99 protein-coding genes and 2 pseudogenes (2 of these 101 running past the window's edge) are annotated in these 115,343 nt (G+C 62.6%); 48 read left to right on the top strand and 53 right to left on the bottom strand.

The genetic code is table 11. The features are described 5' to 3' along the window. The 3 genes from LDZ24_RS10455 to LDZ24_RS10445 form a co-directional block, all read right to left on the bottom strand. Positions 1 to 825, bottom strand: the 5' portion of a protein-coding gene (locus LDZ24_RS10455; protein WP_248320391.1) for a glycosyltransferase family 2 protein. Its footprint begins 24 nt before the window's first position; only the first 825 of its 849 coding nucleotides appear in the window; the start codon lies at positions 823 to 825; its stop codon lies beyond the left edge, outside the window. A 197-nt stretch (positions 826 to 1,022) separates the two neighbouring features. After that, positions 1,023 to 1,904 carry an FkbM family methyltransferase gene (locus tag LDZ24_RS10450; protein ID WP_248320390.1) on the bottom strand — a complete coding sequence of 294 codons (882 nt, stop codon included), beginning with the start codon at positions 1,902 to 1,904 and terminating at the stop codon, positions 1,023 to 1,025. A gap of 187 nt (positions 1,905 to 2,091) precedes the next feature. Beyond that, positions 2,092 to 3,390 carry an acyltransferase gene (locus tag LDZ24_RS10445; RefSeq protein ID WP_248320389.1) on the bottom strand — a complete coding sequence of 433 codons (1,299 nt, stop codon included), beginning with the start codon at positions 3,388 to 3,390 and terminating at the stop codon, positions 2,092 to 2,094. Between the two features lie 671 nt (positions 3,391 to 4,061). Here LDZ24_RS10445 and LDZ24_RS10440 point away from each other — a divergent pair. Then, complete coding sequence (locus LDZ24_RS10440) at positions 4,062 to 5,279, top strand: acyltransferase (protein WP_248320388.1); 1,218 nt, start codon at positions 4,062 to 4,064, stop codon at positions 5,277 to 5,279. On the opposite strand, the gene LDZ24_RS10435 is transcribed toward LDZ24_RS10440, so the two are convergent. The 5 genes from LDZ24_RS10435 to LDZ24_RS10415 form a co-directional block, all read right to left on the bottom strand. Then, positions 5,273 to 6,196: a glycosyltransferase gene (locus tag LDZ24_RS10435; RefSeq protein WP_248320387.1), complete on the bottom strand. Its 924-nt coding sequence runs from the start codon at positions 6,194 to 6,196 to the stop codon at positions 5,273 to 5,275. The two genes, LDZ24_RS10440 and LDZ24_RS10435, sit on opposite strands and share 7 nt — an antisense overlap. Before the next feature lie 76 nt (positions 6,197 to 6,272). After that, positions 6,273 to 7,301: a WavE lipopolysaccharide synthesis family protein gene (locus tag LDZ24_RS10430; protein WP_248320386.1), complete on the bottom strand. Its 1,029-nt coding sequence runs from the start codon at positions 7,299 to 7,301 to the stop codon at positions 6,273 to 6,275. Next, positions 7,298 to 8,329, bottom strand: a complete 1,032-nt coding sequence (locus LDZ24_RS10425; RefSeq protein WP_248320385.1) for a hypothetical protein — start codon at positions 8,327 to 8,329, stop codon at positions 7,298 to 7,300. Before LDZ24_RS10425 ends, LDZ24_RS10430 begins: the two co-directional genes overlap by 4 nt. Positions 8,330 to 8,565: 236 nt before the next feature. After that, positions 8,566 to 8,862 (bottom strand): hypothetical protein, encoded by a 297-nt coding sequence (locus LDZ24_RS10420; protein WP_248320384.1) that lies wholly within the window; start codon positions 8,860 to 8,862, stop codon positions 8,566 to 8,568. A 3-nt stretch (positions 8,863 to 8,865) separates the two neighbouring features. Beyond that, a complete protein-coding gene (locus LDZ24_RS10415; protein ID WP_248320383.1) occupies positions 8,866 to 9,087 on the bottom strand; it encodes a hypothetical protein in 222 nt (73 codons plus the stop codon). An 899-nt stretch (positions 9,088 to 9,986) separates the two neighbouring features. Here LDZ24_RS10415 and LDZ24_RS10410 point away from each other — a divergent pair. Next, positions 9,987 to 11,534 carry a transposase gene (locus tag LDZ24_RS10410; RefSeq protein ID WP_248320382.1) on the top strand — a complete coding sequence of 516 codons (1,548 nt, stop codon included), beginning with the start codon at positions 9,987 to 9,989 and terminating at the stop codon, positions 11,532 to 11,534. 645 nt (positions 11,535 to 12,179) lie between these two features. Here LDZ24_RS10410 and LDZ24_RS10405 read toward each other — a convergent pair. Genes LDZ24_RS10405 through LDZ24_RS10395 form a run of 3 tightly spaced genes read right to left on the bottom strand, consistent with a single transcriptional unit; the run spans position 12,180 to position 14,644 of the window. Further along, positions 12,180 to 13,760, bottom strand: coding sequence for an IS66 family transposase (locus tag LDZ24_RS10405; RefSeq protein ID WP_248320381.1), 1,581 nt, complete (start codon positions 13,758 to 13,760; stop codon positions 12,180 to 12,182). 30 nt (positions 13,761 to 13,790) lie between these two features. Continuing rightward, entirely contained in the window at positions 13,791 to 14,144 is a 354-nt protein-coding gene (gene tnpB / locus LDZ24_RS10400; protein ID WP_045463971.1) for an IS66 family insertion sequence element accessory protein TnpB, read from the bottom strand. Then, entirely contained in the window at positions 14,120 to 14,644 is a 525-nt protein-coding gene (locus LDZ24_RS10395) for a transposase (protein WP_248320380.1), read from the bottom strand. Before LDZ24_RS10395 ends, tnpB begins: the two co-directional genes overlap by 25 nt. Before the next feature lie 491 nt (positions 14,645 to 15,135). On the opposite strand from LDZ24_RS10395, the gene LDZ24_RS10390 reads away from it, so the two are divergent. From LDZ24_RS10390 to LDZ24_RS10380, 3 genes are all read left to right on the top strand, one after another. Then, complete coding sequence (locus LDZ24_RS10390) at positions 15,136 to 16,416, top strand: integrase domain-containing protein (protein ID WP_248320379.1); 1,281 nt, start codon at positions 15,136 to 15,138, stop codon at positions 16,414 to 16,416. Between the two features lie 612 nt (positions 16,417 to 17,028). After that, positions 17,029 to 17,484: a hypothetical protein gene (locus tag LDZ24_RS10385; RefSeq protein WP_248320378.1), complete on the top strand. Its 456-nt coding sequence runs from the start codon at positions 17,029 to 17,031 to the stop codon at positions 17,482 to 17,484. A 78-nt stretch (positions 17,485 to 17,562) separates the two neighbouring features. Further along, positions 17,563 to 17,703 carry a hypothetical protein gene (locus tag LDZ24_RS10380; protein WP_244808810.1) on the top strand — a complete coding sequence of 47 codons (141 nt, stop codon included), beginning with the start codon at positions 17,563 to 17,565 and terminating at the stop codon, positions 17,701 to 17,703. Between the two features lie 126 nt (positions 17,704 to 17,829). On the opposite strand, the pseudogene LDZ24_RS10375 reads toward LDZ24_RS10380, so the two are convergent. Next, positions 17,830 to 18,019, bottom strand: a pseudogene (locus tag LDZ24_RS10375) (Fis family transcriptional regulator); the annotation flags it as partial. A gap of 658 nt (positions 18,020 to 18,677) precedes the next feature. Between LDZ24_RS10375 and LDZ24_RS10370 the strand changes: the two are divergent. Continuing rightward, a complete protein-coding gene (locus LDZ24_RS10370) occupies positions 18,678 to 19,229 on the top strand; it encodes a hypothetical protein (protein WP_248320377.1) in 552 nt (183 codons plus the stop codon). Positions 19,230 to 19,681: 452 nt separating this feature from the next. On the opposite strand, the pseudogene LDZ24_RS10365 reads toward LDZ24_RS10370, so the two are convergent. Then, positions 19,682 to 20,466, bottom strand: a pseudogene (locus tag LDZ24_RS10365) (transposase); the annotation flags it as partial. Positions 20,467 to 20,538: 72 nt separating this feature from the next. Between LDZ24_RS10365 and LDZ24_RS10360 the strand changes: the two are divergent. The 8 genes from LDZ24_RS10360 to LDZ24_RS10325 all read left to right on the top strand — a co-directional run bounded on the left by LDZ24_RS10360 (position 20,539) and on the right by LDZ24_RS10325 (position 32,180). Then, entirely contained in the window at positions 20,539 to 21,210 is a 672-nt protein-coding gene (locus tag LDZ24_RS10360) for a hypothetical protein (RefSeq protein WP_248320376.1), read from the top strand. A 1,430-nt stretch (positions 21,211 to 22,640) separates the two neighbouring features. After that, on the top strand, positions 22,641 to 23,306 hold the full coding sequence (locus LDZ24_RS10355; RefSeq protein ID WP_248320375.1) for a nuclease-related domain-containing protein: 666 nt from the start codon (positions 22,641 to 22,643) through the stop codon (positions 23,304 to 23,306). 690 nt (positions 23,307 to 23,996) lie between these two features. Then, the gene (locus tag LDZ24_RS10350) at positions 23,997 to 24,470 is read left to right on the top strand and encodes a hypothetical protein (RefSeq protein WP_248320374.1); all 474 of its coding nucleotides are present in this window, start codon (positions 23,997 to 23,999) and stop codon (positions 24,468 to 24,470) included. 981 nt (positions 24,471 to 25,451) lie between these two features. Continuing rightward, positions 25,452 to 26,192: a hypothetical protein gene (locus LDZ24_RS10345; protein WP_248320373.1), complete on the top strand. Its 741-nt coding sequence runs from the start codon at positions 25,452 to 25,454 to the stop codon at positions 26,190 to 26,192. 1,121 nt (positions 26,193 to 27,313) lie between these two features. Then, positions 27,314 to 28,162: a glycosyltransferase family 2 protein gene (locus LDZ24_RS10340; RefSeq protein ID WP_248320372.1), complete on the top strand. Its 849-nt coding sequence runs from the start codon at positions 27,314 to 27,316 to the stop codon at positions 28,160 to 28,162. Next, the gene (locus LDZ24_RS10335; protein WP_248320371.1) at positions 28,159 to 29,109 is read left to right on the top strand and encodes an SDR family oxidoreductase; all 951 of its coding nucleotides are present in this window, start codon (positions 28,159 to 28,161) and stop codon (positions 29,107 to 29,109) included. Before LDZ24_RS10340 ends, LDZ24_RS10335 begins: the two co-directional genes overlap by 4 nt. 123 nt (positions 29,110 to 29,232) lie before the next feature. Further along, the gene (locus tag LDZ24_RS10330) at positions 29,233 to 30,282 is read left to right on the top strand and encodes a glycosyltransferase family 4 protein (protein WP_248320370.1); all 1,050 of its coding nucleotides are present in this window, start codon (positions 29,233 to 29,235) and stop codon (positions 30,280 to 30,282) included. Further along, positions 30,279 to 32,180, top strand: a complete 1,902-nt coding sequence (locus tag LDZ24_RS10325; protein WP_248320369.1) for a nucleoside-diphosphate sugar epimerase/dehydratase — start codon at positions 30,279 to 30,281, stop codon at positions 32,178 to 32,180. The genes LDZ24_RS10330 and LDZ24_RS10325 overlap by 4 nt, the downstream gene beginning before the upstream one ends. A gap of 14 nt (positions 32,181 to 32,194) precedes the next feature. On the opposite strand, the gene LDZ24_RS10320 is transcribed toward LDZ24_RS10325, so the two are convergent. The 3 genes from LDZ24_RS10320 to LDZ24_RS10310 form a co-directional block, all read right to left on the bottom strand. After that, on the bottom strand, positions 32,195 to 33,118 hold the full coding sequence (locus LDZ24_RS10320; RefSeq protein WP_248320368.1) for a LysR family transcriptional regulator: 924 nt from the start codon (positions 33,116 to 33,118) through the stop codon (positions 32,195 to 32,197). 103 nt (positions 33,119 to 33,221) lie between these two features. Then, positions 33,222 to 33,809, bottom strand: coding sequence for a phosphatase PAP2 family protein (locus LDZ24_RS10315; protein ID WP_248320367.1), 588 nt, complete (start codon positions 33,807 to 33,809; stop codon positions 33,222 to 33,224). 39 nt (positions 33,810 to 33,848) lie between these two features. Then, positions 33,849 to 34,931 carry a GlxA family transcriptional regulator gene (locus LDZ24_RS10310; protein ID WP_248320366.1) on the bottom strand — a complete coding sequence of 361 codons (1,083 nt, stop codon included), beginning with the start codon at positions 34,929 to 34,931 and terminating at the stop codon, positions 33,849 to 33,851. Between the two features lie 281 nt (positions 34,932 to 35,212). Between LDZ24_RS10310 and galU the strand changes: the two genes are divergently transcribed. Continuing rightward, on the top strand, positions 35,213 to 36,169 hold the full coding sequence (galU, locus tag LDZ24_RS10305) for a UTP--glucose-1-phosphate uridylyltransferase GalU (RefSeq protein WP_248320365.1): 957 nt from the start codon (positions 35,213 to 35,215) through the stop codon (positions 36,167 to 36,169). A 90-nt stretch (positions 36,170 to 36,259) separates the two neighbouring features. Here the strand turns inward: galU and LDZ24_RS10300 are convergent, their stop codons facing one another. Next, a complete protein-coding gene (locus LDZ24_RS10300; protein WP_248322336.1) occupies positions 36,260 to 36,712 on the bottom strand; it encodes a GDP-mannose mannosyl hydrolase in 453 nt (150 codons plus the stop codon). Positions 36,713 to 36,874: 162 nt separating this feature from the next. Further along, the gene (locus LDZ24_RS10295) at positions 36,875 to 38,812 is read right to left on the bottom strand and encodes a hypothetical protein (RefSeq protein ID WP_371747417.1); all 1,938 of its coding nucleotides are present in this window, start codon (positions 38,810 to 38,812) and stop codon (positions 36,875 to 36,877) included. 1,161 nt (positions 38,813 to 39,973) lie between these two features. Here LDZ24_RS10295 and LDZ24_RS10290 point away from each other — a divergent pair. From LDZ24_RS10290 to LDZ24_RS10250, 9 genes are all read left to right on the top strand, one after another. Beyond that, positions 39,974 to 40,972, top strand: a complete 999-nt coding sequence (locus tag LDZ24_RS10290; RefSeq protein WP_175944737.1) for a GlxA family transcriptional regulator — start codon at positions 39,974 to 39,976, stop codon at positions 40,970 to 40,972. A 263-nt stretch (positions 40,973 to 41,235) separates the two neighbouring features. Beyond that, the gene (locus tag LDZ24_RS10285) at positions 41,236 to 42,696 is read left to right on the top strand and encodes a mannose-1-phosphate guanylyltransferase/mannose-6-phosphate isomerase (protein ID WP_241269796.1); all 1,461 of its coding nucleotides are present in this window, start codon (positions 41,236 to 41,238) and stop codon (positions 42,694 to 42,696) included. 119 nt (positions 42,697 to 42,815) lie between these two features. Then, the gene (locus LDZ24_RS10280; protein ID WP_248320364.1) at positions 42,816 to 44,195 is read left to right on the top strand and encodes an undecaprenyl-phosphate glucose phosphotransferase; all 1,380 of its coding nucleotides are present in this window, start codon (positions 42,816 to 42,818) and stop codon (positions 44,193 to 44,195) included. 50 nt (positions 44,196 to 44,245) lie between these two features. After that, a complete protein-coding gene (locus LDZ24_RS10275) occupies positions 44,246 to 45,400 on the top strand; it encodes a polysaccharide biosynthesis/export family protein (RefSeq protein ID WP_248322334.1) in 1,155 nt (384 codons plus the stop codon). A gap of 102 nt (positions 45,401 to 45,502) precedes the next feature. Further along, entirely contained in the window at positions 45,503 to 47,731 is a 2,229-nt protein-coding gene (locus LDZ24_RS10270) for a polysaccharide biosynthesis tyrosine autokinase (protein WP_248320363.1), read from the top strand. Positions 47,732 to 47,807: 76 nt separating this feature from the next. Then, entirely contained in the window at positions 47,808 to 48,926 is a 1,119-nt protein-coding gene (gmd, locus tag LDZ24_RS10265; RefSeq protein WP_244847060.1) for a GDP-mannose 4,6-dehydratase, read from the top strand. Between the two features lie 3 nt (positions 48,927 to 48,929). Beyond that, entirely contained in the window at positions 48,930 to 49,886 is a 957-nt protein-coding gene (locus LDZ24_RS10260; RefSeq protein WP_206466804.1) for a GDP-L-fucose synthase, read from the top strand. A 33-nt stretch (positions 49,887 to 49,919) separates the two neighbouring features. Continuing rightward, the gene (locus LDZ24_RS10255) at positions 49,920 to 51,059 is read left to right on the top strand and encodes a glycosyltransferase family 4 protein (RefSeq protein ID WP_248320362.1); all 1,140 of its coding nucleotides are present in this window, start codon (positions 49,920 to 49,922) and stop codon (positions 51,057 to 51,059) included. A gap of 171 nt (positions 51,060 to 51,230) precedes the next feature. Continuing rightward, positions 51,231 to 52,547 carry a glycosyltransferase WbuB gene (locus tag LDZ24_RS10250; protein ID WP_175944729.1) on the top strand — a complete coding sequence of 439 codons (1,317 nt, stop codon included), beginning with the start codon at positions 51,231 to 51,233 and terminating at the stop codon, positions 52,545 to 52,547. Positions 52,548 to 52,609: 62 nt separating this feature from the next. Here the strand turns inward: LDZ24_RS10250 and LDZ24_RS10245 are convergent, their stop codons facing one another. Continuing rightward, positions 52,610 to 53,080: a hypothetical protein gene (locus LDZ24_RS10245; protein ID WP_248320361.1), complete on the bottom strand. Its 471-nt coding sequence runs from the start codon at positions 53,078 to 53,080 to the stop codon at positions 52,610 to 52,612. 327 nt (positions 53,081 to 53,407) lie between these two features. On the opposite strand from LDZ24_RS10245, the gene LDZ24_RS10240 reads away from it, so the two are divergent. The 3 genes from LDZ24_RS10240 to LDZ24_RS10230 all read left to right on the top strand — a co-directional run bounded on the left by LDZ24_RS10240 (position 53,408) and on the right by LDZ24_RS10230 (position 56,427). Next, on the top strand, positions 53,408 to 54,040 hold the full coding sequence (locus LDZ24_RS10240; RefSeq protein ID WP_248320360.1) for a DapH/DapD/GlmU-related protein: 633 nt from the start codon (positions 53,408 to 53,410) through the stop codon (positions 54,038 to 54,040). Positions 54,041 to 54,141: 101 nt separating this feature from the next. Next, positions 54,142 to 55,863: an FAD-dependent oxidoreductase gene (locus tag LDZ24_RS10235; protein ID WP_248320359.1), complete on the top strand. Its 1,722-nt coding sequence runs from the start codon at positions 54,142 to 54,144 to the stop codon at positions 55,861 to 55,863. Positions 55,864 to 55,977: 114 nt separating this feature from the next. Beyond that, positions 55,978 to 56,427 carry a hypothetical protein gene (locus LDZ24_RS10230; RefSeq protein ID WP_248320358.1) on the top strand — a complete coding sequence of 150 codons (450 nt, stop codon included), beginning with the start codon at positions 55,978 to 55,980 and terminating at the stop codon, positions 56,425 to 56,427. Here the strand turns inward: LDZ24_RS10230 and LDZ24_RS10225 are convergent. Then, on the bottom strand, positions 56,421 to 57,629 hold the full coding sequence (locus tag LDZ24_RS10225) for a glycosyltransferase (protein WP_248320357.1): 1,209 nt from the start codon (positions 57,627 to 57,629) through the stop codon (positions 56,421 to 56,423). The two genes, LDZ24_RS10230 and LDZ24_RS10225, sit on opposite strands and share 7 nt — an antisense overlap. A gap of 55 nt (positions 57,630 to 57,684) precedes the next feature. Continuing rightward, complete coding sequence (locus LDZ24_RS10220) at positions 57,685 to 59,163, bottom strand: hypothetical protein (protein WP_248320356.1); 1,479 nt, start codon at positions 59,161 to 59,163, stop codon at positions 57,685 to 57,687. 513 nt (positions 59,164 to 59,676) lie between these two features. Here LDZ24_RS10220 and LDZ24_RS10215 point away from each other — a divergent pair. Further along, the gene (locus LDZ24_RS10215) at positions 59,677 to 60,831 is read left to right on the top strand and encodes an acyltransferase (protein WP_248320355.1); all 1,155 of its coding nucleotides are present in this window, start codon (positions 59,677 to 59,679) and stop codon (positions 60,829 to 60,831) included. A gap of 57 nt (positions 60,832 to 60,888) precedes the next feature. Here LDZ24_RS10215 and LDZ24_RS10210 read toward each other — a convergent pair whose 3' ends face one another. Continuing rightward, positions 60,889 to 62,070 carry a glycosyltransferase gene (locus LDZ24_RS10210; RefSeq protein WP_248320354.1) on the bottom strand — a complete coding sequence of 394 codons (1,182 nt, stop codon included), beginning with the start codon at positions 62,068 to 62,070 and terminating at the stop codon, positions 60,889 to 60,891. Between the two features lie 370 nt (positions 62,071 to 62,440). Here LDZ24_RS10210 and LDZ24_RS10205 point away from each other — a divergent pair, with 370 nt between their 5' ends. The 3 genes from LDZ24_RS10205 (at position 62,441) to LDZ24_RS10195 (ending at position 65,583) form a co-directional block, all read left to right on the top strand. Then, entirely contained in the window at positions 62,441 to 63,688 is a 1,248-nt protein-coding gene (locus LDZ24_RS10205) for an oligosaccharide flippase family protein (RefSeq protein ID WP_248320353.1), read from the top strand. A gap of 1 nt (position 63,689) precedes the next feature. Continuing rightward, complete coding sequence (locus LDZ24_RS10200; protein WP_248320352.1) at positions 63,690 to 64,772, top strand: glycosyltransferase; 1,083 nt, start codon at positions 63,690 to 63,692, stop codon at positions 64,770 to 64,772. Positions 64,773 to 64,887: 115 nt separating this feature from the next. Continuing rightward, entirely contained in the window at positions 64,888 to 65,583 is a 696-nt protein-coding gene (locus tag LDZ24_RS10195; RefSeq protein WP_248320351.1) for a dienelactone hydrolase family protein, read from the top strand. 58 nt (positions 65,584 to 65,641) lie between these two features. Here LDZ24_RS10195 and LDZ24_RS10190 read toward each other — a convergent pair whose 3' ends face one another. The 5 genes from LDZ24_RS10190 to LDZ24_RS10170 all read right to left on the bottom strand — a co-directional run bounded on the left by LDZ24_RS10190 (position 65,642) and on the right by LDZ24_RS10170 (position 71,143). Further along, positions 65,642 to 66,751: a glycosyltransferase gene (locus LDZ24_RS10190; RefSeq protein ID WP_248320350.1), complete on the bottom strand. Its 1,110-nt coding sequence runs from the start codon at positions 66,749 to 66,751 to the stop codon at positions 65,642 to 65,644. Positions 66,752 to 66,820: 69 nt separating this feature from the next. After that, entirely contained in the window at positions 66,821 to 67,879 is a 1,059-nt protein-coding gene (galE, locus tag LDZ24_RS10185) for a UDP-glucose 4-epimerase GalE (protein ID WP_248320349.1), read from the bottom strand. A 21-nt stretch (positions 67,880 to 67,900) separates the two neighbouring features. After that, entirely contained in the window at positions 67,901 to 69,040 is a 1,140-nt protein-coding gene (locus LDZ24_RS10180) for a glycosyltransferase family 4 protein (protein WP_248320348.1), read from the bottom strand. 37 nt (positions 69,041 to 69,077) lie between these two features. Next, positions 69,078 to 69,884 carry a glycosyltransferase gene (locus LDZ24_RS10175; protein ID WP_248320347.1) on the bottom strand — a complete coding sequence of 269 codons (807 nt, stop codon included), beginning with the start codon at positions 69,882 to 69,884 and terminating at the stop codon, positions 69,078 to 69,080. Beyond that, entirely contained in the window at positions 69,881 to 71,143 is a 1,263-nt protein-coding gene (locus LDZ24_RS10170) for an oligosaccharide flippase family protein (protein WP_248320346.1), read from the bottom strand. The genes LDZ24_RS10175 and LDZ24_RS10170 overlap by 4 nt, the downstream gene beginning before the upstream one ends. Before the next feature lie 455 nt (positions 71,144 to 71,598). Here LDZ24_RS10170 and LDZ24_RS10165 point away from each other — a divergent pair, with 455 nt between their 5' ends. After that, complete coding sequence (locus tag LDZ24_RS10165) at positions 71,599 to 72,999, top strand: phosphomannomutase/phosphoglucomutase (protein ID WP_248320345.1); 1,401 nt, start codon at positions 71,599 to 71,601, stop codon at positions 72,997 to 72,999. A 53-nt stretch (positions 73,000 to 73,052) separates the two neighbouring features. Here LDZ24_RS10165 and LDZ24_RS10160 read toward each other — a convergent pair whose 3' ends face one another. Continuing rightward, positions 73,053 to 73,484: a DUF29 domain-containing protein gene (locus LDZ24_RS10160; RefSeq protein WP_248322333.1), complete on the bottom strand. Its 432-nt coding sequence runs from the start codon at positions 73,482 to 73,484 to the stop codon at positions 73,053 to 73,055. Positions 73,485 to 73,667: 183 nt separating this feature from the next. On the opposite strand from LDZ24_RS10160, the gene waaC reads away from it, so the two are divergent. From waaC to LDZ24_RS10140, 4 genes are all read left to right on the top strand, one after another. Then, positions 73,668 to 74,663, top strand: a complete 996-nt coding sequence (gene waaC, locus LDZ24_RS10155; protein ID WP_248320344.1) for a lipopolysaccharide heptosyltransferase I — start codon at positions 73,668 to 73,670, stop codon at positions 74,661 to 74,663. Positions 74,664 to 74,719: 56 nt separating this feature from the next. Then, a complete protein-coding gene (locus LDZ24_RS10150; RefSeq protein ID WP_248320343.1) occupies positions 74,720 to 75,604 on the top strand; it encodes a Kdo hydroxylase family protein in 885 nt (294 codons plus the stop codon). A gap of 50 nt (positions 75,605 to 75,654) precedes the next feature. Then, on the top strand, positions 75,655 to 77,004 hold the full coding sequence (gene waaA / locus LDZ24_RS10145; RefSeq protein ID WP_248322332.1) for a lipid IV(A) 3-deoxy-D-manno-octulosonic acid transferase: 1,350 nt from the start codon (positions 75,655 to 75,657) through the stop codon (positions 77,002 to 77,004). A 151-nt stretch (positions 77,005 to 77,155) separates the two neighbouring features. Beyond that, a complete protein-coding gene (locus LDZ24_RS10140) occupies positions 77,156 to 77,338 on the top strand; it encodes a hypothetical protein (protein ID WP_248320342.1) in 183 nt (60 codons plus the stop codon). Positions 77,339 to 77,414: 76 nt separating this feature from the next. On the opposite strand, the gene ureG is transcribed toward LDZ24_RS10140, so the two are convergent. From ureG to urtA, 16 genes are all read right to left on the bottom strand, one after another. Further along, positions 77,415 to 78,065 carry an urease accessory protein UreG gene (gene ureG, locus LDZ24_RS10135; RefSeq protein ID WP_175944705.1) on the bottom strand — a complete coding sequence of 217 codons (651 nt, stop codon included), beginning with the start codon at positions 78,063 to 78,065 and terminating at the stop codon, positions 77,415 to 77,417. Positions 78,066 to 78,090: 25 nt separating this feature from the next. After that, positions 78,091 to 78,771 (bottom strand): urease accessory protein UreF, encoded by a 681-nt coding sequence (locus tag LDZ24_RS10130; protein ID WP_248322331.1) that lies wholly within the window; start codon positions 78,769 to 78,771, stop codon positions 78,091 to 78,093. Then, positions 78,758 to 79,354, bottom strand: coding sequence for an urease accessory protein UreE (ureE, locus tag LDZ24_RS10125; RefSeq protein ID WP_248320341.1), 597 nt, complete (start codon positions 79,352 to 79,354; stop codon positions 78,758 to 78,760). Before ureE ends, LDZ24_RS10130 begins: the two co-directional genes overlap by 14 nt. Positions 79,355 to 79,361: 7 nt before the next feature. Then, positions 79,362 to 81,068 (bottom strand): urease subunit alpha, encoded by a 1,707-nt coding sequence (ureC, locus tag LDZ24_RS10120; RefSeq protein WP_175944701.1) that lies wholly within the window; start codon positions 81,066 to 81,068, stop codon positions 79,362 to 79,364. Positions 81,069 to 81,084: 16 nt separating this feature from the next. Next, positions 81,085 to 81,390: an urease subunit beta gene (locus tag LDZ24_RS10115; RefSeq protein WP_248320340.1), complete on the bottom strand. Its 306-nt coding sequence runs from the start codon at positions 81,388 to 81,390 to the stop codon at positions 81,085 to 81,087. 10 nt (positions 81,391 to 81,400) lie between these two features. Then, a complete protein-coding gene (locus LDZ24_RS10110) occupies positions 81,401 to 81,703 on the bottom strand; it encodes an urease subunit gamma (RefSeq protein ID WP_008342482.1) in 303 nt (100 codons plus the stop codon). Positions 81,704 to 81,792: 89 nt separating this feature from the next. Then, on the bottom strand, positions 81,793 to 82,512 hold the full coding sequence (locus LDZ24_RS10105; protein WP_248320339.1) for an amino acid ABC transporter ATP-binding protein: 720 nt from the start codon (positions 82,510 to 82,512) through the stop codon (positions 81,793 to 81,795). Continuing rightward, positions 82,499 to 83,149: an amino acid ABC transporter permease gene (locus LDZ24_RS10100; protein WP_206466783.1), complete on the bottom strand. Its 651-nt coding sequence runs from the start codon at positions 83,147 to 83,149 to the stop codon at positions 82,499 to 82,501. Before LDZ24_RS10100 ends, LDZ24_RS10105 begins: the two co-directional genes overlap by 14 nt. Next, entirely contained in the window at positions 83,146 to 83,835 is a 690-nt protein-coding gene (locus tag LDZ24_RS10095) for an amino acid ABC transporter permease (RefSeq protein ID WP_248320338.1), read from the bottom strand. Before LDZ24_RS10095 ends, LDZ24_RS10100 begins: the two co-directional genes overlap by 4 nt. 18 nt (positions 83,836 to 83,853) lie before the next feature. Continuing rightward, positions 83,854 to 84,651, bottom strand: a complete 798-nt coding sequence (locus LDZ24_RS10090; protein WP_248320337.1) for a transporter substrate-binding domain-containing protein — start codon at positions 84,649 to 84,651, stop codon at positions 83,854 to 83,856. Positions 84,652 to 84,826: 175 nt separating this feature from the next. Then, positions 84,827 to 85,687: an urease accessory protein UreD gene (locus LDZ24_RS10085; protein WP_248320336.1), complete on the bottom strand. Its 861-nt coding sequence runs from the start codon at positions 85,685 to 85,687 to the stop codon at positions 84,827 to 84,829. A 29-nt stretch (positions 85,688 to 85,716) separates the two neighbouring features. Continuing rightward, positions 85,717 to 86,409 carry an urea ABC transporter ATP-binding subunit UrtE gene (gene urtE, locus LDZ24_RS10080; RefSeq protein WP_248320335.1) on the bottom strand — a complete coding sequence of 231 codons (693 nt, stop codon included), beginning with the start codon at positions 86,407 to 86,409 and terminating at the stop codon, positions 85,717 to 85,719. A gap of 15 nt (positions 86,410 to 86,424) precedes the next feature. Beyond that, on the bottom strand, positions 86,425 to 87,309 hold the full coding sequence (gene urtD, locus LDZ24_RS10075; protein ID WP_248320334.1) for an urea ABC transporter ATP-binding protein UrtD: 885 nt from the start codon (positions 87,307 to 87,309) through the stop codon (positions 86,425 to 86,427). After that, positions 87,306 to 88,496, bottom strand: a complete 1,191-nt coding sequence (urtC, locus tag LDZ24_RS10070) for an urea ABC transporter permease subunit UrtC (RefSeq protein WP_248320333.1) — start codon at positions 88,494 to 88,496, stop codon at positions 87,306 to 87,308. Before urtC ends, urtD begins: the two co-directional genes overlap by 4 nt. Positions 88,497 to 88,499: 3 nt before the next feature. Beyond that, positions 88,500 to 90,116, bottom strand: a complete 1,617-nt coding sequence (gene urtB, locus LDZ24_RS10065; RefSeq protein ID WP_248320332.1) for an urea ABC transporter permease subunit UrtB — start codon at positions 90,114 to 90,116, stop codon at positions 88,500 to 88,502. 78 nt (positions 90,117 to 90,194) lie between these two features. Then, positions 90,195 to 91,502: an urea ABC transporter substrate-binding protein gene (urtA, locus tag LDZ24_RS10060; protein WP_248320331.1), complete on the bottom strand. Its 1,308-nt coding sequence runs from the start codon at positions 91,500 to 91,502 to the stop codon at positions 90,195 to 90,197. 309 nt (positions 91,503 to 91,811) lie between these two features. Here urtA and LDZ24_RS10055 point away from each other — a divergent pair, with 309 nt between their 5' ends. Further along, on the top strand, positions 91,812 to 92,057 hold the full coding sequence (locus LDZ24_RS10055; RefSeq protein ID WP_248320330.1) for a hypothetical protein: 246 nt from the start codon (positions 91,812 to 91,814) through the stop codon (positions 92,055 to 92,057). Between the two features lie 131 nt (positions 92,058 to 92,188). Further along, complete coding sequence (locus LDZ24_RS10050) at positions 92,189 to 92,536, top strand: hypothetical protein (protein WP_248320329.1); 348 nt, start codon at positions 92,189 to 92,191, stop codon at positions 92,534 to 92,536. A 79-nt stretch (positions 92,537 to 92,615) separates the two neighbouring features. Here the strand turns inward: LDZ24_RS10050 and LDZ24_RS10045 are convergent, their stop codons facing one another. Continuing rightward, on the bottom strand, positions 92,616 to 93,392 hold the full coding sequence (locus tag LDZ24_RS10045) for an SDR family oxidoreductase (protein WP_206466777.1): 777 nt from the start codon (positions 93,390 to 93,392) through the stop codon (positions 92,616 to 92,618). Positions 93,393 to 93,402: 10 nt separating this feature from the next. Continuing rightward, positions 93,403 to 94,842, bottom strand: a complete 1,440-nt coding sequence (locus tag LDZ24_RS10040) for an aldehyde dehydrogenase family protein (RefSeq protein WP_248322330.1) — start codon at positions 94,840 to 94,842, stop codon at positions 93,403 to 93,405. A 189-nt stretch (positions 94,843 to 95,031) separates the two neighbouring features. On the opposite strand from LDZ24_RS10040, the gene ppa reads away from it, so the two are divergent. Beyond that, on the top strand, positions 95,032 to 95,559 hold the full coding sequence (ppa, locus tag LDZ24_RS10035; protein ID WP_175944678.1) for an inorganic diphosphatase: 528 nt from the start codon (positions 95,032 to 95,034) through the stop codon (positions 95,557 to 95,559). 92 nt (positions 95,560 to 95,651) lie between these two features. Here the strand turns inward: ppa and LDZ24_RS10030 are convergent, their stop codons facing one another. Further along, the gene (locus tag LDZ24_RS10030; RefSeq protein WP_248320328.1) at positions 95,652 to 95,936 is read right to left on the bottom strand and encodes a GIY-YIG nuclease family protein; all 285 of its coding nucleotides are present in this window, start codon (positions 95,934 to 95,936) and stop codon (positions 95,652 to 95,654) included. Between the two features lie 148 nt (positions 95,937 to 96,084). Here LDZ24_RS10030 and LDZ24_RS10025 point away from each other — a divergent pair, with 148 nt between their 5' ends. The 5 genes from LDZ24_RS10025 to LDZ24_RS10005 all read left to right on the top strand — a co-directional run bounded on the left by LDZ24_RS10025 (position 96,085) and on the right by LDZ24_RS10005 (position 103,285). Next, entirely contained in the window at positions 96,085 to 97,227 is a 1,143-nt protein-coding gene (locus tag LDZ24_RS10025) for a GNAT family N-acetyltransferase (RefSeq protein ID WP_248320327.1), read from the top strand. Positions 97,228 to 97,297: 70 nt separating this feature from the next. Continuing rightward, the gene (locus tag LDZ24_RS10020; RefSeq protein ID WP_248320326.1) at positions 97,298 to 99,352 is read left to right on the top strand and encodes an NAD(+) synthase; all 2,055 of its coding nucleotides are present in this window, start codon (positions 97,298 to 97,300) and stop codon (positions 99,350 to 99,352) included. Between the two features lie 130 nt (positions 99,353 to 99,482). Beyond that, positions 99,483 to 99,821 (top strand): P-II family nitrogen regulator, encoded by a 339-nt coding sequence (gene glnK / locus LDZ24_RS10015; RefSeq protein WP_008342452.1) that lies wholly within the window; start codon positions 99,483 to 99,485, stop codon positions 99,819 to 99,821. Positions 99,822 to 99,938: 117 nt separating this feature from the next. Beyond that, positions 99,939 to 101,696, top strand: coding sequence for a cation:proton antiporter (locus tag LDZ24_RS10010; RefSeq protein WP_248320325.1), 1,758 nt, complete (start codon positions 99,939 to 99,941; stop codon positions 101,694 to 101,696). Positions 101,697 to 101,845: 149 nt separating this feature from the next. Beyond that, complete coding sequence (locus LDZ24_RS10005) at positions 101,846 to 103,285, top strand: gamma-glutamyl-gamma-aminobutyrate hydrolase family protein (protein ID WP_248320324.1); 1,440 nt, start codon at positions 101,846 to 101,848, stop codon at positions 103,283 to 103,285. Positions 103,286 to 103,357: 72 nt separating this feature from the next. Here the strand turns inward: LDZ24_RS10005 and LDZ24_RS10000 are convergent, their stop codons facing one another. The 3 genes from LDZ24_RS10000 to LDZ24_RS09990 all read right to left on the bottom strand — a co-directional run bounded on the left by LDZ24_RS10000 (position 103,358) and on the right by LDZ24_RS09990 (position 105,861). Further along, the gene (locus tag LDZ24_RS10000) at positions 103,358 to 104,050 is read right to left on the bottom strand and encodes a DUF2968 domain-containing protein (RefSeq protein ID WP_248320323.1); all 693 of its coding nucleotides are present in this window, start codon (positions 104,048 to 104,050) and stop codon (positions 103,358 to 103,360) included. A 48-nt stretch (positions 104,051 to 104,098) separates the two neighbouring features. Beyond that, positions 104,099 to 105,109, bottom strand: a complete 1,011-nt coding sequence (locus LDZ24_RS09995) for a hypothetical protein (protein ID WP_248320322.1) — start codon at positions 105,107 to 105,109, stop codon at positions 104,099 to 104,101. Positions 105,110 to 105,342: 233 nt separating this feature from the next. Beyond that, entirely contained in the window at positions 105,343 to 105,861 is a 519-nt protein-coding gene (locus LDZ24_RS09990) for a GNAT family N-acetyltransferase (RefSeq protein WP_248320321.1), read from the bottom strand. A 187-nt stretch (positions 105,862 to 106,048) separates the two neighbouring features. On the opposite strand from LDZ24_RS09990, the gene LDZ24_RS09985 reads away from it, so the two are divergent. Then, complete coding sequence (locus LDZ24_RS09985; RefSeq protein WP_248320320.1) at positions 106,049 to 107,344, top strand: MFS transporter; 1,296 nt, start codon at positions 106,049 to 106,051, stop codon at positions 107,342 to 107,344. A gap of 75 nt (positions 107,345 to 107,419) precedes the next feature. Here LDZ24_RS09985 and LDZ24_RS09980 read toward each other — a convergent pair whose 3' ends face one another. After that, a complete protein-coding gene (locus LDZ24_RS09980; RefSeq protein WP_248320319.1) occupies positions 107,420 to 109,270 on the bottom strand; it encodes a tetratricopeptide repeat protein in 1,851 nt (616 codons plus the stop codon). Positions 109,271 to 109,386: 116 nt separating this feature from the next. Between LDZ24_RS09980 and LDZ24_RS09975 the strand changes: the two genes are divergently transcribed. The 3 genes from LDZ24_RS09975 (at position 109,387) to LDZ24_RS09965 (ending at position 112,609) form a co-directional block, all read left to right on the top strand. Then, positions 109,387 to 109,737, top strand: coding sequence for a helix-turn-helix transcriptional regulator (locus LDZ24_RS09975; RefSeq protein ID WP_248320318.1), 351 nt, complete (start codon positions 109,387 to 109,389; stop codon positions 109,735 to 109,737). Positions 109,738 to 109,762: 25 nt separating this feature from the next. Further along, a complete protein-coding gene (locus LDZ24_RS09970; RefSeq protein WP_248320317.1) occupies positions 109,763 to 110,761 on the top strand; it encodes a cation diffusion facilitator family transporter in 999 nt (332 codons plus the stop codon). An 87-nt stretch (positions 110,762 to 110,848) separates the two neighbouring features. Further along, the gene (locus tag LDZ24_RS09965) at positions 110,849 to 112,609 is read left to right on the top strand and encodes an FAD-dependent monooxygenase (protein WP_248320316.1); all 1,761 of its coding nucleotides are present in this window, start codon (positions 110,849 to 110,851) and stop codon (positions 112,607 to 112,609) included. Positions 112,610 to 112,694: 85 nt separating this feature from the next. On the opposite strand, the gene LDZ24_RS09960 is transcribed toward LDZ24_RS09965, so the two are convergent. Both LDZ24_RS09960 and fdhF read right to left on the bottom strand, forming a co-directional pair. Further along, on the bottom strand, positions 112,695 to 112,940 hold the full coding sequence (locus tag LDZ24_RS09960; protein ID WP_248320315.1) for a formate dehydrogenase subunit delta: 246 nt from the start codon (positions 112,938 to 112,940) through the stop codon (positions 112,695 to 112,697). 3 nt (positions 112,941 to 112,943) lie between these two features. Continuing rightward, positions 112,944 to 115,343, bottom strand: partial view of a formate dehydrogenase subunit alpha gene (fdhF, locus tag LDZ24_RS09955; protein WP_248320314.1) — the 3' portion only. It continues 528 nt past the right edge of the window; only the last 2,400 of its 2,928 coding nucleotides appear in the window; its start codon lies off the right edge, out of view; its stop codon occupies positions 112,944 to 112,946.

Below are 115,343 nucleotides of genomic sequence, written 5' to 3'. Positions count from 1 at the left end.
GGAAAGCGACTGTCTCGACATGCCGTTGTCGAACACAGTCTCGAAGCGGTAGGCGTCCGGCGTGCGCTGAGAATGGTTGGTCTCGAGGAAATAGCGGCGCCGAAAAACGAAGGTGGCGAGAAGCTTCAACACTTGCAGCGATTGCCGAGTGAGCTTCACGTTCGAAACTTGATCGTCTTCCCGCCAGCTTATCGGAAAGAAACGGATCTTCCAGCGATGCCAGACCGTCGCCAGAATCATGTAGTAATTGAAAGTGAGGTTGTCGGCGAAACCCTGGTAGCGCAGATTGCGCACGGAATCGACGCGATACATGTTCAGGCCGGAACCCAGATCGTAGAGACGCTTGCCCGCGGCGGCCGAGAACAGCAGATTGAATACTTCGTTCCCGAAGGTGCGAAAGGCGGAATAGCCCTCGAGCCGCGAGCCCGGCATGAAACGGGCGCCAAGGAGGCAGTCCACTTTCCGATGCTCGCCGCTCTCGATATGGGGAAGCAACTCGCCGATGCTTCCTTGATCGTCGCCGTGCAATACCACGATGTAATCGTGACCCTGAGCGGCTGCGTACGCAAACGCGCTTTTGTGCGAGCCGCCAAGGCCGAGATTATCGACGTTTCGCACGACGCGTACCGGCAAGTCGAGACTGCTAGCGGCGGAGATCGCGGCAGCGACCGTATTATCGGGACTCCGGTTGTCGACAACGATGACTTCCCGGAAAAAGCCTTCGGCACCCTTGAGTTGCCGCAATGTGCGACCGATCTGGCCCTCGCAGTTGTATGCGGGAATAAATACGAGAATGCTTTCGGAGTCGGTTTGGGAGGCCATCATACGTGTTCGGAAACCAGCGCAAGGAGCCGTCGGTGCCATCGGCGGCGATCGCGAGCCGCTCATGGACGGTCGCCAATATTCAGGCCGCTATCTTACCTCAATGAAATTTAACGAAGACAGGCACCGGCGGGCACGCTGGCCGCCGTGTCCGCTGCCGGGCTAGAGCAGCGGAGCGCGTGCATATTTTCCGGCCTGCTTCAGCGAAACTGAAATGACTTCCCGTTGAAGTCTTCTTCGATGAAGAAACTCGTGTACACGCAGCGCGAGAACATCAGATAGCCCTGTTTTCTCAGGAACTGATAGATCCGCGATTCCTCGGGCGCCTCGATTCGGAACCCGATATCTTCGATCGCGACAAGTTTCGGCCTGAAGCGGGTCCAGTCGCCCGAATGCAGGACCTCGACATCCAGGTCTTCGACGTCGATATTCACGAAATCCGGCGTGTGCTCGGAGAAATGCGCCTCCATGAGCTCGCTCATGGTAACCAGTTCGACCGTCCGTCCGACAGGCATCTCGAGGTTCTGATTTTCGGCGATGACGCGCGCGAAGTCACGGGACGCGGTGTTGCTGGATGCCCAGTCATGAAAGCAGTAATACTCGATGGTTCCGTGCTCTTTGCCGACCGCCTTGTTGAGGCTGATGTCACGGGGACGCATTGCGCGGCATTGTTCAATCATGAACGGATTGGGATCGACGTTCACGCCGGTCCAGCCCTTCCTGTACAAACGCATGGTGTTCGAATAAAGGGCGGGATGGAAACAGCCGATATCGAGGTATCGGCCGTCCGTAATATTCGAGAAAACGAACTCGACGATGGAGTCCTCGCCCCAATGCGCGAACACAGCGGTCGCATGTTCGGGTATTGCCTCGACCTGCGGCAAGCTCAGCTGATCGGAAAGATGTGCTACGCGGTCTTGTGCTTCGCGCAGTTGTCGCTCGGCCTGCTCCAATCGTCTCAACGCGTCTTCAGCTTGCGTTCGCGCGCGTTCCACCCCGACAAGCGCGGTGTCCCGCTGTTCGAAAACGCGGCGAACGGCAGGAATGTTGAGGGCTACCTCCTTCACCATTGCACGGAACATCGCTCTCTCCTAACCAGGCGTGGCAGACCAAAGCAACGCTGAATAATAGCAGCATGAATTTGTCGTCACGTGCATTCTGCGAGCGCCGCTTTCACGGTGGCTTGTGCTCGCACCGGTTACCAAACATTCTGCTGGCCAAGCGCGGTAGTTAGCGGACCCTCATGACGCAACCACGGGTCGGGCCGCTTCATTCGCCGGTACCTTCGGTTCCGAAGTGCGCTGATTTTCCCGTGTCAGTACGGGCGGAGACTGGCGGATTGTTTTGACGGGGCGGGTCGACGAGCGCCGGGTCAGGTGAGGTCATCGGCAACGGACGATCACGCATACAGAAGTCGCTGAACCGTTGTGCGAGCTTGACAGACGGAGCGTCGATGAACTTTGCGAATACGATCGAAACCGCGAGACTTGCGAGGGTCACAGCGGCAATGGAAATCCAGGCGCGAAGTTGATAAGGGAGACCTGCCGTCCACAGATAGACGTCGACGCCCAGCGAGGATAAAACCAGCGTATGCGTCAGGTAGAGCGAGAACGACTTGTCGCCTAACCAGACCGCCGTGCGCTTCGACAGAAACGCGCTTGCCTGATTCTGGCCGAGGGAAACCCATACCACGAAAACCGCGCCGACGGCGAAGGCAAGCACGCCCCAATCGAGTCGAAGTCCCAATCGGATGAGCGCATCTGCGCCTCTTACGATCCAGGCGGATGGGAGACTGCGCCAGTGATAGCTGCCGAGATAGGAGCCTACGAGCACGCAAAGAACAACGACGCGAGGAGAGGTCGGCCTGCGCCAGGTGTGCATGAACGCGCCAACAAAGAAAAGCGCGAAGAAGATGCCGTTCGTTGGCTCGATCAACACCAGCATGACACTCACGGCCATTGCGATCGTGACTCGGAACCTGCATTGACCGAAAAGCGCCAAATAGGCGAAGAGGAGCAAGGAGCCGAGAAATTCGATCTGAATCGTCCATAGGACATAGTCGTAATTTGCCCGCCCAAAGACCAGAGCGCCGTAAACCGCATCTTTGGCGGCATCGAGAAGCGACGGCTCGAATATGTAGACGTGGCGGATGAACGAGGAAAGGTCTGTGTCTTTCGCTGCGAACCGATGGAACTCCATCAGGATCGAGCACAGCATTATCGAGGCGCCGGCCGGCAGCGCCAGGCGAATATATCGCTTCACCGCGCCTTCTTGAAGTGAGCGATAGTCGCCATAGTTGAAGAACCTTCGCGTCAGCACATAGCCGCTCATCAGGAAAAACACGGCGACGGCGAAGGTGCCGTTGTACAACGAACGGAAAGGACTGTTGAACAACCAGAACTCCCACGCGGTTCGCTGGTCGGCGACTTCTCCCGTCTGAAGATACGGAAAGAAAGTATAGAAACAATGCGAGAACACGACGCCGAGCGCTGCAATTCCACGCAAGCCCTCCAGTGCGAAGTTCTTTCCCGGCTTGGAAACGAACGAACTATCTACTACCGAGGTCATTGTTCTCTTCTCTAACTAGATGGATGAGTTGGGCTTCGACTCGAGATGCATTCGCGACTGTTTGTGCCAGAACGCGGTATTCGCAGTGTGATGCGCGCGCAACTGCAGCGCTCGGCGACATTGCCCCGGTGTTGAACGGCGCGGTTCTGCGCTCCGCGCTGTGCCGAACGACTCCAATTCCGTTTCCACTGGTTCAAATCTCCATGGGAATCAATCTTCGGCAACGGGACGCGCTTGCTGGTTATTCCGCAAGGGAGTGGTGACCGCTGTCGTGCGTAATGCCCATGTGCGAGGGCAGCGACGCCTTCACGGCGATACGTACTTGGCTTCCGGCTCTCAGCACGAAGCGCCGAGCCGCTAGGCGGAGACGCTTCAAAGACACGAATGTTACGAATTTTTTCAATTCTAACGCACTGACAGGTCACCGATGCCGGGCGGGTCAGGCGGTGTTGGAGCAGGCGGGGGTAGCGGCACGAGGGAGGCAGCCGGCGCAGCGCCAGCCGTCCGGTGGAGTGAACCGGACTGTTCGTCAGAAGCGTGCCCATGTGCATAGTCTGCGCACGTGGGCCGGCGCTTGCTTCAGCAGGAAGGCCGTGCGATTCGACGAGGACCATCCGATTCGATAGAGCGCTGCTTCAAGCCAACCGCGCTTCCGATTCATTGTGAGGCGCATGAGCGCAGATTCCATCCGGCCATCATCGTCCGGGATAGCAGAGGGCGGTATGAGATCACCCAACGAGAACAAGTATTGGAGCCGTCTCGACCACCTTCGGCTTTATGCCGCGTTACTGGTCATGCTCGCTCATGTGTGGGCTTACGCCGGAGGCGACTTTGAGCCCCATACGACGGGGTTCTTCGTGTCGGTGATCCAGGAGGGCCATATTGGAGTGGGCTTATTCCTCGTTCTGAGTGGCTACCTGTTCACTTCGATCGCTCTGGACAACCAAGGGACCATCCTTTATTGGCGTTTCGTCAAGAACCGCGCTTTGCGCATCTTCCCTCTGCTGACAGTCATGTTCTTCGTGTTGCTTTGCGTGGGGAAATTGCAGTTCAGCGGCGACACCGTTCTCAACCTCCTTCTGCTTCAACTGAATGTCGGCGACGAAATCAGTGGCTTCGGACAAAAGCTGTTTCCGGTCGGCGCCTGGTGGACAACCTCAGTCGAGTTTCAGTTCTACCTGATCTTCCCCTTCATCTTCCTGTTCGTTCGGAAACAGGGCCCGCAGTACCTTGTGGGGCTGTTGACCGTCTTCATTCTCATCCGTCTATGCCTGTTCGCGATCAAGGGAGATGTGTATTGGCTGGAGTACCATTCCATCATCGGAAGAATGGACGAATTTCTGATTGGAATGCTCGCCGCATGCCTTCACAGATCGCATCGCGCACGAATCGATGCCATATCGCTTGCGCTGCTTGCCGGCTCATTGGTGCTGATGCCGGTCTATTGTTTCTGGTACCGGGACATTCCGCTAATCGATGCGGTCTTCAGTTTCACTCTTGAAGGAATTATTTTTGCCGCTTTTATCGTCGGCTACCAGTCGCCGATGTTGCATATTCCCCGATTCGCAGATCGCCTGTTGGCAAGAGGCGGCGAACTTACTTTTTCCATCTATCTGCTTCAGGCGCCGATTGCAGAGGCGCTGGCTCGTTCCGGATTATTACCTCACATCAGCCGGTCAACCACGGTGACAACGCTCTTTTGCGCGTTCGTCATTATGTTGCCCCTGACGGTATTGGTCAGCAAGCTAACCTTTCTGTATATCGAAAAGCCTTTCATGGATCTGCGTGTAGCGTATTTCAAGAGGCCCGATATCGAGCCAGTCCGGCGCGAGCAGGGTGCGCCGCCGCCGCCCGTAGAAGTCGAATCGGCGTCGTGGCCGCTTCAATAGCCGGTCGTGCGCACGGTCGTGCCGTCGGCCGCCCCGGTCGATGAGCGGATCTCACCCAGCCTTCTCCGATGCCCGTCCGCCAGCGCCCGAACGAGCATCTCCATGCTCTGCACTTGCCACGGATGGCTCGAAATCATCCACAAGGCAACGCCGACCACCGATGCCCTGAGCGCCGCGAGAAGCGGCCACCGTGCATACTGACTCGATACCGCAATCCGGTTGCGCACGTTGTAGTAATGCCGTGGCCCGAATGAATGGTTGCGCAGGCGCGCGCCGATCTCGCGCAAATGATCGATGCGGCTTTCGGGAACGAGCCACACCGAAAAGCCGACCGCCTTTAGCCGCAACGAGAACTCGGTGTCGTCATAGGCCGAGAAGTAATCCGCGCGCGGCAGCCCGGCGGCCCACACCGCGCGGGCGTCGGCGAGGAAGCCCACGAAGGAGCCGGTGTCGATCCGAACTGCGAACTCGTTGTACGCGGACGCCGCAACGGTGCGCTCGCGGCCGAACAGGCTGTCGAAATAGCGGCGATGCTGTAACGCGACAGCGCCGAATTCATCGACCGAGGGACACAGCGCACCGACATCGGCGGGCAGCAAGGCTCTCGCCGCGACGAGACGTTGCAGCGCATCGCGGTGCGGGACCGCATCGTCGTCGAGCAGCCATACCCAGTCGGCGCCTCGGGCGAGAGCGTGCTGCACGCCGCGGGCGAAGCCGCCCGCGCCACCGATGTTGTAATCGCTACGCAGCACGGTCGCATCGTGCCTCGTGCTCAACATGTCGCGCGTCGCTTCATCGCTTGCATTGTCGAAGACGATGACTTCGCCCGGGCGCAAGCTCTGCCCACTCAATGCATCGAGCACGCGCACGAGCAGGGCGGGGCGATTACGGGTGACGACGACGGCAGTGATCTTCATGATGTGCGTTGCTGGGTTGAAGAAAGACGGGCGGCGTCTCGCGCAAGCCATCGCCGTTCGATGGCACCACTCGTCGTCATTGCAGTCGTCCTAGCAGCAGCACGGCCGCGCGCCGCAAAGGGAATCCGCGTTGCGTCGAAAACATGAACCGATGCAGTGGCCTCGTCGCCCGGAATCCCGCTCGCGTGGCGCTCTTCAGTTTCCGGCGCCGTTCGATGAGCCGCTGCGTCGCCTCGGTGCTGCTCTCGTCGAGCGGTCCGCTGCCGGAAATAGCCAGCCAGTCGAGGTACATCAGGGTATTGATTCGCTGAAAGAGCGAAGCACCCACCCATTCGTATTTGCGCATGCACAGCCCGATCTGCCACGGGTCGAGAATCAAGGTCTCATTCGCGACGAATCGGTGGAACGACGCGAGCACGACCGGGTTTGCATCATTCAGCAATTGCGGCACCACATAGCCGTGTTGCGCGGCGTAGTGCATGCAAAGGTGCTGCTCCACCGCGAAGCGCGCGCGGAAATTGCGCTCGAATAACGTCGAGCCTGCGAGGTGACGCTCGCGGTCGTACCAGTTGGCATCGGCAGGCGTGACGGGCGGCGCGCTCCAGTATTGGAGCAGCCGGTCCGTGCGGCCGAAATGAAACCAGTCGCTCAGGTGAAAGGGCAGACGCTCGAAGATGGTCGGGTCGAGCGTGAAGAACGAATTCGCCACGATGCGCGTGTCTTTTCCGTCGCGCTGATAGATGGCTTTGGCGAAGTCGAGAAAGCCGGCATGTTCCAGCATGCTGTCGGTGCGCAGCTTGACGGCATATGGCGTGCGCACCGATTCGAGCCCCGCGAGGGTCGAGACGATCTGCCGGTTGACGTTGTTCGCCTTGGGCGAGTCGTACTTGATGCCGGGCAGGCCGCCCGGATCGTCCGACTCGATGACGGCATCGGCCAGCAGCCCGCGAGGAAGCTCCGCGCCTTTCCACGTCGAGACGATGATGTCGGCGTTCGGCAAGGCGCGACGCGTCTGACGGACGTTCTCGCGAAACGATTCCCGGTCCGCCCCGATATACGGCTTGAGCGCGCCCTGAAACACCACGGTGATGTCGCTTGTCTTCATGATGAGGCGGGCCGCTCGGGCGCGGACGGAACGCGGGCTGAAGGAAGCTGGCGGATGAGATGCCGCAGCGGGTTATCGAGCGTGCGAGGCACGCGTTTGACGCCGTAAAGCGAATGCCGGTCGAAGACTTGCCATGTCGCGTCTCCGTCGTTCATCCACTGCAGCCCTTCGAGGCGGCGCGCGAGTTGCACGTCGTCGATCGCGCTGTCGGAAATGCCTCGGCTCATCTGCACGATGACGCCGATCATGCCGGGGCTCAAGCGGTAGTAGGGCGTCTTGATGAACGCATATTCGACGCAGTGCCTGAGCTCGCGCGCACGACGCCAGTTGTTACCGAACAGCCATTCGAACGCTTGCAGGAAACGCCAGTACGTGCGGTCGAAGACGTGTGTTTCGGAGTACACATAGGGCGTGACGCGAGGCGTCGCGCCGATTGCATGAGCAATGGTCGGAAAAACGACTTCCTCGAGCGGATAGCCGGCCTCGCCGGGGTGCGCACCGCGCGCTATATCGGCGACCTCGAACACGGTGTCGGCCTCGTAGAATGCGCCTTCGATTTGCGAACCGACGAGCGGGCAATTGCCCAAGGTCTTGCAAAGGGCGTCGAGCACGGCGTCTGCACGCGCCTTCGGGCTGACCCACCAGTAGCTTCCCGGCGTGATCGGTCTCACGTTATAGCCGCGCCCGTGCCGCGCAATATGGCCGGCCGCGCCCGGCGCCACGAGCATGTCGTTGGACGCATGAAAGCAGACATGCGATGCATCGCCGAGCGACCGGATGAACGCGATGTTCGAAAGATGCGCGCGGAAGATGCTGCCCCAAACCGTGCGCTCATGTGCAGGGTTGATCAGGTAGTTCTCGCAGCGCTGGCTATTGAGCGTTGCACGCAGGCAGGCTTCGTCGAGCCTGCCGCTGCGCGACACATGGAGCACGACGCAGGCTTCCGGAAAAAAGCGCGCGAAGTTCACCAACTGGTCCGCGACGACGAGCGGCGCTTCGTGAACCGGCAGCGACACGTAAATGGTCATGCTTGTACCTTCTGCCTGGCGAGAAGCACGGCGGAGGCCGGCACTTCGTGATGGACAATGCGTTCTACGCGCTCGATCAGCGTGTAGGGCACCGGTACGATAAAGCTCGCGCCACTGCTCTTCGAGCGCACTATGACGCGCCATGCATGGTCGAGATGCAAAGGCAACCACGACCGATCCGGCACGGTGCACGCCTAGCGAAACCGTATATCGCTCTCAGCTATCCTTCTTAGGAATCAGTCGTTGGTGATCGCTGCAACGCTGAATTCGGGCGCTGAAAGCCCGTGTTCATCCGATGCGTTCGAAGCCTGATTCGGGTCCATCGCAATCGCTGTGCCGCATCGCGGAAGCGAGGCGGACATGCCGCTGGTCTGCTTGGTAATTCGATCAAGAAGAGACTCTGTGCAACCGCTGAGCGCGGCATCGGAACGGGGTGACTGACCGAGCGTGGGCCGCGGGCGCCCTTTAGCGGTGCAGTCATGCTCCATCGCCACGCGGCTGTGGGCAGGAAAGACGTCGGCCTTCGCGGCCATCCACTACCGCGCGTTAGCGACCCAGCACCATTGATACGGATACACGCCGGCCCCAATGCGGGCGTCGTACAGCTTGCAGGAGCCGACGTCGAGCGCGAAGCCGTAATCCGCGAGCGCGGTCTGCGAGTCCGCGGTCTCCCGCGCATTGCGCGCGGCGTCGTACTGGCCCTTGTCGAGGTGGCCGGGAATGAGAGCATACACCGGTCCGCTGCGCGAACGCGTCATCGCGTGAATCCGTTCGTCGCAGGCGGGCCGAGCTTGCGGAAAAGCCCAACGAATCGTGGCGAATGCCACCGATTCGGGAAACATGGGTACCAGCCAGCCCAGCGGCGGATCGCCTGCGGTCAGGATGACCGTCGTCGTCCCGGCAGAAGAGAGCGTAGGGAGGCAACGCAACCGCGCACGAGTCCATGACCGCCTGATGATCGTCTATCGCCGCCCCGTCTGCTCGTTGCACGCACGTGGCACGCTCGACCTGCGATGAATGGTGTTGAGTCAGTGAGATGTGGCGTCGGGCACAGTCGGGAACAAGCTCCCCCAATGGTTATTGAAGGCTAGGCGTCGCGAAAGGGTTGTTCCAACGCGGCAAGATGAGAATCGGAACTCGCATCGCCATTCTACCGCCGACCGTGGAATTCCCCGCTCATGCGACCCAGTGAAATAGGATGGGCGCACCGACGATCGCCTATCACGAATCGCGTGCGTCGTGCAGCGAAAAGAGATGCCTTTTTGTACCTCTTTTCGCAAATAGCCTTTAACATGATAATTTCGACGTGTGCAAAAGTTGCCGCGTCAGGGAGTGCTTTACCGCGTGCTGCTCACACTAACCTACGGGAATGTGCAGGGCTGCAGACTGCATTTGAGAGCGCGCAGTTGCCTTTTGCTCTTTGCCCAGGTCTACCGCTTCGGTTGGTCCTCCATAACCACCTGTCGTACGCCGGAAACAAACATGCGGAAAGGAGCTAGCTTTCGAATAGATCGCCGGAAGCTGCGCTGTAGATTGTCGATTACGATGGCCGCCGCATTGACTCAGGTTTCTTGTTACCGAGCCGGGGACGTTGCCTCATGTAATTTGCTACCCGTCAGAATGCTTGCGGGAGCGACTTATGGCGAGGCGGCTCAGCATGGCAACACGGCGAGAATTGATGGAAGCGGCCGGCGAGCGGTACCGCCGTTCGGGGCGCGCTGAGAAGTGCGAGATACTGGACGAATTCGTTCAGGTGACCGGGTATCATCGCAAGCACGCTATTCGCGTGCTGTGCCGCGAGCCCGGGCCCGCGAGAACGAAGCCCGGCCCGCAGCGACGCTACGATGGTGAGGTGCGGGCCGCGCTGATCACGCTGTGGGAGGCGGGCGATCGGATTTGCGGCAAACGGTTGAAGGCGCTCATTCCAACGCTGATCGACTCGATGACACGGCATGGCCACATGACCCTCTCGAAGGACGTTCGCCAGCGGTTGAAGCAGATCAGTGCCGCCACCATCGACCGGCTGTTACGTGACGTGCGCGAACAGGCTTTTGTCGGTCAACGCCGTCGCGCTGGCGGAATCGGCAATGCGATTCGCCGTGCGGTGCCAATCCGGACGTTCTCTGACTGGAATAATCCTCTGCCGGGTTACCTTGAAGTTGATTTCGTCGAGCATTGCGGTGGCACCAAGATCGACGGCGACTTCGTGCACAGCTTCGTCCTGACCGATATTGCGACTGGATGGACAGAATGCCGGGCCATGCCCTATCGAAGCGGTGCGTTCGTACTCGAGCACGTCGAACAAGTTCGTCGACCACTGCCGTTTCCGCTTCGCGGTCTGGATTGCGATAACGATACGGCTTTCATGAACGAAGCTGTATTCGACTTCTGCAAAGCAACGGGTATCGAACTGACGCGCTCGCGCGCGTACAAGAAAAACGACCAGGCGTGCGTCGAGCAAAAAAACGGATCAGTCGTGCGCCGTCTCGTCGGATACGGCAGGTTACGTGGACTCGAAGCTACGGAAGCTCTTGCGTCTCTGTACGCGGTCTCGCGTCTGTACATCAACTTCTTCCAGCCTTCATTCAAGCTGAAATCGAAGACACGTCATGGCGCAAGGGTCACGAAGCGGTATGAAGCGCCCTTGACGCCGCTCGAGCGCGTCTTGCGGTCGGCGTCGGTTCCGGAGATGACCAAACGCAGACTGCGTGCGCAGTTTCGCGCGCTCGACCCGCTGGACCTTTTGAGCCGAATGCGCGAGGCTCAGCAGCACGTCGCGCGATGTAGCGAATCCGGCACGGCGCTGGCAGACGCAAAAGCACCTGGTCGTATTCCTCTCGCGGACTTCCTGGCGAGTCTCGGGACAGCGTGGCAGGACGGCGAGGTAAGACCAACGCATCACCGAAAGGCGCGCGTCCCTCACACTTGGCGCAGCCGCGAAGACCCATGCGAGCATACATGGCCGACGATCCAGCAGTGGCTTCAGGCTGAGCCCGGTATTACGGCAAGAAAACTGCACGAGCGCCTCGTCGCGATGGCACCGGCGACGTATTCCAGCGCCCAGTTGCGTACGCTGCAACGCCGGGTAAAGGTATGGCGATCGAACCATGCCAGAGAACTAGTCATTCAGATACTCGGCGACACGGACTTGAACTCCGGCACCGCTACGCGGCACCAGCCTTCATCGCCAACCATCGGAGAATGACAATTACCCGGGAGTAACATGATCCCGTGAGGCAACACGGGCGGCCAAGATAGTTGTCGTTCTTCACTGAGAGCACCGCAGCCTTGGGGCCATGCCCGGGAGCGCATTCACGTAGCACCGTTGGCAGGCAAACGGGGTTGAAGGCCGATGTACCGATGTTTACGCGATATCGTTGCCACGCAAGTGCCGGGCAGCGCCGGTCGCGACGAAGGCTGAACGCAAGCGCGCTTATTGGCGGTGCATCGGTTTCGAAAGCAAAGCGGCAGCCTTTCTCGGACTTAATAATGCGTGCGGGCTCATTGGTCGAAAGAGGTATCAAAATCGTGAGCTTTCCACCACCAACTCGGCGCTGAGGAGCGCATCATCGAATTCACCTATCCGCGTTACAACGCATCGACCTTAGTGCAACGCACTACTTTCAATCTCCTCGGCGTCCGACGGACGCTACGTTTTTGATCTCGCAGCAACCCTGCAATGCAGCCAAGCGTGCTGTGCCGAAAACTGAGTCATCGGAGTACGGCGTCGGCACTGGCCTTCCAAGCGAAACGCAGTTTCGCATCGTCTGAGAACAACTGTAAGCGATCCACGAACGACGCCGCTCAGAGTAAGGTGGTAGAGCGCCGTGATACGTGATAGCGAAGTGGGTCAGCGGAGATCTGCGGGCATCTTCCAGGGAAGCAGCGCGTCGTAGTCGTCGACGGTCTTCGCCAGCGGAAGGCGCTGGAATAACCAGTGGAGGTAACGATAAGGATCGATGCCGCCGGCTTTGCACGTTTCGATGAGGCTGTAGAGGTTTGCACTAGCGTTTGCCCCTGCAACCGTGTCGCTAAAAAGCCATGAACGGCGCCCAACGACGAAGGGGCGAATCGCGTTCTCACAAGGGTTGTTCGAGATAGGCCAACTGCCGTTCTCGACATAGCGGATCAGCTTCGGCCACTGCTCGCGTAGATAGGTCAGTGCCTTTCCAAGCAGACTTTTTGGCACGATGCCGGGCGACTGCGCGAGCGCCAAGGCGTAGATGGCGTCGAGGATGCGCGTGCTGTATCGCCGTCGCAATCGCTGTCGTCGCTCAGGCTTCCATTTCTTAGAGCGGGCCTCTGCAGCGAACAGCTTGCCGATCAGCGTGATGAAGCGTGTCGCGAGCAGATCGGGCGAACGGGCGACTTTGGGCACGTTGTCCTCCGCTTTGATGAAGTACCGCCTCAGGTGCGCCCAACATCCGAGGTGCACGAGGTCGTAGCGTTGAGCGATGTCGTTGTAGGGCTCGTAGCCGTCAGTTACTAGAACGGCGCCCTTGCGGATGCCCGTGAACAGCTTGTCGGCCAGCTTGGCGCCGCGTCCAGGTGTATAGCTGAAGCAGCGGATAGGGACGCCCGAGCCGGTCATCTGCGCCCAGAGGTAGCTCTTCGTTTGTGGTTTTCTCCCTTTCTCTTTCAGTACCTGGAACGTTGTTTCGTCGCAGTAGATCAGCTCTGCCTCGAGCAACGCATCGCGCATCAAGTTGATCACGGGCTGGGTCGCGAGGCCAACGCGAACCATGCTGGCGGCGATCGTGTTCGACGAGATGTCACCGCCGAAGCGACACAGCAAACCAGCCTGACGATACAGCGGCATGCCGAACTGATACTTGCCGGTGGCGATCCATGCAAGCGCTGATTCGCTGAACAGTCCGCGCGCGATGATGCGCGGCGGCGCCGGCGTGACCTTGATGCCGAGGTCACAGCATGGGCACGCATATTTGATGCGCTGGTGTTGGATCACCCGAAGCTGCTCGGGGATCACATCGAGCTGCTCACTGATCTCCGCGCCTATCTCGACGAGCGCGTGCCCATCGTTCGTGCAGAAGCGTTCGGCTTCGGGCAGTTCGTGTCGCACGACCTCGCGCGGCAGATTCGGATCAAGCGGCTTGCGATGACCGCGCTTCTTGCGCTTGTGCGCGGCGACCGTCGTCTCCGGCGTGTCTTCCTGCGCGGGCGCGCTGTTCGCGCCGAGCGTCTCGGCTTCGTTGAACAAGCTAGGTTGATCAGAATCTCGTGCTTCACTCTTCGCGCCGAACAGTTCGCGACGATAGGCTCGAAGGCGCTCCTCAGCGAGATCGCGCTCGGCCGTCACGAGCCGCAAGGCGCCGCGTAATGCCTCCTGTTGCTCTCGCAATGCACGTGCAGCATCGCGCTCGGCAAGCAACGCCTTCAGTTCCTCGGCGGTGATCGTGACGTTGATCGGCATGGCGGTTAGACCTGCACGCCGCCTCACTGTTCAGCTCACGCGATGATATTCCTGCTTGGGATGCCGTCGAATCGCGGTGATGTCATCGCCGTCGAGTAGCGCGTGCAGCACGTTGGTGGTCATCGTCACGATCTCAGCCTTGTTGTCGGGCCAGATGAAGTGGCTTCTCTCCAATCGCTTTATGAGAAGCCAGAAACCACTGCCATCCCAGCCAAGGATTTTTATCCGATCGCGACGCCGGTTTCCGAAGATGTATAGGGAAGTGTCCATCGGATTCAGGCGCATCGACTGCTCGACGAGAATCGACAGGCTATTCATGCCGTAGCGGAAATCAACGGGATCGCGGTGCAGATAGACCTTCAGATCGTCGTCGAACCGGAACACGGCATCCTCCCCAGAATCTGAACCATGGTCGTCAATTCGTCGATGGTCGCGATTGCCCCGCCAAGTTCAAGCTCGACGCCGTTCGACAGACGCACATGCAAGGCAAGTGTCATCGATGGCGGTGTGGACGGTTGTGTCGGCGACGCTGAAACGACCGACACGAACGCAGACGGCTTTACCGCGACCGGGACGGGTTGGTGCGACCCTGGCAGATCGACGGCCACGTCATTAATCGACTTGTCGGGCTGAGGCGGGTTGTATTCGTCGTTGCCATTATGCTGCGACGCTGGCGAAATGCCATTCTCGCGCTCCACCAGGTACTTCGCGATCCACTTGCGCAGCAGATTGGCGTTGATGCCGTGCTGCTGAGCCAGACCGGCGACTGATACTCCGGGACGAAGTGCTGCTTCAATCAAGGCGCGTTTACTTTTTTCGTCATAGCGGCGACGGCCATCGCTGCTGCGACGCACTACTGCCAACTCTGAGTCCATGCCAGTCATAGGTGTCCACCTCCAAGATAGGTGGACACCTATGGTCCTCGCTACTGTCGCTCACTGCCAGACGTCGAAGATGGACCGCTTACGAACAACTTCGCACGGACAGTGCGAACGTCACCTATGCCTTTCGTCGAGGGCGACTCTCGCCAAGCTCGGTTCGCGCGGTTCCAAATCGAGGCGACCGTGATGAACAAGCTCGCAAGACGGGAAATCACTTGCACCTTGTGTGCGGATTTCTATATCCCATTCTGTCGGCTCGCGCTGCCGATACCAAAAAGCGCAAAAGGAATTGCTTGGCTCGACAGGCTAACGCCTGCGGTCAAGTAGCCATGCATCGGTTCGTCCGGCGCATGGATCATTAGGCGGCAGTGCTTCCCTGCGCCGGGTGAATCGAAAATCTGATCTCTAAGATCCCGGAAAGCAAAGCGTGCAGTATTCCAACAACCCGGGACGTTCTTCTGATAGGTGAGAACGTCGCCTTTGATGCGACGGTCATGAAGATCCAATTCAACTTTTTACCCCTGTTGGACAATGCAGGGCTGCCTCAGCGGCTCACCAAAGAGCTCGCCGAACTCTTCAATCGGCACCTATCGAAACCCCACAGCACGACGCGCGTCACGTCGAACGCAATCTCCATCAAGACGCAGACCTATCGCGTACGGCATCTGATCGCCGGCTTCCGCGAACTGCGAAAGGGCGGCTTCGCACTGCAGTCGCCTTGGAACCTTTCCGAAAAGCACATCGCGTTTCTCGTGAAGCTTTGGGTCGCGGAAAAAGATCAGGCGCCCGGCACGGTCGAGAACAAACTGACCTACTGGCGCACGCTTGCCGCCTGGATGAAAAAGCACCAGCTCGTGGGATCCGTCGATGATTACATCAAGCGGCCGGACGGTTATCGCCGCTATTACGTCGCGCAAGAAGATAAATCCTGGGAGGCGGCTAACGTTGACGTCGACGAAGTGATCTCCCGGCTCTGCGAGCATGATCGGTGGGTTGCCATTCAAGTCGAACTGCAAGCGACGTTCGGCTTGCGTGCCCAAGAAAGCATGCTCCTGCGTCCACTGCAATGCCTGCGCGTGTCGGGCCACCTGCACGTCATCGATGGTACGAAGGGCGGCAGGCCCCGGCTCGTGCCGATCGATGCTGAGTGGCAATATGAAGTCCTCATCCGTGCAGCGAGGCTCGCCAATCCCCGCACCGGTTCAATGATTCCGGAGCCATGGTCGCTCAAGCGGTGGTACCGCCATTTTTATCACGTCCTCCAGAAGGAGGGCATCACGCGTAGTGGCTTGGGCGTCACGGTTCACGGACTGCGCCACGCTTACCTCCAGAAAATGTACGAGGCGATAACGGGGGTGCCGGCACCGATCAAGCTGCCTGATCATCGGCCCGATCCGGAACTCCATCAAAGGGCCATGCAACAGTTGGTCGAAGCCGCGGGGCATAGCTTGGCAGCGAAGGCGACGGCCTACATCTCAACCTTTGCGACGGCGGAGCGCCTGTCGCGACATGTGGTGACTTTCGAGCAAGCGATCGCGGCTCTTGATGCGGCGAACGGCGTCAAATCAGAGGCGGCAAAGCGCCTGAAAATCTCACGGCAGGCGCTCTATCGGATACTTGCAAAAGGCGGTTTTTTGCCGACTGTAACGCCTGCACACGCCGGCGAGATCGAAGCACCGGTAACATCCGCGCCTAAAGAGTTCCTCCAAGGGGCACAGTCGGCTCAGACGATCAACGACGCCACACCGGACCAGCTTTCACTGCTTGCCGAATAGGGCTGCCGTCGCGATCCGACGACGTCGCAGTCGTCATGATCGGCGAACGGCTTTTAGGCCTGAAATACAGTTGATGATGGATGCTCGGCACGATCAACGGTCATCAGGACAATGCCATAGCAAGCAAGGAAGAAGCCGCGCCTTCATCTAGGACCGCGTCGCACGTCATGTTTCGCGGTAGGCGCGCGAGCTCGCCACCGCACTCGTCGCGGATTCGATGACCTACGCGTCCAAGGGATCGCATGGTCATGCTCGTCGTGGAAAGCGCTGTGCAAGTGTGCGTCTCTTGCAGCGTGTCGTCTCGCGCGGGTCGTAGTTGTCGCGCACGGCCTTTCCTTGACGGGCAACCGACCATTCCCCTAACCGCTTGTTCACCCACGAGCATTACAACGCAATCGCCGCTAACCGCGTCGCCGTGTGGTCTGTAAGGTGCTGTAGTGTTCGGGTTGTTTCCTAACTTTGGCCGGAAACGAGCGTCGCTATAATGCATCCGCCCACACCCTTTTCGCCAACGACGACCGAGCTGCTCCGCAGTTAAACGACCTCAGAGCGCGCTCGCTCTTTGCGATCCCGCGTGAAAAGGTTTGCTGCATTTTTTGCGAAGACTGCGGCATGCAAACGCCGTGGATCGCAATCGGAGACGACCGGCACGCGGCCCTTGCGCAGGCTGGCGCGATCTCGAACGCCCGGACGCGGCGTCCTCCTGCGAAGGAAGGCGATCTGCTCAAGCTGATCAGGAAAGAAGTCAGCGCCCTGGATGCGCCGTTCCTTATCAACCTCTTGGCACGAACGGAAGGCGACTGGGAGAAGCGCGGCCCAGTTTTCGCGATGCTCGCTGCGAAAATCGTCGACAGCAAGATTACCTTGAGCGAATTTTGGCCTGTCGACAAAGTGCTCGACGATGCTGCGAGATACCGGGAGCTCCAGCAACTTGCTAAACGCGTCTACATCCACGGCATAGCCTCGATTCAATTTCCGCGCATTCCCGCAACGGGCGGTGATGAGGGCAGTTTCGCGAACAGCGTGAACCTCGCGGTTGACGATCTGCCGGACCGCAATCGCTGGTAACTTGACTTCTGGCTTGTGCCTTCATACTGGTTTGGTGCTGGCCAGTTGGCGCCAGCAACCGCCACCAGGGGAAACAACATGTCGCCGATCGACTACCTTCGCGCCGCTTACCGCCTGCGCGCAAAGCTCGCACCGCAGATCGCTGTGGTGCTCGCCTTGGCCGCCATTCTCACCTATCACGCTATGACGAGCCGGTCGCTGGATTGGCTCTTAAATTGACCGGAAAGCGAGGGATTGAGCGCGGGGGCATTATCAGTGATAATTCACCTTGCGCGAGACGTTTTCGGTCAACATCTTGAAAACAAAAGGAAATTTCGGATATTTTTGGTGTGACAATCCGGCACTTTATGCATTGTCACACTTGCCGCTGCGCTCGAGAATTCGATAGACGCTCTGCCGCGAGATCTCAAGGAAGTTAGCGGCAGCTCTTTTGTTGCCGTTGAACCGATCAATGGGACAGGTACGCGTTCGCTATCGATGGACGACTATGGCCGGCCGCTTCGACCACTTGACGCTTTGCCTCCTCGTGCTGCGCCTTCGGCCAACAACATCGCAGAGAACGAGCTTTTAGTCGGTCGCCTTGCATGCTTCTTACGCGCGGACGTACGCGGCCGGTTTCCGCCGATGCTTACACAAGATTCAACAGCGCTTTCCGAACACGTTATTGCAGACACCACGGCAATCTAATAACGGGTTTGCATAACTTCATTAGCGCATGCAGGAAGGACATACGGCTATACGCGCGTCTGTCACCCCTTACGTGAACAAATTGCGCCTTGGCTGTCCGGATGCGGTGAGCATATTTGGTCAACCCCAGCAATTAGCTCCATCGCCGATTATTTCGACGCGTTCAACGTTACGTTCGCGCTTTGCAGCCCGTTTAACACCGCACCCTACATAGCGCGTCGCGGCGTATGAAGCAAAACGCAATGCCTGACGACCGATGGCGCTTCCTTTTTAGTGAAAGAGCTATCGAAATAGTGATCTTTCCGACCTCCTGATGCGTGGCGTCGAACCTAAGATTGCTCTTGCAGCACCTGAAACGATAAATCGAAAACGAGTGACCACCGCAGACCTGGAGCTTTGCAATGTCAAGACGATCCCGCTCGCATGCTCAAACGCAGCCTACCGCCTTTTTTCCAACGCAGGCGTACCTCGGGTATCCCGAGGGTTATCAAAAGGAGCCCTCGCTTATGCAACGCCGGCGCGAGTACGCCCAGTTCTCGCGCAAGCTTCGCGCAATTTTCGCTCCGTTGCTACTGAACCGCTATGCGTTGCTCGAACACATGATGGTTCAGACCAGTCAGGGATTCTCCGGCGGGGCTGCAGGCGCCGACTGCGTGGCTGTTACTCGCTTCGGGGTGTTCGTCATCACCCACATCCAGTCGGTCGGAACGCTAAGCTTGACGACCAAAGCAAATGAGCTGCTCGTCACCCAGTCCGACACGGAGCACGCCATTCGCTGTCCCCTTTGGCAAGCCGCGCCAGTCGTGCATTTCTTGTCCGCGCTGTTGGCCGATATTCAGTGCCCTGTCGAGGCCATCGCCATCACAACCGACGACGCATGCAAGATCGATTTCGACCTGCCCCCTTCAATTATGAAACTTCACGAACTCGACCAGTTCCTGCGACAACGGTATGCCCCGTTCGTTGGGGTGCAGTGGTCCTTCTTCGACGTCAACCAAATCAGTGCACGCATCCGGCAGGGGTGTCGTGATTGGGACGAGGAAGTGGCTGAGGCGTAGGCATGGTACCGGCTTGGTGCCTGACGAGAGCCGCGCGCGCGATGGTTGGCTAAGTCGGTTGCTTGAACCGGCGCAGTCCCGACACCGGTCGGCCAACCATTGCATCAACTCGCAGATTCGCCATGCCTCGCCGGGACGGGTCCGTCACGACACGGCGAGCATTTGGGATGTGGCACTGCATCCCGCCAAGAACGTTATGCGACCCAATGCGTGTGAGGTAGCGCTTTGTAAGCCGCCGATGCGAAGTTTGATCACGTGGATGCACCGAGTCGATTTCACAATATTCGGACTTTACCCGTGCTAATTCATGGAGTTGCAGTTCGTCAGGGCACGAGCGAAGTGCCGCTATCAGGATGAACTCTGTCGCCCAGTATCTTACTGGTTCAACTTGAGAGCGGGGGGTACAACGACGAAAGCGGAGGAGAGTGTGGCGGCGACGCTAGGATATAGCGAGGCGCGCCGTGAACGCTGATCAGCTTGCTCAACACATCAATGACTCTAGCCGATCGGATCGAGCCAGACACATCTATGGCCAAACATTCACGCGTGTACTCGTCAACGACCGTCAGACACTTTAGTTGCTGGCCGTTGGCACACGCGTCGAAGACGAAATCGTAACTCCATACGGCGTTGCGAGCGCTCGGTGCGAGCGGCCGGGGACGCGAACCGGCAATGCGGCGTCGGCGTCGTTTGCGAGGCACTTGAAGACCGGCTTGCGCCCACAATCGGCTGCACCGCTCCTTGCCGATGACGATCCCTTCGCGAGCCAGCATGATGCGGATGCGCCGCGAGCCGAAGCGGGGATAGTCACCCGAGAGGCGTCGCATCATCTCCACGATTGGGCCGTTCTTGCCCGGCATGATGCTGACGTAACCGAGATTGGCGCGACTGACGTCAATCAGCGCACACGCGCGTCGTTGGCTCAGCCCGCGCGAAATGGCATAGCGGGCTTGCTCGCGGCGCGCCTGTGCGCTTACCATTTTTTTGCGGAAATCTCCCTCATGACCTCGATCTCCAGGTCGCGCTCCGCCACCAGCTTCTTCAGTCGGTTGTTCTCGAGCTCTAATGCCTTCAATCGCTTGACGTCGTCACTGACCATTTCGCCAAATCGCTTGCGCCACGCGTAAATCGATGCGTCGCTGACACCGTGTCGCTTGGCCACCTCGGCAATTGGCGCACTGTCGGCCTCCCGCAAGATCCGAACAATCTGCTCATCGCTGTATCGACTCTTCTTCATGACGCGCTCCGTATGGATGCGCCGTTATCCTAGATCAATTCGGTCTCAGATTACCGGGGCAGGTCAAGGGCGGTGCTAAGTATCGTCAAAGGGCAAGCACTGGAGTCAAAGAAAATGCTGCGATGGTCTGGACAAGATCCAGAGAAGATTGTGTCCCGCACATTAGATCTCCCGAAAAACATTTCTGACCGCTATCACCTTGGGGTGACACAAGGAGAATGGAGTTCTTTCAGTGCATGCGCGAAGGCACTGAGTATATCGCGACGAAATATCAGCGACGCCGTTGCCATCCGCGAGCTGCCAGATTCAATCCGCCATCTGTTTCATGAAAACGCGCTAACCTTTGCTGTCGGGCGAAAGCTGCTCGCGCTTAAGCGCGAACTCGGCGTCGACGAACTACTTTTGCGGGCGCGATTTAAGGACTCTATGTACGACGTAGGCGGGCGCACTGCCGACAACATCTTGTCCGAAATAAACGACGAGAATATTCGGCCCGCGAGCTCCTTCAGGCGTATCCAGATCAAGAAGGGACGTGGCCCGAATCGGCTTGTTATCGAATGTAAAGATCCGAAATTGATTCTCAGATACCGCCGTGAGATCGAGAAGGCGATCTGCAAGGTCTTGAAGAAGCGTGTCACAGATGTGGAGTTTGTTGCGTTCATGCGCGGAATGTGTAGCACTCAGCGCGCGGCTATGCCTTTTGTGGACCGGCTGCCAAGTACATTCCGCCCGCGTCCATCGTGATTCATCCGAGGTGCCCCGAGGCTAGGGTCTTTCGGTGCGCGGGACTCACCTCGGCTGGCCTAGCGGCTTTGCGCGCGGTCGCTATTGAAAAGGCACAAAAGGCGGCTACACCCGTCCTCGCCCCCAATTTTTTGGCTGACGAACGCGCGTCCATCTTCGCTTGCGTTCGAATCGTTCGCGAGGTCGGTGTGTTGCCCCGACAATTCGTCGCATCCCCCGACCAATGCCTGCCGTCGTAGCTCGATATCGGCGGGAGAAGGCGCATGGATTCATGTAACTCGCAACCACCCTCTGATATTGCGCTCTACGTCATTAACTTCTCGGGCGTCTACCACGGTGCCGAACGGTCCGTGCGCAGTCTAGAACGTAGTAATGCTAACGGTGTGGTGATGGCGCCCGGCGCTTGTCGATCCCAGACTATCAGACCTTGAACGATGGCAGGAAGGATCTATGCCTTCGGAGCAAGTCATTGCGTATCTATTTTCTGGAACGTGCGGCAAGCAAGAAGTGCGTTGAACAGTATTTTCGAAGCAGCGTCGGGCACGCCGCCGAACTGCTAAGCGCGGCCGACGTTCCTCGTACGCTTTAAGGGACGGCAGCCCTGGGCATGGCGCGGCCTCCTTGTTTAGCGTCGTTTCGACGATCGATTCAGAAGGCGAGAGGTTTGTGCTGTGTGCTACCGCGCTTGGCGGGCGCCATTTGACTTTCTGCAACTGTCTGTCGCCAAGCCCAGGCGCTGCCTTGACTTTTTGAAGCAGCAGGCATGCTGGATCTGTCCTAACCAGATCCATTCAGACATGCCAATACAGAAACGTTTGTGCCACGCGCATTCGCCCCAACGAGCGAGACCGACTGATATTCGCGGTTCGACGGAGCACCCGTCCGACCGCAAACGCACTCGCACGCCAGTGCGTGCAGCGCGCAAGCATCCCCTCCGGCAAGGGTTAGCACGATCAACAGGTCCTTCTGCCGTCAGCGTACCGTCCCCTACGGTGCGTCTGCCCGCGCGCTGCGCGGACGCCGAAATCCGACATCTTGAAGCGGTGATTTGTCACGTCGCTAGCACTCACGGCCCGTCTCTACCTGCGTACCTGCCTCGGTCTTATTGGCTCGCACGGCTTGAGCGAATTAAGCAAAAGACCTGCCTCATTCCAGCTCAGCAGCAACGCATCGCGGCATTGCGAAGGTTGCTGCTGGAGAGCGAGCCGCACGAGTGTCAGTGCGCGTAGGTTCGCCCGGCGGTGTTTTCGTAGCGCAACCTACCCACCTTCTTATTCGCCTATTACCGCTCGCCTCACTCAATGACGCTCGGTCGAGCTATGCCGACAACCTGGCGGCGCGGTAGGCGGCCTGACTTGCAAATGAGATCGCAGTGGCATGCGATGACTTTTCTTGGAAGTCCACCCCATGAACGAAAGCCGAGGGACCAAATGAGAAAGCACGACCAAGACCGAATGCCGACGCACGACCTACCGAACGAGACGGCCAGCGCCGCTGACGAAACCTTCAGCCATTCCCGCAGGACAAGGAAAGACGCGACCAACGCAGCGAAAAACCGTCAACGCGTGAGCCGCGCGTTGCTGATGCGCATTGCGCCGATCTTTCAGCATGCGTGCGATGGCCGGGCGCATGTGCGCCATTCAATCGAACTCGAACATGCACCGGGCACCAAGAACCCGACAACGCAGGTTGATTGCCTCGCGATCACACCGTTTGGCGTGTTCGTCGTGAACCACGTCCACTGGACAGGCCTAGTCAAACCAAGAACCAACGAAGATGAACTTGCCGTTGTCGATGACCGCGGCGACGTGACGATTCATACATCGCCGCTGCGCCGAGCGAAGCCGGCCGTGCGGCATTTGCGGTCGGTGCTGTCTCAGCATGACTGTCCGGTTGAGAGTATCGCCGTTTTCGGCAAAAGAGGCTGCAGCCTGCATCCGACTGTGCCGGAGAGCGTCTTGGTCTTGTCAGACTTGCACTACTTCGTGCGCACGAGGTTGAACCGCTTCCGAACAATGCACCGGCGCTATTTGGATGCGGACACCCTGGCTTCCCATATCGACTGGTCTTGCTCCCGCAGGCGCACGCGCCCGTGATACCGCCACCCGAATTGCTGTTTCGTTGTATCTCAGCGCTGCGGCCGCCACTTGAAGCGCGGGCCAACCCTCGAAAGTTGCTAATGGCGCGGCGTCGGGCCAACGGAGCTCTATCGCCCTCGAACCGCAACCGCCGCTCGAGTCGCCCGCTCCGTGACGTCGCTATCCGCCAGCAGACCGAAAAGACGCCGTTTTTACGAAGCTTTCCAGCGGAAACGATCAAATGGGGCCGCTATATTGGCTGCACCTACCGCGTATTCACGCATCGACCTTAGCCAAGCGCATGGCTGACGCGCGCTTGCCACTCCTTTTATACCTGGCGGCTCGGGGAATTTGCAGTCCCGGCTCGCACGCGAGTTCATTGAGCGACCCGCCACCGTTTCCCATCGTTGTATCCGAGCGCCGGTCCCCAGTCGCGTCGTCTTTCGTGTTTCCGTGCAAGACAAGCGCGCTTGCGGCCGGAACGAAGCCGTTGTCTCGCACCAACACCGTTATCTGTTCGACGGCCACGCCTGCGCACGCGTGGTCGCAGGACGTTGCTCGTCATCCGTTTTCAGCATCTCGCCGCCACGCTCGTTCGCTGCGCGATCAGTGATGGGTCGCGCACGATCCACCGCTGTCTTATTTCACCACCGTAGTCTGGCCCGGCAAACCGCCGAAGGCCGCTACTTTATTAGCCAAGGAGGCTTTATGAAACTCGCCGTACTAGAAGTCCGCTATGCAGGTGGCTTGATCCTGACCGACCGTGTTGTCGTTCAGGCTTCATCCCGCATTTTGCTGCCGCCGCGCTTGAGCGCGATGCTTACCGAACTCGAGAAGGCAGAGCGCCGCTCGTCGATTCGAGTTTCGGTAGACGGCGTCACCTATCGCGTAACAGGCGCCCCCGACGGCGAACTTGCGGTGGGGGCCAAGCTGCCTTTGGGTGAGCGTCTAGTCACGACGCTGAAAAGTGTCGCAACTCCCAATCGCGCTCAACGGCGACTCAATCGGCGCTTCGCCCATATGCTGAGTGCCTTTTCGTTGATCGGCGCGTGCTACCTCGTTCAGTCAAGCAAGGACTGGGACGCAGGTTTCATCGTTGAAATCGCGTTGCTTTGCGTCACGTCCGCGGCTCTGTTCATCATCGGACATATGTGCTTTCCGGGTGACAACGAATCGACGTGACGATAATGCTGAAGCTTGCCTCATTGGCTTCTTCTTTGCAGTGGTTCGGCCGTTCGTCGACGCGACGTTGACTTCAAACTCGATCGACGTTGTTTGTGCAGACCACGCCGCTTGGCGTGGTCTGCCTCATTGCCGACTGGCGATTCCGCTCGCGCCACTTACGGGTCCAATCAATCCGGGCACTCACGTCTTGCTCAGAATTCCGGTTGTCATAGCCGCCGGGCCATGCGCCGCAGTGCGCCCTTCGTTGCTCCAGCGACAGAATCCTCTAACCGTCAATCTCTAAGGCGTTGTGCAGCCTCGGTCGTCGGCGTACTCGAACCGGGATGCTCTGCTTTGCCCGGCCTACGAGGGCAGGGGTTAGAAGACCGACGCACAGCGAAATGCAAGGGCGAGGGTGCCTCCGGTGCCCACGAACTCAGTTGTCGTTGTTGGCGAGCGGCGTTCGTCGGCAACGGGACGCTCATCACCGTCACCGCTGCCACAACCGAAGAGCAGCGACGTAACCCCACCGTAAACAGCATCGCGCGGAAAAAGATCGGCGCCGGGCTAGCGCGATCGCTTTCGGAAGGTGCCAGCCGAGGCTTCACCAAGCGAGCCGTCGCCCGCACTTTCGTATCCGCCCCGCGATCTCGTCTTGGGGTCAGCGCACGCAGAGACGCGAGGGTTGACTCGCGCGCGCTGAAAGAAAAGGAAGTGGCATCAAATCATCGCGTCATTGCACGGTCTTCACCGTGTCTCGCAAATGAACAAGGAGGGAAAGAGATGGCTGCAAGAATGTGGGTAGCTAGGACAATGGACGGGCAAGAAGTCTCCGCCGAGACGATCGGTTCTCTCCAAGAGCCTCCGCCGTTGAGATGTGTGTCTTGCAGCGCGCCCGTCAGTTACGTTCCGCAGCACGCACGCGAGAGTCGGGGCAAAGCCTACGCGGTCAAGGCTTATTTCCGCTTGTTTCCGAAGGGGGTGCATAACGAGCGCTGCATGTTCGATGTCCACGAGCAACTAAAAGTCATTGCGCGTCGTTCGTTTGGTCTCGTGCAGGCCATCGCACGAGGACAATATCGTTTTCGGCTGCTTGCGATTGATGATATACGCGACGTGGACACGGATTCAAAGCGTCCGAGAATATCTCCGAATGGCGATATGGCAGGACACGGCAGTGCGTTGTTTTCAAGCGACCCTCGCCATCTTCTGTCTGCCTACATTAACGCGGCGAAGCGAGTTATTGAACTTCGAAGTTTGTGTGCGAGCGATTCCGATCTGAGTGAGCGTCTCCAGTTCGTCTTCAATGGGATGTCAGTAACCTGGGAAGACTTCTATTACGACGAAGCGCGGTTCCTCGCAGCCTATCGTTGGCTCGGTAAGACTGCAACTTCTTTTCCGGTCACGCTTGTGGGTACGGTGTCCAACATAGAGTCCATTGAAAGACATGGTCGATCTTTGTATGCCTTGCATATGAAGCCGTCAGCAGCACAGCCATATTTTCGTGACTCAACGGTGGGAGAACTCGCGCGCGCTACGGCATGGACCAGTCAAGCTGAATGGTTGCATCCGCTCAAGCGAAACGACACCGTGCTCGTTTTCGGCCATTGGCGGCATGCGACAGCCAATACAGTTACGACCCTTGCACGCAATGGCGATAACATCTTTCGCAAGTACGTGGAGCGGCAGTTGTCAATCTGGCTACATGTTAAGTCTCAGATATCGCGGATAGATGGGTAGTGGGCGATGGGGTCGCCATAGGTATTATCGTTACGTGGCGTCTGTTGAATAACGATTGTTCCGGATCTAGCGCGCGCATCCTTGCCATCGAAGGCCCGGTATGTTGCTCACTGCAGTCGGGCTCACGCGAATCGGAGCGGCAGCCTTACCGTTGCGCACCCGTCCTAGCAATAGCGCTTGAAAAGATTGTGATTGGACTTGGGTGAACACAAAGCTGGTCGTGGCGTCCGCGCGGACGTATCCTCAGTCGCTGCTCCTTTTCGTTGGGGGCTGCAAGTCATAGCACGCGTGCGTCCGGCAGCACTCAGGCTCCGCAGGCCCTCGCGGAAGCAGCGTCCCAGAGCCGCAGGCGCATTAATAAAACCGATTCGCGGTGCACGCTGTTAGAGAAGAGCGGAGAGCGCGCGCCGGCCGCAGCGTTAAACGCTGACAGCAACGGCGCTTGTCCGCGTCGTTGCTTGTATTAGTTTCTCGTGGCGCATCAGTGATGTCATTGCGCGTGCAATTCCATCGTGAAAGGGGAAGCGAGGCGCAGGGGTCACGGTACGGAGTTAATCTGTGTTGAACCTAGGCCTCTTGCTAGTCTTGAGAAATCCAATCCTCACCCCAAGAAAATGACCGGATATGCCAGTGTATTCTTCCGCGATCGACACCAATGGTTCCGGAATAGAGATGAGATTGAAGCAGCGAGTAAGTCAAGTGACTTGCTGCGTCGAATTCGATTTCGGCGCCTCCTGAACTGCGGGTCCACCTGTTCACAACCGTCCTCCCTATCGGAACTTCGAAGCACACGTCGTTCTTTCAACGTGACGGTGACGCGGTGGAGGCCGCGTCATGCCAATCAGAGAGAGTAGCGCGCGCGCTTGCAAGAGCCCAACGCTCATACGCTGATTGCTCTCAAGCATTTGCTTCGCGCATGAATTCACTAACGTTTGAAAGAGCGCCGAGACGAGCACCTTCGGAGAATTCTCGGTTCGCAGGCGTCTAGAGTAGCGCAGGGCCATCGATCCCGCCGGCATTAGCCGCGTTCGATTATTTCCTACGCGCGGCCGATTTCAGGGAAAATGCCGCATGCGTCGTCCGACGAAACATGCCGCAGATCCAGGATTCAGTCACCAAGGATGCAGTTGAACTCCCAATACGCCAGCGCAGGCTCAGCCCCATTGATAAGCGTATCCCTCGTTGTGTACCGCCCGCATCGGCAACTCCTCGTACGCACGCTGCATACGCTCGATACCGCGCTGCATCGCCTGTCGCTTGCCGATCAAAGCGCCTCTGCACCACTGTATTTAATAAACAACGGCACAGACGATGGATTCGACCTATCCGCGTTCGCCCGGGAAGCTGCGCGCCAGACTCACGTGATCGAAGGCCAAGGCAACGTAGGCTACGGCCGAGGCCACAACCTCGCCATCGAACGCGCATCGAGCCGTTACCACTTGATCCTGAACCCCGACATCGAACTCGACGCCGACGCGCTCACGCACGCGCTGACTTTCATGGACGCGCACCCGGAAGTCGGTCTGCTCTCGCCGCAGATCATCGAAGACGACGGCAGCCGGCAATACCTCTGCCGCCGCTACCCGACAGTGTTCGACCTCTTCATTCGCGGCTTCCTTCCACGGAGCATGAGAAAGCCATTCAAAGCGCGACTCGCGCGATACGAAATGCGCGACGTGATCGGAGACAAGGACATCGTCTGGGACCCGCCCATCGTCAGCGGCTGCTTCATGCTGTTTCGCACCGAAGTGCTGAAGAAACTCGGCGGTTTCGATCCGCGCTACTTCCTCTATTTCGAAGACTACGACCTGAGCCTGCGCACGCACGACGTCGCGCGCGTGGCGTACGTGCCGTCCGTGCGCGTGCTGCATCATGGCGGCGACGCGGCGGGCAAGGGCTGGACGCACATCAAGCTCTTCATGGCGTCGGCGTACAAGTTCTTCAGCCGCTTCGGCTGGAAATGGCTATGACCGGGCGCATCGCCGTCACGGGCGCCAACGGCTTCGTCGGCCGCGCGGTCACGCGGGCCTTGCTCGACGCGGCCAGAGAACCGCTCGGCATTGTTCGTCAGAGCGCGGGGCCGCATACCGTTCAAATAGAATCGCTCGATGCCATCACGCCCGCCGTCTTCGAAGGCTGCGATGCGGTGATTCACCTCGCCGCGCGCGTGCACGTCATGCGCGACGCCGCCGCCGATCCGCTCGCCGCGTTCCGCGCGGTCAATGTCGACGGGGCGCTTCAGACCGCCGACGCCGCCCGTCGCGCCGGCGCGACGCGCTTCGTCTTCGTGAGCAGCATCAAGGCGCTGGCGGAGTTCGACCACGGCGAGCCGCTGAAGGAAACCGACGAGCGCCGTCCGCCGGACGCGTATGGCGTCTCCAAAGCGGAAGCCGAAGTCAGGCTTCAGGAGTTCGGCGCGCGCACCGGGCTCGAAATCGTGATCGCGCGTCCGCCGCTCGTCTACGGGCCCGAGGTGCGCGCCAACTTCCTGGCGCTGATGCGGGCCATCGCGAAGGGCATGCCGCTGCCCATCGGCGCGGTGACGGCGCAACGAAGCCTCGTCTATGTCGATAACCTGGCGAGCGCGCTCGTCGAATGCGCGACGAATCCCCGCGCGGCCGGCCAGATCTTCCACGTAACCGACGGCGAGGATCCCGGCGTCGCCGAACTCGCGCGCCGGCTCGGGCACCATCTGAAGCGTCCGGCGCGTCTTCTGCCCGTGCCGGTCGGGCTGTTGCAAGCGGCGGGGCGGCTCACCGGCAAAACCGCGCAGGTCGAGCGGCTCACCGGCAGCTTGCGTGTCGATTCGGCGCATATCCGCGATGTGCTAGGCTGGCGCCCCTCGTACTCGCTGGAGGCGGGTCTCGCAGCCACCGCCGCGTGGTTTCTCCAGCAACGTGCGGCAGAAGGACGCTAATTCCCGCCGGGTCGCGGCGAGTTAACGTCCGGTAACAACCGATAAGTGGCGGTAACACGCGGGTCAGCGCGGAACCGGCATCATCGGCTTAGCTAAAAAAACGTACACAAGGCCAATCGGGAAATGAGTGCCTCGCTGTTTCCTTTCCTCGTGCATTCGCCGTGGACAGCAGCCGTATGGGTTGCGGCTGCGTCGCTCGGAGTCTGCGCGTCGATCCTTTTCGCGCTGCTGCGCACCGGTCTCGCGTGGCGGCTCGCCACCGATATCCCGAACGATCGTTCGCTGCACACCCGCCCGACGCCGCGTGTCGGCGGCTGGGGCATCGTGCCGGTCGCCGTCATCGCGATGCTGCTGCTCACGCCGTCGATGTGGCTCGCCGCAGTGCTCGCCGCCGCGCTCGCCGCCGTGTCGCAGATCGACGATCGCCGCGGCCTGCCTGCGCGCGTGCGGTTCGGGGCGCACGTCGCCGCCGTGGCATTGCTGATCGCGCTGAACCCCGCTCCGGTGCCGTGGTGGGCGCTGGTCGCGGTCGGCTTCCTGATGGTCTGGCTCGTCAATCTTTACAACTTCATGGACGGTTCGGACGGGCTCGCAGGCGGCATGGCGCTCATCGGTTTCGGCGGCTACGCGGTCGCGGCGCTGTCCGGGCCCGTACCGCAGATCGATCTGGGCGTCGCCAGCGCGGCCATCGCGGGCGCGGCAGCGGGATTTCTGCTCTTCAACTTCCATCCGGCACGAATATTTCTAGGCGATTCAGGGTCGATTCCTCTAGGATTCTTCGCAGGAGCACTCGGTTATTGGGGCTGGCTGAAAGGCACGTGGCCGGTGTGGTTTCCGGCGCTCGTGTTTGCGCCATTCATCGGCGATGCATCGGTCACGCTGCTGCGGCGGCTCGCGCGCGGCGAGCAGTTCTGGCAGGCGCATCGCGAGCATTACTATCAGCGCATGGTGCGGCTCGGCGTCGGCCACGCCCGCACCGCGCTCGCGTGGTACGCGCTGATGCTGGCGGGCGTCGTTCTGGCCAACCTGGCGCTCGCGTTTGCGCCGGTGGCGCAGTGGGTCGCGGTCGCGGCCTGGGCTATCGTTCTGGTGGTGGCGGGACTCGCAGTCGATACATGCTGGCGGCGCCACGCGGCGCTGGCCTCCGAACACTCTCGAGGTAGTCGCGGATGATTCGATTCAAAGCTTCATGGCTTTCCGCAGGCGCCTTCACGTTCGACCTTTGCGCGGTCGCAGGCACCTGGCTTGCCGCTTACCTGATCCGCTTCAACGGCACGGTGCCGCATGACTTCCGGCACGGCGCGCTGGTCGCGCTGACCTGGGTGCTGCCCGTGTACGGCGTCATGTTCCGCGTCTTCGGGCTGTATCGCGGCATGTGGGTGTTCGCGAGCCTGCCCGATCTCATGCGCATTTCGAAGTCGGTGGTGGTCGGCGCGCTCGTCGTAATGATCGGCGCTGTCATGGCGCAGCCCACGCCCGTCATTCCGCGCTCGGTGCTGATCGTCGCGCCGCTGCTATTGTTCCTCGCGATGGGCGGCGCGCGGGCGCTGTATCGCGCGGGCAAGGAGTTCTATCTGTACGGCGGCCTCGTCGGGCAGGGCAAGCCGGTGATCGTGCTGGGCGCGGGCACGGCGGGCGCGATGCTGGCGCGCGAACTCGCGCGGTCGTCGGAATGGCGTCTCGTCGGCCTGCTCGACGACGATCCCGCCAAGCAAGGCCGCGAAGTGCTCGGCCACAAGGTGCTCGGGTCGTTCAGCGACTTGTCGAAGGTCGCGGAGCAGTACAAGACCGACTACGCGATCATCGCGATTCCGTCTTCCTCCGTCGACGAGCAGCGGCGCGTCGCGACGCTTTGCGTGCGCGCGGGCGTCAAGGTGATGGTGCTGCCCGCGCTCAACCAGTTGACGCAAGGCGAGGGCGGTTTCCTCTCGCGCGTGCGCCAGATCGACCTCGAAGACCTGCTCGGCCGCGAGCCGGTGAAGATCGACATGCCGCACGTCGAGCAACTGTTGCACGGGCGCGTCGTGATGGTGACGGGCGCGGGCGGTTCAATCGGTTCGGAGCTGTGCCGGCAGATTCTGCGTTTCTCGCCGGCGCAACTCGTCGCGTATGACTTGAGCGAATACGCGATGTACCGCCTGATCGAAGAGTTGCACGAGAAGTTTCCGGACTTCTCCGTGGTGCCGGTGGTCGGCGACGCGAAAGACTCGCTGCTGCTCGATCAGACGATGGCGCGGTTCACGCCGCACATCGTCTTCCATGCGGCGGCCTACAAGCACGTCCCGCTGATGGAAGAGCAGAACGCATGGCAGGCCGTGCGCAACAACGTGCTCGGCACGCTGCGCGTCGCGCGCTCGGCGATACGCCATGACGTGCGGCACTTCGTGCTCATTTCCACCGACAAGGCCGTCAACCCGACCAACGTGATGGGCGCGAGCAAGCGCCTCGCCGAGATGACGTGTCAGGCGTTGCAGCAGACCGCGCCGCGCACGCAGTTCGAGACCGTGCGCTTCGGCAACGTGCTCGGCAGCGCGGGCAGCGTGATCCCGAAGTTCCAGCAGCAGATTGCGAAGGGCGGCCCGGTGACGGTTACGCATCCGGAGATCACGCGCTTCTTCATGACGATTCCCGAAGCCGCGCAGCTCGTCTTGCAGGCGTCGAGCATGGGGCGCGGCGGCGAGATCTTCATTCTCGACATGGGGCAGCCGGTGCGCATCGTCGATCTGGCGCGCGACCTGATTCGCCTCTATGGCTATAGCGAAGAGCAGATTCGCATCGTGTTCACGGGCTTGCGTCCGGGCGAGAAGCTCTACGAAGAACTGCTCGCCGACGACGAAACCACCACGCGCACGCCGCATCCGAAACTGCGCATCGCGCAGGCGCGAGGCGTGCCGGACGGATTCATCGACGAACTGTTGCCGTGGCTCATGCAGCATCGCGTGCTGTCGGACGACGAAGTGCGCCGCGATCTGCGCAGATGGGTGCCGGAGTATCAGACGGCCGCCGCGCCGGTGCTGCAAAGCGTGCAGGTGACGAAGGCGAAGGCGGCGAACCGATCGTTCGACGGCTAGAACTGCTAGGACCGCTAGATCCGCGCCTCGCTCTCCTGAAACGCCGGCAGGCGCGCATACAGTTCCGCGACCCAGTCGATGAACACGCGCACGCGCCGCGGCTGATGCCGGTTCGCCGCATACAGCACCGACACGACGCGCGGTTGCGCCGGATAGTCCGCGAGCACGCGACGCAACGCGCCGCTTTTCAGATGCGGATCGAGCGTATAGCTCGAACTCTGGATCAGCCCGAGCCCCGACAGACCGCACGCGACGTACGAATCGGCGTCGTTGACGGCGATCTTGTACTTGAGCGCGACGGCGCGGGTTTCGCCGTCCACGAGAAACTCCCAGTTGCGCACACGTCCGGAGTTGTTGAGCACATAGCCCACGGCCAGATGCCGGTCCAGGTCGTCGAGCGTCTGCGGCTCGCCGTATCGTTCGATATAACCCGGCGACGCGCACGTGATCTGCGTATAAGCGCCGATGCGCTTCGCTACCAGCCCGACATCGCCGATCGCGCCCACGCGCACGACGCAGTCGACGGCTTCTTCGACCAGATCCACCTGCCGGTCCGTGAGCACCAGTTCGATGCCGATATCGGGATACGCCGCGAAGAATTCCGGCAGCGCGGGAATGATGGTGTTCTTCGCCATCACTTGCGGCAGACTCACCTTGACGTTGCCCTTGGGACTCAGCTTCGAACGCGAGAGCGACGCCTCCATGTCGTCGACTTCGCCGAGCACGCGCACGCATCGCTCGTAATAGGCTTCGCCGTCTTCGGTGATGCTGATGCTGCGCGTCGTGCGATTGAGCAGCCGCGCGCCGAGATGCGCTTCGAGCGCCTGCAGCGTTCGCGACACGCTCGCGGGCGGCAGGCGAAGCGCGTCGGCGGCTTTCGAAAAGCTGCCCGCCTCGACCACGCGCGCGAACACTTTCATTGCAAGGAAGCGGTCCATCCCGAGATCCCGAATCGTGAATATGAGCCTGTAATCAACCGAGGATCATACTTGGGATCGTTTCCCGCGCGCGAAGAAGGGATGCTCGGGCGCCGCAGCCGCGTCAGAGGCCGAGCCCCTTGCACAGCCACCACGAGTAATGCTCGATCAGCCGCTGAAACGGCGCGTGATGTCCGTAAGCGATGGACGACACCGCGAGCAGGCCGACGCCCGCCACGACGGCGCGCGGCATCTTGCGCGGCTGCTCGAACACGCGCACGAGCAGCATCGTCGCGATGGCCGCGCCGAGCAGCCAGCCCACGACGACTTCACTCGGCGTATGCGCGTCCTGAATGATGCGGCTCGCGCCGATTAACGCCGCGAGGCCGAGGCCGCCCGCCGCGCCCAGCCGATACCACCAGCCGCCGAGGCTGCCCGCGAGCAGTCCGCCCGCGACCGTGTAAATGGAGGCGGCGAGCATGGTGTGCCCGCTGATCATGCGGAAATTGACCGCCGCCAGTTCCAGCCCGCAGCCCGCATACAGAATCTTCGAGAGTCCGACGAGGCCCATGCCGATGCCGAGCAGCACGGCCCAGCGCAGCGCAAGGCGCATGTCCACCGAGCGCAGCCAGAGCGCGCAGACCAACGCGAGCGGCAGTAAAAGCGCCGCATCCCCGAGATTCGAGAAAATCCACAGTACCCGTTCTTGCATACGTATCCGTCTTAGGTATCCGTCGATGTGACGATGTTGTTATGAACTGTCCGCCTGCTTTCTGCGGCCGGCGAGCCGATATTCGGTCGGCGAAATCGAAAGCCGCTTGCGGAAAATCTTCGCGAGGCCGTCGCCGCTGCCCGCGCCACAGCGCCGCGCGATCTTGTCTACCGGCAAGTCCGTCGCCGCGAGCAGCATGCAGCTTGCATCCAGACGCGCGCGCAACAAGTATTCCGACGGCGTGAGCCCGATCTGCGCCTTGAAGCGCCGCAGGAAATTGCGTTCGCTCATGGCCGCGACGCGCGCCGCATCCGTGATGGAAATCGGCTTCACGTAGTTCTCGCGGATCCAGCGAGCGGCCGCGTCGATCTTCTGGCGCACGCCGACGCTGTCGCTGTCGTCGAGCACCATGGCGAGCTTCTGCCACGCGCCCGGAATGGACCGCTCCGAAACTTCGCGCGCCACGGCCGCGCCGTAATCGCGCTTGACCATCGAGAGCGCCGCGGCGATCGGGCCTTTCGGATCGTCGAGCGTGAGCGTCTGCTCGGCGATGCACAGCGCATTCGATAACGCCGGCGACAGCGCCGACGACAATGCCTGCGCGCCCGGCTCTTCGTTGAAATCGAGCGACCGGTTCTGCAGCGTCAAATTCGCCGCCGCGAGAATATGCGCGCCTTCGCCGATGGCCTTGATGAACGGGATCTTCGGCGCGACGCGGCCCAGCTGCTTTCTCAGGAGCGCGTCCTGCCGAGCCAGCCGCGCGCCCGCGCCGCCTGCGATGAAAAGCGCATCGCATTCGTTCATCCAGCGCGCTTCGATGCTTTCGGTCCAGATGCGCATGGAGCAGCTGCTTGCAATGCTGCCCCCCACGCTTGACACGAACTGCAGCGAATAGTTCGGCGTGCGCTGCGGGAAAGCGTGCGGCTCCCCACGTTCGACGCCGGCAGAAGGCAGGCGCACTTCATTCGCGAGCGAGAAGACCTCGGAGATCGAACTGACTTCGACGAGCGAGAAGTCCTCGAAGATCAGAATGCCGATCCGCTTTGCCGTGTCGGCGGACGGCGCATGACGTTCGGGCGAGCGCACCGCTTCGAGCCTGCCCGTACCACTGGCGTACATCATCGACTTTCTCCCTTTTTCCCTTTCATCCCCTTTGTTCGCGAAAGAACGTCGAAAGCGGGAAAAGTAAGCACACATGCGACGCACTATACGCGGCAGCGAACAGTCGCCGCGTCGCCAGTCTGAAAATGACGATGTGTTGGCAGATGATTTCGATATCGGGCGAATAAGCTGATGCCACTCGTGTCGTCTGATGAAATCGGGCGATTGCGACTCTACGAAGAGGCGGCCGCATGCTCACACGGCGGCGCGCTGCCTCGTACAACAATTCAACAGGTGAGCCGATGCTAAAAGTGCGCAAGGCGGTATTTCCGGTGGCGGGCCTCGGCACGCGATTCCTTCCCGCAACCAAGGCGAGCCCGAAGGAAATGCTTCCGGTGGTGGACAAGCCACTGATTCAATACGCGGTCGAAGAAGCGATGGCCGCGGGTATCACCGAGATGATCTTCGTGACCGGGCGCAGCAAGCGCGCGATCGAAGATCACTTCGACAAGTCGTACGAAATCGAAGCCGAGCTCGAAGCGCGCGGCAAGGAAAAGCTGCTCGAACTCGTGCGCGGCATTTTGCCGAGCCATGTGACCTGCATGTACGTGCGTCAGGCCGAAGCGCTCGGTCTGGGTCACGCGGTGCTGTGCGCGGAGAAGCTCGTCGGCGACGAGCCGTTCGCCGTGGTGCTGGCGGACGACCTGCTCGACGGCCAGCCGCCCGTGCTCGCGCAGATGGTCGAGGTGTTCGACCACTATCATTCGTCGGTGATCGGCGTCGAGGAGATCGACCGCAAGGATTCGCGCTCGTACGGCGTGATCGAAGGCAAGCCGTGGGACGACGGCCTCTTCAAGCTCTCGCGCGTGGTGGAGAAGCCGGACCCGGAAGTCGCGCCGTCGAACTTCGGCGTGGTCGGCCGCTATGTGCTGATGCCGCGCATCTTCGAATTCCTGCGTTCGCAGAAGCCCGGCGCAGGCGGCGAAATTCAGTTGACCGATGGAATCGAGACGCTGCTTTCGCAAGAGCAAGTGCTGGCGTACCGGTATCGCGGCAAGCGCTTCGATTGCGGCAGCAAGCTCGGCTATCTGAAGGCGACGGTCGAATTCGCGCTGCGCCACCCCGAAGTGTGCGACGAATTCTCGGAGTACCTGCGCTCGCAGTTCGCACCGGCGCCGGCGCCGGTGATCGAGCCGGCGGTCGAGCAGATCGACCTCGAATCCGGTGATGCCGAAGACGAGCTTCCGGTCGATGCCTAAGTAGTGTTGAATACGCTTCGAGGCGCTGATCGCGCCTCGAAGCGGTTATGCAGTTGCCGCGCAGTTGCCCCACGCAGTTACCGCACGAAGTTACCGGAAATACGCCTTCGTGTTCTCATGCACGTCCTCGCGTGCCAGCAGTTCATCCGCGAGTAGCCACTCGTAGCCGCTATGCTGATCGAACCGTCCGATCGGCACCGAACCACTCAAGCTCATTGCGTAAGCCAGCACGATGTAATGCGTGCCGAACCCCGGCGTGCCCGCGAAATTGTCGTCGTAGCGATGCTCGAAGACGCCATAGAATCGCGCGGACGATCGCTCCGCGCTCGCCACACCCAGTTCGTTATGCACGATGCGCCTGAAGGCCGCATCGAGCGATTCGTCCTTCCCGATCCGTCCGCCCGGAACGAACCACGTATCCTGCGCGGGCCGGTTACGCCGCTGTCCGACGAGCACGCGCCGGTTGCCATCCGTCACGATCAGATCGATCGAAACGAGCGGCGCGAGCCGTACCACCGTCATGAAATCCGCTTCGCTCAACATCGCCATTGCGTTGGTCATTTGCTTTAATCGTTATGAATGTTGTTGCCGGTCCCCGCTGAACCGTCTCAGCCCGGCGCGAACAGTGTAGCGTGAGGGTGCATGCGGCAGGCCGCCGCAGCACTGGTATTAAACGACTAAAGATCGCTTAGTCGTGCCATCGACTTATTGGCCGACATAGCCCACCGGTTTCGTGACGTTCGCGCGCATGACATCGGCGTTGGTCGAGACCACGTAGACCGGCGCTTCGGTCAGCTTGAGCGCCACGCGGCCGTCGCTATACGGCATCGTCGATGCGTTGCCCATCATGTCGAACACCGTCACCGTTCCGGACTTGCCCGGCGCATCCACGGCGAGGCTGTAGTTCACCGCACGCGTCGCGTCGAAGCCGTTCGCGCCGGGCCACGAGGTGTTGCTGTGCGACCAGAGCGCCGTGACCACCTTGCCGCCATCGAGCCGCTGGAACGCATACGCATAGACGCCCTTGGGCGTTCCGTTGAGATAGCCGAGCGTCGTCGTGCCGTCGATGATGCGCGTCATCGCGGCCACGGCCATGGCGGCCGGTTTCGGGCTGATGAGCTTCTGGCCATAGCCGCCTTGCGCGTTGACGAGATCGAAGAACACGCCGTAGCCCACCTCGGGCGGATCGGCCGCATAGAAGACAAAGCTCACATCCGCGCCTTCGCCGAGCAGCATCAGATGCGTGCGCGCGAGCACCGCGCCTTGCGCGTACAGCACGTTCCAGTTCGGCGTGTTCGGCCCGTACTTGCTGCCGATGTCGTAGCTCACGCCCGTTTCCGTGACGAACAGCTTCGCGCCTGGCTTCACGACCTCGCTCATCGTGCGGCGCAATTCGCGCATGGCCGCGGGCATGGCTTTGGCGGCCGTTGTCGGGTTCGCATCGAAGCGTTCAGGCGGATGCGACGGCGACGTGCCCACGTCGTAATAGCCATGCGCGCTCACGCCATCCAGATACTTGCCGATGCCGAGCGGCGCAAGACGCCTGAGCCACGCCGCGTTCGACGCGAGGTTCGAAAGCGTGAGTCCCATCACGACCGCGTTCGGATCGCCCGCGTGAATGGCTTCGTGCGTGGCCTTGTACATCGCGACGAGATTCGCATCGGAGTCGCGCCACGGCAGGCCGCCTTCATAATCCGGCTCCCACGTCACCTGATAATAGTTGTGCGCCTGTCGGGGGAACCAGCGCTTCTGCACCGCGTTCGATTCTTCGCCGACGCGCTTCATATAGTCGCGGTAGGCATCGAGCGATGCGGGCGCGTAGCTGTGCGTGGTCGTCTTGGTCGGGCTCGCCCAGGCGGGAATGCCGTCGAGTTGAATCAGGCGCAACAGATCGCCGGGCTTGAAGAAGGGCGCGAGATTGTCCTTGGATGCGTCGAACGTGTTCGGCCCTTTCTCCTCCGTCATATACCAGTTGCGGTTGTCGTTGACCCACGCGAGGCCGAGATCCGGATACAGCGGGCGATAGCCGTCGCCGGAGCAGCATCCTTCGCCCGGCTTCAGATACGCCGCGCCCTGGCCGCCGAATCGATGCTCGTCCGGCCGCGCGAACGTCACGGCGGGCAGCGCCGACGCCACGTCCGGCAACACGCCGAACGTGGCGATTCCAGCGGGCCGCGTCCCGCGCGTCGGCAACGCCTGCTTGCCCGATTCGAGCGACGCGCTCACCGCGAAGTAGCCCGACGCGCGAGACCTGCACGTGAGCGTGACCGTCGCGGCTCGCGCATCGACGGCGAAGCGGCCGCTTGCCTTCACCGTGTTCCATGCGTCGCGGATCTGCCAGTTCACCGTGTCGTCGGATGGGGCGCGCGTGGTGATCGCAATGCGCAGCGGCGCATCGAGCGGGAACATGCGGGTGCCGTCGCTGCCGGGCGTATCGGCTTCGATGATGGCGGCATTCGCGCTCGTGGCGGCAGCCGCGCTGACCGGCGATGCAGGCGCCTCGCAGCGGAACGCGGGCGTGTCGGACGCGGTGCGTTGCACGGCGGCGGCGGGCAGCTCGCGTGGCGGGGCTTCGTCGGAGGTCGCACTGTCGCAGCCAGTGATCGTCAAAAGGGCGGCGCTCGCTATCGCCAGGCGACGCATACGCGGATATCGGTTCATAGTACGAACGTTCGGGTAATGGACGCGGCAAGCGCGATGTCGGCCCAACGATGGCGCGCGCGCGCAAGGGCGACCGTGCGCGCACGCACGCGCGGATGCCCTTCGTCGGATGAATGCGTCACGGGAAGAAACGCTTGTTCGCTCCGTTGCCGCGCGACATATCAGAAGTGAAACAGGACGGTCCGCAAAGTCGTTAATGCGCGTGGCGAAAAAGTCGGAAAAGCTGACCGACGATTTCTCATGCGATGTCCGCCTTCAAGTCCCTTTCGGGCGAGTCCATCCGTCGGACAAACTCGCCGGTTTCACCCGACGATTACATGCAAACCATGAGGCGCGGTGCCTAATTCAGTTTCCGTGCGCCGCCGCAAACAACTAGCAAATGGCGGAAATGTCCGAAGCGCGAAGCCCCGCGTGTGCGGTGCGTTCAGGGCTTCCGGCGTCGTTTGCGCCGCGTCATCGGCGCTTATTTGAAACCGTCGATTATGTTGTTTAATAATTAATCCGCCGGTATTTTAACGAGTGATCGCTTTTCGTTTCAGGTGAGATTATTAAAGCGAAGTGGAATTAATCGACTCTTCGAAAGTGCATTAACTGCCTTGCGCGGAAATTGCATTAGGCGCGGAACAGCTTCGCCCGGTATGAACCAGGAATTGCCGATTAGCTCTGTACATCGACTGCTTACCTTCTCGCTCGATGTTTCACGGATGAATCAGTTTCGCCGTCCAACGGACACGCCGCAATTAGCCCGGGAGCCGCTCAGGGCCGACCGGCGAGGGTTTGCGGGCGGGTCGGTGTTCCATCGCACAGAACGCTATTTACAGCGCAACGAAGAATCGTGTAACCGTTTGTATGATGAATCGGCAAATCTTTTCCGATTCGCTTTGATAAGCGCGGTCATCCGGATTCCAAAGGGGTTATCAATGTGCGCTCACCCTCATAACCGGACAGGTTTTGTGGTTCAGGCGCGAAAATCAGCCCACAAATAATCTCTGTCTGCTTATTATTCACACCAGCGGACCGATTCCGCCAACGTCTCGTTCCCATCGGTCACGGCAACCCGGCGAAGTTCGGGAAACGCCTTGATGCAACGCAATGGCCGAGTAACTCTTCCGCACCCTGGAAACAAAGCTGCAGAGGATGACCATGCCTTACGCCACACTCGAACCCGCTGTGATGGGTTGGACGCCTCCCTCGACGCGACCGTCGCAGGTCGAGGTCAAACGCATCGCGATTTTGCTGTTCGACGGATTCTCGCTTTTGGGCGCGGGAATCGTCGCTGAAGTGTTTCACATGGCCAACGAACTGTCGTCGTTGAAGACGCGCGCCGAATGCACCTATGACGTGCGATTCCTGTCCGTCGAAGGCGGCAACGTCGCATGCGCCTCGTCGGTACGCGTCTGGACCGACGGGCTGGACGCGCGCCACTACGGCGGCTTCGACGCGCTCTTCGTCGCGGGCGGCCGCGGCGCCGAAGAAGCGGCGAAGGACGAGCGCATCGTCGAATGGGTGCGCCGCATGAATTCGAAGACCACGGTCGTGAAGGCGATCTCCGAAGGCCGCAAGGTGCTCGAAGCAGCAGGCATCGGCGGCGCGGGCGATGCTCAGGCGCGCTACGGCAACGCGATGATCCAGCTGCGCGACGACGCGTCCGCCGACGGCGGCGACCGCTACGAGTCGATGAAGGGCGCGCTCATGCTCGTGAAGCGCGATCTCGGTCTCGACGTATCGCGCAGTGTCGCCGAACGCCTGATGCCGGGCTCGGCTGCGAAGCTCGTGTCGATTCTCGGCGACAGCGGCGCGGCATCCGCGGGCGACAAGATTCGCGCGGCGGCGCGCTGGCTCCAGGACAACTGCGAGCGGCCCATTTCCGTGGTCGATGCCGCGCAGGTCGCCGCGATGAGCGAGCGCAACTTCCTGCGCCGCTTCAAGATCGAGATGGGCATCACGCCATCGGACTATTTGCTTCAGGCACGCCTCGCCGTCACCTGCGCGCTGCTCACCGACTCGGAACTGCCGGTGGACAAGATCGCGCGGCGCAGCGGCATGGGCAACGGCGACCGGCTCGCCAAGATTTTCCGCAAGCGTCTTCTGATCTCGCCCACCGAATACCGGATGCAGAGCCGGCGCGAAGCCAACGGCTAAAGCGCGGCACGGCATGGCAGGAGACAGAAGGTCGAAGGTACAAGAATGCGCGCCGCACTGTGTGTGATAGCGGACAGGGGTGGCGCAAAGCGTCGAACATTTGGCCGGACCATCTTGGTCCGCGGGCCAATCATTCTCGGGCGGCCAGTGGCACACAGCGCCGCGCACACGAACATGCAGGCAGGAGTCCTACGATGAGTAATGAGGCACGCACGGAAGGTGAGGTGATGGTAGGTAGGAGCGGTGAGGAGGCAGGCTCGGTCATGACGGCCGAGCCTTGCCGCCGGATCGTGCCGGTCATTCTCGCCGGCGGCTCGGGCACGCGCCTGTGGCCGATGTCCCGTGAGCAGTTTCCGAAGCAGTTGATCGGCATTGTCGGCCGCGACTCGCTTCTGCAAGCGACCGTTTCGCGCATGAAAGGCTTCAAGGGCGGCTTCGATGTCAGCGCCGAGCCGATCATCGTATGCGGCGAAGAGCATCGCTTCACGACGGAAGAGCAGACGCGCGAAAGCGGCGTGACGGCGCAGATCATCGTCGAGCCCGCGCGCCGCGATACGGCGCCCGCGCTCACGCTCGCCGCGCTCGCCGCATGCAAGGACGGCCGCGACGCGATCATGGTGGCGATGCCCGCCGATCACTCCATCGCGGACATCCCCGCGCTGCATCGCGCGATCGAGATCGCGGCGGGCTACGCGGAGCGCGGCATGATCGCGACGCTCGGCATTCCGCCGACGCGCCCCGACACCGGCTTCGGCTATATCCGTCTCGGCGACGCGCTCGAAGACGGCGCGCATCAGATCCAGCGTTTCGTCGAGAAGCCGGCCGCCGAAGTGGCCGCGCAATACGTCGCGGCGGGCACGTACTGGTGGAACAGCGGCATTTTCGTGGTGCGCGCGAGCGTGTGGCTGGCGGCGCTGCAAGCGCTCAACGCCGACATGCACGCGGCCTGTTGCGCGGCCCTGAGCGAAGGCAAGGCCGACGGCAAGTTCTTCCGTCCGAACGCGGGCGAGTTCGGCCGCGCGCCGTCCGATTCGATCGACTACGCAGTGATGGAGCACATCGGCACCGCGAACGCGCCGTTCGAAGGCGTGGTCGTGCCGCTCGTCGCGGGCTGGTCGGACCTCGGCTCGTGGGACGCCGTGTGGGACGCGATGGACAAGGACGACTCGGGCAACGTGGCGAGCGGCCGCGTGGTGTTCGAAGGCGCGACCTCCAGCTATGCGCGCTCGGAAGGCGGACGTCTCGTCGCTTGCGTGGGCACGACCAACATCATCGTCGTGGAAACGGATGACGCCGTGCTCGTCGCGGACCGTTCGCGCGTGCAGGACATCAAGGGCCTCGTCGCCCGCATCCGCGAGCAGCATGCGCCCGAAGCGGACACGCATCGCAAGGTGCGCCGCCCGTGGGGTTTCTACGATTCCATCGAGCATGGCGACCGCTTCCAGGTGAAGCGCATCGTCGTGGCGCCGGGCGCGCGCCTGTCGCTGCAGATGCATCACCATCGCGCGGAGCACTGGATCGTCGTGTGCGGTACGGCGCTCGTCACGCGCGGCGAAGAAGAGTTCCTCCTGAGCGAGAACGAATCCACGTTCATTCCGCTCGGCGTGCGGCATCGTCTGGAGAACCCGGGAAAGGTGCCGCTCGAAATCATCGAAGTGCAGTCGGGCAGCTATCTCGGCGAGGACGACATCGTGCGTTTCGACGACAAGTACGGCCGCAACTGAGTAGCGCTTCGGGGGCAGTGAGACAGCTTTCTTGCAACGGCAGGCAACACACCAAGACCGGCATGCGAGGAGGAGACACAGGTAGTTCTTTTGCAAGTTGAATCGTTCGGGGAAGAGACATGCGCGATTTACAAGGGTTGCTCGCGCGCCTGTTCGACGTCGCCATGATCGTCGGCGGCGCGGCGGTGGCGTCGCAGATCAGGTTCGAGTACATAGAGGCACATGCGCATTCGGCAGCGTTCGTCGCGTTCGCGGCGGCGTTTTCGCTTGCGCTGTTTCCGGGCTTCGGCGTCTATGAATCATGGCGCGGCCGCAGCAAGGTGATGCTCGCCTGCCAGGTGTCGCTCGGCTGGCTGGTCGTGCAGGGCTGCGCGCTTGCGCTGATGTTCTCGCTGCACCGCCTCGACTATGTGTCGCGCCTCTGGTTCGCCTATTGGACGGCGGTATCGGGCGGGCTCATGATCGCGGGGCGGCTCGCCATGCACGTCGTGCTGGCGCGCATGCGCAACGCGGGCATGAACCTGCACCAGGTGGCGATCGTGGGTTGCGGCAGGCATGGCAACTCCATCGCGAAGAAGCTGGACCGCGCGAAGAACTCAGGCTTTCGTGTCACCGCCGCGCTGAACGTGGCGCCGGAAGCCGGCCGGCTCAACACGCGCGTTCCGGTGTACGAAGACTACGACGCGTTCGTGAACTTCGTGCGCACGCAGAACGTGCATGAGGTGTGGCTCGCGTTGCCGTTGTCGGAGGAGCGCACCATCCTGCGCTTCGTGAACGAGTTCCGCGACGATCTCGTCAACGTGCGTTTCCTTCCGGATGTGCGCAGTCTCGCGCTCTTCGAAGCGGGCGTGACCGATCTGCTCGGGGAAACGGCGATCAATCTCGTGGCTTCGCCGCTGTCGCAAAGCGCGCTGTTGCAAAAGGAAATCTTCGACCGTCTGTTCGCACTGCTTGCGATCATCGCCGTGTCGCCGTTGCTGATCGCCATCGCCATTGCGATCAAGCTCACGTCGCGCGGGCCGGTGCTCTTCACGCAACGTCGCAAGGGCGCGGATGGCCGCGTCTTCAAGATCTACAAGTTCCGTTCCATGCGTGTGCATACGGAACAGGCCGGCGTGCTTCGCCAGGCCACGCGCAACGATCCGCGCGTGACCCGTGTGGGAGCATTTCTGCGCCGTACCAGCCTCGATGAGCTGCCGCAGTTCTTCAACGTTCTGCTCGGCGACATGTCCGTTGTGGGCCCGCGTCCGCACGCACTGGAGCATGACGACCTGTATCAGAAGGTCGTGTCGGGGTATATCCATCGTTACCGGATCAAGCCGGGCATCACCGGCTGGGCCCAGGTCAACGGCTTTCGCGGGGAAACTGATCTGATTGAAAAAATGGAAGGACGCGTCGCTCACGATTTGTACTACCTCGGTAACTGGTCGTTCGGACTCGATATGAGAATCATCGCCGCTACGATCTTCAAGGGACTACGCCACACCAACGCATATTGATGCAGGGGACGACCATCATGCACAACCAACAACAACCGGGCACCACATCCATGGCCGCCAATACGAACGTGTCGGGCGTCTTCCGGCTCTCGAGCCTGGCAGCGGCCGCTTCACTCTGTGTCATCTTCGCGGGCTGCGCGCTCGCACCGGGCATGCACATGGACAGGCCCGCCGCACTCACCGAAACGTCCAACGACCAGGGCGATCCGGCCACGGCCGTGAACATTCCGATCACGCCGATCGATCTCACGCTCGTGCGCAAGCTGAAGGCCGCGCAGCCGACCAGCACGGTCGATCCGAACGCGAGCCTCTACGGCAAGGCGCGTGCATACACGCTCGGGCCGGGTGACGTGCTGCAGATCACCGTGTGGGATCACCCGGAACTCGTGGCCGCGGTCGGCCAGCCGCCGCAGCAGACGCGTCCCGCGGATGCCGCGCCCGGCTTCGTGGTGGATGCCGACGGCAACCTGCAGTTCCCGTACGTCAACCGCGCGATCCATGTCGCGGGCAAGACCGAATCGCAAGTGCAGCGCGAGCTGTATAACGAGTTGTCCAAAGTATTCGTGAAGCCGCAGCTGACGGTGCGCGTCGCATCGTTCCGTGCGCAACAGGTCTACATCGACGGCGAAGTGCGCACGCCCGGCTCGCAGCAAATCAACGACATTCCGATGACGCTGACGGAAGCTATCGGCCGTGCGGGCGGTTTCGCACCAACGGCGGATCAAAGTCGTGTCACGCTTATCCGTGATGGTGTGACGTATCACATCAACATCGCCGGGATGACCGCGAAGGGCCGCAACCCGGCGGACATCCTGTTGAAGGGCGGCGATGCACTGCGCATCGATTCGCGCGAAGACAACGGCGTGTACGTGATGGGCGAAGTGACGAAGCCTGCAACGGTGATCCCGATGCGCAACGGCAAGCTGACGCTCTCGGATGCGATCTCGCAGGCCGGCAGCTTCAACGCCGAGACGTCGGATCCGAAGGAGCTGTACGTGATCCGCAATGGCCAGACGGACAACCCCGAGGTGTACAAGCTCGATGCGCGTTCCCCGGTGTCCATGCTGCTTGCGAACAGCTTCGAGCTGCAGCCGAAGGACGTGGTCTATGTGGACAACAACGGGCTCGTCCGCTTCAGCCGTGTCCTGAACCTGCTGTTGCCGGCCATCAACGCCGGTCTGACGGCAGCCGTCATCACCAAGTAAAAGCAATAGCAATAGCAAGTCTTACATTCTTGCAGTATGACCGGCGCGCAGGGGCGCGCCGGAGACCTTGTGCGACATTCAAAGAAATAAGCGAGCGAGACCATGGCCATGAACTTTGATGCACGCTACTCGGACGTCTCGACCGGCGACGAGTTGCGATTATCCGACTATCTGGCTGCCGTATTCGGCAACTGGAAACTCGTGACGGTCGTCATGCTCGCGGTGGTCGCGCTGGGGACGGCCTACGCATTCATCGCGCCGCCGACCTACAAAGCGGACGCCCTCATTCAGGTCGAAGAGACCAACGCGAACAACAACGCCAACGCGAACGTCAACGCGGTGCAAGCCGTGTCGCAGATGTTCGATGCGAAATCGACCACCGCCGCGCAGATCGAACTGCTGCGTTCGCGCCTTGTCGTCGACGACACGGTGCGCCGCCTGCACCTCGACATCAGCGCCGCGCCCCATTCCATTCCGGTGATCGGCAGCGCGATCGGCAACGTGTTCTCGATGCTGAACGTGACGCCGCCCGCGGGCTATCTGTCGCGCTTCGCATGGGGCAACGAACAGATCAGCGTGCCGCTCTTCGACACGCCGAAGGAACTCTACGACCAGAAGTTCACGCTGGTTGCCGGCGAAGACGGCGCCTACGCGCTGCAAGATCCGGAAGGCGTCGTGGTGCTGACCGGCAAGGTCGGCCAGGAAGCCACCGGCATGACGGCGCAAGGCCCGGTCAAGCTGAAGGTGGACAAGCTGGTGGGCGCGCCCGGCGTGCACTTCGACCTGCAACGCTTCTCCACGCTCACGACCATCGACAACCTTCAGCAGCGTCTGACGGTGGCTGAAACGGCGCTGCAATCGGGCATCATCAGCGTGAGCCTCGAAGGGCGCAATCCGAAGGAAGCGGCGCAGATCGTTAACAACATCGCGAACCGCTACGTGCAGCAGGATGCCGACAAGCGTTCGGCCGAAGCGGAACACACGCTGGCCTTTCTCGATCAGCAACTGCCTGTCCTGAAGAAGCAGCTCGACGATGCCGAACAGCGCTACAACACGTTCCGCAATCACCAGGGCACGGTGGACTTGAGCGAGGAAAGCCGTCTGTTGCTGCAACAGATCGTCGATAACAAGACCAAGCTCACGGACCTGCAACAGCAACGCGCTGAACTGTCGCAACGCTTCACGCCGAATCATCCGTCGGTGCAGGCACTGGATGCGCAGATCGCTTCGCTGTCCGGCGCGCAGACGCGTCTTGGCAAGAGCGTGTCGACGCTGCCCGACACCGAGCAAACGGCACTGCGTTATCTGCGCGATGTCCGCGTGAACACCGAGCTGTACACGAACCTGCTTAACAGCGCGCAACAGCTTCGCATCGCGAAGGCAGGGCAGATCGGCAACGTGCGCGTGGTGGACTACGCGCAGGCCGCCGACGATCCCGTCCGCCCGAAGCGCCTGCTCGTGATCCTGATTTCGGCTGGCGTGGGCCTCGTGCTCGGCGTGATCGTCGCGTTCATCCGCAAGTCGCTGTATGGCGGCGTGGAGCGTCCGGAAGAGATCGAAAAGCAGCTGGGCGTGCGTGTGTTCGCCATCGTGCCGCGCAGCACGCAGCAACTGCGCCTGCAACGCAAGGTCGGCATGCGTCGCGAAGGTCTGCACGTTCTGGCCGCGCAAGCGCCGGAAGATGCAGCGGTGGAAGGCATTCGCGGCCTGCGTACGTCGCTGCAACTGCAAATGGCCGATGCGCGCAACAACGTGGTGATGCTCACGGGCTCGCGTCCGGAAGCGGGCAAGTCGTTCCTGTCGGTGAATCTCGCGACGCTCGTTGCATCCACGAGAAAGCGCGTGCTTCTGATCGATGGCGACATGCGTCGCGGCGACATCCACTCGCACTTCGGCGTGCGTCATTCGCCGGGTCTCTCGGATGTGCTGATGGGCGCAGACGTGTCGAGCGCGATCCTGCACGATGTGCTGCCGGGCGTGGACCTCATCACCAAGGGCTCGCTGCCGTCGCATCCGTCGGAACTGCTCGCCAGCGATCGCCTGGGCGAAGTGCTGGAGCAACTGAAGCAGATGTATGACCTCGTGGTCGTCGATACGCCGCCTGTGCTGGCTGTCACTGACGCAACGGTCATCGGCAAGCACGCGGGAACGAGCCTGCTCGTCGTGCGCCACGGCAAGAATCAGGTGCAGGAAATCGGCGAGACGATGAAGCGCTTGCATCACGGGGGCGTGAGCATGAAGGGCGTGTTGCTCACCGACGTTCCGCAATCGAAGATTTTGATGGGCAGCACCTACGCCGGCTACTACGGCTACGAAAGCATCGCCGAATAAGGCGAGCAATAACAGAAATAACAATGATGGCGCGTCGCCGCGCGCCAACTTCAGACCGCAGAATAAGAGGTTAAACATGGACCGCAAAGTTGCTTTGATCACGGGTATTACGGGGCAAGACGGGTCGTATCTTGCTGAACTGCTGCTCGAGAAGGGTTACGAAGTTCACGGCATCAAGCGCCGTAGCTCGCTCTTCAACACGGACCGCATCGATCATCTGTATCGCGATCCGCACGATCCGGACCAGCGTTTGTTCCTGCATCACGGCGACCTGACCGATTCGACGAGCCTCGTGCGCATCATCCAGCGCGTGATGCCCGACGAAATCTATAACCTGGCAGCGCAGTCGCACGTGGGCGTGTCGTTCGAAGAGCCGGAATACACCGCCAACGCGGACGGTCTCGGCGCACTGCGCATTCTCGAAGCAATCCGCATTCTCGGCCTCGAAAAGAAGACGCGTTTCTATCAGGCCTCGACGTCGGAGCTGTATGGTCTCGTGCAGGAAATCCCCCAGCGCGAAACCACGCCGTTCTATCCGCGCAGCCCGTATGCCGTGGCGAAGCTTTACGCTTACTGGATCACGGTGAACTACCGCGAAGCGTATGGCATGTACGCATGCAACGGCATTCTGTTCAACCATGAATCGCCGGTGCGCGGCGAGACGTTCGTGACCCGCAAGATCACCCGCGCCATTGCACGCATGGCGGTGGGCCTGCAAGAAGATCTGTATCTCGGCAATCTGTCCGCCATGCGCGACTGGGGCCATGCGCGCGACTACGTCGAGATGCAGTGGATGATGCTGCAACAGGAACAGGCCGAAGACTTCGTGATCGCGACGGGCGTGCAGTACAGCGTGCGTGAATTCGTGCAGCACGCGGCAGCAGAACTCGGCGTGCATGTCCGCTTCGAAGGCGAGGGCGTGAACGAAGTGGGTATCGTCGATCGCGTCGACAACCGCGACACCAAGTTCAAGCCGGGCCAGGTGATCGTCAAGGTCGATCCGCGCTACTTCCGTCCGACCGAAGTGGAAACGCTGCTGGGCGACCCCACGAAGGCGCACGACAAGCTCGGCTGGAAGCCGTCGACTTCCTTCGAGTCCCTCGTGAAGGAGATGGTCCGCGCGGACTATCAGATCGCCCGTCGCGACGCGCTCGTGACGCTCGCCGGTTTCAAGGCTCTCGAACATCACGAGTAAGCCATGAACAAGCACGCACGTATCTTCGTCGCGGGACACCGCGGCATGGTCGGCTCGGCGCTCGTGCGCCGTCTGAGCGCAGCCGGCTACGACAACATCGTGACGCGCACCAAGGCGCATCTCGATCTGACGGATCAGGGCGGCGTGAACCTCTTCTTCGAAGAAGAGCAGATCGACGTCGTGTTCCTGGCGGCGGCGCGCGTCGGCGGCATTCTCGCCAATTCGACGATGCCCGCCTCGTTCATCTACGAGAACCTCGCCATCGAAACGAACGTGATCCATGCGGCTTGCCGCTGGAACGTTTCGAAGCTCGTGTTCTTCGGGTCTTCGTGCATCTATCCGAAGGCGTGCCCGCAGCCGATCAAGGAGGAGTATCTCCTGCAATCCGCGCTCGAGCCGACCAACGAAGCGTATGCCATCGCGAAGATCGCGGGTCTCAAGATGTGCGAGGCGTACAACCGTCAATACGGCACGCACTTCGTCTCGCTCATGCCGACGAACCTGTACGGCCCGAACGACAACTACGACCTGAAGAGTAGCCACGTGCTGCCCGCGCTCATCCGCAAGGCACACGAAGCGAAGCTGCGCGGCGACGCGACGCTGCCGGTGTGGGGCACGGGCTCGCCGCGTCGCGAGTTCCTGCATGTCGACGACCTCGCCGATGCAGCGACCTTCCTGATGGAAAGCGACGTCAACGAAGGCGTGTTCAACGTCGGCGTCGGCCATGACCTGACCATCAGCGAACTGGCGCACACGGTATGCCGCGTGGTCGGCTTTGAAGGCGAGCTCGTGTTCGATGCGAGCAAGCCGGACGGCACGCCGCGCAAGCTGCTCGACGTGTCGAAGCTCGAAGGCATGGGCTGGAAGGCGTCGACCGGCCTCGAAGACGGCATTCGCGCGACTTATCGCGACTTCCTCGATCGCTACGCATCCATGCAGCCGGCGCCCGTCGCTGCCTGAAAACGCGTGGCATCCAGTCCAGGGAGAATAAAAATGGCTTCAGTGACCATCTTTCATAACGTCGTCTGGTCGCGGCACAAGGGGGCGGTGCTGTCGGCGCTGCACAACATCGCGGGGTCCGGTTCCATTCGCTATTCGATGGTGCAGATCGCCGATACGGAGCACGACCGCATCGGCTTCTCCGATGTCGACTACTCGTATCACCGCTATCCGATGACCAAGCTGTACAGCGGCTGCTACGAGGACGTGCCGACGTGGCGCATGACGGCGCGTCTCGTGTGGGAAGTGCTCAAGGCGAAGTCGGATCTCGTGGTTCTTCCCGGTTATCACCGCCCCGAATATTGGGCGATGATGGCAGCGTGCATCGTGACCGGAAAGCGTCGCGCCGTGTTCTGCGATTCGACCGGACGCGACAATCCGCGCCGCATGTTGACGTCCATTCCGAAGCGCGTGTTCTTTACGCTGTGCGATGGCTACTTCGCATTCGGCACGCGCAGCCGCGAGTATCTGATGTCGCTCGGCGCGAAGCAGGAGAAGATCTTCATTCCGTGCCAGGCCGCCGCGCTGCCGCGGTCGTTCTCGCCGGAGACGGTGGTGGACGATCGCCTGGCGCATCGGCAGGGCAATAAGCCGGTGTTTCTGTTCGTTGGGCGCTTGTCGGCGGAAAAAGGTATCGATACGCTCGTCGATGCGTTCAAGCAGTTGAGGAAAAACGTGCCGAATGCGGAGTTGCGCATAGTCGGCACCGGTCCTCTCGGGGATGATCTGAAGAAGCAGGTGTCGGAAGCCGGTCTGCAGGACGCCGTGCATTTCCTGGGCAGCCTTCAGGACGAGCCGCTCTCGCGTGAATATTTCGGCGCCACCTGCATGGTCCTGCCGAGCAAGCGTGAACCGTGGGGTCTCGTGACCAATGAGGCATTGAGTCACGGTTGCCCGGTGATCGTGAGCGAGAGTTGCGGCTGCGTGCCGGAGCTGGTGGTGGAGGGCGTGTCGGGCTATTCGTTCCCCGCAGGCGATGTCGCGAGCCTGCATCGGACGATGCTCAAGTCGCTCGAAGCGTTCGCGGATACGGCAGGCGTCGCCAAGCGCTGTACCGATGTGATTCAGCGTTTCGATCCGCCTTCGGCTGCGGCGAACATCGCGCGGGGTTGCGCGCTGTTGCTGACGAATTGACGGTTCGGTAGTCGGTGGAAATCACCAACGGGGAAGACGTCAAGGAGGACGAACGGAAAGGGGAAGGGTGAAACGCCGTCGGGTCGCGGTCTTCGCGTCCCGATGGCTGGCGCTTTGCGGGCGAAAGGGCACGTTCGGGGCTCAGGGCGCGATTGTCGGGCGAGGGACCACATGAGAATACTGATCTACGGGCTGAACTATGCGCCCGAGTTGACGGGAACCGGCAAATACACGGCGGAAATGGCGGAAGCGTTGGCCCAAAACGGGCACGACGTGCGCGTCGTTTGTGCGCCGCCGTACTATCCGGAATGGAAGATCGGCGATGGCTATGCAAGCTGGCGGCATCGCTTCGAAACGCGCAAGGGCGTGCGTCTGTGGCGCGCGCCGTTGTGGGTGCCGAAAAAGCCGAGCGGCGCGAAGCGCATGCTGCATCTCGGCTCGTTCGCGCTGGCGTCGCTGCCTGCGCTCATCGCGCATGCGCTGTGGCGTCCGCATGTCGTGATGACGATTGCGCCGAGCCTGATGAACGCGCCGGGCGCGCTCGCGCTCGCCCGTCTGACCGGCGCGCGGTCATGGTTGCACATTCAGGACTTCGAAGTAGACGCCGCGTTCGATCTCGGCCTCTTGAAGAACGCACGCGCGGCGAAGAGCGCGCTCGCATTCGAACGCTGGCTGATGAAGCGGTTCGACGTGGTTTCGTCCATCTCGGACAAGATGGTCGAGCGCGCGGTGAAGAAAGGCGTCGCGCCTGCCGACGCCTTCCACTTCCCGAACTGGGTCGATACGACGGCGATCTACCCGATCGACGGGCCGAGCAGTTTCCGCAAGGAACTCGGCATCGGCGAGCACACGAAGGTGGTGCTCTATTCGGGCAACATGGGCGCGAAGCAGGGCCTGGAAGTGTTGGCCGAGGCCGCCGCCGCGCTCGCCGCGCGCGACGATATCGTGTTCGTGTTCTGCGGCAACGGCGCGACCAAGAAGAAGCTGCAGGAACGTTGCGCCGATCTGCCGAACACGCGCTTCCTTTCGTTGCAGCCTATCGAGCGTCTCAACGAGTTGCTGAACCTCGCGGACATTCACGTGTTGCCGCAACGCGGCGACGTGGCAGATCTCGTGATGCCTTCCAAACTCACGGGCATGTTCGCTAGCGCGCGCGCGGTCGTCGCGATGGCGCAGCCGGGCACCGAGTTGTATGAGGCTGTAGCCGGACGCGGCGTGGTGATCCCGCCGGAGAACGTCGAGGCATTGACGGACGCCATCACCATGCTCGTTCGCAATCCGGCGCTGCGTGCGCGCTACGGCGAAGAAGGGCGTCTGTTCGCGCAGGAACGCTTGTCGCCGCAGTCGGTGTTCGCGCGGCTCGAAGAACGTCTGAAGTCGCTGATCGGCGATACGGCCGACACCCGCTTGAGCGATGCCGTCGACATGTCCATCGCGCGCATCGCGGAGCGCGCGCCCATTCTGCCGCAGGTCGAGAAGATCGAGTAGCAGTCTTGCCGGTGATACGGCGCGTTATTCTCAACGCGCCGTATCCACCGCGCGTCGTTTCATCAATAAGGCGATTTGTAGATGTCCCGCGCCCGCGCAGCTTTGGCCGGCGCCTTGAAGCCATTGGGCGTCGGATACAGCGTGGCGGCCGCGCCTTGCGGCATCAGCATCGCTTTGGCGTCGCCCTGGCGTCCCACGCGCCGCAGCTGCGCGCCGGCGCCCGGATTGCCCACGTATCCGTTCTGTTGCGCGAGCAGCTTGTCCGTCGGCGAGATGCCCTGCGCCGTCTGCGCATTGGTGATCGGCCCGCGCTGGCCGCCCCGCCCGTTGGTCGGCGCGCCGTACGGATCGGCATAGATATCCGGACTCCCAAGCAAATCCATTTCCGACGGCACGCCGCCGCCCGCCTGCTGCTTGCTGATGGCGGCATCGGCGAAGTTGCCCGCATGCGCGACAGACGATGCAGCGAGCGCGCAGGGCCCCAATGCAGCGATGAGAAGCGGCATGAGCGCCGCGCGTAGCTCGTGTTTCATGGTCTCTCCTGGCTGATTACGTTAAGCGTTATACAGAGCGCGCATCGGCTTATCGGTACGCTACGTCACGCGGCTTGATCGTTCGAATGCAGCATAGAGCGATGCATCAGCCGCCAGCGCCAAAAGTCTTGCCGTTACGGCCAACCGTGCCGCACCGCACATGGCGCTTTCTAACGTTCACTGATAATCGGTTCACCGTATGCAGTCTTGAACGAAGAAGCGAGACGACACGGATGCGCGCGTGCAAGGCGCGCCGACATACAAGGCCAATAAAGAGTCGCTTGCGCGCAACGTGCAGCAGGCGGACAGCGAAACGGGTGGGGAACCATGGACAGAGCGATCGACGAGCGAGGCATCGGCGCGGCCGGCAGTGACGGCTTCGACGGCGTGCGCGAGGCATCCGCGAGACGCGGCAAGGTGATCGACCTGTCGCGCGCAGGCCCGGGCAATTTCGTGGCGAAGCGTAGCTTCTTGATCGAGCTCGTGTGGTTCTTCGTCGAAGCATGCTTCATCAATAACAAGCTCATACCGGTTTCGTTCGTGCGGGTCGCATTTCTGCGCGCGTTCGGCGCGCGCATCGGCAGGAACTGTCGGATGCCGCATCCCATCCGGGTGAAGGCACCGTGGAATTTGAGCGTCGGCGACAACTGCTGGTTCGGCGTCGACGCATGGATCTATAACCAGACCGATATTCGCATCGGCTCGAATGTCTGCATTTCGCAGGGGACGTTTCTCACGACGGGATCGCACGATGCCGCCGGCAACATGGACTTGCAGGTCGCACCGATCGTGATCGAAGACGGCGTCTGGATCACATCCAGGTGCGTCGTGCAGATGGGCGTCACCATTGGCCGCTCGGCGCTCGTTACGCCGCAGTCGGTGGTGCATCGCTCGCTGGAAGCGGAAGGCGTATACGGCGGTAACCCGGTGCGCTTCATCAGGAAACGCTTCCCGGCGTAAATGGATATTGGCAGTCGAGAGTGCAGTGATCTTGTCGGGACCACACACCGGATGCGATCCTGCGACACCGCTTAAGCATAAAACAAGAAGGAGCACGGGGAATGTTCATTGACAGCCGCAGCCTTGACCAGGGCGCAGTCATAGAGACCACGGTTTGCATCGTCGGCGCGGGCGTGGCGGGGATCACGCTTGCACTGGAACTGGAAAAGCAAGGCATCGACGCGGTGCTGCTCGAAAGCGGCGGATACCGCGCCGACGACGAAACGCGCGACCTGTATCGCGGCGAAAACGTTGGGGTTCCTTACGAATTCGCCGATGGCTGCCGCAGCCGTTTTCTCGGCGGCAGCAGCAATTGCTGGGGCGGATGGTGCCGGCCGCTCGACCCGTGGGACTTCGAAAAGCGCGACTGGGTGGCCGACAGCGGCTGGCCCTTCGGGCTCGACGAGCTGCGTCCTTACTACGCGCGCACGCATGCGTTGTTGCAGCTCGGCGAAAACAACTTCGACCCGGCCTACTGGGAAGCGGCGATTCATCGCCCGGACGTGCGGCGTCATCCGTTCCCGAGCGGCAACGTGCGCGACACGATCTCGCAGTTCAGCCCGCCCGTGCGCTTCGGCAAGGTATATCGCAAGCAACTGCTGGCCGCGAAGAACGTGCGCGTGTTCCTGTTCGCGAACGCGTTGAACATCGATACCGACGGCGATGCGCGTTCGGTCACGAAGATCGATGTCGGCACGCTGTCCGGCCGCCGCTTCGGGATCCGCGCCAAGGTGTTCGTGCTCGCGACGGGCGGCATCGAGAATGCGCGCCTCCTGCTGTCGTCGAACAAGGTGCAGGCGGCGGGCGTCGGCAATCAACATGACCTCGTCGGCCGCTATTTCATGGACCATCCGCGGGTCATGTCGGCGAACGTGCGGTTCAAGAAGGAATGGGCGCGCAACAAGCTCTACGACATCAAGTATCACTATCAGAACAAGGCAGTGTCCGCGCATGGCACGTTCATCTCGTCGCAGTTCGCGCTCACGCAGCAAGTGCTCGAACGCGAGAAGCTGCTCAACGCACGCGCATGGTTCTATTCGGTGTTCCGTGGCGAGAACACGAAGGGCTCCGAAGCCCTGATTCGCGCGAAGCAGGCGCTTTTGAAGAAGGACCAGCCCGGCTACAGCATGACAGGCGATGTCATGACCATGCTCGCGCATCCGGTCGATACCGCATGCTTCGGCCTCGCGCGCTTGTTGCAGCCGCGCCCGCTCATCACCGAAGTGAAGATTCAGACGATCGTCGAGGCGGAGCCGAACCGCGACAGCCGCGTGACGCTGTCCGCGCAGAAAGACTCGCTCGGCATGAATCGCGTGAAGGTGAACTGGCAGGTGACGGAACTGGTGAAGCGCACGTTCGACCGTACCGTCGCGCATCTCGCGGCCGAACTGCAACGCGGCGGCGTGGCCGACGTGACGCTCGACGAGCCGCTCGAAGGCAAGCCGTGGCCCGCGCAGCTGGAAGGCACGTGGCATCACATGGGCACGACGCGCATGCACGATTCGCCGAAGCAGGGCGTCGTGGACCGCAACCTCAAGATCCACGGCATGAGCAACCTGTATGTGGCGGGCAGCTCCGTGTTCCCGACGGTCGGCGCGAACTTCCCGACCATCACGATCGCCGCGTTGACGTTGAGGCTTGCGGCGCATCTGGGGCGCGTCATCAAGGGCGACGATACGATCGGCACGCTCGTCACGTCGTCGGGCACGCCGCTTCGTAATGAGACACCAGCCGACCTGCCGATGGCGGCTTCGGCAATGCATATGCGGGGAGACCTGGCTTAAAAGCCGGCGTTTGGGGAAAGGGGACGCCGCCGGTCGAACGACCGGCGGCGTTTTCTTTTGGCGAAACGGTCGTCGCTATAATCGCATTCGGTCTTTGCTCATCGCTCATTCGCCGTGAAAAAGCTCACCGTTCTCGCGCTCGCTTCGTTGTTGCTCGCTGCATGCTCGTCCGCCGAAAAGGAGGCGCAGCGTGCGGAAGGGTTCTCGTATTCCGAGCGCTCGCTCGATGTGGCGCAGCGCAATGCGACTGTCGCGTGCCGCGACGCCGCGCAATGCGATGCGATGTGGGCGCTCACGAAGCGTTATATCGAAGAGAATTCGAATCAGCCGGTGATTCGCGCGGATGCGGTGGCCATCGAGACGGATGTGCCTTCGCGTTCGGGCAAGCCCGTTTATTCGGCGACGCGCGTGGCGAAAGGCAATGGCGCGACGATCGCGCTTTATGCGCAATGTCGCGGCATGTATGGCCCGGAACGGGCGCGGGGTTCGGATTACGACGACTGCGCAAGCAAGATCATCGCGGCGCAAAACCGCTTCGCCGCTTATCTACGCTCGGCTCAATAACGTTCGAAGGACGCGGACAGCATGCCTCGCGTGAGGCCGCCGTCGCGCTTGTTGGCCGTTTCCCGCAGCACGCGTGCGAGGTCCTTCGACATGGCTTCCACGTGAAAGCGTTGCATGAAGGTGGCGAGCGCCTGTTCGCGCATCGCGGCCGCGGCTTGTGGGTCCATGCGCAACCATGTCGACAGGGCGTCGATGGTGCCCTCGACCGTATCGCTCGCGACGATGCCCGCGCCATCCTCTTGCACTTCGCGCCAGATGTTGACCTTGTCCGAGATCAGCACCGGCAGCCTGGAGCCGAGTGCCTCGGCCACCGCGATGCCGAAGTTCTCCTGATGCGAAGGCAACGCGAAGGCATCGCTCGTGCGGAATGCACCCCACTTGAGATCGCCGCTCAGCATGCCCGTCCACGTCACGCGGTCCTCGATGCCCAGTTCCTTCGATAGCGTGCGCAATTGCGCGGCCCATTCGCTATCGTCGGGGCCCGCCATCACGAGATGCGCGCGAGCGTCGATATCGCGTACGGCTGCGAAAGCCTTGAGCAGCAGATCGCAACCCTTCTTTTCATGGATGCGGCCGAGAAACAGAATGGAACGCTTGCCGGCGAGCTGCGGGAACTTCGACAAAAACGCCTGACGCAATGCGGTCGAATCGGCGGGCGGTTGACGCGTGCCGAACGCCACGACCTCTTCCTTCGCGCGATACATCCTGAACGACTCGCGCGCGAGCAAGCGTTCTTCCTGCGTCGTGAAGAGCACGCGCCGCGCATCGCGCAATACGCGATACTCGGCCCACGGCCAATACAGGCACTTCTTCAGATGCTTGAGCGGATACGTGCGCTTGAACCACGGATCGAGCATGCCGTGCGGGAATACGTAGTAGGGCACGTCGCTGTCGCGCAATGCCTTCCACGCGCCGAAGCTATGGTACTGCCAGAGACCGTTGACGATCACGGCATCGAAACGTGCTGCATGCTCTTTCAGCCACGGCACGAGCCGCGGGCAGAAGCCATAGAAGCCGCGCGACGGCCCGAGCGCATGCAGACGCAGCGGAAAGGCGCCGAGATACGGCGCATCCGGCGCATCCAGCGAGACGACTTCGATTTCATGCCCCATCGACCGCATGCTGAGGCCGCTTTGCAGCACGCCTTCGGTTGGGCCGCCCGCGCGCGGATCGACGGTGGAAAGCAGATGCAAAATCTTCATGGCGAAACGATCCCCGATTCGTTGGCGTACTTGCCCGCTGGCTTTTCGAAGCCTTTTATGCGGACGGTGCGAAGCTGCTCGCTCCCGGCGGCGCGTCGTGCCGGCTCTCGCCGTGATGCTCGTGTGCGAGTCCCGGTGCTTGCGCGGGCTTCAGTTCCGGCTGCGGGCCGTACGGACGCCATTCAGGGCGCCAGTCGGCATGAACATCGTCGCGCGTGCGTCCGTATGGCGTCCTAAACGAACGTCGATTCACCGACTGCGTGCGCATGGCATGAGCAATCCGCGCGAATGCCGCGACGAGCAGACCGAGCGCTACGCCGAATACGATGCCCGAGAAGCGATTACCGAGCGGATTGCCGCCGACGGAGGTGGCGGGCAGCGCGGCCACGACCAGCAACGCGCGGCCGAGCACCGGTAGGTACATCGCGTCGGGCGCGCGATTGCGCCATGAGCGGTACGCCATCGACCCGCGGTAGAGCGCCCACAGCACGGCGGCAGGCAATGCGATGCCGAAGAGAATGCCGCCGGCGAACAACTGATAGACCCAGAAGTTATGGCCGGCCGCCCATTCCTTGATCGCGTAGAAGTCCTTCTTCGTGAACTGGCCCGCGAGGTCCGGCAAGTACGTCGGCGAATAGCGATAATCGTGACCGTAGCCCTTGCCGACGAGTACCGCGAGCGTGTCGGACGTGGTCTGATCGTACTGGTCCTTCATTTCTGCGAGACGCGTGATGGTCGTCGGATCGCGGCCCGATTCGGTGGCTTTCGCGAAGTTCAGGCGCTGCGACCAGTGCTCGGCCACGCCGGGAAAGAACGCGGCGGACGCGGCGACCATTGCGCCGAGCAGCGAGGCGATCATGATCGCGCGCAGCGCCGCCGTGAAGAGATGCTTGACGGAGGGCGCGGCAAGCCAGGTCGCATAGGCGAAGAGGAGCACGGTGCCGACGAGCAGACTGCGCGTCACGCTCAACAACTCGATCACGACGGTCGCAAGAAAGAGCAGCACCGTGAACTTGGTCATGCGCTTGGCGATGACGAACTCATGCAGCAGCAGCCCCTGCAAACAAAGGAACGTGACCGACACGATGCGAAAACGCACGTTTTCCAGCCCGCCGCCCGTGGCCATGCCATAGACGAAGCTGAAGATCAGCGAGGCGATCATCGACCAGTACATCGCGCGTTCGAACTGCTCGAGGCGTTGCGAATCCCACGGACGGCACGCGACGAGATAGCCGAGCAGCATGAGGGCGAACGGCAGGATCACGCGCATGTAGTTGCCCGAATCATTGCCCTGAATCAGTTGCGTCGCGATACTGCCGACGATGGTCAGCATGAAGAGCGACGTGACCCATGTGCGAAGCCGCGAGCGTTGCGCGAAGCGTGGCGCGATCAGCAGAAGCGCGCCGCCTGCGAATATCGCGGGAACGGTGAGGAGAATCTGGATGGCTTTGCTGGCCGTTTCCGCGCCCTTGAAGTCGAATGCGAGCGGAAGCAGAAATAGCCAGATCCAGACGACGGCGAACTTGTTGCGCATGGCGTTCTCTTTAGATGGCAAAGCTCGACGAGCTTTACTTCTCGCGGTTGGATCCGCTTCGTGCCCTGGAAGCCTTGAGTCGCGTGTTGTGTGTTTGAATCAGCTTGAGCGACGGTCCCCGGGTACCCCGTATTTGCGGGTCGAATATATCAGCGGCCAAAAGCGCACGCCGTCGCGGCGGCGTTTTGCGACTAGCGTTCGGCGAGAAACGACGGTTGCCCATGTGCGCCGCGCCACGCTCGCTTAAGCGCCGTTCGCCGCGCGGGAACGGCTATGTTGTCGATGCCGCATAGCGCGCGCGGGGCTGTCCGGCAACGATGCGATTCTGGCGGATCACGCCGCTATTCCGGAACGATTATGGTCATGCCGGCAATTGGCCCTCGCGGGTCAGTGGCGGCATTGACCAAATGACATCCGCGATGCGCGTGCGTGCGCCGATATGAGGACTCCCGGCGGCGAGGCATCCAATACAACATAAGCAACATAAGACCATCGCAGAAGGGGGGGAAGGCCATGAGCCTTTTCGGCGCCACACGCATGCCAGGACCCAATCGATCGATCGAGCTCGATTTCATCCGGGGACTCGCCATCATCGCAGTCATGGGGTATCACTTTCACTCATACCCAACCGGCAGCGCGTTCATTGCCGCCATCGAGTATCCGCTCAAGAGCTTCGGGCACGAAGGCGTGAACCTGTTCTTCACGTTGAGCGGCTTTCTTGTCGGCGGCCTGCTGCTCAAGCAGTATGCGCAGGAAGGACGCATCGACGCGACGCGCTTCATCGTGCGACGCCTCTTCAAGATCTGGCCCGCGTACTACGCGCTGATTCTTTTTCACGTGCTGGTGGGACGCCATCCGACGAATACGTTCCTCGTGCAGAACCTCACGCACATGCAGAACTATTTCGGTTCGTCGATTGCGCAGACGTGGAGTCTCGCGGTCGAAGAGCACTTCTATCTGTTCCTGCCGCTGCTGCTGATCGTGTTCGCGCGGTGGCAGACGCGCATCAACACGATTCTCAGCGTGCTCGCGTCGATCTGCGTCGCCGTGCTGATTGCCCGGACCATCGCGGTCTATAACGGCGATCTCGACGGCACGTTCTTCTATACGCAATACCGCATCGACAGCCTGTTGTTCGGGGTCATGCTCGCCGCGCTCTATTGGCTGAAGCCCGCGGTGTATCGCGGTATCGCGCAGAGAAAAGGCCTGTTGTTGGCCGCCGTCGCGGGGCTCGTGCTGTGGCTCGTGTTCGGCACGCGCAACGTGGATCTGGATCAAAGCATCGGTTATACCGTGCAAGCCATCGGGTTCTGTGCGCTCATCGTGCTGACGGTCGAGTACTCGGGGCGCATTCGCGAGTCGCGGCTTTATCGGCTGATCGGGTGGATCGGCGTGTATTCCTATGGCATCTACCTGTGGCATTCGTTGGCGCTCGCACCGGGCGATATCCTCATCCGCAAGGCGGCCGCGCTGCATCTTCCGGCGATACCCGCGTGGGGCGTCATCATGGCGGCTCAGTTCGCCATTGCGATCGTGGTTGGATATGTGACGACGCGTGCGGTGGAGTTCCCGTTCCTGCGCATGCGCGATGCGCTCTTCCCGGCGAAGCGGAAAGCGCAGGCGCAGAAGACGGTGGACGCGGTGGAAGTGGTCGGAAAGCAGGCTTGATGCGAAGAATCAGCCGGTTACTGCGATGATCGCAGAACCGGCGTCATGCTGACTGCGTCAGGCGATCGCCTGGCGCAGTGTTTCTTTGAACTGCCCGAGCGTATTGCGCTCCAGCAGATGTCCGGCGGCGACAGGGCGCTTGCGGCGCGCGAGAACATCGTCGAGCGCGCGATTGATCGAGCCCGGCGTGAGATCGTCGATCACCGGTCCCAGCTCGCCCGTGCGACAGAACCAACCGATCAGGCCATCGGCCGTTGCAATGACCGGCTTGCCGAAGCGGAACGCCTGCACGAGCACGCCGCTCATGCCGTAGTGGCCTTTATAGCCGAGCCATACGACATCGCAGGCGGAGAAGAGGTCGAGCTCCGTCTCGCTCGAAATGAAGCGGTCCAGCACGATCGGCGCGGGCAACAGCTTGGCCGCGGCTTCGCTCAACAGCGCGCGTACGTCCTTGTCCTGAGCGCCCGCGATCACCAGCTTCGGCGTGTGCACGCCGTCCTTGCGCTGCGCCAATGCTTCGATCAACTCGAAGATGCCCTTGCGGTCGTTGATCGCGCCATAGACGAGCACATGCATGCCTTTCGACAGGCCGAGCCTGCGCCTCGCCGCCGATGGCTCGGCAGCATGCGCGTCAGGAAACGGATCGGCGAGATAGTCGATGTTTGTTCCGTGCGCATGCCCGCCGTTGCGCTTCCACCAGTCGGGCAGCGTCGGGTCGATGGTCAAAAGCGTCTTCATGCCGCCCACGCGAATGGCACGCGCGAATAGCCGCGACTTCACCGCATTGATGAGCGGCCGGCGCGGCGCGCGCACGCCGACGAGATGATGATGGAAGTTCGAGCGCATGGTGACGCCGACCCACGGCGTATTGCCGAACGGCGAGCGCAGAAACGGCAGCGCGAGCAGAAAGTAGTCGACATACGGCACGACGACGAGCGCCACCTTGCGTTCGCGACTCGCTACCGCATAGGCGTGCTTGAAGTTCGCATGCGCGCGCATATAGCTGATGGACCCAAGCCCCTTGCGGGTGCCGTGCTCCGGCGGCGCAACGAACGTGATGTTAAGCGCGTCGTTGCCTTGCTCCTGGATCTGCTTCACGAGCGCATGCCCGGCATTGCGCGGCTCCGTGACGATCAGGCAGCGCAAGCCCGCTTCCATATATGCATTCGCGGCCCATTGCGCGTAACGCCAGCGGTGACCGCTGAAATCAGGCTCGATGATGAGAACGGTATCGTTCATCGTGAAGTGGCATCCGTCATGGTGTTTTCTAATGAGACACGGTGTGTCGTCGAAGATCGAACGTAACACCGCGCCCGCGCATTGAATGGCCATATTTCAGCGCTTATCCGCGTCGCGCGATGTGGTGAAGAGCACCAAACGCCAACCGTCAACCCGCGATAACGCGCACCCTTGCCGAATAGTGCTACGCGTTGGCGTCCGCAACCCCGACGGCCACGCTATTTTTCCCACAGTCGCCTGAAAAGAAGCGCGGGCCTCGCGCGTACCTGTCATTCGGACAGGACGCGCGCGCGACGCGCAAGGTGGATCGCACGCGATACCGACATATCGCGGCGCCACGAATCGAAATACAGCAGTACGGGGAATGTGAGTGAGATCTGTCCGGCTATCCTTCTTGCCAGCACGCGCGCGGTTCGAGCACGATGCGGCCTTCTGGGTGCTCCTTCAACAAGTGGTCGTGCGCGGCTTCGTCGCGCTGAAGTTTCTCGCCATCGGCCGCATTCTCGGGCCTGAAGCGATCGGCGCGGTCAGCATCGCGCTGCTCGCGGTCGCAATCGCGGAAGCGTTGTCCGATACCGGGCTTGCGCAGGCCGTCGTGCAGGGACGCGATGCGCCCTCGCAAAGCGAGCTCGGCGCGGTATGGGCCACGCTCGCGATGCGCGGCGTAGTCATCGGTCTCTTGATCGCCGCGCTCGCGCCATTCATGACGAGCCAGTTCCACCTGGGCGGCTCCATCGGGTTGATTCTGCTTGCCGCCGTCTTGCCCATGGTGCGCGGCGTCGCATCGCCTGCGTACTTCACGGTGACGCGACAGCGCGGCTTTCAGAAGCTCGCGGGCGTGGAAACGTCGGCCGCGTTCACCGACTGCGCAGTCGGCCTCGCATGCGCGTTGTCGGGCGCGGGCGCGTACTCGGTCCTGATCGGCCTCGTTGCAGGCGAGCTATTGAAGACGACGCTCACGTGGACCGCCATGTCGCCGCGTCCGCCTATTCGCTTCTCGTTCGCGGGAATCTCGCATTACGTGAACTTCAGCCGCTGGATCTGGGCGGGCAGCGTCGTCAATCTTCTGCTGAACCAGTTCGACAAGGTCGTCGTCGCGAAGCTGCTCGGTCCGCTGCAATTGGGCGCCTATCAGATGTCGTCGAAGCTCGCGCAAATGCTGCTTGCCGATGCCGCCATCGCGATGTCGCAGTATCTGTTTCCGACTTTCTCGGAGCATCATCGGCGCGATGTCGCGGGGGCGCGCAAGCTCTTTCGCCGCTATCTGTTGCTCGCGGCGGTGGGGCTGACCGTGCTCGTCGTTGCATTGCGCGTCGCGGCCGAGCCGCTCTTCAATCTCGTGCTCGGGCCCGCGTGGCTTTCGGCGGTGCCGCTCTTTCGCATCTTCGTCATCAACATGGCGATCGGCGCGGTGATCGCGGTGCTCGTGTCCTGGCTGCGCGCGAGTGGCATGCCGAAGGTGGCGACGCATGCGTCCATCGTGCAGGCAGTCGTACTGTGCGTGACGGTGCCCATCGCCACGCATCTGTGGGGCGTGACGGGCATCGCATGGTCCATGACCGCGGGGCTTGCATCGGCAACGGCGTGGATGCTTTATCGCATCGTCAGGGAGGCTTGAAATGCGCATCGTACATCTCGTCCTGGCGCCGCGACTTTCCGGCGCCGAGGTATTGGCGAAAGACCTGGCGATTCATCAGCAAAAAAGCGGCGAGACGGTGGCCATTGCGTCGCTCATGCCGCCGCATGACGACTTCACCGCGCTGCAGGCGGAACTCGTCGCGAACGGCGTGCAGTGTCTCTTTCCGGACCGCATGCATGGACGCTTCGGCAAGCTGTTGGAACTGCATCGGACGATCCGCGCGTATCAGGCGGACGTGCTCTTCGCGCACGCGACCATTCCCGCGTTCTACGCGCGCATGCTGCCGCTCGCGGTGCCGATCGTCTATGTGATGCACTCGGCGACCAACGACTTCGAGAGCCGCGTGTTCCGGCGCGTCGAGCGCATGCTCTCGCGGCGGGCGCGTGCGGTGATCGCGGTGTCGCCCGCGAATATCGACGATTACGTCGGCGCGGTCGGGCGTCATCCTTCAATGACGCTCATTCCGAACGGCGTCGACATGTCCCGCTTCTCGATGCGTCCGGCGAGCACGACGGGTCACGCATTCAAACAGATCGTGCAGATCGGGCGCTATACGTCGGTGAAGAATCAGCTTTCGACCGTGCACGCGTTCGAGCAAGTGGTGCAGCGCGTGCCGGATGCGCGCCTGATGTTGTGCGGCGTGATCGAAGATCCGGCGTATCACGCGGCCGTGGGCGATCTGATCGAGAAGCTCGGGCTTTCGAAGAATGTCAGTCTGCAAGGTCCGCGTTCGGACGTGGCGGAACTGCTGTTCTCGTCGAATGTGTTTGCCATGCCTTCGAGATCGGAAGGGCACAGCATCGCGTTTCTGGAAGCGCTCGCGTCCGGCGTGCCTGTAGTCGCGAGCACGATTCGTCCGTTCAGCTTCGCGGCGGACTTTCCGAGCGTGCGCCTGTGCGATCCCGACGATACGAAAGCCTATGCGGATGCGCTCGTCGTCGCGCTCGGCCAGCCGCGCGCGCACCGGCCGCTCAACGGCCTGACGCTTGCCGACACGGCCGCGCGTTATCTCGCCGTCGCGCGAGATGTGACGCAACGCTTGCCGCGTCCTGCGCCGGCCTGAAGTGGCAAGTTCTACGCGTCGCGGAAAAAGCGCAGCGCGCGCCAGCCATTCGATGCTGGCGCGCGTTTCTTTTTTCGCCTATGAAATAGCGTAGTGCCGCTCAATGGAGACACACATGTCCGACATGCTCAGCATCTCGACGCCCGATGGCGATTTCGACGCGTACGTCGCGTATCCGGCGCAAACCCCCGCGCCTGCCATCGTCGTTCTGCAGGAAATCTTCGGCATCAACGGCGACATGCGCGAAACCACCGACGAATACGCGCGACAAGGCTATGTCGCGCTATGTCCTGACCTGTTCTGGCGAATCGAGCCGAATGTGAATCTCACCGATCGCACCGAGGCCGAGTGGCAGCAGGCGATGAAGTACTACAACGCATTCGACCTGAACACGGGCGTCGAGGATATCGCCGCGACCATCGGCTTCGCGCGCGGTCTGGAACAGGTGCGGGGCAAGGTGGGATCGGTCGGCTTTTGTCTGGGCGGACTCTTGTCCTTTCTGACGGCTGCGCGCACCGATATCGACGCCGCCGTTTCATACTACGGCGGCGGCACGGACCAGCACTTGAGCGAGTTGCCGAAGATCACGGCGCCGTTGCTCATTCATCTGGCGGAACAGGACGAGTTCATCGATGCCGACGCGCGCAATCGCGTATTGGCCGCCGTTCAAGGTCACGCCAACATCGTGGCGTACACGTATCCGGGCTGTCACCATGCCTTCGCGCGCCATCATGGCGCGCACTACGATGAAGCGGCGGCGACACTCGCGAACACGCGCACGGCCGATTTCTTTGCAAAGCACCTGAAATAAGGCACCAAAGCGACAACGCCGCCCGAAAGAAGGCGGCGTTGTGGTCGTGCGCAATGGACTACTTCTTCACCGGATGCGGCCGGCGAAACACCATCCAGCGCGGCACCTTGAAGCGAACGATGCTGACATAGAGCCAGACATAAGTGGCCGCAAACACCACGACGAAGCAGAACAGATGCACCGTATGACGCCAGAAGAGCGTCGCGGGAATCACCGCGATGAGGCACAGCAGCCACAGATAAGGCGACGTCAGCGAGTTACGCCGCGTGAGTTCGCGCGCGTTCTGCACGCCGACTGCCCAGCGCATCAGCCGCTTGTAGACGAGCATATGCAGATGCACGCCGTCCGGAATGCCGGGCGACATGCCGCGAATGAATTTCTTGCGATAGATCGAGAAGCACGTCTCGAAGATCGGGTACATGAAGAGCAGCACCGGATACCACGCGGAAACATCGCGGTTGCGCATGACGAGCATGATCGCGAGTTCGGCGAGCATAAAGCCGACGAAGTACGCGCCGCCATCGCCGAGAAAGATGAGGCCGGCGGGAAAGTTCCAGATGAAGAAGCCCATCACCGCGCCCATCATGATGAGCGATCCCGACAGCACGACCGGATCGTGAACTTGGAACGCGACGTAAGCGAGCGACGCGAACATCATGAACGTGACCATCGATGCGAGGCCGTTGAAGCCGTCGATGATGTTCACCGCGTTGGCGAGCGCCGCCACCGCGAGCACCGTCACCGCGCAGGAAACAATTGCGTAGGAGAGCAGAAAATCCAGAGGCGGCACGCTGATGCGCGTCACCGCGATATCGAGCAGCGCATACGCGAGACCGGCAGCGGCCATCGTGCAGATGAGACGCACGAGCGGCGTCACGCGCTTGGTCAGGTCTTCGAGAAGCCCGGAGAGAAACGCAGGCAAGCCGCACGCGATGATGCCGAGAATGCCGGCCGACACGAGCGGATAACTCCATCGCAATTGCACGGCGGACGCGGCGAGTCCGCACAGAATGCCGACGCCGCCGATGCGCGGGACGGGCCGCGCGTGGAATTTCTGCACGCCGGCGAGATCGGTATCGCCGAGCACGCCTTCCTGCAAGTGCGCAAAGCGCACGATCAACAAGGTCACGAAGAGCGAGACCAAAAAAGCAAGCGCAAAACTAAGCATGAAAGTAGACCAGTTGATGACAGCCGCCTCGCATCGTCGTAAATAGACGATGCGAGGCTCGGCGCCGCTTTAAGCGAACCCTTGCGGGTTCTGCGACTGCCAGCGCCAGTGATCGGCACACATGCGCTCGATGCCGTGTTCCGCGCGCCAGCCGAGCAGCTTCTCGGCGGCGGCGGGATCGGCGTAGCACGCGGCCACATCGCCGGGGCGGCGCGGCACGAGTTCATACGGCACGCGCTTGCCCGAAGCCGCTTCGAACGCCTTCACGACATCCAGTACGCTATAACCGTGGCCCGTGCCGAGATTGACGACGAAACTGCGATCGAGCGAGCGCAGTGCGTCGATGGCCGCAATGTGTCCGCGCGCCAGATCCACCACATGAATATAGTCGCGCACGCCGGTGCCGTCGTGCGTATCGTAATCGCTGCCGAACACGCGCAGCTTGTCCAGCTTGCCGACCGCGACCTGCGCGACATACGGCATCAGGTTGTTCGGAACGCCTGCCGGGTCCTCGCCGATCAAGCCGCTTTCATGCGCGCCGACCGGGTTGAAATAGCGCAGCGTCGCGATGCGCCACGACGGATCGGAGACTTCGAGATCGCGCAGAATCTGTTCGGCGATGAGCTTCGACTGACCGTACGGGTTCGTCGCCGAAAGCGGAAAGCTCTCGTCGATGGGCACGCTTTGCGGCACGCCGTACACCGTTGCAGATGAGCTGAACACGAAGTTGCGGACGTTCCGTTCACGCATCACGTTGAGCACCGCGAGCAGGCTGCCGATGTTATTGCTGTAATACTCGATCGGCTTCGCGACCGATTCGCCCACTGCCTTTAGCGCCGCGAAGTGGATCGCGCCGGTGATGGCGTGTGCGTCGAAAATGCGGTTCAGCGCGGCTTCGTCGCGCGCGTCTTCCTGATAGAACGCGACGCGCTTGCCCGTGATGCGCTCCACGCGATTCAACGATTCCGCGCGGCTATTGACGAGGTTGTCGATCACCGCGACGTCGTAACCTGCGTCGAGCAATTCGACGCACGTATGCGAACCGATGAAGCCCGCGCCGCCCGTCACGAGAATCGTGCCCTTGGTACCTTGTCCAGCGTCGTTCGGCGACATGTTGCCGTTCATCATGTGCTCTCCAGGAAGCGCAAATCAGAGTGAAATGCCGGTAATGGCGTGTATTGTGCTCTTGTATCGTTCGACGACGTTCTTCTCGTCGAATTCGCGAGCGACTTTCTCGCGGCCGCGTTGGGCCATCGCCTCGCGTTCTTCGATCGGCAGCGTCAGCATGCGTTCGAGTTGTTCGGCGAGGCTGTCCGCGCTTTTGACTTCGCACAGCAGGCCGTTCACGCCGTGTTCGACGACTTCGCGGCAGCCGGGCACGTCCGTGGCGACGATCGGGCGGCCCATCGCGGACGCTTCCATCAGCGTGCGCGGCACGCCTTCGCGATACGACGGCAGCACGACGCAATCGGCCGCCGCGACGAGCGGGCGCACATCGTTCGCTTCGCCCAGATACTCGACGATATTCTCACGTTCCCACGCCTCGACGTCCGTGCGGCTGATCGCGCTGGGATTATCCACGCCAACCGGCCCGAGCAATTGAAAACGCGCGTGCGGATAACGCCGGCGCAAACGCCGCGCCGCCTCGACGTATTCGGCGACGCCCTTATCCCACAGCAGCCGCCCGATGAGTATGAACACGAAGTCTTCCCGGCGCGGCAAAGGCACGAGCGAGAAGTCATTCAGATCGACGCCTTCTCCGTGCAAACGACGCGCGCGGTCGGGATGCGCGAGCAGGTTCTCATCGACAAAAGCCTGATGATCGTCGCGATTGAGGAACCACACCTCGCGCGGAAAGCGGAATGCGAAGCGATAGAGACGCTTGGCGATCTGCGCGGTGCGGCTCTTCTGAATGAACACGTAGCCGAGGCCGGTCGTCACCGCGATGGACGGCACGCGCGCCAACATCGCGGCAAGCGAGCCGTAGATGTTCGGCTTGATCGTGTAATGAAACACGAGATGCGGGCGTGTCGCGCGATATTCGCGGTACAGCGCCATCATTGTCTTGAGGTCTTCGCGCGGGTTCGTGCCCTTGGACGCCACCGGCAATTCCACGCAACGGCAGCCCATTTCGATGAGCGGCTCGAACGTGCGGTCGCGCGGCGCGATGATCGTCACCTGCGCGCCGCGTTCGGTCAACATGCGCAGCACGCCGCGACGATACGTGTAAATGGCCCACGCCGTGTTGCACACGAGGGCGATGCGTAGGCTGGACTGGGCTTTGTTCATCCGGTGCTTATGGTTGTGTCGCGCGATGCCGCCGGTCTCATGCCGGCGACGATGCCTTGAAGAGCTTCGCCTTGAGTCCGCGCAGCGCGCGATAGGGCAGCAGCAAGTGAGCGATGCTTTTCGCGACGCCGATCCAGTCGAACGGATTCGCCGCACGGAAGTAACGCAATTGCAGGCGCAGCGTTGACAGCGTTTGTGTCCGGCGCTTGGTCGCGCTGATGCCCGCTTCGTTCAGTTCGTAAAAGAGGCCGAATTCCGGCAGATTCGCGCCGTCGTGGCGCGCCATGAGACGCAGCACCAGATCGAGGTCTTCGGCCGCGCGATAGTCCGCGCGATAGTTGCCGACTTCGCGCACCGCATCGACACGCAGCATCAGCGACGGATGCGCGAAGCACGAGCGCGCGAGCATCGCGTGGCGAATCGCAGCCGTATCGGTGGGCGGCGTGAGGTCGAAAAGCGGCGCGCCGTTCGTCGCGACGACATGCGTCCACATGCCGAGCACCGCCACATGCGGATGCGCCTCCAGATAGGCGCGTTGCTTCGCGAGGCGGCCGGGCGTCGCGAGATCGCCCGCATCGATGCGCGCGGCGTAGCGGATACCGCGTTCAGCGAGCGCGTCGATGCCCGCTTGCAACGCGCGCTCGATGCCGACGTTCTTCGCCATGCGCAGGATCTCGATGTCGAGGCCGTTGATAAGAGGCGCGGCGATCGGCGGCGTGCTGCCGTCATCGACGATCAACACGCGCACCGGCGACGCCTCGCGAAACGACGCGAGCGTACGTTCCACTTCGGACTGGCCGTTAAACGCGGGCATCAGGATGGCGACATCGGATAGGGCGTTCATGCGCGCAGCCGGAATCGAATGTAGTAGAAGTTGACCGACGCCGCCGCCAGATAACCCGCCGCCAGACCGACGAGCGCGCCGTATCCGTTGAAGCGCGGAATGGCCCACATGTTCACCGCGAATGCGACGGCGAGCGCAAGCAGCCACTTCGACAACAGCACGTATCTGGCCTGAAACTTCAGCACGACGAGATTGCCGATCGCCTCGATGCCCGCTGGCACCGAGAGCCACACGGCCCAGCGAAAGATGCTCGCCGCGCCCGCATAGTTCGGCCCGAACACGCGCGCGATGATGAAGCCCGCGAGCGCATCGAGAACGGCGGCGCCCGCGATCATCAGCGCGGCAGTCATGGCGAAAAGACGCAGCAGGTTGCGCTTCAGGCGCGGCGTTTCCTGCACGCGATACACGAACGCCGGCGCGATGGTTTGCGAAAGTATCAGCGCGAGCGCGATCCAGTTCTCATTCAACTGTTGCGCGGCCGAATAGAGCCCGAGTTCCGCGAACGACACGCGATGCGCAAGCATCAACCGGTCGAGCTTCAGGAACAGATACATGCAAATGAGCCCGAGCCAGAACACGGTGCCTGCGCTAGCAAAGTGCCGAAAGAGCGTGCGATCGAAGCGCCAGCCGAGCGTGCCGCCATGACGTCGCATGTGATAGACGACGAGCGCCGCGCCGATCACCGCGGCTTCCAGCGCCCATAGCCAGCCGAAACTCGACGCGCGCGCGGTCATGCGTACGAGCAGATAAACGAGCGCCGCCTTTGCGATGGCCGTGAACATGCTCGCGATCAATTGCGGCTTGCTGTAGGTCATGCTTTGCAGCCACGCGTTGATGACGCCGATAAACGGCTCGCGAAACAGCATGGTGACGGCGAGCCCCGCGAGCATCGCGCCGACGAGCGGGTCCACGCCGCCCACCGCGATCCATGCCCACGTCAGCAAGAGCGCGACGACGGACACGCTCATGCGCAGCACGAACGCGCTGCCGAGCACCGCGCCGGTCTCGGCAGGTGGCTTCGCGACGATGGTCGGCACGAGAATCTCCGCGCCGCACACCCATGTGATCGGCGCGATGACGAGCAAGAGCGTGTTTGCGTATTGCCATTTGCCGAACGCATCGGGGCCGAGATAGCGCGCGAGCAACCCCGAAATCACGATGGCGACGGCAATCTGCGTGAGCCGTTCGAGCCCCAGCCAGACGATGTTGGTAAGCGCGCGGGCGACGTCCGGATTGCCCGAGCGCATGAGCATCTTCATGCGGTTTGTCCGTCCGGAAGCTCAGGCATGCGGCGTGCTACTGGAACCTGTTCGCTGTGCAGTAGCGTGCGGGGACGCGTATCACCGTGAATGTCGGTCAAGTTTTGTGCGTTTGCGCGCGAACGCGCCTCATTCGTCGGGCAGAAGGCGAAAGAGCGTATAGGCATTGGATTAGAATGAATGCGCAGGCTTGAACCGCGGCGCGCAACGTCGAAGGCGCTGAAAGACAGCGATTATAAGTGCGAACGGAAAGGCTTCCTTCGCACGAGCTTTCAAACTGGCTTGCCTGTTTCGCGATGCTCGAATACGCATGCGCAGCATTCGTCATGTCATGCCTCGCAGTCGTTCGCGCGCATGCTGGTGTGGTCGGGCGCGCTCATATCGTCACGACCTGCACGCCCTTATGGCTGCATCGCCGAGAATTCATCAATTAATACAGAAGAGGTAGCCATCTCATGAGCCAAGTATCCCAGTCCATTTTCAAGGCGTATGACATTCGCGGGATCGTCGGCAAGACGGTCGATAGCGATGTCGCGAAGAGCATCGGCCGCGCGTTCGGCAGCGAGATCCGCGAGCAAGGCGGCGATTCGGTCGTCGTCGCGCGCGATGGTCGGCTCTCCGGTCCCGAACTCGTCGGCGCGCTCGCGAACGGCCTGCGCGAAGCGGGCGTCGACGTGATCGATATCGGCATGGTGCCCACGCCCGTCGGCTATTTCGCGGCGAGCGTGCCGCTGCCTTTTCCAACGGGCGAGCGGCGCGTGGATTCGTGCATCGTCGTAACGGGCAGCCACAATCCGCCCGACTACAACGGCTTCAAGATGGTCCTGCGCGGCGCGGCCATTTACGGCGAGCAGATTCAGGGCTTGTATCAGCGCATCGTCAATGACGACTTCAGCTCGGGCGAAGGCAGCTACACCGAGTTCGACGTATCGCAGATGTATCTCGACCGCATCGTGTCGGACGTGAAGCCGGTGCGCGCGATGAAGATCGTCGTCGATACGGGCAATGGCGTCGCGGGTGGTCTCGCGCCGCGTCTCTTCAAGGCGCTCGGCTGCGAGCTCGTCGAACTGTTCACGGACATCGACGGCAATTTCCCGAACCATCATCCGGACCCGGCGCATCCCGAGAATCTGCAGGACGTGATTCGCGCGCTGAAGGAAACGGACGCCGAAGTGGGCTTCGCATTCGATGGCGACGGCGACCGTCTTGGCGTCGTGACGAAGGACGGTCAGGTGATCTACCCCGATCGTCAGTTGATGCTGTTCGCGCAGGAAGTGCTGTCGCGCAACAAGGGCGGCCAGATCATCTATGACGTGAAATGCACGCGCAATCTCGCGAAGTGGGTGCGCGAGCAGGGCGGCGAGCCGGTCATGTGGAAGACGGGCCACTCGCTCGTAAAGGCGAAGCTGCGTGAAACGGGCGCGCCGCTCGCGGGCGAAATGAGCGGCCACGTGTTCTTCAAGGACCGCTGGTACGGCTTCGACGACGGCCTGTACACGGGCGCGCGCATGCTCGAGATCCTGTCGCGCGTGGACGATCCGAGCAAGCTGCTCAACGACCTGCCGAACTCGCTGTCGACGCCGGAACTGCAACTGAAGCTGGAAGAGGGCGAGAACTTCGAACTCATTTCGCGCCTGCAGAAATCGGCGAAGTTCGAAGGCGCGGACGACGTGCTGACCATCGACGGCTTGCGCGTCGAATACCCGGATGGTTTCGGCCTCGCGCGTTCGTCGAATACGACGCCGGTGGTCGTCATGCGTTTCGAAGCGGATAGCGAAGAAGCATTGAAGCGCATTCAGGAAGACTTCCGCCGCGTGATTCTGGCGGAGAAGCCGGACGCGAAGCTGCCGTTCTGATCGAGGCGTGGCGAAGACGGCGCGATCGGGAGGTCGCGCCGTTTTTTGTTTGCTCATTCGGGATAGAACGCGGGCGAGAGGATCTGGTCAGTCGACCACGGAAGTTCTTCCGGAAAGACATCCAAGCCCGTTTCTTCAGCCGCTTTGGACACGGCATCGGCCCATGTACCCACGAGCCAATCCGGGTCTCGCAATGAAGCGTTCAGACTGGGCGTCTTTTGCAGCGCCACGCCCACGGCGCGGCGCTGTTCCTTGATCGTGCGTTGCCAGTTCGAACCACGGCGTCCCGGCTGGTATTGCCATTTGAGCAGATGCGCCAGCAGCACCGCCATGCGGCTCGATAGTTCTCGTTGCTCGCTCTTGCCCACGTCCTCGATTTCCTCTGCGATATGTTCCACGTCGATGGCCGAGAAGTTTCCGGCACGCAGCAGTGCTGCCTGCTCGCGCGCCCAAGCCACGACGTCCTGTTCGTAACGCGTTCCCATCGCGTACTCCTTTCTTGATCGGATATTCGGTTCAGCTTCACCGGTCATCAGCATGTTACCGACTTTTTTTGCCGCGAAAGAGCTTCCTCGACTCGTGATCCACCCCGCCTCCCAACCAACCCGCGCTAAAATCCCCGCTCCCGTTTCCTCTTCGTCGCGCGAGCCGCGCCTCTTTCTCACAGCGTGCAAAAGATCCTGATTGTCCGGGTGTCGTCGCTTGGCGACGTCGTTCACAACATGCCGGCCATCGCCGACATTCGCCGCCGCTATCCCGATGCGCAAATCGACTGGCTCGTGGAAGAGAGTTTCGCGAGCCTCGTCGAACTGGTCAGTGGCGTGCGCCGCGCGATTCCGTTCTCGCTCAGACGCTGGCGCAAGGGTTTTGCGTCCGCGGCGAACTGGCGCGAGATCTCCAAGTTCCGGCGTGAACTGGCGGCCGAAAAGTACGATCTCGTCATCGATTGCCAGGGGCTCATCAAGACCGCATGGGTCGCGAGCTGGGCGCGCGGCCCGCTCGTCGGGCTCGCGAATCGCACCGAGGGCGCGGGCTTCGAATGGCCCGTGCGCTTCTTCTATGACCGGCGCGTGCCGATCGAGCCGCGCACGCATGTCGTCGAACGTACGCGCCAGCTTGTCGCCGCCGCGCTCGATTTGCCGCGCCCGCAGACGACCGACGACATCGACTTCGACATCGACACCCGCCGCGCCGCGCTCGCCGTGTCAGCGCTCGGGCTAAATCTGCCGGTGCCGTACGTCACGTTCGTGCACGCTACGTCGCGCGCCGACAAGCAATGGCCCGAAGCCGCGTGGGTCGAACTGGGGCAGGCGCTCGTGACGCGCGGCGCGTCCATCGTCCTGCCGTGGGGCAGCGAGGCCGAGCGCGCGACGAGCGAGAAGCTCGCGAAGGAGTTCGGCGCGGCGGCCATCGTGCCGCCGAAGCTCTCGCTGCCCGCCGTGGTCGGTCTGATCGACGGCGCGGCCGCGACCGTCGGCGTCGACACGGGCCTCGTTCATATTGCCGCAGCGCTGAAGCGGCCGACCGTCGAGTTGTACAATTTCTCGACCGCATGGCGCACAGGCGGTTACTGGTCGCCGAACGTGATCAACCTGGGCGACGCGAGCCGGCATCCGACGCTCTCGGAAGTGAAGGCCGCGCTCGCAGGTTTCGGCCTGCTGTAACGCTTCGGGTCAGTAGCCTTGGCGCCGTGCGCGAGCCAACTCAAGTTCGAGAGCACATGACGGAATCTCAAATCATCGAAGTGGCTTCGTCCGACTGGCAGGGCAAGAACCTGTCCGTGCCGCGCGAGGCGCTGCTTGCCGGCGTGGAAGACGGCAAGGTCCTCTATTTTCCCAATCTGCGCTTCGCAATCGAAGGAGGCGAGCGCGCGCTGCTCGACCCGAAGATCGCGGACCCGAAGCGCAAGAACATCAGCCTCGCGCCCAACGGCGGCGCGCTCAACGGCGTGCTCGGCGACAACGTGATGCAGTCGGCGGTGCGCTCGCTCATCGCGCGGTATCAGGCGAACGCGCGCTCGCTCGTCGACGGCCTCTTTCCCGAATACGACGGCAATCTGCGCGTCGCGCCGACGAGCCTGCGGCTGCATCAGGTGGAAACGCGCGAAACGTCGTGGCGCAAGGACGACAGCCGCCTGCACGTCGATGCGTTCCCGTCGCGTCCTAACTACGGCGAGCGCATCCTGCGCGTGTTCACCAACGTCAACCCCAACGGCACGCCGCGCGTGTGGCGCGTCGGCGAGCCGTTCGAGCAGATGGCGCGGCGCTTCTTGCCCGACATCAAGCCGCAGGCGCCGGGTTCGGCGTGGCTCATGAATCTGCTGCACATCACCAAGAGCAAGCGCAGCGAGTATGACCATCTGATGCTGCATCTGCACGACGCGATGAAGGCCGACCTTGATTATCAGAAGTCCTCGCCTCAGGAAACCATGCCGTTTCCGCCCGGCTCGGTGTGGATCTGTTTCTCCGATCAAACCTCGCACGCGGTGATGTCCGGCCAGTTCATGATGGAGCAGACGTTCTTCCTGCCCGTGAAAGCGATGGCGCGGCCCGATCACGCGCCGCTCGGCATCCTCGAACGGCTCAAGGGCAGGGCGCTCGTTTGAGCGGCGCTCGTTCCGCCCCGTCCGCGCCGGCTGCGCCGCTCTCGGCTGTCGTGCTGAGGGCCATCTATCGCGCGATGTGGTGGATCGTCGCCCCGCTCGCGGTGCTGCGGCTTCTGATCCGCTCGCGCAAGGAGCGCGGCTATCGCGAGCATATCGGCGAACGCTTCGGACGCGGCCCCGCGCGCCGCGCCGATGATCTCGCGCCGCTCATCTGGGTGCATGCGGTGTCGGTCGGCGAGACGCGCGCCGCCCAGCCGTTGATCGAAGCGTTGATGAAGGCGCACCCCGAAGCGCGCCTGCTCATCACGCACATGACCCCGAGCGGCCGCGCGACGGGCGTCGCGTTGTTCGGCAATCGCGTGATGCGCAGCTATCTTCCGTACGACCTGCCGCATCTCGTGCGGCGTTCTCTGCGCGCGTGGCGGCCGTCAATCGGCATCGTGATGGAGACGGAAGTCTGGCCGACGCTCATCGACGAATGCCGTCGCGCCGACGTGCCGCTCGTGCTGACGAATGCGCGCATGTCGGAGCGCTCGTATCGGCGGGCGGCGCGCTTCGGGCGTCCGGTGCGCGAAGTGTTCGGCGGCTTCTCGCGCGTGCTCGCGCAGACGCCTTCGGACGCCGAACGGCTCACCGCGCTCGGCGCGCGCAACGTGGCCGTGCTCGGCAATCTCAAGTTCGACATGACCGCGCCGCCCGAGCTCGTCGCGCGCGGACAGGCGTGGCGCGCGGCCATCGGCGAGCGGCCCGTCTGGGTCGCGGCGAGCACGCGCGAAGGCGAGGAATCGCTCGTGCTGCGCGCGTTCGCCGCTCTGAACGTGCCGAACGCGCTGCTGATTCTCGTGCCGCGCCATCCACAACGTTTCGACGAAGTCTCCGCGCTGATCGCGACCGTGGGCATGACGAGCGCGCGCCGTTCCGTGTGGGCGCCCAAGCCCGTGGCGGCGGGATCGGGCGCGGACGTGCCGTCGCCGTTACCGTCGAGCGTGCAGGTTTTGCTCGGCGATTCGATGGGCGAGCTCGGCGCCTACTATGCAGCGGCGGATCTCGCGTTCATCGGCGGAAGTCTGCTGCCGCTCGGCGGCCAGAATCTGATCGAAGCGTGCGCGGCGGGCGTGCCGGTGCTGATCGGGCCGCACACATTCAACTTCACGCAGGCGACCAACGACGCCATCGCGGCGGGCGCGGCGTTGCGCGTCGACAGTCCGCAGTCGCTCGCTCAGGGCTTGCGCGAATTGTTCAACGACAAGGCGCGCCGCATCGCGATGAGCGCAGCGGCGGCGGCGTTCGCGGCGCGGCATCGCGGCGCGACGGAACGGACGGTGGAAATCCTCGGCGTCATGCTGGAAGAAGAGAGCGGGCGGCTCGGTCAGGCCGACTCGATGCGCTTCGTGGAATGACGCTTGCGAAACGATGAATGGATCGATCGCTTATGCAGCAACAGGCATGAAGCGCACGGTCGGTCGGAAAACACGCGACCGGCACACGCGGATCGATCCGCATGCGAGATAAGCATCGTTTCAACGTTGTGCGAACGAAGAGGACTCCAGCATGAAGACAGCTCCGCCCACCAGCAAAACCGAGCAGGACGTCAAGGCAGAAAACCAGTCCGGCAAGCCTGCGACGACGAGCAGCAGCAAGCCCGCAAGCGGTCAGCATGCGGCGAATCACACCAAGGCCGGGAAAGACCACGGCGCGGGCGGCGGCGCGAAGCAGCGGCACGGGCCGCGCTGAACTGTTTCGCTGAACTGTTTGTTAGCCGGAACTGCGCGGCCACCGGCGACACCGTTCGCCGGCTGCCGCGCAGCATTCAGCCGATGAGCAGGCCCTTCTTCTCGATGAACGCAATCACGCTATCGAGCCCTTCGAGCGCCTTCAGATTGCACATGACGAACGGCCGCTCGCCGCGCATCTTTTTCGCGTCGGACGCCATGACGTCCAGATTCGCGCCGACGTAGGGCGCGAGGTCCGTCTTGTTGATGACGAGCAGATCCGACTTCGTGATGCCCGGGCCGCCCTTGCGCGGAATCTTCTCGCCGCCCGCCACGTCGATCACGTAGATGGTCAGGTCCGAGAGCTCGGGGCTGAACGTCGCGGCCAGATTGTCGCCGCCCGATTCGATGAACACGATATCCGCATCCGGAAAGCGCGACACCATGCGATCCACCGCTTCGAGATTGATCGACGCGTCCTCGCGAATCGCGGTATGCGGACAGCCGCCCGTTTCCACGCCCATGATCCGCTCGGCGGGCAAAGCGCCGGCGACGGTGAGCAGTCGCTGATCTTCCTTCGTGTAAATGTCGTTCGTGATGGCGACGAGATCGTAGCGATCGCGCATCGCCTTGCAGAGCATTTCGAGCAGCGTCGTCTTGCCGGAGCCGACCGGTCCGCCGACGCCCACGCGCAACGGCGGCAGTTTTTTCGTTCGACGAGCGGCGGCGGAATAAGCAGGAGCATTCATGCGATATCGGTTCTAAGCAGAGAAGTTACGAGCGAAAGAGCCGCGAGTATTGCGACTCGTGCCTTGCGGAAAGAATGCCGAGTTGCGGCGCGAATGTGTTGATCGCATTGGGCGATGTAACGAGCGCGCGAGCCACCGCGTCGTCTATCGGCCCGCGCAACGCGACGATGATTCGCTGGCCCGCGAGTTGACCGAGCGGCACGGCCTTCAACGCGGCGGCCGCCTGATTCTCCACCCAGCTGAACGCATACGCGGCGAGCGCGGCATCGGGCGCGGCGTCGTGTGCATACGCGGCGAATGCGAACGCCGTCGGTTGCGCGATGGGCTTCATCGCGGCGAGCGTGTCGCGGCGCGCCGCATCGCCCCATTCGAGCGATGCGCACAGTTGCGCGAGGGACCATCCCATCTGCTCGGTTTCGCGTCGCAATTCGGCGGATTCGCGGCTTGCGATGTACTCGTCGTTCGCATGCGCGAGCGACGCTGCATCGTGCGCGCGCCAGTGTTCCATCTGATGCGCGATGAAAGGCAGTTCGCCGCGCGCCAGCACGTTCGCGAGACCGCTTGCGATCCATTCGCGCGTGGTGTCGGCATCGCGAATGAAGCCGTGTTCGATCGCAGCTTCGAGCCCCTGCGAATAACTGAACGCGCCGATAGGCAGCGCCGGCGACGCGAGGTGCAGGAGCGCAGTGAGTTCAGTCGTGCGCATGACCGTGGTGGTGATGGTGTCCATGCGCGTGGTCATGCGAATGATCATGTCCGCATGACGAATGATCGTGCCCGTGATGCTCGTGATACACCTTCTGCGCGAGCGCGTAGTCTTCGCTGAAGGTCTCATCATGACCATGTTTATGGCCGCCGCCATACGCGCCAGTCTCCGGCTGAAACGGCTGCGATTCACGCGTCACGGTGGCGCCGAGCCGCGCGACCATGTCCTCGAGCACGGCATCGGCTTCGAGCTTCAGATGATCCGCGTGAATCTCCACAGGTGTGTGTCGATTGCCGAGGTGATAGGCCACGCGCATCAGCGTCAGCGGATTTACCGCGCGCACGACCAGCACGTCTTCAGCCGCTGCGATGATGCGCACGAGGCCGCCGTCGTCGGCCACGAGAACATCGTCGTTCGCGAGCACGGTGCCGCGCGGCATCACGAGCGCGACTTCCTCGCCGTTGTCGAGCGTGGCGGCGAGGCGGCTCTTGCAGCGCGCATCGAAAGCGAGCGTCAGCGTGGGCGCGCGCTTGATGAGCACGGATGCCAGTTTGGCGGTAAGACGTTTGTCTATGGTACGCATGAGACGATCAGAACAGGAAGTAGCGTTGCGCCATCGGCAGCACGGTGGCGGGATCGCAAGTGAGCAGTTGTCCGTTCGCGATCACCTGATAGGTCTGCGGATCGACGCTGATGGACGGCTGCCATGCATTGTGAATCATGTCGGCCTTCGTCACATTGCGGCAGTTCTTCACGGCGACGACCTGTTTCTTCAGGCCATAACGATCGGTTATACGCGACTCCATCGCCAGTTGCGACACGAACGTGAGCGATGTTTTGCCGAGCGCGCCGCCGCGCGTCGCGAACATCTCGCGGTAATGCACCGGCTGCGGCGTCGGAATGGACGCGTTCGGATCGCCCATTTGCGCGAGCGCGATCATGCCGCCCTTGACGATCATCGCGGGCTTCACGCCGAAGAACGCCGGCTCCCAGAAGACGAGATCGGCCCACTTGCCGGGCTCGATGGAACCGACTTCATGCGCGATGCCATGCGTGATCGCAGGGTTGATCGTGTACTTCGCGACATAACGTTTCGCGCGGAAATTGTCGTTGCGCGCGTTGTCTTCGGGTAGCGCGCCGCGCTGCACTTTCATCTTGTGCGCCGTCTGCCATGTGCGGATGATGACTTCGCCCACGCGGCCCATTGCCTGCGAGTCGGACGACAACATCGAGAGCGCGCCGAGATCGTGAAGAATGTCCTCGGCCGCGATGGTCTCGCGGCGAATGCGCGACTCGGCGAACGCGATGTCCTCCGCAATCGACGGGTCCAGATGATGGCACACCATCAGCATGTCGAGATGCTCGTCGAGCGTGTTGACGGTGTAGGGCCGCGTCGGATTGGTGGACGAGGGCAGCACGTTCGGCTCGCCGCACACCTTGATGATGTCCGGCGCATGACCGCCGCCCGCGCCTTCGGTGTGATACGTGTGGATCGTGCGGCCCTTGAACGCGGCCACCGTCGTTTCGACGAAGCCCGCTTCGTTCAGCGTGTCCGTGTGGATGGCGACTTGCGTGTCGGTATCGTCCGCGACGGAGAGACAATTGTCGATGGCCGCGGGCGTCGTGCCCCAGTCTTCGTGCAGCTTGAGACCAATGGCGCCGGCTTTCACTTGCTCGATGAGCGGCTCGGGGAGGCTCGCGTTGCCCTTGCCGAGAAAGCCGAGGTTCATCGGCCAGCCATCGGCGGCTTGCAGCATGCGTTCCATGTGCCACGGCCCCGGCGTGCAGGTCGTCGCGTTCGTGCCCGTCGCGGGGCCGGTGCCGCCGCCGAGCATCGTCGTGACGCCGCTTGCGAGCGCCTCGTCGATCTGCTGCGGGCTGATGAAGTGGATATGCGTGTCGATGCCGCCCGCCGTCACGATCATGCCTTCGCCCGCGATCACTTCGGTGGCCGCGCCGATCGCAATGGTCACGTTCGGCTGGATGTCGGGATTGCCCGCCTTGCCGATCGCGAAGATGCGCCCGCTCTTGATGCCGATATCGGCCTTCACGATGCCCCAGTGATCGAGAATCAGCGCATTCGTGATGACGGTATCGACGACATCGGCGGACGTGCGTTGCGACTGGCCCATGCCGTCGCGAATCACCTTGCCGCCGCCGAACTTCACTTCCTCGCCGTACGTGGTGAAGTCCCGTTCGACTTCGATGATGAGATCGGTGTCCGCAAGGCGCACGCGGTCGCCGGTGGTCGGGCCGAACATTTCCGCGTATGCGCGGCGGCCGATGCGTAGCGTCATGTCGTTGATGTCCTGATCAGAGTGGGCCCATTACGAGGCCATTGAAGCCGTGCACGTGACGATCGCCCGCGAGCGCGACGAGTTCGACCGTGCGTTCCTGTCCCGGCTCGAAGCGCACGGCAGTGCCTGCCGCGATGTTCAGCCGAAAGCCGCGCGTCTTCTCGCGGTCGAAGAGCAGCGCCGTGTTGACTTCGTAGAAGTGGTAGTGCGAGCCGACCTGCACCGGCCGGTCGCCGCTGTTCGCGACGACGACGGACACGGTCTCGCGGCCTGCGTTGAGTTCGTGCTCTCCGTCGTCGATCAAGTATTCGCCGGGAATCATCGCGTGCGTCTCAAGGAATGGGATGGTGGACGGTCACGAGCTTCGTGCCATCGGGGAAGGTGGCTTCGATCTGTATGTCGGGGATCATCTCGGGCACGCCTTCCATGACGTCGTCGCGCGTGAGCAGCGTGGTGCCGTAATGCATGACTTCGGCGACGGTCTTGCCATCGCGCGCGGCTTCCATCAAAGCGGCGGAAATGAACGCGACGGCTTCCGGATGATTGAGCTTGAGGCCGCGCGCGCGGCGCCGTTCGGCGAGCAGCGCCGCCGTGAAGATCAGGAGCTTGTCCTTTTCGCGAGGCGTGAGTTTCATGAACTTGTTGTGTAGGCGATGGGCTTCGTCATCCTAGCACTTGCTTTCTGGTTTTGGACCGCTTTGTGAGCGAGCTTTCAGCGGGCTTGTCATTGAATGAAGCGTTGCAGCTCGACGCTCGCGGGCCGCTCGAAGATCTGTTCCGGCGCGCCGGATTCCCACACGCGTCCCTGATGCATGAAGACGACTTTGTCGCTCACGTTGCGCGCGAACCGCATCTCGTGCGTCACCATGATGAGCGTCATGCCATCGCGCGCAAGGTCTTCGACGACGGCCAGCACTTCGCCGACGAGTTCGGGATCGAGCGCGGAGGTGATTTCATCGCACAAGAGCACGCTCGGATTCATCGCCAACGCGCGCGCAATGGCAACGCGTTGCTGTTGTCCGCCGGATAGCTGCTCCGGATAGGCATTGAACTTGTCGCCGAGGCCGACGCGTTCCAGCACCGTATGCGCGGTCGCGCGCGCCTTCGCCTTATGAATCTTCTTGACGACCGTTTGCGCCAGCATCACGTTCTGCCCTGCTGTGAGATGCGGAAAGAGATTGTATTGCTGAAAGACCATGCCGACCTTGAGCCGCAGCGCGCGCAAGTCGGCGCGGCGCGCGTCGATATGCTCGCCGTCGATTTCGATCGAGCCTTCGTCGATGCTCTCGAGACCATTGAGCGTGCGCAGCAGCGTGCTCTTGCCCGAGCCGCTCTTGCCGATGATGGACACCACTTGCCCGCGCTCGACCGAGAAGTCGATGCCCTTCAGAACCTGATTCGAGCCGAAGTGCTTGTGCAGATTGCGCGTTTCAACGAGCGGCATGCCATTTCCTTTCGAGCGTGCGCGCATAGCGCGTCAGCGGATAGCAGAGAACGAAGTAAATGATCGCGACGAGGCCATACACGAGAAACGGGCGGAACGTCGCGTTCGATATCATCGTGCCGGCCTTCGTGAGTTCCGTGAAGCCGATGATGGAGACGAGCGCCGTATCCTTCACCGCCTGCACGGCGAAGCCGACCGTCGGCCCGACGGCGATGCGCGTGGCCTGCGGAAGAATCACATGACGAAGCTGCTCGAAGTAGCTCATTGCAAGACTGGACGATGCTTCCCACTGGCCCTTGGGCACCGCTTCCACTGCACCGCGCCAAATTTCCGCGAGATAGGCGCTCGTGAAAAGCGTGAGCCCCACGGTGGCGGCAACCCAGGGCGACACGTCGATGCCGAGCAAGGGCAGCCCGAAGAAGACGAGGAACAGCTGCATCAAGAGCGGCGTGCCCTGAAAGACCTGAATGTAGCCCTTCACCAGCGCGCGCAGGACTTCGTACTTCGATACGCGCATCACCAGGAGCGCGAAGCCGACGATGCCGCCGAGCACGAACGATACGATCGACAGCACGACGGTCCAGCGCGCGGCCAGCAGCAGGTTCTCGAAGATCTGCGCGAAGGTAAATTCGATCATCGCGCGTGACCTCTGTTGGCGCTTACGGCAGGCATGAAAAGACGCTTGCCTGCTGCATTGAGCGCCACGCGCAGGGCAAGCGCGAGCGCCAGATACGAAGCGGTGACCAGGAAGCACGTTTCGAATGCGCGGAAGTTGCGCGACTGGATATAGCTCGCGGCATACGTCAGATCGGGCACGGAAATCTGCGAGACCACGGCGGAGCCGAGCATCGTGATGACGATCTGGCTCGTGAGCGCGGGGAACACCTTGGCGAGCGCCTGCGGCAACACGACATGCCGAAAGGCTTCATTGCGCGACATCGCAAGCGATGCCGCCGCTTCGTGATGCCCCTTAGGCACCGCCGCGATGCCCGCACGAATGATCTCGATGGAATACGCGCCGAGGTTCAACGTCATCGCGACAATGGCAGCGACATACTCGCTTAGATGAATGCCGAGCGCAGGCAGGCCGAAGAACACAAAGAACAGTTGCACGATGAACGGCGTGTTGCGAATCGCTTCGACATAGCCGCCGACGAGCGAACGCAGCCACGCGCGATGGCTGTCGCGAGCGGCCGCGCCGATCACGCCGAGCGATACGCCGAGCGCCGTCGAGATGGCGGTGAGAGCAAGCGTCGTCGCCGCGCCGCTCGCAAACATGCCCGCGTAGTTCGCGAAGTCGGCGAATTCCAGTTGATAGGCCATGCGATGTAGCGCCCTGCGTTACAGACTGGCAGGCAGCGGCTGGCCGAACCACTTCTTCGACATGGCGTTGAGCGTGCCGTCTTTTTTCGCCTGCGCGATGGTATCGTCGACCTTCGCCATCAAGCGCGGCTCGTTCTTGTTCATGCCGACGAAGCAGGGCGAATCCTTGATGATGAACTTCGCTTCGGGGCGACGCGGCGGATTCTTCGCGAGGATCGCCGCGGCGACGATATTGCCCGCCGCGATCAACTGAACCTGTCCCGAGAGGAACGCGGAGATGGTCGCGTTGTTGTCCTCGAAGCGTTTGATGGTGGCGTTCGGCGCCATTTGCGACAGCGCGATCTCTTCCAGCGCGCCGCGCGTCGCGCCCACGGTCTTGCCGGTGAGATCGGCCGGGCCGCCCACCTTGATGTCGGCGGGCCCGAAAACCCCTTGAAAATAGGGCGCATAAGGCGTCGAGAAGTCAAGCACCTTCTCTCGCTCCGGCGTCTTGCCGAGCGACGAAATCACCAGATCCACCTTGTTCGTCGTGAGATACGGAATGCGGTTCGCGCTATTCACGGGCACGAGCTGAAGCTTGACCTTCATCGACTTGGCGAGCAACGCGGCCATGTCCACGTCATAGCCTTGCGGCTGCATGTCGGCGCCGACCGAGCCGAACGGCGGATAGTCCTCGGGCACGGCCACGCGCAGGGTGCCGCTCTTGGCGATGGTATCGAGCGCGTCGGCGTTTGCCTGCGCAGTGAAGGCGAAAAGCGGCGTGACAGCGAGCACGGCTAGCGCGGTGCGTCGCGCACGGACGAAGAGCTTCGGCATGGATGATCCTTCAGGCTTTGTGATGGCCGCGTTGCATGCGCGGCTCTTGGAGCCATGCTCGTAAGCGAGAGCCGTGCCATCGACGCTAAAGCCTTATGCCATCGGCGTTGCCTGGCTGGTTACACGGGCTCGCGCACATACGCGGGGCGCGCACATGCGCCGCGATGGTGCGTGCTCAAGTGGTCCACAACCTGAGCGGTTGCGCAGCGACGCCATGCACGAGCGGACGAAGCTGAGTCCAGCAATCGGTCAACGCGCGTTGCAGCGTCTCCATCGAACGGCTGATGGCGCGCACGATCAATACGCCGGGCGCCACGCACGATGCCCCCGCGCGCATTTCGTCATTGAACGGCAACTGCGCGGTGAGAGCCTCGGCCAACGTGTCGTCGCATGCGGGCCCGACGGCCCATAGCGTGCCATAGGCGGGATAGCCCGCGAGTCCTTGTGATGCATCGCGCAAAGGATCGTTCGCATCGATCAGCCCGCGCTCGAACCACAGCGTGCGTCCATCGCGATACGCGATACGCGACACCGCCTTGATGCGCCCCTGTGTCCAGCGTTCGCCGGCGGCCGCGCGGCCGAGCAGCATCGCGTCCCAGCCGATGGCCGTTGCGCCTTCGTCGAGCGTGATGTTGAACGCAAGCTCCACATTCGACGATTCGAACACGATGTTGTTTTGCGGTAGCCAGTCGAGCTTCGCGTGTCGTCCGAGATGAACGTCGATGCGCTGTGTCGCGAGCTTGCCGTTCGCCTTGTACCACTTGGTCGCGCCGGGCGTCGTGATGACGGCATGCGTGTCTTCGCCGAGCTTTACGTCGACGGATAGACGATCGCCACCCGCGACGCCGCCCGGCGGATGCACGATCACCGCGTGGCAGATATCGCCTTCGGGATAGAGCGGCCGTTGCACGCGCAGCGGACCTTCATGCTTGCGATGCGCGCATACCGTGCGGCCATGCTGCCGGGCAAAGCCGAGTTCGAGCGTGCCGCGCCAGACATCGGGATGAGCGAGCGCCGCGTGAGATTCGTGATGCATGGAAGCAGTGCGTTATGAGCGGTCCACCATCATACGGCGATCAGCTCGCGCACTCCATGCGCTTCCATCTCCGATCCCGCGCCGCCTGCGACGATCTCGCCGCGACTCATCACCCAATAGTGGTCCGCGAGCTCGCGCGCGAAGTCGTAATACTGCTCCACGAGCAGCACTGTCATGCCCATTTCATCGACGAGCTGGCGCAACGTTCGGCCGATATCGCGAATGATCGATGGCTGGATGCCTTCGGTCGGTTCATCGAGAATGAGCAGTTGCGGCTGGCTCATCAACGCGCGGCCGATGGCGAGCTGCTGCTGCTGACCACCCGACAGATCGCCGCCGCGCCGATGCTTCATCTCGCGCAGCACGGGAAAAAGCGCATAGATGTGATCGGGAATCTTCGAAGGCGCCTTGCGGCTCGCGGCGCCGACGAGCAGGTTCTCCTCCACCGTGAGACGCCCGAAGATATCGCGGCCTTGTGGAACATAAGCGAGACCGCTCGCCACGCGCGCGTGCGTCGGCATCGACGAGATCTTCGCGCCGCGCCATGTGATGCTGCCGCTTTTAGACGGCACCACGCCCATGAGACAGCGCAGCAATGTGGTCTTGCCGACGCCGTTGCGGCCGAGCAGCACGGTGAGCTTGCCCTCGGGCACGGTCATCTTCACGTCACGCAGAATGTGACTGCCGCCGTAATACTGATTGAGCGATTCGACTTCGAGCATTGAGTGGTTCCGGTATCAACGGCCAAGGTACGATTCGATTACGGCCTCATCGCGCTTCACGCTGTCGAGCGTGCCTTCGGCGAGCACGCTGCCTTCGGCCATGACCGTCACCTTGCCGCTGTCGCCCGCGAGCGCCGCGACGAACTCCATGTCGTGCTCGACCACCATCATCGAACATGAACCCCGTAGCGTGTTCAGCAATTCCGCGAGCTCCATGGTTTCGTGATCGGTCATGCCGGCAGCGGGTTCATCGAGCAGAAGCAGGGCGGGCTGCTGCATGAGCAACATGCCTATTTCGAGCCGCTGCTTTTGTCCATGCGACAACTCGCCGGCAAGGCGCGTCGCCTGATGCTGCAAGCGGATCAGTTCGAGCGTCTCTTCGATGCGGGCCTGCGCCGCGCGATCCAGCCGCGCGCGCAACGACGCGAACCATCGCTTGTCCGTCTTCATCGCGAGTTCGAGGTTCTCCCACACAGGATGATTCTCGAAGACAGTCGGCTTCTGAAACTTGCGGCCGATGCCCGTGCGCGCGATCACAGGTTCCGACATGCGCGTGAGATCGAACGTCTGCCCGAGAAACACGCGGCCGTCATCGGGCCGTGTCTTGCCGGTGATGACGTCCATCATCGTGGTCTTGCCCGCGCCGTTGGGACCGATCACGCAGCGCAACTCGCCCACGTCGATGGACAGCGTGAGCTTGTTGAGCGCGCGAAAGCCGTCGAAACTCACGGTCACGTCTTCGAGATAGAGAATCGTTCCATGCGATACGTCGATCTCGCCGGGCTTGAGCACATGGCCGAGTCCGGAGTTGACGTTGATGTTCTTGTGCCCCGGCTCACTCACGCCGGGCGCCTGAGGAATCGGCGGCAAGTCGACGATCAATGCATGATGCACGGTCATTCTGCGGCGTCTCCTTGCGTCTTGCGGCGGGCGAGTTCGATGAGACCCATGATTCCGTTCGGCAACAAGAGCGGCACGAGCGTGAAGATGAGGCCGAGGAAGAAGAGCCAATATTCCGCGAAATAAGCCGTGAAAAAGCTCTTCGCGCCATTGACGGCGAACGCGCCGATGATCGGCCCGATGAGCGTGCCGCGCCCACCGACCGCCACCCAGATCGCCATTTCGATCGAGTTCGCGGGCGACATCTCGCTCGGATTGATGATGCCGACTTGCGGCACGTACAGCGCGCCCGCGATGCCGCACAGCACGGCCGATATCGTCCAGATAAACAGCTTGTACGCGAGCGGGCTGTAGCCGAGAAACATGAGCCGGGCTTCGCCATCGCGCACGCCCGTCACCACGCGCCCGAGCTTCGACGTGACGATCCAGCGCGCCACGAGGAACGCGAGCACGAGCACCGCGAACGTGATGAGGAAAAGGACCGTGCGTGTTCCCGCATGCGTGATTGGAAAGCCCGCGATGCGCTTGAAATCCGTGAAGCCGTTATTGCCGCCGAAGCCCGTTTCGTTGCGATAGAAGAGCAGCATCGCGGCGAAAGTCATGGCCTGCGTGATGATCGACAGATACACGCCCTTCACGCGCGAGCGAAACGTGAAGAAGCCGAAGACCCAGGCCAGCACGCCGGGCACGAGCACGACGAGCAAGAGCGCGTACCAGAGATGCTCCGTGCCTTGCCAGTACCACGGCAGCTTGTGCCAGTCGAGAAACACCATGAAGTCCGGCAGATCGCTTTGATACGTGCCTTCCCGTCCGATGGAGCGCATCAGGTACATGCCCATTGCATAGCCGCCGAGCGCGAAGAACAGCGCGTGGCCCAGGCTCAGAATGCCGCAATAACCCCACACGAGATCGAGCGCCAGCGCGCCGATCGCATAGCACATGAGCTTGCCGACAAGCGTCATCGCGTAGGCCGACAAATGGAACGTGCTGGTTTCCGGCAGCACGAGCGCAGAGAGCGGCACGCAGATGCCCATCGCAACGATGAGCGCAAGCAGCGCGATCCAGCCGTTGCGCGGCAACAGCGCGGCGCGCGGCGGCAGGCCGAGCGCGAAGCCCGCGCGTGCGGCGCTTGCATCGGGTTGTGGCGCGACGTCCAGATTCGCGCTGATGTTGGTCGAGGCGGTCATGGTTCAGGCCTCCGCGCTGCGGCCCTTCAGGGCGAACATGCCCTGCGGACGCTTCTGGATGAACAGCACGATGAGCACGAGCACCGCGATTTTCGCGAGCACCGCGCCCCAGAACGGCTCGATGGCCTTGTTGACGAGACCGAGCCCGAAGCCGCCGATCACGGTGCCTGCGAGCTGGCCTACGCCGCCGAGCACCACGGCCATGAACGAATCGATGATGTAGCTCTGCCCGAGGTCCGGGCCGACATTGCCGATCTGCGAGAGCGCGCATCCGCCAAGCCCGGCGATGCCCGCGCCGAACGCGAACGCATACGAATCGACGCGCGCGGTCTTCACGCCGACGCACGCGGCCATGCGGCGATTCTGCGTGACGGCGCGCACGAAGAGACCGAGCCGCGTGCGCGTCAACACGCCCCATGCAATCAGCACCACGGCGAGCGAGAACGCGAGAATCGTCAGGCGGTTATACGGCAGGATGAGGTTCTGCATCACGGCGACGCCGCCGCTCATCCACGAAGGATTCGTGACCTGCACGTTCTGCGCGCCGAAGATCGTCCGCGTCGCCTGAATGAGGATGAGACTGATGCCGAAGGTCGTCAGCAACGTTTCGAGCGGACGGCCATAAAGATGCTTCAGCACGAGCCTTTCCAGCACGATGCCGACGAGCGCCGCCGCAACGAACGACGCGGGCACCGCGAAGAGCGGGTACCAGTTGAACGCCGCAGGCGCGTAATGCTGCACGAGGTTCTGCACGACATAGGTCGCATAAGCGCCGATCATCAGGAATTCGCCGTGCGCCATGTTGATGACGCCGATCAGGCCGTATGTGATCGCGAGTCCCAATGCGGCCAGCAACAGCACGCTGCCGAGCGAGAGACCGGCGAACAGCGTGCCCGCGATTTCGCTGCGCCGCTGGATCGAGTCGAGCGCTTCGATACCGGCCTGCGCCGCCGCGCGCACGCGCTCGTCGGGTTCGTTGAAGCTGCCATCGCTCTTCTTCGCGACGATGGGGCGCAGCAACTCGTACATATCGAGGTCATGCCGGGCTGCGACGAGTTGCGCGGCTTCCAGACGCTTGTTCACATCGGGATCATGCAGCGCGGTCATCGCCCAAAGCGTGTCGAGGCGCTTCTTCAACTCGGGATCGGTCTCGGCGGCGCGGGCGCGATCGATGAGCGGCTTCATCGACGCGTCGGGGTTCTTCAATAACGCGGCTACCGCTTCGCGGCGCTTGCCCAGGTCCGGCGATGCGAGTTGAAGACCCGACAGCGCGCCCGCTACTTTCGTGCGCAACTGGTTGTTCAGCGTGATCGCTTGCGCATCCGGCGCGTTCGTGATCTTGCCTGTGATGGCGTCCTTGTTGCCCTCGTCGGTCTGCACGTAGACATGGCCGTTATCGGTGGCGACGAGCGAACCGTCCGCGAGCGCGTTGAGCACCGCGACAGAAGGCGCATCCGCGTTCGCGATGAGCTTGTCGATGGCGGCGGACTTGGCCTGATAGTCATCGCCCGCGAGCGGCGCGAGTTCGTCGGCCGTGAGCGCGTGTGCCACGAACGGCGCAAGCGCGATGCAGACCGCGAGCATCGCGCGAAAGAGGGGGAGCACAACGGAGCCTTTCATAAGGGCCTTTCTGATGAGACTTGAACGGCCGCGCGCAACGTCGAGTCACGCGCGGCCTTGCTTCATGCATCCGATGCGTCAGGCCACACGCACGCGCGAGCGCCGCAGGAACGACGGAATGGAGGTGACGATATCCGGCTTACCCTGATTGCCCGCGATATAGGGGCTCCACGGCTGCGCGCGAATCGCGGTCTTCGTCTTCCATACGACATTGAACTGACCGTCGCCGCGAATCTCGCCGATCATCACCGGCTTGTGCAGATGATGGTTGCCGTCCATCGTGAGCGTGAAGCCGGAAGGCGCGGCGAAGGTCTGGCCGATCATCGCGGTACGCACCTTGTCCACGTCCGTGCTCTTCGCTTTCTCGACGGCCTGCTTCCACATGTGGATGCCGACGAAGGTCGCTTCCATCGGATCGTTCGTCACGCGCTTGTCGCCGCCCGGCAAATTCTGCGTCTTCACCCATTCGGCGAACTGCGTTTCGAACTTCTTGTTGCTCGGGTTCTTGACCGACATGAAGTAGTTCCATGCGGCGAGATGGCCGACGAGCGGCTTCGTATCGATGCCGCGCAATTCTTCTTCGCCGACAGAGAAGGCGACCACGGGCACGTCCGTCGCTTTCAGCCCTTGATTGCCGAGTTCCTTGTAGAACGGAACGTTCGAATCCCCGTTGATCGTCGAGACGACCGTGGTCTTTCCCCCTTGCGAGAAGGTCTTGATGTTCGCGACGATGGTCTGATAGTCGCTATGACCGAACGGTGTGTAGACCTCCTGAATATCGGCATCCTTGACTCCTTTCGAATGGAGAAAGGCGCGCAGGATCTTGTTGGTCGTGCGCGGGTACACGTAGTCGGTGCCGAGCAGGAAGAAGCGCTTCGCGCTGCCGCCTTCCGGTCCCATCAGATACTCGACGGCGGGAATGGCCTGCTGGTTCGGCGCGGCGCCCGTATAGAACACGTTGCGCGACATCTCCTCGCCTTCGTACTGCACGGGATAGAAGAGCAGGCCGTTGAGTTCCTCGAACACGGGCAACACCGACTTACGCGAGACGGACGTCCAGCAGCCGAACACGCAGGCGACCTTGTCCTGCGTGAGAAGCTGACGCGCCTTCTCGGCGAAGAGCGGCCAGTTGGAAGCGGGATCGACGACGACGGCCTCGATCTGCCGGCCCATCACGCCGCCGTTCTTGTTGATATCGGCGATGGTCATGAGCGCGGTGTCCTTGAGCGATGTCTCGGAGATCGCCATGGTGCCGGAGAGCGAATGCAGCACGCCGACCTTGATCGGGCCGTTATCCGCGGCTTGCGCCTTGGAGATGGGAAGCTGGCCTGCGAGGGCGAGCGCGCCCGACATGGAGCCGAGCTTCAGCAGACTGCGTCGTTTCATTGATGTGTTCCCCTTGCCGATATGTTGTGTTGCTCCGTGCGGAGCAGAGATGAGGCGGGTCGTTTGACGTGGTTGACGACTGACCGGCGGGGAAGGAATTGCAAGGGGTATGCCAATGGGGGGGGTAAGTCAAGGCTGGCGGGGGTTTGCGGGGGTTTGGGGTTGGTTGGGTCTCGTAGGCAGGAATCGGCTCCCGACCGTATTTGGTGCACGCCGGATGGGACTTGCATTGTTCCGGTGCGGCGGTGTTTTTTCTTGCGCATTCATTGTTCGAGCGAGTGTCGGCCGCCTTTTTGTCGCTAGGCGAGCATGTATGGGCTCGAACGCGTAGCGATTGGCGTGAACAAAAGTAGCAAACGTCGCGATTTACATGCTATCGTGGCACCGTTGATAGTTAGATATGCAAAAGAAATGTCAGAAGCTCACGACCCGCACGGCGAAGCGTCGTTTGGTATTGCCGTCGAAGAATGCCGGGGCGGAATCCACAATATTTATGGACGCTATCGCACAGCGTCCAATGCCCGCGACTTCTGGAAACGTCATCACTGGTATTGAGCATGCGCCCAGTTTTAGGAGTGGTCGTCGCCTGCGTGCTCGTGACTGCGTCGAGCATTACCCATGCGCGAAAGGTTCCAGCTTTCGAGGACTGCGCAGCCCGTGCGCAGTCGACGTCAAGACAGCCGACCTTGAACTTTGCCGATGCTCGCGCGCGCATGTATCGCAGCGTGCTTCGCGATGCCGCTAAAGGCCGCGCCAACTTCGCGGGCCGCTACGTGATTGCGGAGTGGGGCTGCGGTGCTGCTTGTGTCATGGCGGTGGTCATCGACAAGTCCTCAGGACGGGTCACGTCACTGCCGTTTACCGTGTCTGACTGGCCATTGAACGTGACAGAGCCACTGGAATATCGCGCGAATAGCTGCCTTCTGGTCGTTCGAGGGAGCCGTAACGAAAGCAATGAGCATGGGACGTATTACTATACGTTCGATGGTGCCAAGTTCCACTTGCTCGCTACGGCGCCCACACACTCGCGCTAGCAGGGCGCTTGCGCAGGCTCACACCGCTGCCGCGCAGCGTGCGATGCGAGCCCCGCAGCGCACACCCGCCACCTAACCCTCAAACACACCTCCCCCCATCCACCTCCAGCGCGACCCCCGTAATAAATTCCGCCTCATCCGAAGCGAGATAAAGCGCTGCATTGGCAATATCCTGCGGCGTCGACAACCGCCCGAGCGGAATCGTCGCGAGAAACTTCTGGCGGTTTGCGGGCGTGTCCTCCATGCCCATGAATTCGGACAGCAATCCTGTCTCGCCCATCACCGGATTGATGCAGTTCACGCGAATGCGGTCCGGGCCGAGCTCGACGGCCAGCGCCTTGCTCGCGACGATCACCGCCGCCTTGCTGCCGTTGTACCAGACCAGGCCGGGACGCGGCCGCACGCCCGCCGTCGATGCAATGTTGATGAACGCGCCGCCACCTTGCTCGCGAAAATACGGCACGAACTGCTCGACGCTCCAGTAGATGCTCTTCACGTTCACCGCATAGACGCGGTCGAATTCGGCCTCGGTGACATCCAGCACCGGCTTGTTACGGTGCGTCGTCCCCGCGTTGTTCACGACCACCTGCACGCTGCCGAAGTCCTGAATCGCGGCATCGAAGAGCGCCTGCCAGTCCTCGCGCTTCGTGACGTCGCCCGTGACCGCGATCGCGCGTCCATGCGTCGCCGATGACGACGACCCGAGCGCGATCTCGCTCGCCACGCGCTCGGCCGCCGGGCCGTTCAGATCGTTGACCACCACGTTCGCGCCTTCGCGCGCGAACGTCTTCGCAATGCCTTCGCCGAAACCCGAGCCCGCGCCCGTCACGATCACCGTTTTGCCTTGCAGTCGCATGTCGTCTCCCTTATCCGTGTTTGATGGCAATAGTCTTGAGCGTCGTGAAGCCATACAGCGCCTCGAAGCCTTTCTCGCGGCCGTGTCCCGAATGCTTGACGCCGCCGAATGGCAACTCGATGCCACCGCCCGCGCCATAGTTGTTAATGAACACTTGCCCCGAGCGCACGCGGCGCGCAAGACGCATCTGCCGCGCGCCGTCGCGTGTCCAGATGGCCGCGACGAGGCCGTAGTCCGTGCCGTTCGCGAGCCTGAGCGCGTCGGCTTCGTCGTCGAACGGCATCGCGGCGAGCACGGGGCCGAACACTTCCTCGCGCGCCAGACGATGCGTCGGCGGCACATCGCGCAAAAGCGTCGGCGCCTGATAGAAGCCCGCTTCGGGCGCTTCCGCGACGACTTCGCCATGCGCGGCCATCGCGATGCCGTCGTGCTGCGCATCGGAGAGAAAGTCCCACACGCGCTGCTGCTGCTTCGCGCTGATGAGCGGGCCGCAGTCCAGATCCAGCTTGCTCGGGCCCACCTTCAGCGCCGCGAACGCCTGCGAGAGCCGGTCGATCAGCGGCTCGTAAGCCGCGCGTTCGATCAGCACGCGGCTGCCCGCCGAGCATGTCTGCCCCGCGTTCTGCACGATGGCCGCGACCAGCACGGGCAGGGCGGCGTCGAAATCGGCATCGGCGAAAACGATCTGCGGCGACTTGCCGCCCAGTTCCAGCGTGACGGGCACGTGGTTGTCGGCGGCCATCTTGGTGACGGCCGCGCCCGTCGCGGGCGAGCCCGTGAACGAAATGTGATCGATGCCCGGATGACGCGCGAGCGCCGCGCCCGCTTCGTGGCCGTAGCCGGTGACGATGTTGAGCGCGCCATCGGGCAGGCCCGCTTCGGCGGCCAGTTCAGCGACGCGCAGCAGCGACAGGCACGCGTCCTCGGCAGGCTTCACGACGCACGCGTTGCCGGTGGCGAGCGCCGCGCCGACGCTGCGCCCGAAAATCTGCAGCGGATAGTTCCACGGCACGATGTGCCCGGTCACGCCGTGCGGCTCGCGGATGGTCAGCACGGTGAAGCCGGACTGATACGGCAGCGTCTCGCCGTGCAGTTTGTCGGCGGCGCCCGCGTAGAACTCGAAATAGCGCGCGATGCCGGTGGCATCGGCGCGCGCCTGCTTGAGCGGCTTGCCGGTGTCGCGCGCTTCGATCTGCGCGATTTCCTCGTGGCACGCGGCGATCAGCATCGAGAGCCGCGCGAGAATGCGGCCGCGTTCGGCGGCGCTCGTCGCGCCCCAGACGCCGTCGTATGCCGCGCGCGCCGCGCTCACGGCGCGGTCGATGTCGGCGCTCGTGCCGCGCGCAAGCTCCGCGAACACTTGCCCGTCGGATGGATCGACCACCGGAATCGTCTCTCCGCCCGATGCCGCGATCCACTGGTTGCCGATGAAATGCTTCGCTTCCTCCATGCGCGTCTCCTTGTCGGTTCGTTCGCTCACTGTGGTCGAATCGATTATCACGCACCCGGTTCCCGGGGCGCCTTTGGCTATAATGCCTGAGTGTTTCACGTCGCAGCGCCCGCGTTCCATTCGTGACGCGTCCGAGAGCGCCGCATCCGTTTTCCCGGTTTCCGAACTCAACTTCTCCAGAGAGTGCTCATGAGCTTCAATAACGTACCTCCCGGCCGTGATCTCCCGCAGGATTTCAACGTCATCATCGAAATTCCCGCGCAAAGCGATCCGGTCAAATACGAAGCGGACAAGGACATGGGCCTGCTCGTCGTCGATCGTTTCATCGGCACCGGCATGCGCTATCCGGCCAACTACGGCTTCATTCCGCAGACGCTGTCGGGCGACGGCGATCCGGTCGACGTGCTCGTCATCACGCCGTATCCGCTGCTCGCGGGTTCGGTCGTGCGCGCGCGTGCGCTCGGCATGCTGCAGATGACCGACGAATCGGGCGTCGATGCGAAGCTGATCGCCGTGCCGCACGACAAGGTCTGCCCGATGACGGCGAACCTCAAGTCCGTGGACGACGTGCCCGAATTCCTGAAGGATCAGATCAAGCACTTCTTCGAGCAGTACAAGGCGCTCGAAAAGGGCAAGTGGGTGAAGGTGGAAGGCTGGGCGGGCATCGACGCCGCGCACAAGGAAATCACGGAAGGCATCGCGAATTACAAGAAGTAAGCGCGTTTTTCTCGCTGCGTCTCAACGCCGCCGTCCGCTCGCCGGGCGCGCGGCGTTTTGTTTTGATGCGCGGCGCGAAGGTCTGAATGGCGTCAGCCGGTTTCCACGCGCGGCAGCACCGATTCCAGCGTGCGCTCGCCCGCGATCAACGCGCGCTTTTGCTGCACCGGCAGGCGCTTGACCCAATATTCCGCGCGCGACGCCTCCGATCTTCCGGCCACTTCGAACGACGCCACCACGCGCAGCGGTTTCTTCGCCCGCGTGTAGCGCGCGCCCTTGCCGCTCGCGTGCGCGGTGAAGCGCGCTTTGACATCCGTCGCGATGCCGGTGTAGAGACTGCCGTCGTCGCATTCGATCAGATAGAGAAACCACGGCATCGCGTGTTTTATGGCTCGCAGACTTCGATGCCGCGCATTATCGCCGATGCAACCGGGCGAGCGCGCCGACGCCTTCGCGCGACTTGCGCGAGAATAGCCGCTTTCGGGCGCAGACGCGTCCATCGGTCCATTCTGCGAGGGTGCCTGTTTGAATCGCGAGATCGAAATTCATGTGGTCGATACGCTCGACGATATTCCGGCCGACGACTGGAACCGGCTCGCCGGCGACAATCCGTTCGTGCGGCACGGCTTTTTGTCCGCGTTGCAAGAGACGCAATGCGCGGTCAAGCGCACCGGCTGGCGCGCGCATCACTTGATTCTGGAGCGCGGCGGGCAGTTCGCGGGCGCCATGCCGCTGTATCTGAAGTCGCATTCGCGCGGCGAATACGTGTTCGATCACGCGTGGGCCGACGCCTTCGAGCGACACGGCCTGCGCTATTACCCGAAGGCGTTGTCGGCGGTGCCGTTCTCGCCGGTGACGGGTCCGCGGCTCATCGCCGCCGAACACGAGGACCGCGTGCTGCTGGCGCGCGGCGCGATCGAGCTGACGCGGCGGCTCGACATCTCGTCGCTGCACGTTTTGTTTCCGCACGCGCAGGATATCGAGGCGCTCACGGACGCCGGCTACATGCTGCGCGAAGGCGTGCAGTTTCACTGGGAAAATCTGCCCGGCGACGGTTATGCGAGCTTCGACGCGTTCCTCGCGACGATGAGCCACGACAAGCGCAAGAAGGTGAAGCAGGATCGCCGCCGCGTGATGGAAGCGGGCGTCACGTACACGTGGCTGCGCGGCGCGCAAATCGACGAACGCGCGCTCGACTTCTTCTATGACTGCTACGAGAACACGTACCGCGAGCACTGGAACGCGCCGTATCTCTCGCGCGAATTCTTCGGCCGGATTCATGCGGATGCGCCCGACAGCATGCTGCTCGTGATCGCCGAAGCGGACGGCCAGCGGCTCGCGTGCGCGCTGAACATGATCGGCGGCGATGTCATGTATGGCCGCTACTGGGGCACGCGCGAGTTCATCTCGGGGCTGCACTTCGAGACGTGCTACATGCAGGGCATCGCATATTGCATCGAGCACCGGCTCGCGCGCTTCGAAGGCGGCGCGCAGGGCGTGCACAAGATGTCGCGCGGGCTTTTGCCGACGCCGACGTGGTCCGCGCACTGGATCGCGGACGAGCGGTTCCGGGAAGCCATCGCCGAGTTTCTCGACGCCGAAACCGAAGCGATGGATCAGCACATCGAAGAACTCGAAGCGCACACGCCGTTCAGAAAGAAGGGCTAGAACTGCGATAATCGTTGCGGCTCTTTCCACCGCCAAACCACGCTCCCACGCGCCGAAGGTAACGACGACCATGAGCAAGAACTTCTTCAATCTGTATAGCCACGACTTCGCGCGCGTCGCGGTCGCGATTCCGAACTGCAAGGTCGCCGATCCCGCGTTCAATGCGGCCGGGACCATCGAACTGGCGCAGCAGGCGGCGGCGCGGGGCGCGGTGCTCGTCGCGTTCCCCGAACTGGGCTTGTCCGCTTATAGCTGCGACGATCTCTTTCATCAGCGCGCGTTGCTCGACGCCTGCAAAGACGCGCTGCAAAGCATCGTCGATGCATCGAAGTCGCTCAAGGTCGCGATGATCGTCGGCATGCCGCTGCTCATCGAGCACAAGCTCTTCAACTGCGCGGTCGTGATCGCGGATGGCGTCATTCGCGGCGTCGTGCCGAAGAGCTATCTGCCGAACTACGGCGAGTTCTACGAAGCACGGCAGTTCAGTCCCGCCGATGCCGCGACCACGCACACGGTCACGCTGTGCGGACAGGAAGCGCCCTTCGGCGCGTCGCTGCTCTTTCAGATCAAAAACCTGCCGCTTTTCCGCTTCCACGTCGAGATTTGCGAGGACGTGTGGGTGCCCATTCCGCCGTCGTCGTTCGCGGCGCTCGCGGGCGCTACCGTGCTCGTCAATCTGTCGGCGTCGAATATCGTCGTGGGCAAGTCGGCGTATCGGCATCAGCTTGTCGGGCAGCAGTCCGCGCGCTGTATCGCCGCGTATCTCTACACGTCGGCGGGCGAGGGCGAATCGACCACGGATCTCGCGTGGGACGGGCAGGGCCTGATCTATGAGAACGGCGAGATGCTCGCGGAATCCGAGCGATTCTCGGGCGAGTCGCACATCATCTTCGCCGATGTCGATCTCGAACGGCTCTCGCGCGAACGCATGCGGCAAACCACGTTCGGCCGATCGACGCAGCGGCACGCCGATGAAGTCGCGCAGTTCCGCGTGGTCGAATTCGAACTGCCGGCGCCGGTGGACGGCACCTTGCCGCTCGAACGGCGCGTGCAGCGCTTCCCGTATGTGCCAGCCGATGCCGCCCGCCGCGACGCGCGATGCAACGAGGTCTACAACATCCAGGTGCAGGCGCTGCTGCAACGCCTGCGTTCGTCGGGCATTTCGAAGGTCGTCATCGGCGTGTCCGGCGGACTGGACTCGACGCATGCACTGCTCGTGTGCGCGAAAGCGATGGACCGCCTCGGCCTGCCGCGCTCGAACATCCTCGCCTATACGATGCCGGGCTTCGCGACGAGCGAGCGCACGCTCAGGCAGGCGCGCGAGTTGATGGAAGTGATCGGCTGCACGGCGGAAGAGATCGACATTCGTCCGAGCTGCACGCAGATGCTCGCCGATATCGGCCATCCGCACAGCGACGACAACCAGCAATACGACATCACGTACGAAAACGTGCAGGCCGGCGAGCGCACGAGCCATCTCTTCAGGCTCGCGAATTTCCATCACGCGATCGTCGTCGGAACGGGCGATCTGAGCGAGCTTGCGCTCGGATGGTGCACGTACGGCGTGGGCGATCACATGTCGCACTACAACGTCAACGCGAGCGTGCCGAAGACGCTCATCACGCATCTGGTGCGGTGGGTCGCGGAGTCGGGCCAGATCGGCGACGCGGGCAGCGACGTGCTCGAAAACGTCCTCGCCACGGACATCAGCCCCGAGCTCATCCCGGGCAAGGCTAGCGGCGCGCTCGAACAGAAGACGGAAAGCGTGATCGGCCCGTACGAATTGCAGGACTTCAATCTGTACTACACGGTCCGCTTCGGCTTCGCGCCGTCGAAGGTCGCGTTCCTCGCGTTCACGGCATGGCGCGACCGCGAGGCGGGCGCGTGGCCGGAAGGTCCGAACGTCGCGCGCAATCAGTACGGGCTCGCGGATATCCGCAAGAATCTGCGCATCTTCCTCGACCGGTTCTTCCGCATGAGTCAGTTCAAGCGGTCCTGCATTCCGAATGCACCGAAGGTGGGCTCGGGCGGCTCGCTTTCGCCGCGCGGCGACTGGCGCGCGCCGAGCGATTCGCAGGCAACGGTCTGGCTCAACGATCTCGAACGCGTTCCGGAGAGCGAGTGAGCGCGCAACTCGCGCTTATCGCAGTTAACCCGGCCAATGACTCGATGAAAGGCGGCTAGAATCGAAGGCATCGGTCGCGCGAGCGACGACACTTTTCCTGAACCGTCTGTTTTCCGAAGCGAGGTCCGCCATGAAACGCATCACCGCCATCATCAAACCGTTCAAGCTCGACGAAGTTCGCGAGGCGCTCGCCGAAGTCGGGCTGACGGGCTTGACGGTCACGGAAGTCAAGGGCTTCGGACGCCAGAAAGGGCACACCGAGCTCTATCGTGGTGCGGAGTACGTGGTGGACTTCCTGCCGAAGGTGAAGATCGAGGTCGTCGTGGCGAACGATCAGACCGATCAGGTCATCGACGCGATCATCGGCGCGGCGCGCACCGGCAAGATCGGCGACGGCAAGATCTTCGTGGCCGACGTCGAGCGCGTGATCCGCATCCGCACCGGCGAGGAGAACGAAGCGGCGGTCTGATCGTCCGGCAGTTCTCGCATCTCACGCCCGCTCACCGTAGCGGGCGTTTGTTTTCGACGAAGGCGCATCTCCTGCTGTAACATCGACTGCCTATAATCATTTTGTAAGGATCAGTCGATGCACCACGCGATCGGCTTCATTCAGGATCTCGCCGTGCTCATGGCCATCGCGGGCGTCGTGACGGTGCTGTTTCATCGCCTGCGGCAGCCGGTCGTGCTGGGCTACATCGTGGCGGGCGTCATCATCGGGCCGTACACGCCGCCGTTTCAGCTCATCAACGACGAAGCCACCATTCAGACGCTCGGCGAACTGGGCGTCGTGTTTCTGATGTTTTCGCTCGGGCTCGAATTCAGCTTGCGCAAGCTCTTTCGCGTCGGCGCAACGGCGTTCGTCGCGGCGCTGTCCGAGATCGTGCTGATGATCTGGATCGGCTACGAAATCGGCCGCTGGTTCGGCTGGAGCGCGATGGATTCGCTCTTTCTCGGCGCGATGCTCGCGATCTCGTCGACCACGATCATCGTCAAGGCGCTCTCGGAACTCGGCCTGAAAGGCGAGGGCTTCGCGCAACTCGTGTTCGGCATTCTGATCGTCGAGGACATACTCGCCATCGCGATGCTCGTGCTGCTGTCGGGCATCGCCCAGACGGGCGCGGTGAGCGCGGGCATGGCGGCGGTGACGCTCGGCAAGCTGCTGCTCTTCATGACGGTATCGCTCGTGGTCGGCATCGTGGTCGTGCCGCGCGCGCTCGATTACGTGGCGCGGTCGAAAAGCGACGAGATGCTGCTGGTCACGGTGCTGGGCTTCTGCTTCGGCTTCTGTCTGCTGGTCGTCAAGCTCGATTATTCGATCGCGCTCGGCGCGTTTTTGATCGGCGCGATCATGGCCGAATCGAAGCACCTCGCGCGCATCGAGCATCTCATCGCGCCGGTGCGCGACATGTTCTCCGCGATCTTCTTCGTGACCATCGGGCTCTTGCTCAATCCGTCGGTGCTCGTCGATTACGCGTGGCCGATCGCCGTCATCACGGTGGCGGTGGTGCTCGGCAAGATCGTGTCGTGCGGGCTCGGCAGCTTTCTCGCGGGCAAGGACGGACGCACGGCGATGCGCGTCGGCATGAGCGTCGCGCAGATCGGCGAGTTCTCGTTCATCATCGCGTCCCTCGGGCTGTCGCTGAAAGTGACGAGCAGTTTTCTCTATCCGATCGCGGTGGCCGTCTCCGCGCTGACGACGCTCTTGACGCCCTATCTGATGCGCGCCGCCGATCCGCTCACGCTGCGCCTCGCCCGCGCGATGCCCGCGCCGCTCGCGCAGACCTTCGGCGCTTACTCGCAATGGCTCGCGAGCCTCGCGCCCGCCTCCGAGGGCGCGACGCTCGTCGCGATGACGAGGCGCATCGTGTTGCAAATCGCCGTGAATTTAGCGCTCGTCGCCGCGATCTTTCTCGGTGCATCGTATGCGGCGCCGTTCGCGTCGAGCCATCTCGCGCGCTGGCTCGAAACGGACAACGCGCAGCGCGTGGTGCTGTGGAGCGCGGCGCTCGTCATTGCCCTGCCGTTTCTGGTCGCGGTTTATCGCAAGCTGGAATCGCTCGCGCTGCTGCTCGCCGAAGTGAGCGTGCAGCCGGCGAAAGCCGGGCGCTTCACGCACGCCATCCGCTCGGCCGTTTCGGGCCTCATTCCGATCGTCGCGATGTTCGGCGTCTTTCTGCTTGTCGCCGCGCTGTCGGGCGGCATTCTTCCGCCGTTCGGCCTGATGCTCGGCGTGCTGCTGTGCGTGGCGCTCCTCTTGACCGTCTTGTGGCGCTGGTGCGTGAAGATCCACGCGACCATGCAGATCGCGTTGCGCGAGACGCTGCAGGAGCCGCGCGATCACTGAGCACGATCACTGAGCACGATTACTGAGCGCGTGACATCGCTCCCGATAATGTGAGCAAATGTGTGCTGGTTTGCTTCGCCCGGTTCGATGGGCGGATAATCGAAGCCTCTCCATTCTCCTAGTGGCGCTTTTGTGCGCCTGAAATCGGGATGAGCGAAAAGAACACGTCGAACGACTCGGGCATCACCGGCAACAACGACATTTCCAACGCGGCGGCGTCGCGGGGCGCGGACACATCCGCCGCTGCGCAGGCGAGCGCGCGGGCATCGACGGATGCGCCTTCGAGCGCGTCCACCGTCGAGCCCGTGGACCGCAACGCGGCGCGGCGCGAAGAGGCGCAGCAAACCGCCCGCGATGCGCGCGCCCACGTCGCGAGCGCGACCGCCGCGCAGGAAGCCGCGGCTCGCGCGGCAAATCCGGCGAGCGCGGCAAGTCCGGCAAGTCCGGCACGCGCCGAACGTGTCGACGCCAAGACGAGCCTCGCGCAAAACCTCGAAGCCGCCACCGAAGCCGAGGCGCAAAGCACGCAGGCCGAAGCCGTGCTCCAAGCCGAGGCCGCATTGGAGGCCGAGGCGGAAGTCCAGGCCGAAGCCGCGCTTTCGCGGCCCGCCGCCGGCCTGCCTCCGGAATTCAACGCCGCGCCGGATTTCGGCAAATTCAATCCGCCGCCCATTCCGCCGCAGTCCACCGCGGAGACGACGGCGCCTCAGCCCGCCTATTTGAAGCAGTCCGATTCGGCGTGGTCGGTGTTCGGCCGCATCGTCGCGGCGCGGGCGCGCCAGATCTTCGACCGGGCCGGGCAGCGCATCACGCAACGCACGCTGCGCATCGGCGTCTCGGCGCGCATCTTTCATCCTGAGCCGGGCGCGAAGGGCTTGCGCGGCAAGACGTTGCAGTATCTCGAGGAATCCATCGCGCACTGGGTCATGTCGCGCGACGTGCTGGTGTTCATGATTCCGACGGTCGGTCATCAGGGCATGCTGCATCCGAGCAATATCCGCCTGCGTGACTACGCGAAACATCTCGACGGCTTGCTGCTGCAAGGCGGCGCGGACGTCTCGCCGCAGTCGTACGAGGAAGTGACCACGCGCCCGGAATGGCCCGGCGACCGCGTGCGCGACATGTACGAACTGGAACTGCTGCACGAGTTCGTCGAATCGGGCAAGCCGGTGCTCGGCGTCTGCCGTGGCTGTCAGCTGATCAACGTGGCGTTCGGCGGCACGCTCTACGGCGACATCGCCACCGACGTCCCGACCGCGGGCATCCACGTCAACGAGCATTACGACCAGCATCGGCACTCCATCCGGTTTCCGGACGGATCGTCGCTCGTCAACATGTTCCCGAATCAGCGCGAAGCAATCGTCAATTCGATCCACCATCAGGCCGTGCGAACGCTCGGCCGCGATCTGAACATCGAGGCCGTGTCGTCGTCGGACGGGATCATCGAGGCGGTGCGTTATCGCAAGGCGCCGTTCGTGGTCGGCGTGCAGTGGCACCCGGAGTTTCATCGCGCGGGCGGCGACGAACTGCTCGATTGCACGCCGCTTCTCGATACGTTCCTGCGCGTGGCGCGCGAAACGCGGTTCTAGGCGCGGTTTCTCGCGTGCAAAAAGCACAAGGCCCGCTGCGTCTGAGCGGGCCTTGTGCTTTTTTGCTTGCGATTAGCGCAGCGGTGTTGGCGGCGCGGACGTCAGACCGGCCTCGGTCGCGCGCTGAAGCTGCTCCACTTGCTGCTGCAACGCGTGCAGCTTGCGTTCCGCTTCGAGCTTGTCGGTTTGCAGTGCGGCCGATTCCGCTTGCAGCTTCTGCTGACGCTCCGACACCTGCGAGTCCTGCTGTTGCGCGAGCGCGAGGTCTGCGGACAAGCGGCTCGCCCGGTTCGACGACACCGCGATCACGCGTTCGAGCAGCGCCGTCTGCGCCTGCAACTGCGTGCGGCGAATTTCGCCGTCCGCGAGTTCGTAGCTCTTGCGCGCGAACTGCGCGTAGAGCGCTTCAGCGCGGCTTTCGTCCTGTGTCTTGACGACGCGCCACAACTGCGTTTCCTGCTGAAGCGCGACGTAATAAACCATGTCTTTTGGCAGGAAGTAGAGCTTCGCGCCGTAGCTCGCGTTACGCGTGGCGCGCAATTCCGTGACGCTGCCCGCCTGCACGAGCTCTTGCAATTCGGCCAGATTGCCGGCGGTGGGCGCGGAACCGTCCGCTTTCACGTTCGACAAGTCCTCGGCGGCCAGCGGCGCGGGCGACGCTTGCGCGGCTTTTGCGATGGACCCGGCGAATGCGCTGGCAAAGGCGCCGAGGACAGACAGAGCGACAACGAGCGTCGCGGTACGGATAAAACGTGAGTGCTTCATGTTGGCGTGATGCCGATAAGGTTGGCGGGCGGCGCGGGCCGTCCTGATCTAGTTCGTGGGGGCGTCGGCGGAACGGTGGTCCGCTCGCGACACGGCGTTGCTGTCGAGCGTCGGCGAGTGCTGGAGCACGGCGTAGAGCGCCTCGACGTTCATGGCGTTGGTCGGGCTTGTCACGCTTTTCCGGCTGGCCGATGCGGCGTAGCGCGGCTCAACGGATCGCGCGACCGTCTGTGTGCCCTGCGCCGTCGCAACGTGGAACGATCGTTTGCCCTGCGCCGCCGACGCCATCACGCGCGTGTGCGCTTGCCGACGCGACGCCTTGACCGGCGAGAGCGAGGGCGAGGCGACGCGGGCGACGCTGCGCCACTTCATGCCCGAGTGGCGAACCCCGATGGTGCTCGCGCCGGTTTGCGCGGCGCTGATAACCACGTGCGATGCCGCCTGAACCGCGCTCGCAGGCACCGGATCCCCGGCAACGACCTTGGCCTCGACGCCGGAGGCCGCCTGCGCGACGATGGGCGTCGTTTCCACCATTGCGGGCGGCGTCGATTGAACCGGAGCCGCCGATGCGAGCGCCGCCGGTTCGTCGCTTGCCGGACGGTGTTGGTACCCGAAGAGCAGCCACGCGATCAACGCGGCGCACGCAATGGCGATGACCGTGCGAAGCGGCTTATGCGAAGCGGCTGCGCGGTTGGGCTCCACCGCCGGCGCGCTGACCGCGATCGGAATGGGCGCCGCGCCGGCTGGCGCTTCGTTGCCCTGGGCCGCCGACGGTTCCGCACCCTGCATCAGTTGCAGCATCTTCCGGCGAATCTGGCCTTCGGAGAACACGCCCCACAAGCTGGCCGCGCGATACGGCGAGCTCGCGTCCGACAAACGCGCTGCTTCGACATAAGCGGTCTCGAAGCGCGCCGCGCTGATCGGAACTTCGGAGTCCGATCGAACGGGACGCGTAGGCACGGGCGACCACTCGCGACCGAACGTCAGCGACGGATCGGCGAGGGGGCGCAGCGGCGGCAGGCGCAGCTTGCCTTCGATGGCGATCAGAGGTTCGGTCATGGAGATTCCAGAAGCATGGGGCCGCATGCGGCAGCACGCGGGACCGGGCCGCGTTGAGGCCCGGAGTGCGTCGCGCCCGGCGATGAACGGGCTTCGGACGCGTCCTGCGGCAAAGCCGAAGATGACCCGCGATCATACGAAACGCCCGCGCGCCATGCGACAGGATTACTCCGAAAGACGAATTTTTATAGGACCGCTGATTGACGAATGAGGGTGGCTGTGGTTGCGAGCCGTCAGGCAAATGGGCGAACGTATCGAAGACAGACGACATCGACGCCGCCCAGCTTGTCGTCCTCGCGTCCCGAGCGCGTCCAGCCGCGCGATTCATAGAAGCCGATGGCGGCCGTGTTGGCTTCCAGCACCGACAGATGCATTTGACGCGCGCCGCGCGCTCGCGCCCACGCGGCGGCGGCATCGAGCAGGACGCTGCCCACGCCGCAGCCGCGAAACGCCGGCAACGCGTGCAGATTGTCGATCAGCGCGCTGCCGGTTGCGTCCGGCGTTTCGACGCATACGAAGCCGGCAGGCTCGCCATTCGACTCGGCGATCAGCACGCATCCCGCGCCGCCCGCGATGTCCTTAATTCGCGTCTGCCAGTGTTTCGCTCGTTCGAGAGGCAATGCATCGTCGAGGTAAGCGTCCGGAAGCATGCCGCGATACGCCGACGCCCAGCTTCGCGTGTGAATCGATGCAATCAGTTCCGTATCGTCGACGCCGGCTTCACGAAGGTTCAATGGAGTAGGTGTAGGCATATGGTCGGCAAACAGTAAGGCGAAATTAATGCTAATAGACGGAAATTACGCGAACTTCGTGCAGCAACGCGTGTGCAGGCGTTAAGATTCCGGTAGACCCACTCTTACAAATAATGTAAGGGGTTAACCCTAAGAAATCGGGATTCGCGGCCTTATGCCGCGCTCTCGCCAAGATTCGAGAAAGTTCATGTCCACGACCCACGTTGCACCCGCCAATGAATCGAAGTTCAAGACGGTCTTTCGCGTCGTCAGCGGAAACTTCCTTGAAATGTACGACTTCATGGTTTATGGCTACTACGCCTCGGCCATCGCCAAAACGTACTTTCCGAGCGGCAGCGATTTCGCTTCGCTCATGCTTGCATTGTCCGTCTTCGGCGCGGGCTTCTTGATGCGCCCCGTCGGCGCGATCGTGCTCGGCGCGTACATCGACCATCATGGCCGGCGCAAGGGCCTCATTCTCACGCTGACGCTGATGGCGATCGGCACCGCATGCGTCGCGCTCGTGCCGGGCTACGCGACGATCGGCGCGCTCGCGCCGATCGTCGTGCTCGGCGGGCGGCTGCTGCAAGGCTTCTCGGCGGGCGTGGAACTGGGCGGCGTGTCGGTGTATCTGTCCGAAATCGCGACCAAGGGCAACAAGGGATTCTATTGCTCGTGGCAGTCCGGCAGCCAGCAGGTGGCGGTCGTGTTCGCGGCGCTCATCGGCGTCATCATGAACCGCGCGCTGCCGCCCGAGCAAATGGGCGCGTGGGGCTGGCGCGTGCCGTTCCTGATCGGCTGCCTGATCGTGCCGTTCCTCTTCATCATCCGCCGCTCGCTGCGTGAGACGGACGAGTTCCTCGCGAGAAAGCATCGCCCGGACATGGGCCAGATCGCGCGCTCCATCATGCAGAACTGGCCGATCGTCATCGCCGGCATGGGCATGGTCATCATGACGACGGTGTCGTTCTACATGATCACCGCGTACACGCCGACCTTCGGCAAGGAAGTGCTGAAGCTGTCCGCCATCGATGCTCTCGTCGTCACCGTGTGTGTCGGTCTTTCGAACCTCGTATGGCTGCCGGTGATGGGCGCGTTGTCCGACCGCATCGGCCGCCGTCCGGTGCTGCTCTTCTTCACCATCGCGACGATTCTCACGTCGTATCCGGCGGTGCAGTGGCTGGTCGCGGACCCGTCGTTCGCGCGCCTTCTGATGGTCGAACTGTGGCTCTCGTTCCTGTACGGCAGCTATAACGGCGCGATGGTCGTGGCGCTCACCGAAGTCATGCCGGTCGAAGTACGCACCACCGGCTTCTCGATGGCCTACAGCCTCGCGACGACCATCGGCGGCTTCACGCCCGCCATCTCGACGTATCTGATTCACGCGACCGGCAACAAGGCCGCGCCGGGTCTGTGGATGGGGCTTGCCGCCGTGTGCGGACTGATCGCGACGCTCGTGCTGTATCGCTCGTCCGAGGCGCGCAACCAGTACAAGACAGCCTGACTTCGTTCGGAACCTTCTGCGTAGAACGCCTCGCGTCCGTCTGACGCGAGGCGTTTTTTATTGGCGCGACGCAAATCAGCCGCGCAATGCGGCCGCGACTTGCGCGACCACGCCTTGCCAGTCGCCCGGCGCGCGCTGCCGCACGAGTCGCGCGTTCGGATACCACGCGCTGCGTTCGCCATCGACGCCCCAGCGCCAGTCGGCCGCGAACGGCAGCATCACCCATACCGGTTTGCCGAGCGCGCCCGCCAGATGCGCGACCGATGTATCTACGCTGACGACCGCATCGAGCCGGTCGACGATCGCGCCCGTATCGGCGAAGTTTTCGAGCCTTCCTTCGAAGCGATGAATCGACTTCGCTTGCGGATGCGCGAGCAGCACCGCGCGTTCGTCTTCGGTGAGAAACGGCTGAAGCACGATCCAGTCGATGCCTTCCAGCGCGAAAAGCGGCGCGAGCGCCTCGACGGGCGCCGAGCGCGTCTCGCCGGGCTGCAACCGCCCGGACCACGCGATGCCGATCTTGCGCTTCGCCTGACCGCCGAGCGAGCCGCGCCATTTGCGGCGGTAATCGGCGGGCATGACGAGATACGGCGTGCGCGCGGGAAGCGCGTCCGGCGACGTGACGCCGAGCGCGAGCGGCAGGCTCAGGAGCGGGCAGAAGGCATCGGCGGATGTGAACGGGGCATCGGCGCGGCTTCTCAGTTCGATGCGCGCCGCATGCGCGGCCGGTGCCAGAAGCGGCACGAGCGCGGGCTGCACTTCCAGCACCAGCTTGCCGACGCGCTTCGCCGCATACGCCGCGAAGCGCACGAACTGCAGCGTGTCGCCGAAGCCTTGCTCCGCGCGCACGAGCAGCGTGCAGCCAGGAAGCGGCTCGCCCTTCCAGCGCGGCAGCGGCGGCGCGTTTTCGCTGCCGGGCGTCTTCAGACGCCATTCGTATTCGGGCAGGCCGCGTTCGTAGTCGCCGGTGGAGAGGAGCGCGAGCCCGCGATTCAGATGCGCGGCGGGCATCTCGGCATCGAGCCGCAACGCCTGATCGAACGCGCGGATCGCGGCGGCGTGCGCGGCGAGCGCGAGATGCGAATTGCCGAGACACAGCCACGCGACCGCGTATTTCGGATCGAGGCCGACCGCGCGCTCGTAACACTGCACGGCTTCGTCGTGACGGTTCAGCTTGGCGAGGGCGTGTCCGAGCCCGAAGTGCCCCGGCGCGAAGCGCGGCTGCAAGCGCACTGTCTTCTCTAGCGAGGGCAGCGCTTCTTCGGGATGGCCGCGCGAATCGAGCAGATTGCCGAGATTGAAGTGCGCGGCGACGTAGTCCGGCTCGGCGTCGATGGCCGCGCGAAAGTGCGCGATCGCGCCGAGCGGATCGCCGAGCGCGTTCAGCGCCATGCCGAGGTTGTTGTGCGCGCCGGCGTGTCGGGGGCGCAGGGCGAGCGCGCGGCGAAACGCGCGCGCGGCGTCCTCGTGGCGCGACAGCGCCGCCAGCGCGTTGCCGAAGTTGTTCCACGCCGCCGGATCGTTCGGTTGCGCGCGCAGCGCTTTTTCGAAGGCATCGGCGGCGTCTTCGTGGCGGCCGAGCGCCGCGTACGCGTTGCCGAGGTTGTATTGCGCGAGCGCGAAACCGGGCGCGAGCGTGAGCGCGTTGCGAAAGCGTTCGATGGCGTCGTCCAGACGCCCGAGCGCCTTCAGCGCGTTGCCGAGATTGAGCTGCAAGGCGGCGTCCGTCGGGCGCAGATCGACGGCGCGCGCGACGAGCGCCGCGGCCTCTTCGTGCTGCCCCTGTTGATGGCGCAGCACGCCGAGGTAGTGCAACGCTTCGACGTGGGAGGGTTCGGCGGCGAGCGCGGCTTGATAGTCGCGTTCCGCTTCGGTCAGGCGGCCGTCACGATGGGCCGCGAAGCCGCGGGCAAATACGGTGTCCATGACGGAGAATTTTTGCAAACCCCGCATTTTCCCACACTGGAAAGCGCCGCTCCGGATTCTTCTGTTGACATGTGGCGACGATGGTAACTAACATGTGAACACCTATTCATATGTTGATGACTCCGTTGGCCTCGCCTCCATTCGCGCTCGGCGGCGCGACTTCCGATGATCGCGTCGTCCCGCTCGCCGACCTGTTCCGTCTGCTCGGCGACCCGACGCGCCTGCGCATCGTGCTGGCGTGCGTCGAGCAGAAGCGCGCGGTCGGCTCCATTGCCGAATCGCTCGGCCTGTCGGGGTCGCTGGTGAGTCACCATTTGCGTTTGTTGCGCGCGGCGCGGATCGTGCGGGCCGAGCGGCAGGGCAAGCAGGTGTTCTACGTGGCCGCGGACCGGCACATCAGCGGCATGCTGGCGGAACTGCTGGAACACGTCGCCGAGCCGCAGTCCGACGCAACCGACATCAACTGACACCGACTCGAACACCGTCACGCTCATGAGCACGCATACGCATCACGAACACGATCACCACGATCACCACGATCACCACGCGCACGACCATCACGCCGCGCACGAAGGCCACAGCCACGGGCCGGGCGGACATCATCATCACCATCACGCGCCGCAGGCCGGGCAGGGGCGCACGTTCGCGCTCGCGGTCGGGCTGAACCTGCTGATCGTCGTCGTGCAGGCGGTGTACGGTCTGCTCGCGCATTCGACCGCGCTGCTCGCCGACGCCGGCCACAACCTGTCCGACGTGCTCGGTCTGTTGCTCGCGTGGGGCGCGGTATGGCTCGGCACGCGCCGGCCGAGCGCGCGCTACACGTTCGGGCTCGGCAGCTCGTCGATTCTCGCTTCGCTCGCCAATGCCGCGCTGCTCTTGCTCGCGTGCGGCGCGATCATCCTCGAAGCCATTCAGCGCCTTCTGAACCCGGCGCCCGTGGCGGGGCTGGACGTGTTCATCGTCGCGCTGGTCGGGCTCGTCGTGAACGGCTTTTCTGCGTGGCTCTTCATGCGCGGGAGCAAGGAAGACCTGAACGTGCGGGGCGCGTTCATGCACATGGCCGCCGATGCCGCCATCTCCGCCGCCGTCGCGGTGAGCGGGCTCGTCATCCTCTACACGGGCTGGAACTGGCTCGACCCGGTGATGAGCATCATCGTGGTGGCGGTCATTCTGTACGGCACCTGGGGACTCGGCCGGGATGCGATGCGTCTCGCGCTCGCGGCCGTGCCGCCCGGCGTCGACACGGCGCGCATTCGCGGCTATCTGTCGGGGCTGCCGGGCGTGCGCGGCGTGCACGACCTGCACGTCTGGGCGCTCTCGACGACGGAAAACGCGCTGACCGTGCACCTCGTCATGCCGCAGGGCCATCCGGGCGATGCCTTCATGCAGGGCGTCGTGGCCACGTTGCGGCGCGATCACGCGATGCATCACGCCACCGTGCAGGTGGACGTGACGGACAGCGCCTCCGAGTGCGTCCTGCACCAGCGTTGAACCGTCGGAGCGCGAACCGCCGCAGGCAAGCCGGCGTACACTAGCCGGAGACAAAAACCCGCCAAAAACCTGCCGGAGATTCCGTGCATGTTCACGCGCAAGCCGAATTCGAACGACATGCTCGACGTCGCGCCGGTGCTGATCGTCGGCGCCGGACCCACGGGCCTCGCCGCCGCGATGAGCCTCTCGCGCGCCCACGTTCCGGTGCGCCTCATCGACCAGGCGCCGCAGCCTTCGCCGTATTCGCGCGCCATCGGCATTCAGGCACGCACGCTCGAACTCTTCGAGCAGCATCGCACGGTGGAGCCGTTTCTCGAACTCGGGCATCGGGCGCGCGTCGCCAATCTCTATTCCAACGGCCAGCGCCTCGCGCGGCTCGACTTCGATCCGCTGCAAACGCGCTATCCGTATCTGCTCTTTCTGCCGCAATGCGAGACTGAGCGGCTGCTCGCCGAGCATCTCGCCGAATCGGGCGTGAAGGTCGAGCGCGGCGTGGCGCTGACCGATTTCACGCAGGGCTCGGCAGGCATTCAGGCGACGCTGCGGCATCCCGGCGGACGCGAAGAAACGCTGCGCCCGTCGTACATGATCGCGGCGGACGGCGCGCATAGCATCGTGCGGCACAGGCTCGACGTGGGCTTCGAGGGCAAGACCTTCGACCAGACGTTCCTGCTCGCCGACGTTCAGGCCGATTACGACTGGCCCGACGACGAGTTCCACATCTTCGCGTCGCAAGAAGGGCTGGCCGCGCTCTTTCCGATGGGCGGCGGTCGCGCGCGTCTCATCGCCGATCTCGCGACGCACGCGACCCACGCGACCCAAGCGACACACGAGCCAGCTCCCGCCGCCGACGCGCCGAAGAGCGGTCCCGATCTCGACGAATGCCGCGCGCTCGTCGAGCGGCGCGTGCATCATCGCGTGAAGCTGTGGGACCTCGCGTGGTCGTCATATTTCCGCGTGAACAGCCGCATGGTCGACCGGCTGCGCGTGCAACGCATCTTTCTCGCGGGCGATGCCGCGCACGTGCACAGCCCGGCCGGCGCGCAGGGCATGAACACGGGCATTCAGGAAGCGTTCAACATCGGCTGGAAGATCGCGCGGCTGCTCGCGGGCGGCGCGTCCGACCGCCTGCTCGACACGTACTACGCGGAGCGGCATCCGATCGAGCGCGACGTGCTGCGTCAGACCAGCATGCTCACGCAATTGGCGGAAGCCGGACACGGCCCGATGAAGCTGATGCGCGAGCACGTGATGCCCGCGCTCGCGGCTATCGGCCCGCTGCGCGACGCGATGCGCCGCACGGTGAGCGAACTGTCGATCAACTATCGCAGGAGCCCGCTCACGCTCGAACGGGCGCTGGATGGCGGCCCGCGCGCGGGCGAGCGCGCGCCGGATGCGCGCGTGCATGTCGTCGATGGCCCGCTCGGGCGTCTGCCGGGCGTCGGCTGTCTGTACGATCTGCACGATCCCGGCTGCTTCTCGCTCTTCCTGCTCGTCAATCCGACGGGCGAGGACGACATCGCGCTGGCGCCCGCGACCATCACCGTGGCGCATGCGATGCGCGACAGCAATCTGGACGGCCTCGTGCAGTCCATCGAGGCGATTTTTTCGGACGCGGTGCGCGTCTGGCGCATCACGGATACGAGCGGCGACGACGCTCAGTCGCTCACCGATCACTACGGCCGCACGCGCCCGGCGTTCTACCTCGTGCGGCCGGACGGCTATATCGCGGCGCGCGGGCGCGTGCCGGCGGATACGCAGGCGCTCCTGCGTCATTGCGAAACGTGGTTCGGCGCCGAGCGTCCGGAAAGCGGCAAGCGCGCGGCGGGCGAGTACGCCGAAGACTGAGCGGTGATCGACAAAAGAAAACGCCCCGATGCTGCCGGGGCGCAATGGGCACTACAGAGAGCCCGAATATCCTGAAAGCGCGGTGTCAGGCGGTCGTCGCCTTCGGCTGAAGATCCGCCTTGTGGAGCGTGAGCGCCTCGCGCAGGATCGGCTCCATCGAGGCGCTTGCCTCCGGGTTATCCAGCGCGGTCAGGATCGCCACGCGCATGCGCGGTTCCCAGAAGCGGCGGATATGATCCGCCACGCCATCGACGGCTTCGGCGTGATCCGGCATCGAGTCGAAAAACTCGCCGATGCGGTTCGCCATCTCGATCAGATTATCCACGTCCATGTGTCATTTCCCTGAAGTGGTCGCGAGACTGCGCATGTTGAGCAGTTCGAGCTGCTGCGTGTTGAAGCGCGAGTAGTCCTTCTGCCATTGCGACGGCTGCTCCACCGGCATCACCTGCACCGCCGTGACCTTGTACTCGGGGCAATTCGTCGCCCAGTCGGACGACTCGGTGGTGATGACGTTCGCGCCCGATTCCGGGAAGTGGAACGTCGTATAGACGACGCCCGGCTGCATGCGGTCGGTGATCTTCGCGCGCAGCACCGTCTGCCCGGCGCGGGACTCGATGCCGACCCAGTCGCCCGTCTTGATGCCACGATCCTCGGCGTCGTGCGGATGAATCTCCAGACGGTCCTCGTCGTGCCAGCGCGAATTTTCGGTGCGCCGCGTCTGCGCGCCGACGTTGTACTGGGACAGAATGCGCCCCGTCGTCAGCAAAAGCGGGTACTTGCGCGTGACCTTCTCCGGCGTCGGCACGAACTTCGTGATGACGAAGCGTCCCTTGCCGCGCACGAACTCGTCGATATGCATCGTCGGCGTGCCGTCGGGCGCTTTTTCGTTGCACGGCCACTGAATGCTGCCCATCTCGTCGAGCTTTTCGTACGAGACGCCGTGGAAGGTCGGCGTGAGGCGCGCGATCTCGTCCATGATTTCGGACGGATGCGTGTAGTTCATCTCGTAGCCGAGCGCGCGGGAAAGCAGAATCGTCACTTCCCAGTCCGAGTAGCCCGCGAGCGGCGGCATCACCTTGCGCACGCGCGAAATGCGACGCTCCGCGTTGGTGAAGGTGCCGTCCTTTTCGAGGAACGTCGAGCCCGGCAAGAGCACGTGCGCGTACTTCGCGGTCTCGTTCAGGAAGATGTCCTGCACGACGATGCATTCCATGGCCGACAGCGCGCCCGCGACATGCTGCGTGTTCGGGTCCGACTGAACGATGTCCTCGCCCTGGCAATAGAGCCCCATGAAGGTGCCGTGCGTGGCGGCATCGAACATGTTCGGGATGCGCAGGCCCGGCTCCGGTTGCAGCGTCACGTTCCATGCTTCTTCGAAGAGCGCGCGCGTCGCGGCATCGCCGATATGGCGATAGCCCGGCAACTCGTGCGGGAACGAGCCCATGTCGCACGAGCCCTGCACGTTGTTCTGGCCGCGCAGCGGATTCACGCCGACGCCTTCGCGGCCGACGTTGGCCGTCGCCATCGCGAGGTTCGCGATGCCCATCACGGTGGTCGAGCCCTGCGCGTGCTCGGTCACGCCGAGCCCGTAGTAGATCGCCGCGTTGCCGCCGGTCGCGTAGATACGCGCGGCTTCGCGCACTTGCTGCGCGGGCACGCCGGTGACCGCTTCCGTCGCCTCGGGCGAGTTTTCTTCGAGCGCGACGAAATCGCGCCATTGCTGGAACGCGCGCGGCTCGCAGCGTTGCGCGATGAACGCCTCGTTGAGCAAGCCGTCGGTGACGATCACATGCGCGAGCGCGTTGACCATCGCGACGTTCGTTCCCGGGCGCAGCGCCAGATGATGCGACGCCTTCACGTGCGGCGTATCGACGATATCGATGCGGCGCGGATCGATCACGATCAGCGTCGCACCCTCGCGCACGCGACGCTTCAGGCGCGAGGCGAAGACCGGATGGCCGTCGGTCGGGTTCGCGCCCATCACCACGATCACGTCCGACTTCTCGATGGATGCGAACGTCTGCGTGCCGGCGGATTCGCCGAGCGTCGTCTTGAGACCGTAGCCGGTTGGCGAATGGCAGACGCGCGCGCAGGTATCGACGTTGTTATTGCCGAACGCGGCGCGTACGAGCTTTTGCACGAGATACGTTTCTTCGTTCGTGCAGCGCGACGACGTGATCCCGCCGATCGAATCGCGTCCGTACTTGTCCTGAATGCGGCGGAATTCGCTCGCCGCATAGCTGATCGCTTCGTCCCACGACACTTCGCGCCACGGATCGGTGATCTTCGCGCGGATCATCGGCTTCGTGATGCGGTCCTTGTGCGTCGCATAGCCCCATGCGAAGCGGCCCTTGACGCACGCGTGGCCTTCGTTCGCCTGACCGTTCTTGTTCGGCGTCATGCGCACGACGGTGTTGCCCTTCATCTCCGCCTTCAGCGAGCAGCCGACGCCGCAGTACGCGCAGGTCGTCACGACCGAATGCTCCGCCTGGCCGAGCATGATGACGCTCTTTTCCTGCAGCGTCGCGGTCGGGCACGCGGCGACGCACGCGCCGCACGACACGCATTCCGATTCCATGAACGGCACGTTCTCGCTTGCCGCCACGCGCGATTCGAAACCGCGTCCGGCGATGGTCAGCGCGAACGTGCCCTGCGTTTCCTCGCACGCGCGCACGCAGCGATTGCAGACGATGCACTTCGACGGATCGTAGGTGAAGTACGGGTTCGACTCGTC

Source organism: Caballeronia sp. Sq4a, assembly GCF_023170545.1.
In the GTDB taxonomy this organism is placed as follows: domain Bacteria; phylum Pseudomonadota; class Gammaproteobacteria; order Burkholderiales; family Burkholderiaceae; genus Caballeronia.
This window is presented reverse-complemented; position numbering and strand designations above follow the sequence as displayed.

Coding starts and splice junctions, on each gene's coding strand:
- LDZ24_RS10450 (WP_248320390.1), bottom strand. CDS start 1,904: ATGTTCCGTGCAATGGTGAAGGAGGTAGCCCTCAACATTCCTGCCGTT.
- LDZ24_RS10445 (WP_248320389.1), bottom strand. CDS start 3,390: ATGACCTCGGTAGTAGATAGTTCGTTCGTTTCCAAGCCGGGAAAGAAC.
- LDZ24_RS10440 (WP_248320388.1), top strand. CDS start 4,062: ATGAGCGCAGATTCCATCCGGCCATCATCGTCCGGGATAGCAGAGGGC.
- LDZ24_RS10435 (WP_248320387.1), bottom strand. CDS start 6,196: ATGAAGATCACTGCCGTCGTCGTCACCCGTAATCGCCCCGCCCTGCTC.
- LDZ24_RS10430 (WP_248320386.1), bottom strand. CDS start 7,301: ATGAAGACAAGCGACATCACCGTGGTGTTTCAGGGCGCGCTCAAGCCG.
- LDZ24_RS10425 (WP_248320385.1), bottom strand. CDS start 8,329: ATGACCATTTACGTGTCGCTGCCGGTTCACGAAGCGCCGCTCGTCGTC.
- LDZ24_RS10420 (WP_248320384.1), bottom strand. CDS start 8,862: ATGGCCGCGAAGGCCGACGTCTTTCCTGCCCACAGCCGCGTGGCGATG.
- LDZ24_RS10415 (WP_248320383.1), bottom strand. CDS start 9,087: ATGACGCGTTCGCGCAGCGGACCGGTGTATGCTCTCATTCCCGGCCAC.
- LDZ24_RS10410 (WP_248320382.1), top strand. CDS start 9,987: ATGGCAACACGGCGAGAATTGATGGAAGCGGCCGGCGAGCGGTACCGC.
- LDZ24_RS10405 (WP_248320381.1), bottom strand. CDS start 13,760: ATGCCGATCAACGTCACGATCACCGCCGAGGAACTGAAGGCGTTGCTT.
- LDZ24_RS10395 (WP_248320380.1), bottom strand. CDS start 14,644: ATGACTGGCATGGACTCAGAGTTGGCAGTAGTGCGTCGCAGCAGCGAT.
- LDZ24_RS10390 (WP_248320379.1), top strand. CDS start 15,136: ATGAAGATCCAATTCAACTTTTTACCCCTGTTGGACAATGCAGGGCTG.
- LDZ24_RS10385 (WP_248320378.1), top strand. CDS start 17,029: ATGCAAACGCCGTGGATCGCAATCGGAGACGACCGGCACGCGGCCCTT.
- LDZ24_RS10380 (WP_244808810.1), top strand. CDS start 17,563: ATGTCGCCGATCGACTACCTTCGCGCCGCTTACCGCCTGCGCGCAAAG.
- LDZ24_RS10370 (WP_248320377.1), top strand. CDS start 18,678: ATGCAACGCCGGCGCGAGTACGCCCAGTTCTCGCGCAAGCTTCGCGCA.
- LDZ24_RS10355 (WP_248320375.1), top strand. CDS start 22,641: ATGAGAAAGCACGACCAAGACCGAATGCCGACGCACGACCTACCGAAC.
- LDZ24_RS10350 (WP_248320374.1), top strand. CDS start 23,997: ATGAAACTCGCCGTACTAGAAGTCCGCTATGCAGGTGGCTTGATCCTG.
- LDZ24_RS10345 (WP_248320373.1), top strand. CDS start 25,452: ATGTTCGATGTCCACGAGCAACTAAAAGTCATTGCGCGTCGTTCGTTT.
- LDZ24_RS10340 (WP_248320372.1), top strand. CDS start 27,314: ATGCAGTTGAACTCCCAATACGCCAGCGCAGGCTCAGCCCCATTGATA.
- LDZ24_RS10335 (WP_248320371.1), top strand. CDS start 28,159: ATGACCGGGCGCATCGCCGTCACGGGCGCCAACGGCTTCGTCGGCCGC.
- LDZ24_RS10330 (WP_248320370.1), top strand. CDS start 29,233: ATGAGTGCCTCGCTGTTTCCTTTCCTCGTGCATTCGCCGTGGACAGCA.
- LDZ24_RS10325 (WP_248320369.1), top strand. CDS start 30,279: ATGATTCGATTCAAAGCTTCATGGCTTTCCGCAGGCGCCTTCACGTTC.
- LDZ24_RS10320 (WP_248320368.1), bottom strand. CDS start 33,118: ATGGACCGCTTCCTTGCAATGAAAGTGTTCGCGCGCGTGGTCGAGGCG.
- LDZ24_RS10315 (WP_248320367.1), bottom strand. CDS start 33,809: ATGCAAGAACGGGTACTGTGGATTTTCTCGAATCTCGGGGATGCGGCG.
- LDZ24_RS10310 (WP_248320366.1), bottom strand. CDS start 34,931: ATGATGTACGCCAGTGGTACGGGCAGGCTCGAAGCGGTGCGCTCGCCC.
- galU (WP_248320365.1), top strand. CDS start 35,213: ATGCTAAAAGTGCGCAAGGCGGTATTTCCGGTGGCGGGCCTCGGCACG.
- LDZ24_RS10300 (WP_248322336.1), bottom strand. CDS start 36,712: ATGTTGAGCGAAGCGGATTTCATGACGGTGGTACGGCTCGCGCCGCTC.
- LDZ24_RS10295 (WP_371747417.1), bottom strand. CDS start 38,812: ATGCGTCGCCTGGCGATAGCGAGCGCCGCCCTTTTGACGATCACTGGC.
- LDZ24_RS10290 (WP_175944737.1), top strand. CDS start 39,974: ATGCCTTACGCCACACTCGAACCCGCTGTGATGGGTTGGACGCCTCCC.
- LDZ24_RS10285 (WP_241269796.1), top strand. CDS start 41,236: ATGACGGCCGAGCCTTGCCGCCGGATCGTGCCGGTCATTCTCGCCGGC.
- LDZ24_RS10280 (WP_248320364.1), top strand. CDS start 42,816: ATGCGCGATTTACAAGGGTTGCTCGCGCGCCTGTTCGACGTCGCCATG.
- LDZ24_RS10275 (WP_248322334.1), top strand. CDS start 44,246: ATGGCCGCCAATACGAACGTGTCGGGCGTCTTCCGGCTCTCGAGCCTG.
- LDZ24_RS10270 (WP_248320363.1), top strand. CDS start 45,503: ATGGCCATGAACTTTGATGCACGCTACTCGGACGTCTCGACCGGCGAC.
- gmd (WP_244847060.1), top strand. CDS start 47,808: ATGGACCGCAAAGTTGCTTTGATCACGGGTATTACGGGGCAAGACGGG.
- LDZ24_RS10260 (WP_206466804.1), top strand. CDS start 48,930: ATGAACAAGCACGCACGTATCTTCGTCGCGGGACACCGCGGCATGGTC.
- LDZ24_RS10255 (WP_248320362.1), top strand. CDS start 49,920: ATGGCTTCAGTGACCATCTTTCATAACGTCGTCTGGTCGCGGCACAAG.
- LDZ24_RS10250 (WP_175944729.1), top strand. CDS start 51,231: ATGAGAATACTGATCTACGGGCTGAACTATGCGCCCGAGTTGACGGGA.
- LDZ24_RS10245 (WP_248320361.1), bottom strand. CDS start 53,080: ATGAAACACGAGCTACGCGCGGCGCTCATGCCGCTTCTCATCGCTGCA.
- LDZ24_RS10240 (WP_248320360.1), top strand. CDS start 53,408: ATGGACAGAGCGATCGACGAGCGAGGCATCGGCGCGGCCGGCAGTGAC.
- LDZ24_RS10235 (WP_248320359.1), top strand. CDS start 54,142: ATGTTCATTGACAGCCGCAGCCTTGACCAGGGCGCAGTCATAGAGACC.
- LDZ24_RS10225 (WP_248320357.1), bottom strand. CDS start 57,629: ATGAAGATTTTGCATCTGCTTTCCACCGTCGATCCGCGCGCGGGCGGC.
- LDZ24_RS10220 (WP_248320356.1), bottom strand. CDS start 59,163: ATGCGCAACAAGTTCGCCGTCGTCTGGATCTGGCTATTTCTGCTTCCG.
- LDZ24_RS10215 (WP_248320355.1), top strand. CDS start 59,677: ATGAGCCTTTTCGGCGCCACACGCATGCCAGGACCCAATCGATCGATC.
- LDZ24_RS10210 (WP_248320354.1), bottom strand. CDS start 62,070: ATGAACGATACCGTTCTCATCATCGAGCCTGATTTCAGCGGTCACCGC.
- LDZ24_RS10200 (WP_248320352.1), top strand. CDS start 63,690: ATGCGCATCGTACATCTCGTCCTGGCGCCGCGACTTTCCGGCGCCGAG.
- LDZ24_RS10195 (WP_248320351.1), top strand. CDS start 64,888: ATGTCCGACATGCTCAGCATCTCGACGCCCGATGGCGATTTCGACGCG.
- LDZ24_RS10190 (WP_248320350.1), bottom strand. CDS start 66,751: ATGCTTAGTTTTGCGCTTGCTTTTTTGGTCTCGCTCTTCGTGACCTTG.
- galE (WP_248320349.1), bottom strand. CDS start 67,879: ATGATGAACGGCAACATGTCGCCGAACGACGCTGGACAAGGTACCAAG.
- LDZ24_RS10180 (WP_248320348.1), bottom strand. CDS start 69,040: ATGAACAAAGCCCAGTCCAGCCTACGCATCGCCCTCGTGTGCAACACG.
- LDZ24_RS10175 (WP_248320347.1), bottom strand. CDS start 69,884: ATGAACGCCCTATCCGATGTCGCCATCCTGATGCCCGCGTTTAACGGC.
- LDZ24_RS10170 (WP_248320346.1), bottom strand. CDS start 71,143: ATGAAGATGCTCATGCGCTCGGGCAATCCGGACGTCGCCCGCGCGCTT.
- LDZ24_RS10165 (WP_248320345.1), top strand. CDS start 71,599: ATGAGCCAAGTATCCCAGTCCATTTTCAAGGCGTATGACATTCGCGGG.
- LDZ24_RS10160 (WP_248322333.1), bottom strand. CDS start 73,484: ATGGGAACGCGTTACGAACAGGACGTCGTGGCTTGGGCGCGCGAGCAG.
- LDZ24_RS10150 (WP_248320343.1), top strand. CDS start 74,720: ATGACGGAATCTCAAATCATCGAAGTGGCTTCGTCCGACTGGCAGGGC.
- LDZ24_RS10140 (WP_248320342.1), top strand. CDS start 77,156: ATGAAGACAGCTCCGCCCACCAGCAAAACCGAGCAGGACGTCAAGGCA.
- ureG (WP_175944705.1), bottom strand. CDS start 78,065: ATGAATGCTCCTGCTTATTCCGCCGCCGCTCGTCGAACGAAAAAACTG.
- LDZ24_RS10130 (WP_248322331.1), bottom strand. CDS start 78,771: ATGCGCACGACTGAACTCACTGCGCTCCTGCACCTCGCGTCGCCGGCG.
- ureE (WP_248320341.1), bottom strand. CDS start 79,354: ATGCGTACCATAGACAAACGTCTTACCGCCAAACTGGCATCCGTGCTC.
- ureC (WP_175944701.1), bottom strand. CDS start 81,068: ATGACGCTACGCATCGGCCGCCGCGCATACGCGGAAATGTTCGGCCCG.
- LDZ24_RS10115 (WP_248320340.1), bottom strand. CDS start 81,390: ATGATTCCCGGCGAATACTTGATCGACGACGGAGAGCACGAACTCAAC.
- LDZ24_RS10110 (WP_008342482.1), bottom strand. CDS start 81,703: ATGAAACTCACGCCTCGCGAAAAGGACAAGCTCCTGATCTTCACGGCG.
- LDZ24_RS10105 (WP_248320339.1), bottom strand. CDS start 82,512: ATGCCGCTCGTTGAAACGCGCAATCTGCACAAGCACTTCGGCTCGAAT.
- LDZ24_RS10100 (WP_206466783.1), bottom strand. CDS start 83,149: ATGATCGAATTTACCTTCGCGCAGATCTTCGAGAACCTGCTGCTGGCC.
- LDZ24_RS10095 (WP_248320338.1), bottom strand. CDS start 83,835: ATGGCCTATCAACTGGAATTCGCCGACTTCGCGAACTACGCGGGCATG.
- LDZ24_RS10090 (WP_248320337.1), bottom strand. CDS start 84,651: ATGCCGAAGCTCTTCGTCCGTGCGCGACGCACCGCGCTAGCCGTGCTC.
- LDZ24_RS10085 (WP_248320336.1), bottom strand. CDS start 85,687: ATGCATCACGAATCTCACGCGGCGCTCGCTCATCCCGATGTCTGGCGC.
- urtE (WP_248320335.1), bottom strand. CDS start 86,409: ATGCTCGAAGTCGAATCGCTCAATCAGTATTACGGCGGCAGTCACATT.
- urtD (WP_248320334.1), bottom strand. CDS start 87,309: ATGACCGTGCATCATGCATTGATCGTCGACTTGCCGCCGATTCCTCAG.
- urtC (WP_248320333.1), bottom strand. CDS start 88,496: ATGACCGCCTCGACCAACATCAGCGCGAATCTGGACGTCGCGCCACAA.
- urtB (WP_248320332.1), bottom strand. CDS start 90,116: ATGAAAGGCTCCGTTGTGCTCCCCCTCTTTCGCGCGATGCTCGCGGTC.
- urtA (WP_248320331.1), bottom strand. CDS start 91,502: ATGAAACGACGCAGTCTGCTGAAGCTCGGCTCCATGTCGGGCGCGCTC.
- LDZ24_RS10055 (WP_248320330.1), top strand. CDS start 91,812: ATGTATGGGCTCGAACGCGTAGCGATTGGCGTGAACAAAAGTAGCAAA.
- LDZ24_RS10045 (WP_206466777.1), bottom strand. CDS start 93,392: ATGCGACTGCAAGGCAAAACGGTGATCGTGACGGGCGCGGGCTCGGGT.
- LDZ24_RS10040 (WP_248322330.1), bottom strand. CDS start 94,842: ATGGAGGAAGCGAAGCATTTCATCGGCAACCAGTGGATCGCGGCATCG.
- ppa (WP_175944678.1), top strand. CDS start 95,032: ATGAGCTTCAATAACGTACCTCCCGGCCGTGATCTCCCGCAGGATTTC.
- LDZ24_RS10030 (WP_248320328.1), bottom strand. CDS start 95,936: ATGCCGTGGTTTCTCTATCTGATCGAATGCGACGACGGCAGTCTCTAC.
- LDZ24_RS10020 (WP_248320326.1), top strand. CDS start 97,298: ATGAGCAAGAACTTCTTCAATCTGTATAGCCACGACTTCGCGCGCGTC.
- glnK (WP_008342452.1), top strand. CDS start 99,483: ATGAAACGCATCACCGCCATCATCAAACCGTTCAAGCTCGACGAAGTT.
- LDZ24_RS10010 (WP_248320325.1), top strand. CDS start 99,939: ATGCACCACGCGATCGGCTTCATTCAGGATCTCGCCGTGCTCATGGCC.
- LDZ24_RS10005 (WP_248320324.1), top strand. CDS start 101,846: ATGAGCGAAAAGAACACGTCGAACGACTCGGGCATCACCGGCAACAAC.
- LDZ24_RS10000 (WP_248320323.1), bottom strand. CDS start 104,050: ATGAAGCACTCACGTTTTATCCGTACCGCGACGCTCGTTGTCGCTCTG.
- LDZ24_RS09995 (WP_248320322.1), bottom strand. CDS start 105,109: ATGACCGAACCTCTGATCGCCATCGAAGGCAAGCTGCGCCTGCCGCCG.
- LDZ24_RS09990 (WP_248320321.1), bottom strand. CDS start 105,861: ATGCCTACACCTACTCCATTGAACCTTCGTGAAGCCGGCGTCGACGAT.
- LDZ24_RS09985 (WP_248320320.1), top strand. CDS start 106,049: ATGTCCACGACCCACGTTGCACCCGCCAATGAATCGAAGTTCAAGACG.
- LDZ24_RS09980 (WP_248320319.1), bottom strand. CDS start 109,270: ATGGACACCGTATTTGCCCGCGGCTTCGCGGCCCATCGTGACGGCCGC.
- LDZ24_RS09975 (WP_248320318.1), top strand. CDS start 109,387: ATGACTCCGTTGGCCTCGCCTCCATTCGCGCTCGGCGGCGCGACTTCC.
- LDZ24_RS09970 (WP_248320317.1), top strand. CDS start 109,763: ATGAGCACGCATACGCATCACGAACACGATCACCACGATCACCACGAT.
- LDZ24_RS09965 (WP_248320316.1), top strand. CDS start 110,849: ATGTTCACGCGCAAGCCGAATTCGAACGACATGCTCGACGTCGCGCCG.
- LDZ24_RS09960 (WP_248320315.1), bottom strand. CDS start 112,940: ATGGACGTGGATAATCTGATCGAGATGGCGAACCGCATCGGCGAGTTT.